The 111209-nt window shown below is 66.0% G+C and carries 107 protein-coding genes and 2 riboswitches; of the genes, 46 read left to right on the top strand and 61 right to left on the bottom strand.

Features of this window, described 5'->3' with window-relative positions:
* The first annotated feature begins 49 nt into the window (after positions 1–49).
* The 3 genes from AC1RGU_RS21340 (at position 50) to AC1RGU_RS21330 (ending at position 1274) form a co-directional block, all read left to right on the top strand.
* Entirely contained in the window at positions 50–319 is a 270-nt protein-coding gene (locus AC1RGU_RS21340; protein ID WP_492698141.1) for a hypothetical protein, read from the top strand.
* A 217-nt stretch (positions 320–536) separates the two neighbouring features.
* Positions 537–1046, top strand: coding sequence for a DUF1993 domain-containing protein (locus AC1RGU_RS21335; protein WP_492698143.1), 510 nt, complete (start codon positions 537–539; stop codon positions 1044–1046).
* 54 nt (positions 1047–1100) lie between these two features.
* On the top strand, positions 1101–1274 hold the full coding sequence (locus AC1RGU_RS21330) for a hypothetical protein (RefSeq protein ID WP_492698145.1): 174 nt from the start codon (positions 1101–1103) through the stop codon (positions 1272–1274).
* Positions 1275–1331: 57 nt separating this feature from the next.
* On the opposite strand, the gene AC1RGU_RS21325 is transcribed toward AC1RGU_RS21330, so the two are convergent.
* On the bottom strand, positions 1332–1895 hold the full coding sequence (locus AC1RGU_RS21325) for a metal-independent carbonic anhydrase family protein (protein ID WP_307695662.1): 564 nt from the start codon (positions 1893–1895) through the stop codon (positions 1332–1334).
* 458 nt (positions 1896–2353) lie between these two features.
* Between AC1RGU_RS21325 and AC1RGU_RS21320 the strand changes: the two genes are divergently transcribed.
* Positions 2354–3280 (top strand): alpha/beta hydrolase, encoded by a 927-nt coding sequence (locus AC1RGU_RS21320; RefSeq protein ID WP_492698147.1) that lies wholly within the window; start codon positions 2354–2356, stop codon positions 3278–3280.
* 335 nt (positions 3281–3615) lie between these two features.
* On the opposite strand, the gene AC1RGU_RS21315 is transcribed toward AC1RGU_RS21320, so the two are convergent.
* Positions 3616–3870: a hypothetical protein gene (locus tag AC1RGU_RS21315; RefSeq protein ID WP_492698149.1), complete on the bottom strand. Its 255-nt coding sequence runs from the start codon at positions 3868–3870 to the stop codon at positions 3616–3618.
* Positions 3871–3917: 47 nt separating this feature from the next.
* Positions 3918–4193: a glyoxalase superfamily protein gene (locus tag AC1RGU_RS21310; RefSeq protein ID WP_492698150.1), complete on the bottom strand. Its 276-nt coding sequence runs from the start codon at positions 4191–4193 to the stop codon at positions 3918–3920.
* A 377-nt stretch (positions 4194–4570) separates the two neighbouring features.
* Between AC1RGU_RS21310 and AC1RGU_RS21305 the strand changes: the two genes are divergently transcribed.
* Entirely contained in the window at positions 4571–4942 is a 372-nt protein-coding gene (locus AC1RGU_RS21305) for a hypothetical protein (protein ID WP_492698152.1), read from the top strand.
* A 281-nt stretch (positions 4943–5223) separates the two neighbouring features.
* On the opposite strand, the gene AC1RGU_RS21300 is transcribed toward AC1RGU_RS21305, so the two are convergent.
* Positions 5224–5460: a hypothetical protein gene (locus tag AC1RGU_RS21300; protein WP_062471033.1), complete on the bottom strand. Its 237-nt coding sequence runs from the start codon at positions 5458–5460 to the stop codon at positions 5224–5226.
* A 345-nt stretch (positions 5461–5805) separates the two neighbouring features.
* On the opposite strand from AC1RGU_RS21300, the gene AC1RGU_RS21295 reads away from it, so the two are divergent.
* The gene (locus AC1RGU_RS21295; protein ID WP_492698154.1) at positions 5806–7272 is read left to right on the top strand and encodes an aminotransferase-like domain-containing protein; all 1467 of its coding nucleotides are present in this window, start codon (positions 5806–5808) and stop codon (positions 7270–7272) included.
* A gap of 287 nt (positions 7273–7559) precedes the next feature.
* On the opposite strand, the gene AC1RGU_RS21290 is transcribed toward AC1RGU_RS21295, so the two are convergent.
* A complete protein-coding gene (locus AC1RGU_RS21290; protein ID WP_492698156.1) occupies positions 7560–7949 on the bottom strand; it encodes an ASCH domain-containing protein in 390 nt (129 codons plus the stop codon).
* A gap of 152 nt (positions 7950–8101) precedes the next feature.
* Positions 8102–8584, bottom strand: coding sequence for a GreA/GreB family elongation factor (locus AC1RGU_RS21285; RefSeq protein ID WP_062471040.1), 483 nt, complete (start codon positions 8582–8584; stop codon positions 8102–8104).
* 613 nt (positions 8585–9197) lie between these two features.
* On the opposite strand from AC1RGU_RS21285, the gene AC1RGU_RS21280 reads away from it, so the two are divergent.
* From AC1RGU_RS21280 to AC1RGU_RS21265, 4 genes are read left to right on the top strand one after another with little or no spacing between them, the layout of a single operon-like run.
* Positions 9198–9782 carry a TRAP transporter small permease gene (locus tag AC1RGU_RS21280; RefSeq protein WP_070060201.1) on the top strand — a complete coding sequence of 195 codons (585 nt, stop codon included), beginning with the start codon at positions 9198–9200 and terminating at the stop codon, positions 9780–9782.
* Positions 9779–11077 carry a TRAP transporter large permease gene (locus tag AC1RGU_RS21275; protein WP_307635951.1) on the top strand — a complete coding sequence of 433 codons (1299 nt, stop codon included), beginning with the start codon at positions 9779–9781 and terminating at the stop codon, positions 11075–11077. Before AC1RGU_RS21280 ends, AC1RGU_RS21275 begins: the two co-directional genes overlap by 4 nt.
* Positions 11078–11117: 40 nt before the next feature.
* Positions 11118–12155, top strand: coding sequence for a DctP family TRAP transporter solute-binding subunit (locus tag AC1RGU_RS21270; RefSeq protein WP_062471046.1), 1038 nt, complete (start codon positions 11118–11120; stop codon positions 12153–12155).
* Between the two features lie 46 nt (positions 12156–12201).
* Positions 12202–13140, top strand: a complete 939-nt coding sequence (locus AC1RGU_RS21265; protein ID WP_492698159.1) for a nucleoside hydrolase — start codon at positions 12202–12204, stop codon at positions 13138–13140.
* Between the two features lie 72 nt (positions 13141–13212).
* Here AC1RGU_RS21265 and AC1RGU_RS21260 read toward each other — a convergent pair whose 3' ends face one another.
* From AC1RGU_RS21260 to AC1RGU_RS21240, 5 genes are all read right to left on the bottom strand, one after another.
* A complete protein-coding gene (locus AC1RGU_RS21260) occupies positions 13213–13950 on the bottom strand; it encodes an amino acid ABC transporter ATP-binding protein (protein ID WP_056576214.1) in 738 nt (245 codons plus the stop codon).
* Positions 13951–13994: 44 nt separating this feature from the next.
* A complete protein-coding gene (locus AC1RGU_RS21255; protein WP_070060204.1) occupies positions 13995–14684 on the bottom strand; it encodes an amino acid ABC transporter permease in 690 nt (229 codons plus the stop codon).
* A gap of 1 nt (position 14685) precedes the next feature.
* Positions 14686–15417, bottom strand: a complete 732-nt coding sequence (locus tag AC1RGU_RS21250) for an amino acid ABC transporter permease (protein WP_492698161.1) — start codon at positions 15415–15417, stop codon at positions 14686–14688.
* Positions 15418–15513: 96 nt separating this feature from the next.
* Positions 15514–16413 carry an amino acid ABC transporter substrate-binding protein gene (locus AC1RGU_RS21245; protein WP_062471058.1) on the bottom strand — a complete coding sequence of 300 codons (900 nt, stop codon included), beginning with the start codon at positions 16411–16413 and terminating at the stop codon, positions 15514–15516.
* Between the two features lie 381 nt (positions 16414–16794).
* Complete coding sequence (locus tag AC1RGU_RS21240) at positions 16795–17784, bottom strand: LysR substrate-binding domain-containing protein (protein ID WP_492698163.1); 990 nt, start codon at positions 17782–17784, stop codon at positions 16795–16797.
* 61 nt (positions 17785–17845) lie between these two features.
* Here AC1RGU_RS21240 and AC1RGU_RS21235 point away from each other — a divergent pair, with 61 nt between their 5' ends.
* Complete coding sequence (locus AC1RGU_RS21235) at positions 17846–19288, top strand: amidase (protein WP_492698165.1); 1443 nt, start codon at positions 17846–17848, stop codon at positions 19286–19288.
* Positions 19289–19303: 15 nt separating this feature from the next.
* Here the strand turns inward: AC1RGU_RS21235 and AC1RGU_RS21230 are convergent, their stop codons facing one another.
* Together AC1RGU_RS21230 and AC1RGU_RS21225 are read right to left on the bottom strand one after the other, a co-directional pair.
* Positions 19304–20242, bottom strand: coding sequence for a 2-hydroxyacid dehydrogenase (locus AC1RGU_RS21230; protein ID WP_492698167.1), 939 nt, complete (start codon positions 20240–20242; stop codon positions 19304–19306).
* Positions 20243–20291: 49 nt separating this feature from the next.
* Positions 20292–22127 carry an ABCB family ABC transporter ATP-binding protein/permease gene (locus AC1RGU_RS21225; protein WP_492698169.1) on the bottom strand — a complete coding sequence of 612 codons (1836 nt, stop codon included), beginning with the start codon at positions 22125–22127 and terminating at the stop codon, positions 20292–20294.
* Positions 22128–22169: 42 nt separating this feature from the next.
* On the opposite strand from AC1RGU_RS21225, the gene AC1RGU_RS21220 reads away from it, so the two are divergent.
* A complete protein-coding gene (locus AC1RGU_RS21220; protein ID WP_070060209.1) occupies positions 22170–22613 on the top strand; it encodes an acyl-CoA thioesterase in 444 nt (147 codons plus the stop codon).
* Positions 22614–22620: 7 nt separating this feature from the next.
* Here AC1RGU_RS21220 and AC1RGU_RS21215 read toward each other — a convergent pair whose 3' ends face one another.
* From AC1RGU_RS21215 to AC1RGU_RS21160, 12 genes are all read right to left on the bottom strand, one after another.
* Entirely contained in the window at positions 22621–23739 is a 1119-nt protein-coding gene (locus AC1RGU_RS21215; RefSeq protein WP_139701560.1) for an ABC transporter substrate-binding protein, read from the bottom strand.
* 195 nt (positions 23740–23934) lie between these two features.
* Positions 23935–24699 (bottom strand): enoyl-CoA hydratase, encoded by a 765-nt coding sequence (locus tag AC1RGU_RS21210; protein WP_070060210.1) that lies wholly within the window; start codon positions 24697–24699, stop codon positions 23935–23937.
* Between the two features lie 39 nt (positions 24700–24738).
* On the bottom strand, positions 24739–25332 hold the full coding sequence (locus AC1RGU_RS21205) for a 2-hydroxychromene-2-carboxylate isomerase (RefSeq protein WP_492698171.1): 594 nt from the start codon (positions 25330–25332) through the stop codon (positions 24739–24741).
* Positions 25333–25384: 52 nt separating this feature from the next.
* Positions 25385–26131 (bottom strand): SDR family oxidoreductase, encoded by a 747-nt coding sequence (locus tag AC1RGU_RS21200; RefSeq protein ID WP_095949525.1) that lies wholly within the window; start codon positions 26129–26131, stop codon positions 25385–25387.
* A gap of 5 nt (positions 26132–26136) precedes the next feature.
* Positions 26137–26976: an acyl-CoA thioesterase gene (locus AC1RGU_RS21195; RefSeq protein WP_062471080.1), complete on the bottom strand. Its 840-nt coding sequence runs from the start codon at positions 26974–26976 to the stop codon at positions 26137–26139.
* 32 nt (positions 26977–27008) lie between these two features.
* Positions 27009–27914, bottom strand: coding sequence for an alpha/beta hydrolase family protein (locus tag AC1RGU_RS21190; protein WP_492698173.1), 906 nt, complete (start codon positions 27912–27914; stop codon positions 27009–27011).
* 56 nt (positions 27915–27970) lie between these two features.
* Entirely contained in the window at positions 27971–29170 is a 1200-nt protein-coding gene (locus AC1RGU_RS21185; protein ID WP_492698175.1) for an acetyl-CoA C-acyltransferase, read from the bottom strand.
* Between the two features lie 11 nt (positions 29171–29181).
* A complete protein-coding gene (locus AC1RGU_RS21180) occupies positions 29182–31581 on the bottom strand; it encodes a 3-hydroxyacyl-CoA dehydrogenase/enoyl-CoA hydratase family protein (protein ID WP_492698177.1) in 2400 nt (799 codons plus the stop codon).
* 36 nt (positions 31582–31617) lie between these two features.
* Positions 31618–32052, bottom strand: a complete 435-nt coding sequence (locus tag AC1RGU_RS21175) for a DUF2147 domain-containing protein (RefSeq protein ID WP_492698179.1) — start codon at positions 32050–32052, stop codon at positions 31618–31620.
* A 43-nt stretch (positions 32053–32095) separates the two neighbouring features.
* Positions 32096–33892 (bottom strand): acyl-CoA dehydrogenase C-terminal domain-containing protein, encoded by a 1797-nt coding sequence (locus tag AC1RGU_RS21170; protein ID WP_070060218.1) that lies wholly within the window; start codon positions 33890–33892, stop codon positions 32096–32098.
* A 75-nt stretch (positions 33893–33967) separates the two neighbouring features.
* Positions 33968–34672, bottom strand: a complete 705-nt coding sequence (locus AC1RGU_RS21165; RefSeq protein WP_070060219.1) for a TetR/AcrR family transcriptional regulator — start codon at positions 34670–34672, stop codon at positions 33968–33970.
* A gap of 149 nt (positions 34673–34821) precedes the next feature.
* Positions 34822–35580 (bottom strand): SDR family oxidoreductase, encoded by a 759-nt coding sequence (locus AC1RGU_RS21160; protein ID WP_492698181.1) that lies wholly within the window; start codon positions 35578–35580, stop codon positions 34822–34824.
* Between the two features lie 109 nt (positions 35581–35689).
* Between AC1RGU_RS21160 and AC1RGU_RS21155 the strand changes: the two genes are divergently transcribed.
* Positions 35690–36577 carry a LysR family transcriptional regulator gene (locus AC1RGU_RS21155; RefSeq protein ID WP_492698183.1) on the top strand — a complete coding sequence of 296 codons (888 nt, stop codon included), beginning with the start codon at positions 35690–35692 and terminating at the stop codon, positions 36575–36577.
* Here the strand turns inward: AC1RGU_RS21155 and AC1RGU_RS21150 are convergent.
* The 3 genes from AC1RGU_RS21150 to AC1RGU_RS21140 are packed head-to-tail and all read right to left on the bottom strand — an operon-like array spanning position 36567 to position 38931.
* The gene (locus tag AC1RGU_RS21150; RefSeq protein WP_070060222.1) at positions 36567–37415 is read right to left on the bottom strand and encodes a fumarylacetoacetate hydrolase family protein; all 849 of its coding nucleotides are present in this window, start codon (positions 37413–37415) and stop codon (positions 36567–36569) included. The genes AC1RGU_RS21155 and AC1RGU_RS21150 overlap by 11 nt on opposite strands.
* A 29-nt stretch (positions 37416–37444) precedes the next feature.
* The gene (locus tag AC1RGU_RS21145) at positions 37445–38200 is read right to left on the bottom strand and encodes an SDR family NAD(P)-dependent oxidoreductase (protein WP_492698185.1); all 756 of its coding nucleotides are present in this window, start codon (positions 38198–38200) and stop codon (positions 37445–37447) included.
* A complete protein-coding gene (locus AC1RGU_RS21140; protein WP_492698187.1) occupies positions 38197–38931 on the bottom strand; it encodes an SDR family oxidoreductase in 735 nt (244 codons plus the stop codon). Before AC1RGU_RS21140 ends, AC1RGU_RS21145 begins: the two co-directional genes overlap by 4 nt.
* Positions 38932–39096: 165 nt before the next feature.
* Here AC1RGU_RS21140 and AC1RGU_RS21135 point away from each other — a divergent pair, with 165 nt between their 5' ends.
* The 6 genes from AC1RGU_RS21135 (at position 39097) to AC1RGU_RS21110 (ending at position 45559) form a co-directional block, all read left to right on the top strand.
* Positions 39097–39804: a FadR/GntR family transcriptional regulator gene (locus tag AC1RGU_RS21135; protein ID WP_159273772.1), complete on the top strand. Its 708-nt coding sequence runs from the start codon at positions 39097–39099 to the stop codon at positions 39802–39804.
* A gap of 47 nt (positions 39805–39851) precedes the next feature.
* Positions 39852–40862 carry a sialic acid TRAP transporter substrate-binding protein SiaP gene (locus AC1RGU_RS21130; protein WP_307582850.1) on the top strand — a complete coding sequence of 337 codons (1011 nt, stop codon included), beginning with the start codon at positions 39852–39854 and terminating at the stop codon, positions 40860–40862.
* A gap of 9 nt (positions 40863–40871) precedes the next feature.
* Complete coding sequence (locus tag AC1RGU_RS21125) at positions 40872–41429, top strand: TRAP transporter small permease (protein WP_070060225.1); 558 nt, start codon at positions 40872–40874, stop codon at positions 41427–41429.
* Between the two features lie 31 nt (positions 41430–41460).
* On the top strand, positions 41461–42855 hold the full coding sequence (locus AC1RGU_RS21120) for a TRAP transporter large permease (protein ID WP_095743531.1): 1395 nt from the start codon (positions 41461–41463) through the stop codon (positions 42853–42855).
* A 47-nt stretch (positions 42856–42902) separates the two neighbouring features.
* Positions 42903–44429, top strand: a complete 1527-nt coding sequence (locus AC1RGU_RS21115; protein ID WP_492698189.1) for a UxaA family hydrolase — start codon at positions 42903–42905, stop codon at positions 44427–44429.
* Positions 44430–44500: 71 nt separating this feature from the next.
* Positions 44501–45559 carry a malate/lactate/ureidoglycolate dehydrogenase gene (locus AC1RGU_RS21110; RefSeq protein WP_492698191.1) on the top strand — a complete coding sequence of 353 codons (1059 nt, stop codon included), beginning with the start codon at positions 44501–44503 and terminating at the stop codon, positions 45557–45559.
* On the opposite strand, the gene AC1RGU_RS21105 is transcribed toward AC1RGU_RS21110, so the two are convergent.
* The 4 genes from AC1RGU_RS21105 to AC1RGU_RS21090 all read right to left on the bottom strand — a co-directional run bounded on the left by AC1RGU_RS21105 (position 45556) and on the right by AC1RGU_RS21090 (position 49416).
* Positions 45556–46440, bottom strand: coding sequence for a DMT family transporter (locus tag AC1RGU_RS21105; protein ID WP_492698193.1), 885 nt, complete (start codon positions 46438–46440; stop codon positions 45556–45558). The genes AC1RGU_RS21110 and AC1RGU_RS21105 overlap by 4 nt on opposite strands.
* Before the next feature lie 187 nt (positions 46441–46627).
* On the bottom strand, positions 46628–47278 hold the full coding sequence (slmA, locus tag AC1RGU_RS21100) for a nucleoid occlusion factor SlmA (protein WP_062471138.1): 651 nt from the start codon (positions 47276–47278) through the stop codon (positions 46628–46630).
* A gap of 88 nt (positions 47279–47366) precedes the next feature.
* Positions 47367–48260, bottom strand: a complete 894-nt coding sequence (gene argB, locus AC1RGU_RS21095; protein ID WP_062471140.1) for an acetylglutamate kinase — start codon at positions 48258–48260, stop codon at positions 47367–47369.
* 64 nt (positions 48261–48324) lie between these two features.
* Positions 48325–49416: a glycosyltransferase family 4 protein gene (locus tag AC1RGU_RS21090; protein ID WP_062471143.1), complete on the bottom strand. Its 1092-nt coding sequence runs from the start codon at positions 49414–49416 to the stop codon at positions 48325–48327.
* 45 nt (positions 49417–49461) lie between these two features.
* Here AC1RGU_RS21090 and AC1RGU_RS21085 point away from each other — a divergent pair, with 45 nt between their 5' ends.
* Together AC1RGU_RS21085 and AC1RGU_RS21080 are read left to right on the top strand one after the other, a co-directional pair.
* Complete coding sequence (locus tag AC1RGU_RS21085) at positions 49462–50220, top strand: glycosyltransferase family 2 protein (RefSeq protein ID WP_492698195.1); 759 nt, start codon at positions 49462–49464, stop codon at positions 50218–50220.
* Between the two features lie 85 nt (positions 50221–50305).
* Entirely contained in the window at positions 50306–52324 is a 2019-nt protein-coding gene (locus tag AC1RGU_RS21080; RefSeq protein ID WP_492698197.1) for an acyltransferase family protein, read from the top strand.
* Between the two features lie 40 nt (positions 52325–52364).
* Here AC1RGU_RS21080 and AC1RGU_RS21075 read toward each other — a convergent pair whose 3' ends face one another.
* On the bottom strand, positions 52365–53429 hold the full coding sequence (locus AC1RGU_RS21075; RefSeq protein ID WP_492698199.1) for a glycosyltransferase family 2 protein: 1065 nt from the start codon (positions 53427–53429) through the stop codon (positions 52365–52367).
* Between the two features lie 10 nt (positions 53430–53439).
* A complete protein-coding gene (locus AC1RGU_RS21070; protein ID WP_492698201.1) occupies positions 53440–54444 on the bottom strand; it encodes a glycosyltransferase family 2 protein in 1005 nt (334 codons plus the stop codon).
* Between the two features lie 357 nt (positions 54445–54801).
* Between AC1RGU_RS21070 and AC1RGU_RS21065 the strand changes: the two genes are divergently transcribed.
* Positions 54802–55605 carry an ABC transporter permease gene (locus AC1RGU_RS21065; RefSeq protein WP_070060234.1) on the top strand — a complete coding sequence of 268 codons (804 nt, stop codon included), beginning with the start codon at positions 54802–54804 and terminating at the stop codon, positions 55603–55605.
* 2 nt (positions 55606–55607) lie between these two features.
* Positions 55608–56312, top strand: a complete 705-nt coding sequence (locus tag AC1RGU_RS21060; protein ID WP_070060235.1) for an ABC transporter ATP-binding protein — start codon at positions 55608–55610, stop codon at positions 56310–56312.
* 298 nt (positions 56313–56610) lie between these two features.
* Here the strand turns inward: AC1RGU_RS21060 and AC1RGU_RS21055 are convergent, their stop codons facing one another.
* Both AC1RGU_RS21055 and AC1RGU_RS21050 read right to left on the bottom strand, forming a co-directional pair.
* Positions 56611–57375: an acyltransferase gene (locus AC1RGU_RS21055; protein WP_492698204.1), complete on the bottom strand. Its 765-nt coding sequence runs from the start codon at positions 57373–57375 to the stop codon at positions 56611–56613.
* Between the two features lie 477 nt (positions 57376–57852).
* Entirely contained in the window at positions 57853–58332 is a 480-nt protein-coding gene (locus AC1RGU_RS21050) for an acyltransferase (protein WP_492698206.1), read from the bottom strand.
* A 69-nt stretch (positions 58333–58401) separates the two neighbouring features.
* On the opposite strand from AC1RGU_RS21050, the gene AC1RGU_RS21045 reads away from it, so the two are divergent.
* On the top strand, positions 58402–60090 hold the full coding sequence (locus AC1RGU_RS21045) for a glycosyltransferase family 61 protein (RefSeq protein ID WP_492698208.1): 1689 nt from the start codon (positions 58402–58404) through the stop codon (positions 60088–60090).
* Between the two features lie 404 nt (positions 60091–60494).
* Positions 60495–61340, top strand: a complete 846-nt coding sequence (locus AC1RGU_RS21040) for a class I SAM-dependent methyltransferase (RefSeq protein WP_492698210.1) — start codon at positions 60495–60497, stop codon at positions 61338–61340.
* A gap of 136 nt (positions 61341–61476) precedes the next feature.
* Here AC1RGU_RS21040 and AC1RGU_RS21035 read toward each other — a convergent pair whose 3' ends face one another.
* The 18 genes from AC1RGU_RS21035 to rfbB form a co-directional block, all read right to left on the bottom strand.
* Entirely contained in the window at positions 61477–63219 is a 1743-nt protein-coding gene (locus tag AC1RGU_RS21035) for a hypothetical protein (RefSeq protein WP_492698212.1), read from the bottom strand.
* A 5-nt stretch (positions 63220–63224) separates the two neighbouring features.
* Complete coding sequence (locus AC1RGU_RS21030; protein ID WP_492698214.1) at positions 63225–63638, bottom strand: GtrA family protein; 414 nt, start codon at positions 63636–63638, stop codon at positions 63225–63227.
* Between the two features lie 10 nt (positions 63639–63648).
* The gene (locus AC1RGU_RS21025) at positions 63649–64566 is read right to left on the bottom strand and encodes a glycosyltransferase family 2 protein (protein ID WP_492698216.1); all 918 of its coding nucleotides are present in this window, start codon (positions 64564–64566) and stop codon (positions 63649–63651) included.
* Positions 64563–65312, bottom strand: a complete 750-nt coding sequence (locus AC1RGU_RS21020) for a class I SAM-dependent methyltransferase (RefSeq protein WP_070060250.1) — start codon at positions 65310–65312, stop codon at positions 64563–64565. The genes AC1RGU_RS21025 and AC1RGU_RS21020 overlap by 4 nt, the downstream gene beginning before the upstream one ends.
* On the bottom strand, positions 65309–65752 hold the full coding sequence (locus AC1RGU_RS21015; RefSeq protein ID WP_492740805.1) for a GNAT family N-acetyltransferase: 444 nt from the start codon (positions 65750–65752) through the stop codon (positions 65309–65311). The genes AC1RGU_RS21020 and AC1RGU_RS21015 overlap by 4 nt, the downstream gene beginning before the upstream one ends.
* A gap of 32 nt (positions 65753–65784) precedes the next feature.
* Complete coding sequence (locus tag AC1RGU_RS21010; protein ID WP_492698220.1) at positions 65785–66741, bottom strand: hypothetical protein; 957 nt, start codon at positions 66739–66741, stop codon at positions 65785–65787.
* Between the two features lie 10 nt (positions 66742–66751).
* Positions 66752–67714 (bottom strand): glycoside hydrolase family protein, encoded by a 963-nt coding sequence (locus AC1RGU_RS21005; RefSeq protein WP_492698222.1) that lies wholly within the window; start codon positions 67712–67714, stop codon positions 66752–66754.
* A gap of 2 nt (positions 67715–67716) precedes the next feature.
* Positions 67717–68418, bottom strand: a complete 702-nt coding sequence (locus AC1RGU_RS21000) for a WbqC family protein (protein WP_492698224.1) — start codon at positions 68416–68418, stop codon at positions 67717–67719.
* Between the two features lie 28 nt (positions 68419–68446).
* On the bottom strand, positions 68447–69553 hold the full coding sequence (locus tag AC1RGU_RS20995) for a DegT/DnrJ/EryC1/StrS family aminotransferase (RefSeq protein ID WP_095949497.1): 1107 nt from the start codon (positions 69551–69553) through the stop codon (positions 68447–68449).
* 21 nt (positions 69554–69574) lie between these two features.
* The gene (locus AC1RGU_RS20990) at positions 69575–71374 is read right to left on the bottom strand and encodes a glycosyltransferase family 61 protein (RefSeq protein WP_492698226.1); all 1800 of its coding nucleotides are present in this window, start codon (positions 71372–71374) and stop codon (positions 69575–69577) included.
* Between the two features lie 140 nt (positions 71375–71514).
* Entirely contained in the window at positions 71515–72459 is a 945-nt protein-coding gene (locus AC1RGU_RS20985) for a glycosyltransferase family 2 protein (RefSeq protein ID WP_492698228.1), read from the bottom strand.
* Between the two features lie 13 nt (positions 72460–72472).
* Positions 72473–73573 carry a DegT/DnrJ/EryC1/StrS family aminotransferase gene (locus AC1RGU_RS20980; RefSeq protein ID WP_070060258.1) on the bottom strand — a complete coding sequence of 367 codons (1101 nt, stop codon included), beginning with the start codon at positions 73571–73573 and terminating at the stop codon, positions 72473–72475.
* A gap of 1 nt (position 73574) precedes the next feature.
* Positions 73575–74015, bottom strand: coding sequence for a sugar 3,4-ketoisomerase (locus AC1RGU_RS20975; RefSeq protein ID WP_492698230.1), 441 nt, complete (start codon positions 74013–74015; stop codon positions 73575–73577).
* Between the two features lie 19 nt (positions 74016–74034).
* On the bottom strand, positions 74035–75663 hold the full coding sequence (locus AC1RGU_RS20970; RefSeq protein ID WP_492698232.1) for a glycosyltransferase family 61 protein: 1629 nt from the start codon (positions 75661–75663) through the stop codon (positions 74035–74037).
* Positions 75664–75845: 182 nt separating this feature from the next.
* A complete protein-coding gene (gene rfbC, locus AC1RGU_RS20965) occupies positions 75846–76394 on the bottom strand; it encodes a dTDP-4-dehydrorhamnose 3,5-epimerase (RefSeq protein ID WP_070060261.1) in 549 nt (182 codons plus the stop codon).
* Complete coding sequence (gene rfbA / locus AC1RGU_RS20960) at positions 76391–77278, bottom strand: glucose-1-phosphate thymidylyltransferase RfbA (protein WP_095949492.1); 888 nt, start codon at positions 77276–77278, stop codon at positions 76391–76393. The genes rfbC and rfbA overlap by 4 nt, the downstream gene beginning before the upstream one ends.
* A 39-nt stretch (positions 77279–77317) precedes the next feature.
* Positions 77318–78208, bottom strand: coding sequence for a dTDP-4-dehydrorhamnose reductase (gene rfbD / locus AC1RGU_RS20955; RefSeq protein ID WP_492698234.1), 891 nt, complete (start codon positions 78206–78208; stop codon positions 77318–77320).
* A complete protein-coding gene (gene rfbB / locus AC1RGU_RS20950) occupies positions 78205–79284 on the bottom strand; it encodes a dTDP-glucose 4,6-dehydratase (RefSeq protein WP_492686379.1) in 1080 nt (359 codons plus the stop codon). The genes rfbD and rfbB overlap by 4 nt, the downstream gene beginning before the upstream one ends.
* Positions 79285–79402: 118 nt before the next feature.
* Positions 79403–79493: riboswitch (glycine riboswitch) on the top strand.
* A gap of 44 nt (positions 79494–79537) precedes the next feature.
* Positions 79538–79644: riboswitch (glycine riboswitch) on the top strand.
* Positions 79645–79735: 91 nt separating this feature from the next.
* Between rfbB and AC1RGU_RS20945 the strand changes: the two genes are divergently transcribed.
* Complete coding sequence (locus AC1RGU_RS20945) at positions 79736–81043, top strand: D-amino acid dehydrogenase (RefSeq protein WP_062471173.1); 1308 nt, start codon at positions 79736–79738, stop codon at positions 81041–81043.
* Positions 81044–81063: 20 nt separating this feature from the next.
* Here the strand turns inward: AC1RGU_RS20945 and AC1RGU_RS20940 are convergent, their stop codons facing one another.
* The 4 genes from AC1RGU_RS20940 to AC1RGU_RS20925 form a co-directional block, all read right to left on the bottom strand.
* Positions 81064–82479, bottom strand: a complete 1416-nt coding sequence (locus AC1RGU_RS20940) for an RtcB family protein (RefSeq protein ID WP_492698236.1) — start codon at positions 82477–82479, stop codon at positions 81064–81066.
* Between the two features lie 214 nt (positions 82480–82693).
* On the bottom strand, positions 82694–83974 hold the full coding sequence (locus tag AC1RGU_RS20935) for an FIST signal transduction protein (protein WP_070060267.1): 1281 nt from the start codon (positions 83972–83974) through the stop codon (positions 82694–82696).
* 49 nt (positions 83975–84023) lie between these two features.
* Positions 84024–84812 carry a PhaM family polyhydroxyalkanoate granule multifunctional regulatory protein gene (locus AC1RGU_RS20930; protein ID WP_492698238.1) on the bottom strand — a complete coding sequence of 263 codons (789 nt, stop codon included), beginning with the start codon at positions 84810–84812 and terminating at the stop codon, positions 84024–84026.
* A gap of 64 nt (positions 84813–84876) precedes the next feature.
* Positions 84877–86298 carry an aminotransferase-like domain-containing protein gene (locus AC1RGU_RS20925; RefSeq protein ID WP_307635988.1) on the bottom strand — a complete coding sequence of 474 codons (1422 nt, stop codon included), beginning with the start codon at positions 86296–86298 and terminating at the stop codon, positions 84877–84879.
* A gap of 121 nt (positions 86299–86419) precedes the next feature.
* Between AC1RGU_RS20925 and AC1RGU_RS20920 the strand changes: the two genes are divergently transcribed.
* From AC1RGU_RS20920 to AC1RGU_RS20875, 10 genes are read left to right on the top strand one after another with little or no spacing between them, the layout of a single operon-like run.
* A complete protein-coding gene (locus AC1RGU_RS20920) occupies positions 86420–87019 on the top strand; it encodes a LysE family translocator (protein WP_070060269.1) in 600 nt (199 codons plus the stop codon).
* Complete coding sequence (locus AC1RGU_RS20915) at positions 87016–87963, top strand: DMT family transporter (protein ID WP_492698240.1); 948 nt, start codon at positions 87016–87018, stop codon at positions 87961–87963. The genes AC1RGU_RS20920 and AC1RGU_RS20915 overlap by 4 nt, the downstream gene beginning before the upstream one ends.
* Positions 87964–87974: 11 nt before the next feature.
* Positions 87975–88382 (top strand): VOC family protein, encoded by a 408-nt coding sequence (locus tag AC1RGU_RS20910; RefSeq protein WP_307696664.1) that lies wholly within the window; start codon positions 87975–87977, stop codon positions 88380–88382.
* A 49-nt stretch (positions 88383–88431) separates the two neighbouring features.
* Complete coding sequence (locus tag AC1RGU_RS20905) at positions 88432–89619, top strand: aminotransferase-like domain-containing protein (protein ID WP_062471189.1); 1188 nt, start codon at positions 88432–88434, stop codon at positions 89617–89619.
* A gap of 14 nt (positions 89620–89633) precedes the next feature.
* Positions 89634–90269: a DJ-1/PfpI family protein gene (locus AC1RGU_RS20900; RefSeq protein WP_492698242.1), complete on the top strand. Its 636-nt coding sequence runs from the start codon at positions 89634–89636 to the stop codon at positions 90267–90269.
* Positions 90270–90274: 5 nt separating this feature from the next.
* On the top strand, positions 90275–90916 hold the full coding sequence (locus tag AC1RGU_RS20895) for a glutathione S-transferase family protein (protein WP_070060273.1): 642 nt from the start codon (positions 90275–90277) through the stop codon (positions 90914–90916).
* Between the two features lie 5 nt (positions 90917–90921).
* Positions 90922–91845 carry a PhzF family phenazine biosynthesis protein gene (locus AC1RGU_RS20890; RefSeq protein WP_172438398.1) on the top strand — a complete coding sequence of 308 codons (924 nt, stop codon included), beginning with the start codon at positions 90922–90924 and terminating at the stop codon, positions 91843–91845.
* A gap of 14 nt (positions 91846–91859) precedes the next feature.
* Positions 91860–92555, top strand: coding sequence for a VOC family protein (locus AC1RGU_RS20885; protein WP_492698244.1), 696 nt, complete (start codon positions 91860–91862; stop codon positions 92553–92555).
* Between the two features lie 4 nt (positions 92556–92559).
* On the top strand, positions 92560–93192 hold the full coding sequence (locus tag AC1RGU_RS20880) for a LysE family translocator (RefSeq protein WP_062480600.1): 633 nt from the start codon (positions 92560–92562) through the stop codon (positions 93190–93192).
* An 18-nt stretch (positions 93193–93210) separates the two neighbouring features.
* Positions 93211–94179, top strand: coding sequence for a threonine dehydratase (locus AC1RGU_RS20875; protein WP_095743494.1), 969 nt, complete (start codon positions 93211–93213; stop codon positions 94177–94179).
* Between the two features lie 7 nt (positions 94180–94186).
* On the opposite strand, the gene AC1RGU_RS20870 is transcribed toward AC1RGU_RS20875, so the two are convergent.
* Positions 94187–95023, bottom strand: a complete 837-nt coding sequence (locus AC1RGU_RS20870; protein ID WP_095743493.1) for a creatininase family protein — start codon at positions 95021–95023, stop codon at positions 94187–94189.
* Positions 95024–95333: 310 nt separating this feature from the next.
* Between AC1RGU_RS20870 and pgaA the strand changes: the two genes are divergently transcribed.
* The 5 genes from pgaA (at position 95334) to AC1RGU_RS20845 (ending at position 102705) form a co-directional block, all read left to right on the top strand.
* Positions 95334–97877 (top strand): poly-beta-1,6 N-acetyl-D-glucosamine export porin PgaA, encoded by a 2544-nt coding sequence (pgaA, locus tag AC1RGU_RS20865; RefSeq protein ID WP_492698247.1) that lies wholly within the window; start codon positions 95334–95336, stop codon positions 97875–97877.
* An 8-nt stretch (positions 97878–97885) separates the two neighbouring features.
* On the top strand, positions 97886–99952 hold the full coding sequence (gene pgaB, locus AC1RGU_RS20860; protein ID WP_492698249.1) for a poly-beta-1,6-N-acetyl-D-glucosamine N-deacetylase PgaB: 2067 nt from the start codon (positions 97886–97888) through the stop codon (positions 99950–99952).
* Complete coding sequence (gene pgaC / locus AC1RGU_RS20855) at positions 99949–101229, top strand: poly-beta-1,6-N-acetyl-D-glucosamine synthase (protein ID WP_095949480.1); 1281 nt, start codon at positions 99949–99951, stop codon at positions 101227–101229. The genes pgaB and pgaC overlap by 4 nt, the downstream gene beginning before the upstream one ends.
* Positions 101219–101785: a PgaD family protein gene (locus tag AC1RGU_RS20850; RefSeq protein WP_492698251.1), complete on the top strand. Its 567-nt coding sequence runs from the start codon at positions 101219–101221 to the stop codon at positions 101783–101785. Before pgaC ends, AC1RGU_RS20850 begins: the two co-directional genes overlap by 11 nt.
* A gap of 122 nt (positions 101786–101907) precedes the next feature.
* Positions 101908–102705 (top strand): SDR family oxidoreductase, encoded by a 798-nt coding sequence (locus AC1RGU_RS20845; protein ID WP_492698253.1) that lies wholly within the window; start codon positions 101908–101910, stop codon positions 102703–102705.
* Between the two features lie 304 nt (positions 102706–103009).
* Here the strand turns inward: AC1RGU_RS20845 and AC1RGU_RS20840 are convergent, their stop codons facing one another.
* Positions 103010–103918: a LysR family transcriptional regulator gene (locus AC1RGU_RS20840; protein ID WP_070060281.1), complete on the bottom strand. Its 909-nt coding sequence runs from the start codon at positions 103916–103918 to the stop codon at positions 103010–103012.
* 89 nt (positions 103919–104007) lie between these two features.
* On the opposite strand from AC1RGU_RS20840, the gene AC1RGU_RS20835 reads away from it, so the two are divergent.
* The gene (locus AC1RGU_RS20835; protein WP_492698255.1) at positions 104008–105018 is read left to right on the top strand and encodes a zinc-binding alcohol dehydrogenase family protein; all 1011 of its coding nucleotides are present in this window, start codon (positions 104008–104010) and stop codon (positions 105016–105018) included.
* A 14-nt stretch (positions 105019–105032) separates the two neighbouring features.
* A complete protein-coding gene (locus AC1RGU_RS20830) occupies positions 105033–105602 on the top strand; it encodes a GNAT family N-acetyltransferase (protein WP_492698257.1) in 570 nt (189 codons plus the stop codon).
* Positions 105603–105617: 15 nt separating this feature from the next.
* Here AC1RGU_RS20830 and AC1RGU_RS20825 read toward each other — a convergent pair whose 3' ends face one another.
* Positions 105618–106970: a PQQ-dependent sugar dehydrogenase gene (locus AC1RGU_RS20825; RefSeq protein ID WP_492698258.1), complete on the bottom strand. Its 1353-nt coding sequence runs from the start codon at positions 106968–106970 to the stop codon at positions 105618–105620.
* 130 nt (positions 106971–107100) lie between these two features.
* On the opposite strand from AC1RGU_RS20825, the gene AC1RGU_RS20820 reads away from it, so the two are divergent.
* From AC1RGU_RS20820 to AC1RGU_RS20810, 3 genes are all read left to right on the top strand, one after another.
* Positions 107101–107874, top strand: coding sequence for an alanyl-tRNA editing protein (locus AC1RGU_RS20820; RefSeq protein ID WP_492698260.1), 774 nt, complete (start codon positions 107101–107103; stop codon positions 107872–107874).
* A gap of 61 nt (positions 107875–107935) precedes the next feature.
* Positions 107936–110164 (top strand): protein-disulfide reductase DsbD family protein, encoded by a 2229-nt coding sequence (locus tag AC1RGU_RS20815; protein WP_492698262.1) that lies wholly within the window; start codon positions 107936–107938, stop codon positions 110162–110164.
* Positions 110165–110290: 126 nt separating this feature from the next.
* On the top strand, positions 110291–110983 hold the full coding sequence (locus AC1RGU_RS20810; RefSeq protein WP_492698264.1) for a thioredoxin family protein: 693 nt from the start codon (positions 110291–110293) through the stop codon (positions 110981–110983).
* Positions 110984–111209 lie beyond the last annotated feature (226 nt).

Raw genomic sequence — 111209 nt, 5'->3', positions numbered from 1 at the left:
CAGCCGTCTAACCAAGTTCGTGCAACTACCTTGGAAGGAACGCACAAAAATGGCTACCAAGACTATAGCCCGGCCAACTACGCCGGTAGCTTCCGAAGACAACGCCCAAGACCCGGCGGATCTTCTCGAAAACACACTCTCTCAACTCGAAGCGCTCCTGTGGGTTTGCCATGGGCAAGACATCGACTGGTGCAGCGGTGACGGGCCTCGACAACTGGACAATCTGCTTTGGCTTGCGGCTGAACTTGCTCGCAAGGCTGGAGAGCTGTTTCAACTGAGCGAGAAGGCGCGACGCACAGCGCTTGAGACCGGCGGTTAGCGGCTGGTCTGCGGGCTGCAGGGTTCGCGGCGCGCTCCGCTTCTTGCCAGTGAACTGCCCTTCAACGCGGCTGCTCCGACTGCCAGCGGGAAGAAAAGCTGGCCACAAAAGCCGGGGCGATTCAGTTCACCCTGTGCTGTTAGCCTTGCATGGTCGGCAGGGCCTCTGCCACGCCAACTCCGGCCATCGTGCCCAAAATTTTAGAAGTGAACTCACCATGACCAGCCCGCTGTACAACGCCTCCGTTCCCGTCATGCAGCAGATGCTGCGCGCCCTGTCCGACGTGCTCAAGAAGGCCGAAGACCAGGCGACGCAGAAAAATATCGATCCCAATGCGCTGCTGCAGGCGCGGCTGTTCCCTGACATGTTTCCGCTGGTACGTCAGGTGCAGATCGCCGCAGACTTCTCCAAGGGCATTGCCTCCCGCCTGGCGGGTGCCGAGGTGCCGTCCTGGCCCGACGCCGAGGTCAGCTTCGCCGACCTGCAAGCGTTGATCGCCAAAGCCTTGGCCCATATCGGCTCCTTCAAGTCTGAGCAATTTGATTCAAGCGAGAGCCGCGAGATCGTATTGCGCCCCGGCACCCCCAAGGAAAAGAAGCTGACCGCAAGCGCATATCTTCTGCACTATGGACTGCCGCAGTTTTTCTTCCACGTGACCACCACCTATGCCATCTTGCGCCACAACGGTATTGAGATCGGTAAGCGCGACTACATGGGTGCCTACTGACCCAAGACAGACAGGAGTTCAGCCACTCTGGCCACTGCCGCTCGAAGTGCAAGCGTGCACGGCAACCCCAATGTGTTGACGCACGACATCGGCACCTCATCGCTGGCGCAGGGTTGCGCGGGGCAACTCACTGCGGTGCAGGTCGAACGCTACGACGGCGTGCTGCCACCAATTCGCGCCTTTGAGCCACCAATGACGGTCCTCCGAGGGGCCTTCATCACCCGATGAAGGCCCCTTGAAGGCGCCGCACCAGAGCCTGGGCCTGCCGGCACCCGAACGCGGTGTTCAACGGCCAGCGTACGGCAGCGACGAGTGATGCACGACGATGCGCAGCTTGCCGGCACCGTCCTTCACGAAAGTCCAGGTCTTGTCGACCGTGGTGACCTTGCCGTCCGGGTCGGTGAACAGCACGTTACCCAGCGTGCTGGCCACGTCGCCGTGGATGAGCACGGCAGTGTTGGCAATCTCGCATTTCGTCCAGCCCTTCAGGGCGAAGCCGGTGTCGTTGGGAAAGGCGGGGTTGCCGCCCACGAAGTACGCCAGCGCGCCGTCGCGAGCGGTGCGGAAGGTCTGCGGCGATGTCGTGAGCGTCGGCTTGAACAGCACTGCGCCCAGCTGGTAGGCGTAGGCGCTGTCGATGACCTTCTCGGCCAGCGCCCTGGCGGCCGGCTGCCCTCCGCTGGAATTCGCAGCACTGATGTCGACCAGCGCCTTGCACCAGGCCTGCTGGGCCCCCAGGACTTCCGCTTCCGTGATGCTCCGGGCGACGACTTTCTCCTTGGCGGCGACCGGCAAGATTGCCCCTGCGATCAGGAGGCTGGCGATGGCGCTGGGAATGAATTTTTTCATTTGGGTCTCCAATTGAAGTAGTTGGATACCGGAGCGGCCGGGTGGGTCGAGCCGAGACCCAAAGTGCATCAGTACGACATGCACAAGGCATGATGCGCCGGCTGATTTGCTCTGAGTAAAAGATGCAAATGAAATGAATGGTTGTGCATTCGCGAGATAGCCAGGCGTGCAGGCCTGTCTCGCAACAGTCTGAAGCGGGCGCACACGAAGGACGGCGATGCAGCGGGTGCCGACATCTTCTGGCCTCGCGCGAATGAGTGCTATCGGCCAGAACCGGACCTTCGCTCACGCCGCCCAGTTCGCGAACACCCTAAGGTCACCAGGGGCCAACAATCGTCCGTTTTTTGCGCCGGAACGATTCGGTCACAAGCAGACACTCAACATGGGACAGGTGTCGAACGAAAGCCATCCTCTCGGTCTGCACCAGAATTTCCCCCGATCTGCGAAGACCTCATCACATGCAACAACGTTTTCTGAATGCCTTGCTGGTTGCCCTCATCGCCAGCTTCGGCATCTCTGGCGATCCGGCACGCGCCCAGGCCCAAACGACGCCCAAGGTGCAGCCCGGCGAGGGGCGGCCTTACGAGGTTGTCGACAGCGAGGTATGGGACGTGCCCGATCCGGTTTCAGGCCGCGGCTACCAAGTCTTCATTGCTTTGCCACCGTCCTATGCGAAGCAGCCGCGGCAGCGCTACCCCGTGCTGTATGTGACTGACGCCGACTACGCTTTCCCGATCGTCCGGCAGTTGGGGCGCCGCCTGAACGTTGAAGGGCCTCAGATCGAGGAATTCATCCTCGTCGGTCTGTCTTACGCAAAGGGCGAGGACGGCGCGGTCAGCCGCCAGCGCGACTACACACCGACACCGAACGGCCCCAGCAACGCGCCTGCCAATGCGGTCCACGGTCAGGCGCGCGCCTATCAAGAATATCTGCGCAACCAGGTAAAGCCGTTCATCGCCGCTCGCTACCGGGCCGACCCGGCCAGAACAATCTTTCTCGGTCACTCCTACGGCGCCCTGCTTGGGATGCAGATCCTTTTCACCGAGCCCGGCTTGTTCAACGGCTATATCCTCGGCAGCCCATCTCTCTGGTACGACAAGCGACATGCCTTGAAGCTCGAAGCGAGCTACGCCAAACAGAATCGGGACCTGAAGGCGAATGTCTATCTTTATGTCGGCGCCTATGAGGCGCTGCGCAAAGGTGTTCGGCGCTACAACCAGACGGTAGACATGGTTGCCGACAACCAGGCGCTGGAGACGGCGCTACAGAGCAGAAAGTACCCAAGCTTGAAGCTGAAGTCAGCGGTCCTGAACGACGAGGACCATCTCACCGTCGCGCCGCGTGGCTTTACGCAGGGCATGAAGTATCTGCTCTCGGCGCACTGACAAATCACAGCGAACGGACAAGTCGTCAACTCTTTGCGAGTGCGTATGTAAGAAGGAGTGAAACTGCAGCCTCACACCATCTTTCTGCGAATCAGCGGAAGCCCGGCTTCGGACAGAAGCAGTCATTCGGCGTCGCCACGCAGTCGCTTGCGAGTTGACTAGGAGAACTACGCCGCACTGACAGCCGGCAACGGGCTCGTCACCACCTCGACCCTTCGAGGTCCGCGGGCCATCTTCAAGCCGGAATCTCGCGCTCCAGCCGGCATAGGAAAGATCGCGCCACTTTTACACCTCGGCAACGCGCACGCAGGTCGCCAGGCGCGTAGACGACGCATTCATCGCTCAGGGCCTCTTGCACTGATCAGATCGCGCACGGCAATGGCCATCACCAAAAGCGCCAAGCCGGCGGCGGTCAGGGTTGCCGCCGCGTAGAAGCTGATCAGGGCCCAGTAAAGGACAGGCTGCTCGACGGCAAGGATGTCAGGTCCTTTGCGGTTGTTGAGCACCCCGGTGCGCACGCTTTCCACCACTTCGATCGCTCCAACAAGGCACCCCCAGCCGATCAAGGCCGCGACGGCGAGGGCTGCCATCGACTGTAGCCACGGCCGTCGGCGGTTCGGGGCATTCGGACGGCCCGTCACGTGCTCACTGCGTTGGCAAACGTCAACCGATTCCCGAAGGAATGCCGAACTGTCATCTCACGCGTGCCCCACCCCGTGTCCTCGATGCCAGGACACGCGTGGCCGTACTGCTTGGCTGCCATCCCGGCATGAAAGCCATCGATTCCGTTGCATGCAATGCGCAGGACTGCACCGCGGCAGGTGCCGCTGTGTTCGGCCAAGTGCTGCACACGGCCTTCGCGCGAAACCTGGAGGTACGGTGGCAGCATAGGCCCAAAGCGATGTTGCTCCACAAGCGTTGTTTCCTTTTAGTTAATCTCATGTGCGCGAACTCATCAGACGCACGTTGTCCGTCTCCGGATTATCGAAGGGCCCATCTTCACAATGAAGTACATGAATCGACACTGGGCCCCAGTCGAAATCCGTAGGAATTTTTGATGGTGGGACGGGGATTCACACATCCTAAATGGGCCTTTTCCATTGCCTCGGGGGTGTGTCAATCCATTCCAGCTCCAGCTTTCATGATCGCGCGAAATTGTCGAGAGCAGCGCCCTTTGCGATGGCAAGGCGACCGGCTGCAGTCGGCCAAGAGCGGAAGTTCGTCGGCGCCTCTCAGCTTTCCAGACGGGGCGCGCCTGCTTCCCGCCGCCTTCAATACAGTGAACCGAAAATGACGCCTGAAGAAAGCCAAGCCAATCAGTCGATTCTCGACGGCGTGGAAGCCGTCGGTGGCGGCTACGTATGGGACGCGGAGGTCTTTGCGGTCACTCTTATGGATGTATCTTTGGCGGACGATAAGGTCATTCCGCTTTGCGGTCTGCGAGGCATCCAGCAAATTGCGCTCGACGCCTCGCGGCTCTCCATAGCGACCATCGCGGCATTGGCAGGCATCACCGGGTTGCAGTCGCTTGTGCTCGCGCGACGCACCTTCACCGAGAGTCAGCGGAACGGGCTCAGTCGATTGGGGCCTCAGATTGTTGAGGTCGATGACCAGGGCTCGTTGCGGCCACAAGCAGCCACTCGGCGGGCTCATCGAATATGAAAATCGAAGATTGCCAGATCGAGTTCCGGCGCCGCCTCAAGGCTGCTGGCAAGAAGGTAACTGGCCTGATGCCTGGCACTGACGCAGGTTGGCGCAGGAGCAGAGACTATGCAGCCGGGCGATCACTTGACATGAATTCTGGGCGAGAACTTTGCCATCGGCGCGCTCGCCTCGCACGTCGGCATGCCAGCCAAATACCGCGCCATCGTGTCAATGTCCGTTTCTGAAAGGGTCGTGCCGTTGGTCGCACCGTATCCGGGCTATCGACCGAAAACTTCCAATCACTGCATGGCCAGGTCCAGACCCATCCAATTGCAAAATTCAAAGGTGAGGAAGAGCACAAGGAACGCAGAAGCGACGAACGCCCCGCCCACCTTGATGGATGTCAGTACCACTGCAGCTGTCTTTTGATTCTTGTCCTTCTGTCCCCGTTCGTAATGCCACTTGACGGCTAAATACATGCCCACGCTGAGCACGAGAACCTTGAAAATAACAAAAGAGATAGGGATTGAATTCATGATTGAAGGGATATCAATGGTGACGGACGGCGAAGTGCCCGAGTGCGGCGATTAGCTCAATAGACCGATGACGAAACGGTTGCGGTGAGCTAAATGGGCGTCCGCAAGGCGCGTCGAAAGGCACGCAAGACATGGGTCGAAAGGCGGAGCAGTCTGCCTGCATCACAGAAGCACTCTCATCGTGCTGTCGAGTGTTCATCTTCCAGGCTGATACGTACAGAACCAGATCAGCTGAAAATTTTCGTATCAGATGCAAGGAGGCCGGCAGTCGCGCCGGGGCGGGTCGACGTCTGATATGACAATCTCTGGAGCGGTCCAGAACAACCGTATCAGAAAGAGATACCCATGAACCGCTACGAGAAGCTTGCCGACAACATCGCTCAGCGTATTCGCGCGGGTAGCCTGAAGGCGAACGATCGCCTTCCCTCGGTGCGCGAACTGAAGTCGCAAATGGGCATCAGTGCGTCCACCGTGTTCTCTGCTTACTACCTGCTGGAGGCGCAAGGGCTTGTCGAAGCTCGGCAGCGGTCGGGATACTTCGTTCGAGCGGGCGCGGAAATGCCGACCAACGAACTCGCCGCCAGCGAGCCTGTCCTGCGGTCCATGTCGGTCGACGTCTCGTCGCTTGTCTTTCAGGTCCTTGCACAGGCTCGCGAACGCGATATGGTCCCGCTCGGCTCGGCCTTTCCGTCGCCAGAGCTGTTTCCCTTCGAGCAACTTGCCGCCGGCCTGACGCGAGCGCTCAAGCGGATGGATCCTTGGCAGACCGTCGAGGATTTGTCACCAGGAAACGTCCAATTGCGCCATCAGATCTCCCTGCGTTACGGCAGCGTCGGGATGGATGTTCCTGCGTCTGAACTGGTCATCACCAGCGGGGCGATGGAAGCACTCAATCTTGCGCTCGAATCGGTGACGCAGCCAGGCGACCTCGTGGCGATCGAAACGCCAACCTTTTACGGTGCGTTGCAGGCACTGGAGCGGCGCGGTCTTCGCGCGGTCGAGGTTGAGACGCACCCGCGAACAGGCGTAGATCTCGACTCTCTTGCTCGCGTGATCGACCAGCATCCGGTGAAGGCCTGCTGGTTCATGCCGACCTTCCAGAATCCAATGGGCTGCACCATGAGCGACGCAGCCAAAGAGCAACTGGTCAGCATGCTCGCCACCCGCGCCATACCGCTGATCGAAGACGACGTGTACGGCGAGCTCGCGCAGGGGGCTCGGAGACCGCCACCAGCCAAGGCCTGGGACCGGGATGGCTGGGTGCTGCACTGCAGTTCTTTCTCGAAATCCCTGGCACCCGGATATCGCATCGGTTGGGTAGCGGGCGGTCGCTTTGCAGCCACTTTGGGTCGCAACAAGTTGATGAGCTCGCTGGCGACGGCACTCCCCTCGCAACTGGCGTTGCAGGAGTACCTGCAACACAAGAGTTTCGATCGTCACCTGCGCGCCCTGCGGCATTCGCTCAGCCGCCAGCAGGCTGCATGCTTGCGATTTATCGATCGATACTTTCCAACTGGAACGCGGGTCACGCGCCCCGAGGGTGGCTATTTCCTGTGGCTCGCGCTGCCAGAAGGTATCGACTCGCTCGCACTGCACCAGGACGCTCTTCGGCTCGGCATAGGCGTAGCGCCGGGCCATTTGTTTTCAGCCGACCGCCGATACACCCGGCACCTGCGCATCAACTACGGGTATCTCGGCGACCCGCGCTTGGAAGGGGCTATCAGGAGTCTTGGAGAGCTCGCCAACGCGCAGCTGAAATCTACAACTGGAAATTCGGGGCCCAGCTTCGAGGAACGTTCGTCGAGACCCTAGTTAGCGTCCATGCAGGTCGAGGTCCGCCGCCTTCGACTGACTCTCAACGTCACGCGTGCCGCTTCTGTCCAGTCGTCGACGCTTCGCCGCAAGATGGCACGAAGGCCTTAAGCGGTAGCCCCGACTTCTTGGCGACATGATTGAGGGCGGCGTGGACGACTGCGCTTTACACGTTGCCGAGTGGCCAGTTGAGAATTCCTTGACTCATTGAGACTCGTCCACCTTCGCTAGCAGCGAGTGCTCTGTTCAGACTTTGACGGCCTCCTCAGGGTAAGCGTCCGGCGAAGTCAGGTCGTGTCCTTGGCTGCGAGCAATGCTGGCATCACCGAGGGGGTTAAGACTGCACGATATAACCGTCGTTCGGCGGTGACCCGCACGGCCTGAGTAATGGGGCGCACATTGGCCAGCTCCCAAGCCCAGTAGCCCCGGGTCCATTCGCGAGCGCAAGCCGCTTCAATGTCATTCTCAAGCCATGGCCGGATGTCTATGACGTCAACGAAGGCTACGGCTCGCCCCTCTGGGTCCGAGTCGCCTGGCGCAGTCAGGTACTTGTGGTTCTCAACGATGAGTAGATCCTGCAGCGGCATCCCGTCAGGACGCCAAGAACGGACCTCAAGGATCTTGCGTCCTTCAGCGATGTAGGTGCCGCTCGGCGCGACGATCGATAGAGCTAACAAGGGGGTTGAGTACTGAGTGCGGTGATGGCTCAAGCATACCGATGAAGCGTACTCAAGCCGATGTCCGCCACTTGTAGGGGAGGAGCTCCGCGACCCGACTGGCGGGTTGGCAAAGAAGTAGGCATGGTGCGGTCGTGCAGCGCCGTTGCGGCTTAAAGAACCCGCAGCACCTCAAACTGCTGTCGGATTGGAGCGACCTGTATCGACACCTCATCACCCTCGCATTTGCCCAGCATTGCCCGACCCAAAGGGGCTTCGCTGCTGATGACCTGAACCAGCTGAGTGCCGCTGACCAACGTCATGCTGCCCCCATCCGGGCCGAGAAAGAGCTGTTGCTGCTTGTCGTCGGAATCGACCAGGCAGACCAGCGCGCCGAGCCGTATTCCTATGCTGGCGTCGTAGGGACGCGGGCGGAATTGGCGCCAATTGGCCATCGCCTGGCGTATGGCTTCGGCGCGCCGAGCTTGGCCGGTGGCCAGGTAGGCGGCTTCGAGTCCCAATGTGTCGTATTTGTTTTCGGCGATGTTCTCTTCGTGAGTCGCCGTTTCATGGGCTGCCCGCACTGCCTGTTCGGCTTGCAGCAGGTCTTCGGCGAGCCGTTCCAGCACCTGCTGTTGCAGCAAGAATTTATCCATGACGAAAGGTCGGTATCTCGAACAAGCGGGGGCAAATTTTGATTATGAGGGGCTCCAGAAGCCTTCGAGGCTTCTGTTGGCTGCAGGTTAACTTCGGCAATGGGCCCGAAGGCGACGGTCAGACGTCGTGACTGAAAGACAGCTCGCAGTCTGACGCGAACATTGAACGCAGCCATGTCTATGTCGACCGCATCCGGCACCAGCCCTTCGGGCTTCTGCTTCGCCAGTGCCTGTCGCTCACGAAAGCTCAGTGGTACGCCCCGCACATCCATCTGCAATCCGCCGCAGCGGTCGAACCGCCAACGCCACAGCCGCACTCATCGTGCGCAGGGCATCGGGTACTCCCCGCAGCGAAATCAAGGAGGAGCCCGAAGGGCGGGGGACATTCGCGGAGGGGAGTACCCGGTGACCTGTGCACGCGCCCCCGACAACAGCGCCCCGAACAAAGGCCGCGAAGAGGCAGTCAACCAGCCGCCACAGCTAAGGAAACCCCCGATATATGAATGGTCATTGACCCCCTAGCATCGAGCGCTGCTCGCCTGTCAAGGTGTACGGATCGCGTCCCGGCGTCCGCCCGGTGACCTGGCGCCTGCCTCAGCTGCCCTTTCCTGCGATGACAACTCCTCCTGAGTCCGGCCCCACGCTGGACGCCGCCAGTCCCCTCCCCCCCGACATCGAAGCCGCCGACGAACCCACCAAGGTTCCCCTCGCCATCGAAGACTGGCTCACGGTCCTCATCATGGGCGCGCTGGCTCTCATTACGTTTGCCAACGTCATCGTGCGCTACTTCACCGACTCGTCCTTCGCGTGGACGGAGGAGTTCTCGGTGTTCCTCATGATCATGCTGGCGCTGGTGGCCGGCTCGGCCGCCGTGGCGCGCGACCGGCACATCCGTATCGAGTACTTCTCGGAAAGCGGCTCCATGGCGCGGCGCAAGCGCCTGGCCCAGTTCGGCGCACTGATGATCGCCATCTTGTTCGCGCTGATCGGCGCGCTCAGCATCCGCATGGTGTGGGACGACTACCGCTTCGAAGAAACCACGCCCGGCATCGGCCTGCCCGCCTGGTGGTATTCGATCTGGCTGCCCATCGTGTCGTTCGCGATCGCGGGGCGCGCCATCGGACTCATGGTCCGCCGTGGGCGCAAGACGAACTACAAGTCTGACGACAACAACAGCAAGAAGGGCGACGCCAAGTGATCGCCACCCTGCTCTTCGTCGCCTTCGTGCTCATGATGCTGGTGGGCGTGCCCATCGGCGCCGCGCTCGGCCTGGCGGGCGCGGCCTGCATTGCGCTGGCCAACGCCGACGCCCAGTGGTTCGGCCTGCTGGCCGTGCCGCAGAACTTCTACGCCGGCCTGGGCAAGTACCCGCTGCTGGCGATTCCGATGTTCGTGCTGGTCGGCTCCATCTTCGATCGTTCGGGCGTGGCGCTGCGCCTGGTCAACTTTGCCATCGCCATCGTGGGCCGCGGCCCCGGCATGCTGCCGCTGGTGGCGATTGCGGTGGCGATGTTCCTGGGCGGCATCTCGGGCTCGGGCCCGGCCAACGCCGCCGCTGTGGGCGCGGTGATGATCGCGGCCATGAGCCGCGCCGGCTATCCGGCTGCCTACTCGGCCAGCGTGGTGGGTGCCGCGGCGGCCACCGACATCCTGATTCCGCCGTCGGTCGCGTTCATCGTGTACTCGGTGCTGGTGCCCGGCGCCTCGGTGCCGGCGCTGTTCGCGGCCGGCATGATCCCCGGCGTGATGGCCGGCTTGGCGCTGATGATTCCGGCCGTGTGGCTGGCGCGCAAGCACAAGATGGGCGCGCTCGAATCGACGCTGCCGCGCCCGCCGTTCTGGAAGAGCTTTCGCGAAGCGATCTGGGGCCTGGCGGCGCCGGTGCTGATCCTGGGCGGCATGCGCGCGGGCTGGTTCACGCCCACCGAAGCGGCCGTGGTGGCGGTGTTCTACGGCCTGTTCGTGGGCATGTGCATCCACCGGACGATCAAGGTGCGCGACCTGTTCGTGATCTTGCGCGAGTCGGGCGAGCTGTCGGCGGTGATCCTGCTGGTGGTGTCGCTGGCGGGCATCTTCGCGTACTCGCTGTCGACGCTGGGCGTCATCGATCCGGTCACGCGCGCCATCGTGAATTCGGGGCTGGGCGAGTACGGCATCCTGGCGCTGCTGATCCTGCTGCTGATCACCGTGGGCATGTTCCTGGACGGCGTGTCGATCTTCCTGATCTTCGTGCCGCTGTTGCTGCCCATCGTGCAGCACTACAAGTGGGACCCGGTGTGGTTCGGCGTGATCCTCACGCTGAAGGTGGCGCTGGGCCAGTTCACGCCGCCGCTGGCCGTCAACCTCATGGTCTCGTGCCGCATCGCCAAGGTGCGCATGGAAGAAACCGTGCAGTGGGTGGGCTGGATGCTGTTCTCGATGTTCGTGGTGATGGTGCTGGTGATCGCCTTCCCCGAACTCGCGCTCTGGCTGCCGCGCAAGCTGGGCTACTGATTTTTTCGATCCATCGACAGACAAAGAGGAGACCTCTCTCATGAAATTCCGCCGCACCCTGCTGGGCCTTGCCGCCGTCGCCGCCACGCTCGGCCTGTTCTCGACCGGCGCAATGGCGCAGGCCACCTACAAGCCCGAGTACAAGATGTCGCTGGTGCTGGGCCCGCCCACGCCGTGGGGCCAGGCCGGGAAGATCTGGGCCGACCTCGTGAAGGAACGCACCCAGGGCCGCATCAACATCAAGCTGTACCCGGGCGTGTCGCTCATTCAAGGCGACCAGACGCGCGAGTTCAGCGCGCTGCGCCAGGGCGTGATCGACATGGCCGTGGGCTCGACCATCAACTGGTCGCCGCAAGTGAAGCAGCTCAACCTGTTCTCCATGCCCTTCCTGATGCCCGACTACGCGGCCATCGACGCGCTCACGCAGGGCGAGGTGGGCAAGGACATGTTCAAGACGCTCGACAAGGCCGGCGTGGTGCCGCTCGCCTGGGGCGAGAACGGCTTCCGCGAGATCACCAACTCGAAGAAGCCGATCAAGTCGCCGGCCGACATCAAGGGCATGAAGATCCGCGTGGTGGGCTCGCCCATCTACTCCGACATGCTCACCGCGCTGGGCGCCAACCCCACGCAGATGAGCTGGGCCGACGCGCAGCCCGCGCTCGCCAGCGGCGCGGTCGACGGCCAGGAGAACCCGCTGTTCCTGTTCACCGTGCTCAAGATGCACACGGTGGGCCAGAAGTTCGTCACCACCTGGGGCTACGTGGCCGACCCGCTGGTGTTCGTCGTGAACAAGGAAATCTGGGCCTCGTGGACGCCGGCCGACCAGGCCATCGTGCGCCAGGCCGCGCTCGATGCCGGCAAGCAGGAAATCGCCATCGCGCGCAAGGGCCTGGTCGAAGCCGACAAGCCCGTGCTGAAGGACATCGCGGCCATGGGCGTGACGGTGACCAACCTCACGCCGGCCGAGCGCGACGCCTTCGTGAAGGCCACGCGCCCGGTGTACGACAAGTGGAAGTCGACCGTCGGCGTCGACCTGGTGGCCAAGGCCGAGAAGGCCATCGCCGCGCGCGCGAAGTAAGCCGCGCGTTACCGTCGGTGGATCGGGGCGGCATGACAATGTCGCCATGCACACCCTGATCATCGACACGGACCCCGGCGCGGACGACGTGATCGCGCTGCTGTTCGCCCTGGCGGCGCCCGAATCGCTGGCGATTCAGGCGCTGACCACGGTGGCGGGCAATGTTCCCCTGGCCAAGACCTCGCGCAACGCACGCCTGGCCTGCGAATGGGCCGGACGGCCGGAGCTTCCGGTCTACGCGGGCGCCGAGCGGCCCCTGCAGCGCACACCGATCTACGCCGCCAACATCCATGGCCGCGAAGGCCTCACGGGCGTGGCCGTGCACGACCCCGCCGTGCCGCTGGCCGAAGGCCATGCCGTCGACTACCTCGTTCGCACATTGCGCGCCGCGCCCGAGCACAGCGTGACGCTCGCCATGCTCGGCCCGCAGACCAACCTCGCACTCGCGCTCGAACAGGCGCCCGACATCGTGCGCGGCCTGCGCGAGCTGGTGCTCATGGCCGGCGCGCATTTCAACGGCGGCAACATCACGCCGGTGGCGGAGTTCAACGTGTTCGCCGATCCGCATGCGGCCGAGGCGGTGCTGAAAAGCGGCGTGCCGATCACCATGCTGCCGCTGGACGTGACGCACAAGATCCTCACGAGCGACGCGCGCATCGCGCGGTTGCGCCAGCTGGGCAACCGCGCCGGCGCGATCGTCGCCGACATCCTCGACGCCTACGCGCCGCAGGAGATGGCCCACTACGGCATGCCGGGCGGCCCGGTGCACGACGCCACCGTGACGGCCTACCTGCTGCGCCCCGACCTGTTCCAGGGCCGCCGCATCCACGTCGAGATCGACAGCCGCGAAGGCATGGGCTTCGGCCAGACCGTGGCCGACTGGCACGGCAGCCTGAAGCGGCCCGCGAACGCGCAGTGGATCGTCGACGGCGATGCACAGGGCTTCTTCGATCTGCTGACGGAGCACATCGCGCGGCTGCCCTGAGCTTCAGGCCAAGCCCCATGAAAAAAGCCACGCTGCGGACAGCGTGGCTTTTTGTTTGGGTGCGACAGCGGATCAGTGCTGCAGGATCTTGTTCAGGAAGTCCTTGGTGCGCGGCTGACGGTTTTCCGGGTGATTGAAGAACTCGTCCTTCGGGCAGTCTTCGAGGATCTTGCCGCCCACGTCGATGAAGATCACGCGGCTCGCGACCTTGCGGGCGAAAGCCATTTCGTGCGTGACCACCATCATGGTCATGCCTTCCTTGGCCAGGCTCACCATCACGTCGAGCACTTCGCCGACCATCTCGGGGTCGAGCGCCGAGGTGGGTTCGTCGAACAGCATCACGATCGGGTCCATCGACAGCGCACGGGCGATCGCCACGCGCTGCTGCTGGCCGCCCGACAGCTGGCCGGGGAACTTGTCCTTGTGCGCCATCAGGCCCACGCGGTCGAGCATCTTCAGGCCGCGGGTCTTGGCTTCGTCGGGCGTGCGGCCCAGCACCTTGATCTGCGCGATCGTGAGGTTCTCGGTCACCGACAGGTGCGGGAACAGCTCGAAGTGCTGGAACACCATGCCGACCTTGGAGCGCAGCTTGGGCAGGTTGGTCTTGGGGTCGTGCAGCGGTATGCCGTTGACGGTGATCTCGCCCTTCTGGAAGGGCTCGAGCGCGTTCACGGTCTTGATGAGCGTGGACTTGCCGGAACCCGACGGGCCGCACACCACCACCACGTCGCCCTTGGAGATGTTCACCGAGCAGTCGTTGAGCACCTGCACCGGGCCGTACCACTTGGAGACGTTCTTGATTTCAATCATTTTTTCGGACATTTGTTTCTCTCCGGTTCAGTTCAGCCACTCAATCAGCGAATGATGGCGATTTTCTTGTGCAGGCGCTTCACCAGCCAGGAAAGGGCGTAGCACATGGCGAAGTACACGACCGCCGCCAGCAGGTAGGCCTCGATCGGACGGCCGAAGTTCTTGCCCGCCGTCTCGAAGCCCTTGAGCATGTCGTAGGCGCCGATGGCATACACCAGCGAGGTGTCCTGGAACAGGATGATGGTCTGCGTGAGCAGCACCGGCAGCATGTTGCGGAAGGCCTGCGGCAGCACCACCAGGCGCATGTTCTGGCCGTAGGTCATGCCCACCGCCTGGCCCGCGTTCACCTGGCCGCGCGGGATCGACTGGATGCCGGCGCGCATGATCTCGGAGAAGTAGGCCGCCTCGAACGCCACGAAGGTGATCACCGCCGAAATCTCGGAGCGGTAGTTCGAGCCGAGCGAACCGAACAGCGAATAGAACGACGCCGGCACCAGCAGGAAGAACCACAGGATCACCATCACCAGCGGAATGCTTCGCATGCCGTTGACGTACAGCGCCGCGGGCGCATCGAGCCACTTCTTGCCCGACAGGCGCATGAGCGCCAGGATCGTGCCGAAGATCACGCCGCCGATCGTGGCCACCACCGTCAGCATGATGCTGAAGTAGAAGCCCTTGATGACGAAGTTGCTGATGACGTCCCAGTTGTAGAAGGACAGGTCGAGATTCATCATGTCAGTGTCCTCCGCCACCAGCGCTGGCCGAGACGATGAAGCCCGGCACGCGGGTCTTCTTCTCGATGTACGCCATGAGCCGGTTGATGGCCAGGGCCGACACCACGTAGCACGCCGTCACCGCCAGGTAGACCTCGATGCCGCGCGAGGTTTCTTCCTGCGCCTGCATGGCGAACATGGTGAGTTCGGTGACCGACACGGCGAACGCGACGGACGAATTCTTGAAGATGTTCATCGTCTCGCTCGTGAGCGGCGGGATGATGATGCGATACGCCATCGGCAGGATCACGTAGCGGTAGTACTGCGGCGTGGTGAAACCCACCGCCATGCCCGCGTAACGCTGGCCCTTGGGCAGCGCCTGGATGCCGGAGCGCACCTGCTCGGCGATACGCGCCGAAGTGAAGAAGCCCAGTGCCAGCACCACGAGGATGAAGCTCGGCACGCCCTTCATCACGGGCACCAGCGCCGGAATCACGTGGTACCAGAGGAAGATCTGCACCAGCAGCGGGATGTTGCGAAAGAGCTCCACCCATGCATTGCCGAAGCGCACGAGCCACGGACTGTCGGGCAGCGTGCGAATGATGCCGATCAGCGAGCCCAGCACCAGCGCGACGATCAGCGCCAGCAGCGCGACCGACACGGTCCAGCCCCAGGCCGAGAGCATCCATTGCAGGTAGCTCGGATATTCCCCCCCGGGGTCTTGCAGGAAGACCTGCCAATCCCAGTTTCCCATGTGTGTTTACTCCTTCAGCTTCTTTTCGAAAAACCGTCCCTTGAAAAGAAACGCCCACCGCGAAAGGTGGGCGTCCATTCACGCAGCGACGCGCGCTTATTCCTTGGTGACGTACTCTTCGGCCGGCTTGTCGTTCGGGTTGGCCCACGCGTTCTTGGTGGCTTCGCCCAGCGGCAGGTTGATGGTCACGTTGGCCGGGGGAATCGGCTTGAGGAACCACTTGTCATACAGCTTGGCGAGTTCGCCCGACTTGGCCTGGGCCTTGATGCTGTCGTCCACGGCCTTCTTGAAGGCGGGGTCGTCCTTGCGGATCATGATGGCGATGGGTTCCACGGCCAGCACGTCGTTCAGGATCTTGTAGTCCTTGGGCGACTTCGACTTGGCGGCCAGGGCAGCCAGGATCGAGCCGTCCATCACGAAGGCGTCGGCACGGCCGGTTTCCAGCAGCAGGAAGCTGTCGGAGTGGTCCTTGCCGTAGACCTCCTTGAAGGTCAGGTTCTCGGCGCGCTTTTGCTTGCGCACGGTCTGCAGCGGCGTGGTGCCGGTGGTGGTGGCGACCGTCTTGTCCTTCAGGTCGGCCAGCGAGTTGATGCCCGAGTTGGCCTTGACGACGATCTTGGTTTCTTCGACGTAGGTGGTCACGCCGAAAGCCACGTCCTTCTGGCGGGTGGCGTTGTTGGTGGTGGAGCCGCACTCGATGTCCACGGTGCCGTTCTGCACGAGGGGGATGCGGTTCTGCGAAGTCACGGGCTGGTACTTGACTTCGAGCTTCTTGCCGGCGGCCTTCTCCAGGTCCTTGATGATGTTGGCGCAGACGTCGTAATGGAAGCCGGTGTACTGGCCATTGCCGAGCGTGTACGAAAGGCCGGAGGACTCACGCACGCCTTCGGTGATGGTGCCCGAGGCCTTGATCTTGGCCAGGGTGTCATTGGCCTGTGCAAAGGCGCCGCTGGTGGCGAGCGCTGCGACAGCCAATGCCAATACTTGTTTTTTCATACGAAAAGCTCCTGAGGGTGACTGAAACAAATAGAACGAAATTCTAGACACTCGCATTTTGCGGGATACCCGGACCAACCCGGTGCATTCCACGGGCATCGCCGCCCGCCTCGCACCGGCCGCGCCCATCGGGGCGCCAGCCTGGTGCAATCCAGACATTTCGCATTGTCCGACTTTCACTAAGCAGCCTTTGTGCCCGGCATTCGGGCGGCTGTGCGTGGCGCAAGCAGCGACCGGCGATCCCCGGCGTGCGACGGCCGAAAAAAACTGCCGCGACTGTAGTGGCGCCGTGGCCGGGCCGCCAATGCTGATTGCGGGGGGTCGTATGCGTGGTGCTTATAGATTGTGCAGCGCACAAATCCGTCCGCCGTTCACGCTCGTTCAGTGCGGCGGCTGGGTCCCGACCAGGTACGACCAGAGCGCGTCGGCCGTGCGCTTGGGCTGCATGCTTTCCGACAGCCCGGCCCGCGCGGCCGAGCGGCCGGCGCCGCCCTTCACCGGGACCGGCGCGGTGGGCCGCTCGCGGTAGGCGCGGATCTCCATCTTCGCTTCGAGGCTGTCGATCTCGGGCGGCAGCGCACTCACCAGCTTGCGCGCCTTGATCTCCTTGCGCACCGCGCTTTGCGGCAGGAAGGCGATGCCGTGGCCTTCGAGCGCCATCACCTTCAGGCCTTCGGCCATGTCGGTCTCGTAGACGCGGTCCAGGTGGATGGCGGTGCCCGACTCCTTGAGCAGCTGGTCGACCACGCGCCCGAGGTAGGCGCCCGGCGCATAGCCCAGGTAGGGCAGCGGCTGGCCCGGGCGGCCCGGCAGCCGGTAGCGCGGCGCACCTTCGGCATCGGCCTTGACCCAGGGGGCGACGGTTTCTTCGCCCAGGCTGACCATCTCGTACTTGTTGGCGTCCAGTTGCAGCGGCTGCGAGGGGTGGTGGTAGGCAATGAGCAGGTCGCAGCTGCCCTCGACCAGCCGCAGCACTGCGTCATGCACGTTGAGCGCGATGAGCCGGCTCTTGATGGGCCCGAAGTGCTCGCGCAGGCTGGTGACCCACGAGGGAAAGAAGGTGAAGGCCAGCGTGTGCGGCACGGCGATCTCGATCACGTCCTGGCCGGCGGCCGAGTGGCCGCGCAGCATGGCGCGCGTGCTCTGCAGCGACTGCAGCATCTCGATGGCCTGGCTGTACAGCGTCTGGCCCGCGGGCGTGAGGCGCGTGGGGTAGGAGCTGCGGTCGACCAGGTCGGTGCCGGCCCATCCCTCGAGCGCCTGGATGCGCCGCGAGAACGCCGGCTGCGTCACATGCCTCAACTGGGCCGAGCGGCTGAAGCTGCGGGTTTCCGCCAAGCTGATGAAGTCTTCGAGCCACTTTGTTTCCATACGCGGCGATTATGCGAGCGCCGCGCCATACTGGGCGCCCCCTCCTTTTCCCGCATGCGCCATGCCTTTCGACGACCTGCCTGAGCTCAGCGCCACCGAACTTTCGCGCAAGATCGCGGCCCGCGACGTGTCCTGCCGCGAGGTGATGCAGGCGTCGCTCGCCCGCATCGACGCGCTCAACCCGCGCTTCAACGCCATCGTCTCCCTGCGCGACCCCGCCCAGTTGCTGGCCGAGGCCGACGAACGCGACGCCGAACTGGCGCGCGGCGAACGGCGCGGCTGGATGCACGGCTTTCCGCTGGCCGTGAAAGACCTGAGCCACGCCGCCGGCCTGCCGACCTCGATGGGCTCGCCGCTGTCGCCGCGCTCGCCCGCGCGCACCGACAGCCTGCATGTGGCGCGCATGCGCGCGGCCGGCGCCGTGGTCATCGGCAAGACCAACACGCCCGAGTTCGGCCTCGGCTCGCACACCTACAACACGGTGTTCGGCATCACGCGCAATGCCTACGCGCCCGAGCGCAGCGCGGGCGGCAGCAGCGGCGGCGCGGCCGTGGCGCTGGCCCTGGGCATGCTGCCCGTGGCCGACGGCAGCGACATGATGGGATCGCTGCGCAACCCCGCCGCCTTCAACAACGTGATCGGCCTGCGCCCCTCGCGCGGCCGCGTGCCCGGCGACCCGGAGCAGGAACTCTTCTTCCAGCAGCTGGGCTGCGAGGGCCCGATGGGCCGCACCGTGGAAGACACGGCCCGGCTGCTGGCCGTGCAGGCGGGTTTCGACACGCGCGTGCCGCTGTCGTCGCCGCACGCCCTGCCCTCGCCCGACGACCTGCAGCTGGACGGCGACGGCCGCGGCCTGCGCATCGGCTGGCTCGGCAGCCTCTGGCCGGAGCTGCCGCTGGCGCCGGGCGTGCGCGAACTCGGCGAGCAGGCGCTCGACACCTTCCGCACCATCGGCTGCGAGGTCGAGCCCTGCACGCTCGACGTGCCGCGCGAGCACAACTGGAGCGCCTGGCTGCGCCTGCGCCAGTTGCTGGTGGGCGGCAAGCTCGGCGCCTACCTGAGCGACCCGAAGCTGTTCGCGCAGCTCAAACCCGAGGCGCAATGGGAGATCGAGCAAAGCCGGCACCTGGACGCCGCCTCGCTGTACCAGGCCTCGCACTACCGCTCGAACGTGTACCGCGCCTTCCTGAAGCTCTTCGAACGCTTCGACTTCGTGGTCGCGCCGACCGCGCAGGTGTTCCCGTTCGATGCCGAACTGCACTGGCCGGCCGAGGTGAACGGCGTGAAGAGCGACACCTACCACCGCTGGATGGAGATCGTCACGCCCTTCACGCTGGCGGGCCTGCCCACGCTCAATGTGCGCGCGGGCTTCGGCGACGGCGGGCTGCCGATGGGCCTGCAGCTGGCCGGGCCGATCCATGCCGACCTCGAGGTGCTGCGGCTGGGGCATGCCTACGACCAGGCCTGCGGCTGGGCGGCGCGGCGCCCGCCGGCCCTGTCCTGATCCGATCGGATCAGATCAGATCGGCGTGAGCACGCCGCGCCCCGCGAAGTGCCCTTCGGCGTTCGCGAGGAAGTGGTCCACCGACTTCTGCGTGGCCTCGGGCGACCAGCCCGCCATGTGCGGCGTGAGCAGCACGTTGTCCAGGCCGATGAGCGGCTCGGGGCGCTTGGGTTCGCTCTCGTACACGTCCAGGCCCGCGCCCGCGATGCGGCGCTCGCGCAGCGCCTTCGCCAGCGCCTCGGTGTCGACCACGCTGCCGCGGCCGATGCTCACGAGGTAGCCCTGCGGCCCCAGCGCGTCGAGCACCTCGGCGTTGACCAGGTGCTTGGTCGCCGGCCCGCCCGGCGCGGCCAGCACCAGGAAGTCGGCCCAGGTGGCGAGCGACTTCAGGTCGTCGAAGTAGCGGTGCGTGGCGCCTTCGCGCGGCTTGCGGTTGTGATAGCCGATTTCCATGTCGAAGGCCGCCGCGCGCTTGGCGATCTTCTGGCCGATGGTGCCCAGCCCCAGGATGCCGAGCTTCTTGCCCGACACATTCGGCGGCTGCGGAATGGCTTCGCGCCACACGCCTTCGCGGCACAGCCGGTCGAGCGTGCGGAACTCGCGCACGATGCTGATCAGCAGGCCGAAGGCATGGTCGGCCACGCAGTCGTCGTTGGTGCCCGCGCCGTTGGCGGTGGCGATGCCGCGTGCGCGCGTGACCTCGAGCGGCACGCCCTCGTAGCCCGCGCCCATGCAGCAGACCAGCTCCAGCGCCGGCATGGCGTCGATCTCGGCGGGCGTGAGGCCGATGACGCCGATGGTCAGCACCGCGCGGAACTTGGCGCCGTGCTCGGCGATGGCGGCGGCGCGCTGCGCGTCGCCGAAGGCGTAGGTCATGTCGTAGACCTCGGCAATCTGGGCCTGGTGGGCGCTCGAGAGGCTGTTGAGCACCAGCAGGGGAATCTTGGTCGACACGTCTGAACTCCTGGGGTCGGTGAAAAGAAAGAAGGGGTGAATGATCGGGCTAGAGCATCGGCACTGCTTCGCTCTTCTGCAAAGCCCACATCTGGGCGTAGCGTCCCTGTTGGGCCAGCAGATCGGCGTGCGTGCCGCGCTCGACGATCACGCCCGACTCGAGCACCAGGATCTCGTGCGCCTCGACCACGGTCGAGAGGCGGTGCGCAATGACCAGCGTGGTCTTGCCTTGCGCGGCGCTGCGCAGCTCGGACTGGATCGCACGTTCGTTGGCCGAGTCGAGTGCCGAGGTGGCCTCGTCGAAGATCACGATCGGCGGGTTCTTCAGCAGCGTGCGCGCGATGGCCACGCGCTGCTTCTCGCCGCCCGAGAGCTTCAGGCCGCGCTCGCCCACCGTCGTCTCGTAGCCCTTGGGCGTGGCGGCGATGAAGTCGTGGATGCGCGCGGCGCGCGCCGCCCCTTCGACCTCGTCGCGCGTGGCGCCGGGGCGGCCGTAGGCGATGTTGTATTCGACCGTGTCGTTGAACAGCACCGTGTCCTGCGGCACGATGCCGATGGCGCGGCGCACGCTGGCCTGCTGCACGGCGCGGATGTCTTCGCCGCCGATGGTGATGCGGCCTTGCTGCACGTCGTAGAAGCGGTACAAGAGGCGCGCCAGCGTCGACTTGCCCGAGCCCGACGGGCCGACCACGGCCACCGTCTTGCCGGCGGGAATCTCGAAGCTCACGTGCTTGAGGATCGGGCGATCGGGCTCGTAGGCGAAGCTCACGTCCTCGAAGCGGACGGTCGAGTCGGCACCCGCCAGCGGCTGCGCACCGGGCGCGTCGCGCACCTCGCGCTCCTTCTCCATCAGCACGAACATCTTGTCCAGGTCGGTCAGGCTCTGCTTGATCTCGCGGTAGATCACGCCCAGGAAGTTGAGCGGAATGTAGAGCTGGATCATGAAGGCGTTGACCATCACCAAGTCGCCCAGCGTCATGCGCCCCTCGACCACGCCCGAGGTGGCGCGCCACAGCATCAGCACGAGGCTCACGGCGATCAGCAGCTGCTGGCCGGTGTTGAGCATGCTCAGCGTGCGCTGGCTCTTGATGGCGGCCTTGCGGTAGCGGTCGAGGCTGGCGTCGTAGCGCTTGGCTTCGAACTCCTCGTTGTTGAAGTACTTGACGGTCTCGTAGTTCAGCAGCGAATCGACCGCACGGCTTTGCGCCATCGAGTCGAGCTCGTTCATGGTCTTGCGGAACTGCGTGCGCCACTCGGTCACCGTCACGGTGAAGGTGATGTACAGCACCAGCGCCACGCCCGTGATCCACACGAACAGCGCGTCGAACTTCACGCCCAATATGGTGAGCACCAGCGCCAGCTCGATGATGGTGGGCACGATGCTGTACAGCGACATCGAAATGAGCGAATGCACGCCGCGCGTGCCGCGCTCGATGTCGCGCGTCATCCCGCCGGTCTGGCGCTCCAGGTGAAAGCGCAGGCTCAGCGCATGCAGGTGGCCGAACACCTGCAGCGCGATGCTGCGCGCCGCGCCCTCGGTGGCCTTGGCGAAGATCAGCTCGCGCAGTTCGTTGAAGAGCGAAGTCGAAAAGCGCAGCAGCCCGTAGGCCACGAGCAGCGCCATCGGCACGACGAGCAGCGCCTGCGCCATGTCGGGCTTGGGCGTCATCGTGTCGACCAGGTTCTTGAGCAGCACCGGCACGCCCACGTTCGCCACCTTGGCCGCGATCATGAAGCCGAGCGCGGCGATCACCCGCCACTTGTACTGCCAGAGGTAGGGAAACAGGCGGCGCAGGGTCGCCCAGTCGGAACGGTCGGAGCGCGCGGGCGGGTGGCCGCCGGGCGCATGGGGAGAGGAGGAAAGGGCTTCGCCGCTTCGGCGCATGGGGGACAATCGTGGGTGTTGTTGTTGCTTCAGATTGTGCCCATGTCCTCCCCTTCCAGTGCCGCTTCCGCCGCAGCGGCCGCCGCCGCCACCCTCAAGAGCCTGCCCACCGACATGGAGCTGGTGCTCAAGGTCATCCCGATGCCGGCCGACTGCAACGCCAACGGCGACATCTTCGGCGGCTGGGTCATGGCGCAGTGCGACCTGGCCGGCTCGGTGATCCCGGCGCGCTACGCCAAGGGCCGCCAGGCCACGGTGGCGGTCAACGAGTTCATCTTCAAGCAGCCGGTGCGGCTGGGCGACATCCTCTCGTTCTACTCGAAGCTGGTGCGCGTGGGCCGCACCTCGATCACCGTGACGGTCGAGGTGTTCGCCGAGCGCTTCCGGGCGCAGGGCGAGTACATCAAGGTGACGCAGGCCACCTTCACCTACGTGGCCATCGACGACAACGGCCGTCCGCGCCCCATCGAACAGCCGGCGGCCTGAGCCGCCTTCAGGCGACGCCCATGCCGGCGTCGCGCACGCGCTCGAAGCACTCGAACTCGCGGTTGATCCAGCGCGCGTCGCGCCGCTCCACGCGGCGGATGTAGACCGACTGCACCACGTCGCGCGTGTGGGCGTCGATCTCGACCGGCCCGCGCGGGCTGTCCAGCCGCAGGCCGCGAAACGCATCCACCAGCCGCTCGGCGCCCGCCTTGCCGCCACGCGCGCCCGGCGCGCTCAGCGCGGCGTCGATGGCCGCGAGCCCGTCGTGCGCCGCCACGGCGAAGTAGCCCGGGCGCAGATGGCTGCCGTACTCGGTCTCGAAGGCGCCCGCGAAACGCCGGTTGGCCGGCGACTCGTGGGCGAAGGAATAGTGGTGGCTGGTGACCAGTCCCTCGGCCAGTTCGCCGATACCGTCCAGGTAGTGGTCGTCGGTGGCGTCGCCCGTGGCGAGCAGGCGGATGCCGGTATCGGCCATGCCGCGGTCGCGCCAGAACTTCAGGAAGATGGCCGGCATCTGGCCCGACGGCAGGAAGAAGAACACGGCCTGCGGCTTGAGCTCGCGCAGACGCAGCATGTAGGCCGAGTAGTCGAGTGTGTTCAGCGGCACGCGCAGCATCGCGCCCACGCGCCCGCCGCCCGCGGTGATGCCGGAGACGAAGGCGCTTTCGGCGTCGACGCCCGAGGCGTAGTCGGCCACCACGGTGCACACGTCGCGCAGCCCCTGCTGCAGCGCCCAGCGCGCCAGCGGCGCCGTGACCTGTGCGATGGTGAACGACACCCGCACCATGAACGGCGAGCGCCCGGGGATGCCCGAGGAGGCGGCGTTCATGATCACGGTCGGTACGCGCGCCTGCGTGGCGACGGTGCCGACGGCGTAGGCGTTGGAGCTGAAGTCCAGCCCCGTGAGCAAATCGACGCGCTCGCTCTCGATGAGGTCTTGTGCCTGGCGCCGCGCCTGTTCGGGCGCGCTGCCGGGCACGTCGCGGCGCAGCAGCTCCACCGGCCGGCCCGCGATCTGCTGCTTGTGGTCGGCCAGCCAGACCGCCATGCCGGCGTCGAACTGCCGCCCGCCGCCCGCATAGGGCCCCGACCACGAGCCGATGACCCCGATGCGCAACGGCCGCACGCGCGCCAGCACCAGCGAGGGCGCCGCGAGCGTGCCCGCGAGTAAGCCCAAAGCATGCCGGCGCGTCGGCCCGAATGCTACTTTTTCAGTAGCACGCATCGCCCGCGTGGCGGGCATTGTGGGCGGATTGACGTCTGGAGCAGGCACGAGGAACAGTGTACGCAGGCACCGTCCGCAGGCAAGTCCACGGAAGGCTTAGACCTTCGAGAAATCAGGCTTGCGCTTCTCCATGAAAGCGCCAAAAGCCTCCTTCGCGGCCGGCTCGCGCAGCATGCGGCCGAAGCTCGCGCCTTCTTCGCCCATGCGCTCAAGCACGGCGGGCATCTGCGCCTTCTTCAGCAGGCGCTTGGTCTCGATCAGCGCGCTCAGCGGCTTGGCGGCGAGCTTGCGCGCCTGCGTCTGGGCGATGCCGTTGGCTTCGGTCGGCGGCACCACGCGGTTGACCAGGCCCACTTCGAGCGCGGCCTCGGCCATGAAGGGCTCGCCCAGCAGCAGGGCTTCGGCGGCGCGGTGGTAGCCCAGCATCTGCGGCACCAGCAGGCTCGACGCGGCCTCGGGGCACAGGCCCAGGTTGACGAAGGGCATCGAGAAGGCCGCGTTGTCACCCGCGTAGACGAGGTCGCAGTGGAACAGCATCGTGGTGCCGATGCCCACGGCCGGGCCGCACACGGCGGCGACGATGGGCTTGGGGAAGGTGGCGATGCCGCGCAGGAAGCGGAACACCGGCGACTCCTGCGTGGAGGCCGGGCCGTTGAGGAAGTCGCCGATGTCGTTGCCGGCGCTGAAGATCGTCGGGTCGCCCTGGATCAGCACGCAGCGCACGGCGGCTTCGCTCTCGGCCGTGGCGAGCGCATCGGCCAGCGCGGCGTACATGCTGCTGGTGATCGAGTTCTTCTTGTCGACGCGGTTGAAGGTGATGGTCATCACGCCGGCTTCGGTGTGGACGAGGATGTCGCTCATGGAAAGATCCTTGGGTAGGTAAAACGGGGGGCGACGCGCTCAAGCGTCGATGGCTTCGCGGACGAAATCGAGGCGGTCCTGGCCCCAGAACATCTGGTCGCCGACGAACATGGTGGGGGCGCCGAACACGCCGCGCTCCACCGCCTCCTGCGTGACCGCCTTGAGGCGGTCTTTCACTTCCTGCGCGCCGGCCAGCGCGAGCAGGCCCGCGGCGTCGAAGCCCGCATTTTGCAAGACGGCGCCGACGGTCGCAGGGTCGTTCAGGTTCTTCGGCGCGACCCACATCGCGTGGAACACCGCGTCGATGTACGCACCGAAGCGTTCGGGCATCTTCATCTGCACGCCGGTGGCGCCGCGCATCAGCAGCAGCGTGTTGATCGGGAAGTGCGGGTTGTGCACGAAGGGCACGCCGTAGCGCTTCGCGAAGCGCTGCAGGTCGGTCGTGAGGTACGGGCCCTTGGCCTTGATCTCGGCGGGCGAATGGTTGCCCGTGGCCTGGAACACGCCGCCCAGCAGCATGGGCTTCCAGACCAGTTCGGCGCCGGTGTCGGCGCACACGTGCGGCAGCTGCGTGGCGGCCAGGTAGGCGGCGGGGCTGCCGACGTCGAAATAGAACGCGACGGATTTCGTCATGGGTGTCTCCTTGTGGCTGTGCGTCGCGCCGCGATGCGTAGCGCGGCGCCGGTCAGAACTTCTCGGACCAGGGGCGCAGGTCCAGCTCGTGCGTCCACGCATCGCGCGGCTGCGCATGCAGCATCCAGTAGCTGTCGGCGATGTGGTCCGGGTTCAGGATGCCGTCGCTGTCCTTCAGCGCATAGCGCTCGGGGAAGTTGCTGCGGATGAACTCGGTGTCGATGGCGCCGTCGACCACGACGTGCGCGACGTGGATGCCCTGCGGCCCCAGCTCGCGCGCCATCGATTGGGCCAAGGCGCGCAGGGCCATCTTGGCGCCCGAGAAGGCACCGAAGTTGGCCGCGCCGCGCAGCGAGGCCGTCGCACCCGTGAAGATGATCGTGCCGCGATGGCCGCCTGCGGGCATCTCGCGCGCCACCATGCGTTTCGCCACTTCGCGGCCATTGAGGAAGCCCGAGAAGCAGGCCATTTCCCACACCTTGAAGTACTTGCGCGCGGTTTCGGTGAGGATGCTCTCGGGCACGTTCGCGCCGATGTTGAACACCATCACCTCGATCGGCCCGACGGTCGATTCGATCTGCTCGATGAGCGCCACCACTTCTTCTTCCTTGCGTGCGTCGCAGGCGAAGGCGTGGGCCCGGCCGCCGTCGGCCTCGATCTGCGCCACCAGCGGCTGCAGCTTGTCGAGGCTGCGCCGCGTGACGCAGGTGGCGTAGCCCTCGCGCGCGAAGCGGCGGGCGATGGCGCCGCCGGTGGCGTCGCCCGCGCCGACGATCAATGCAGCCTTGGTGAGCGCCATGACGTTCATTCCTTGTAGTAGACAATCTGGTTCGACGTGGCGAGCAACGCGCCCTTCTCGCTCCACAGCTGCGCCTTCTGATCGAAGAAGCCGTTGAAGAACTGCTGCCCCGCCGCGCAGCCCAGCAGGTAGCCCGTGCCGACCTCGGCCAACTCGGCGGCGCCGACATGGAAGTAGGTGGTGATCGACACCGTGCCCGCGGGCACGTGCGTGGCGCGGCGCAGCCACACGCGCGGATAGAACACGTCGCTCAACGCGGCGAGCGAAGCGAAGTCGAGCGGGCGGGCCTGCGCGTCGCGCACCCACAGGCGCGTTTCGCTGTGCTGCAGGCTGCCGTCCCACTTGGCGGGAATGCCACCGCTGAAGGGGCGCATCTCGTACTGCTCGAGCCAGGCCACGCCCGACGGGCCGATGCGGATGCGATCGACCGCCTCGGGCTTGGGCGCCTCGGGCATGGTGAGGTCGGCCTGGCTCCAGGTGTCGCGGCGCGCGGCCGTGACCACAGTGGCGGTGGTCGTCATGTTCGCCGTGCCGTCGGCGCCGGGCTGCGTGATCGTCACCGTCCAGTGCTGCGTCGAGCGGTTGGTGCGCACGGCGGTGGCCTGGATGTCGAACGCGCCCTCGCCGAGCGCGGCCGCGTAGTTGACGGTCAGCGCGATGGGCGTGCCGAGCAGGTCGGGGTGCTGGAGCACCGCCTGCAACGCCAGCGCCGCGGTGGTGCCGCCGAACGGGCCGACCATGTTCCAGTAGTCGGGACTCGTGGTGCCCGTGAAGTGCCCCACGCGGATGTCGCTGTGGTGCAGGGCCAGGGCTTTGTCGAGGGGGTGTGGGGTCGTGCTGCTCATGGTGATCGCCAGTGTGCCTTCGGAGGATGACGTCACGCAGTCGTGTGCGGGACGTTGGCGTGCTGCACTGCCGCAGGCGCGGTCAGCGCGGCGAGCCGGTGCAGCTTGTCGAGCGTGCTCGGCCACAGGCTCTGACTGAACTGCTCGCGGAAGAAGCCGAAGTGGCCGATGCGCCGCGCCTGCACGTCGGCCGGCGCGATGCGCTCCACCGCGCTCGGCGCGCCTGCATAAAAACTCACGAGGCTGCGCGTGCCCGCATGCGTCATCAGCTCGTCGTCGGTCATCGAGAGCGCGAGCACCGGGAAGCGCACGCGCGCATAGCTTTGCAGCGCGGGCTCGCCTTCGGCGCCCACGCTGTAGCGCGGGTTCAGGCACCAGCGGCGCCATTGCAGGATCACGCCGCGCGGCAGGTCGCCGACCTTCTTCAGCTTGCGGCCTGGGAAGTAGCCCCACAGGCGCGTCGCCAGCGGCACCAGCACGAACCAGAAGTAGAGGATGCTGCGCCGCAGCTTCGGCGCGTTCTCGCGCCAGTAGCCGCTGCCGGCCGCGATGCTCACGAGGCCGTCGACCTGCCCGGGCCGCTGCAGGAAGCCCGGCAGCTGCGCGCCGAGGCTGTGGCCCAGCAGGTACAGCGGCTCGTCGGGCAGCGCGGCCTTCGCGGCGTCGATCACCGCCTCGTAGTCGCGCGCCCAGTCGAACAGGTCGGCCTGGAAACCACGCAGCGGCGCATCGCCGAGCGAGTCGCCGCTGCCGCGGTAGTCGAAGGTCCAGACCCGCAGGCCCTGCCCCGCGAGCCAGTGCGCGAAGGGCTCGTAGAACGACTGGCGCACGCCCATCGCACCGCCGATGACGATGCTGGCGCGCGGGGCGCCGGCGGGGTCGTAGCGGCGCACCGCCACGTGGGCGCCGGCGTCGACCGGCAGTTGCAGGGCTTGCATTCCGTGGTCTCCTTCGTTCTGCGGCCCCTTGCTAGGGCGTCCCGGGGTCGGACGGATCAGACGCGTTCAAAAATGCCCGCTGCGCCCTGCCCCATCCCGACGCACATCGTGACCATGCCGTACTTCAGCTTCTCGCGACGCAGTGCGTGCACCACGGTGGCCGCGCGGATCGCGCCGGTCGCGCCCAGCGGGTGGCCCAGTGCAATGGCGCCGCCCATCGGGTTGACCTTCGACGGATCGAGCCCCAGCGTGTTCATCACCGCGAGCGATTGCGCGGCGAAGGCTTCGTTGAGTTCGAACCAGTCGATGTCTTCATGCTTCAAGCCCGCATAGCGCAGCGCGGCCGGAATCGCCTCGATCGGGCCGATGCCCATGATGTGCGGCGGCACGCCCTTGCTGGCGAAGCTCACGAAGCGTGCGAGCGGCGTGAGGCCGTACTGCTTGATGGCCTTCTCGCTCGCCAGGATCAGCGCGCCCGCGCCGTCCGAGGTCTGCGAGCTGTTGCCGGCCGTCACCGTGCCGCGCGCGGCGAACACGGTGCGCAGCTTGGCCAGGCCTTCGATGCTGGTGTCGGGGCGCGCGCCTTCGTCCAGGCTCACGGTGCGGGTCTTGGCGATCGATTCGCCGGTTTCCAGGTTCGGCGTGCGGTCGGTCACTTCGACCGGCGTGATCTCGTCGGCGAACTTGCCGGCGGCCTGCGCGGCCAGTGCCTTCTGGTGCGAGGCCAGCGCGAACGCGTCCTGCGCCTCGCGGCTCACCTTCCACTGCTGCGCGACCTTCTCGGCCGTGAGGCCCATGCCGTAGGCAATGCCCACGTCGCCTTCGCGCTCGAAGATCGAGGGCGACAGCGAGGGCGAGTTGCCCATCATCGGCACCATGCTCATGCTCTCGACGCCGGCCGCGATCATCACGTCGGCCTCGCCGACGCGGATGCGGTCCGCGGCCATCTGCACGGCCGAGAGACCCGAGGCGCAGAAGCGGTTGACGGTGATGCCGCCGATGCTGGTCGGCAGGCCCGCCAGCACCGCGCCGATGCGCGCGACGTTCAGGCCCTGCTGCGATTCGGGAATCGCGCAGCCGCAGATGATGTCCTCGATGGCCTTGGGGTCCAGGCCCGGCACGGCGGCCAGCGCCGCCTTCAGCGTGGTCGCGAGCAGGTCGTCGGGACGGTAGTTGCGGAAGTAGCCGCGGTGCGACTTGCCGATGGGCGTGCGGGTGGCGGAGACGATGTAGGCGTCTTGTACTTGCTTGCTCATGAAATCTGTCCTTAGTTGCGCACGGGCTTGCCGGTGCTGAGCATTCCCATGATTCGCTCTTGCGTCTTGGGGTGCACGATGAGCGAGCAGAACGCCTTGCGTTCCAGCGTCATCAGGTATTCCTCGGTCACGAGCGAGCCCGCGTCCACGTCGCCGCCGGTGACCACGTTCGCGATCAGGCTGGCAATGTGGAAGTCGTGCGCGCTGATGAAGCCGCCGTCGCGCATGTTCACCAGCTGGCCCTTGATCGTCGCGGCGCCGCTGCGGCCCGCCACGCGGAAGGTGCGGCGCAGCGGGGGGCGGTAGCCGGCGTCGGCCATGGCCTTGGCCTGCTGCAGTGCCACGTAGAGCAGCTCGTCCTTGTTCGGCACGATCACGTCGCTGTCGAGCAGGTAGCCCAGCTTCTTCGAATCGAGCGCGCCCGTGCCCACCTTCGCCATCGCCGCGGCGGTGAAGCCTTCGGTGAGGAAGGGCAGCAGGTCGGTGCCCGTCGAAGCCGATGCGTTCTCGGCCGCACGGCGTGCGATGTAGGTCAGGCCGCCCGCGCCGGGGATCAGGCCCACGCCGACTTCGACCAGGCCGATGTAGCTTTCCATCGCGACGACGCGCTTGGCCGAGTGGATGGCCAGCTCGCAGCCGCCGCCCAGCGCCATGCCGCGCACGGCGGAGATCACCGGCACGTTGGCGTAGCGGATCTTGAGCATGACGTTCTGCAGCTCTTCTTCCGCGCCCTCGACCGCGCCGATGCCCGCGACCACGAAGGCCGGCAGCATCGCCTGCAGGTCGGCGCCGACCGAGAAGACTTCGTCGGGCGACCAGATCACCAGGCCCTTGTATTCGGCTTCGGCCAGGTCGACCGCGGCGCCCAGCGCCTCGGCCACGTCGGGGCTGATGGCATGCATCTTCGACTGGATGCTCGCGATGAGAACTTCACCGTCGAGCGTCCACACGCGCACATCGCCTTCGTCGCTGATCGTCGTGCCGGCCGTGTTGGCATCGGCCGCGTTCGCGCCGAGCACGCTCTCGGGGAACAGCTGGCGGTCGTGCACGGGCAGCTTGCGCTGCGGCACGAATTTGTTCTGCGAGGCGCTCCACGAACCTTCGGGCGTGTGCACGCCGCCCGCTTGTGCGACCGGGCCTTCGAACACCCACTTCGGCAGCGGTGCGCTGCTGAGTGCCTTGCCGGCGTCGATGTCTTCCTGCACCCACTTGGCGACCTGCGCCCAGCCGGCTTCCTGCCAGAGCTCGAACGGGCCCTGCTTCATGCCGAAGCCCCAGCGCATCGCGAAGTCGATGTCGCGCGCGCTCTCGGCGATGTCGGCCAGGTGCACGGCGGCGTAGTGGAAACCGTCGCGCAGGATGGCCCAGAGGAACTGGCCCTGCGGTCCTTCGCTCTCGCGCAGCAGCTTCAGGCGCTCGCCCGCGGGCTTCTTGAGCATGCGGCCGTACACCTCGTCGGCCTTGGCGCCGGCGGGCACGTACTCGCCGCTCTTCAGGTCGAAGCGCAGGATGTCGCGGCCGGCTTTCTTGAAGAAACCGGCCTTGGTCTTCTGGCCCAGGTTGCCCAGCTCCAGCAGCTTGGCGAGCACCGGCGGCGTCGCGAAGTTGGCGTAGAAGGGATCTGTCTCGGCATTGAGGTTGTCCTGCAGCGTCTTCACGACGTGGGCCATGGTGTCCAGGCCCACCACGTCGGCGGTGCGGAAGGTGCCCGAGCTCGCGCGGCCCAGCTTCTTGCCGGTGAGGTCGTCCACCACGTCGGGCGTGAGACCGAACTTCTCGACTTCCTTCAGCGTGGCCAGCATGCCGGCGATGCCGACGCGGTTGGCGATGAAGTTGGGCGTGTCGTGCGCGCGCACCACGCCCTTGCCGAGCGTGCTGGTGACGAAGGCCTCGAGGTCGTCGAGCACCTGCGGCTGCGTGGTGGGCGTGTTGATCAGCTCCACCAGGAACATGTAGCGCGGCGGGTTGAAGAAGTGAATGCCGCAGAAACGCGGCTTCAGGGCTTCAGGCAGTGCTTCGCTGAGCTTGGTGATCGACAGGCCCGAGGTGTTCGAGGCCAGGATCGAATGCTTGGCGACGTGGGGCGCGATCTTCTTGTACAGATCGAGCTTCCAGTCCATGCGCTCTGCAATGGCTTCGATGATGAGGTCGCATTCGCCGAGCTTGGCGAGGTCGTCCTCGTAGTTGGCCTGCTCGATCAGGCCCGCGTCGGCCACGTCGCCCAGGGGCGCGGGCTTGAGCTTCTTGAGGTTGTCGATGGCGCGCGTGACGATGCCGTTCTTCGGGCCTTCCTTGGCGGCCAGGTCGAACAGCACGACAGGCACGCGCACGTTGACGAGGTGGGCGGCAATCTGCGCGCCCATCACGCCGGCGCCGAGCACGGCGACCTTCTTCACTTGAAATCGGGACATGTTGCTTGGTATTTCTTGGATAGGTTGTGCGCGGAGTTACTGCACACGGTTCCAGGTTTGGGTGCGCCAGAAGGGGCCGAGGTAGCCGCGCACTTCCAGCTTCTTGCCGCCGTCGATCGGCGTGAAGCTCGCGCGGTATTCCTTGCCGTTCTCGGGGTCGAGGATCTTCCCGCCTTCCCAGACGTCCTTGCCCTCGGCCTTCTTGCCGCCACGGATGATCTCCAGGCCCGCGATGGGCTTGCCCTTGCGGTCGTCGGCGCATTCGTCGCAGGTGGCATCGGGCTTGGTGTCTTTCTTCAACGACTTCTCGATGCGCCCGAGCAGCGCGCCGTTGGCTTCGGCGATGCGGATCTCGGCCTTGGCCTCGCCGGTCTTGTCGTCGACGTTGCGCCACAGGCCCACCGGCGTGCTCTGGGCCATGGCCGAAGCGGCGGTGACGGTGAACAAGACGGCTGCAAGCATTGCTTTCATGAGCGGGCTCCCGGTGGGTCGATGAAGAAAGGCTGTGTGTCGCTTAAGCGAGTGCGGCGTCGGTGTCCATCAACACCTTGCTGCCGGCGCGCGCGGTGCGCATCAGCATCACGGTCTCGGGGAACAGCTTGGCGAAGTAGAAGCGTGCGGTCTGCAGCTTGGCGACGTAGAACGGATCGTTGTTGCCGGCGGCGATTTCGCGCAGGGCCACTTGCGCCATGCGGGCGAACAGGTAGCCGAACACGAAGTGGCCGGCCACGCGCAGGTAGTCGACGGCGGCGGCGCCCACTTCGTCGGGGTTCTGGAAGCCCTTGAAGCCGATCTCGGTCGTGAACTTGGTGAGTTGGTCGCCCAGCATCGCGATCGGGTTGATGAACTCGGCCATCTTCTCGTTCACGCCTTCTTCTTCCACCAGCTTGGCGACGAGCTTGCCGAACTTCTTCAGCGAGGCGCCGTTGTTGCCCAGGATCTTGCGGCCCAGCAGGTCCAGCGACTGGATGGTGTTGGTGCCTTCATAGATCATGTTGATGCGGTTGTCGCGCACGAACTGCTCCATGCCCCATTCCTTGATGAAGCCGTGGCCACCGAAGACCTGCATGCACGAGTTCGTCGCGATGTGGCCGTTGTCGGTGATGAAGGCCTTGACGATGGGCGTCAGCAGCGCGACCAGTTCGCCCGAGTCCTTGCGCACCTTCTCGTCGGGGTGGTTGTGTTCCTTGTCGAGCAGCAGCGTGCAGAAGATCTGCAGCGCGCGGCCGCCTTCGGCGTACGCCTTGGCCGTGAGCAGCATCTTGCGCACGTCGGGGTGCACGATGATGGGGTCGGCTTCCTTGTCCTTGGCCTTCACGCCCGAGAGCGAGCGCATCTGGATGCGGTCCTTGGCGTAGGCCAGCGCGTTCTGGTAGGCCACTTCGGTCAGGCCGAGCGACTGGTTGCCCACGCCCAGGCGGGCGGCGTTCATCATCACGAACATGGCGGCCAGGCCCTTGTTGGGCTCGCCCACCAGCGTGCCGGTGGCGCCTTCGATCACGATCTGCGCGGTGGCGTTGCCGTGGATGCCCATCTTGTGCTCCAGGCCGGCGCAGAAGATCGGGTTGCGTTCGCCCAGCGAGCCGTCGGCCTTGACGTGGAACTTGGGCACCACGAACAGGCTGATGCCCTTGCTGCCCTTGGGCGCGTCCGGCAGGCGAGCCAACACCAGGTGAATGATGTTGCTCGTCATGTCGTGCTCGCCGGCCGAGATGAAGATCTTGCTGCCGGTGATGCGGTAGGTGCCGTCCGCCTGCGGCTCGGCCTTGGTGCGCAAGAGGCCCAGGTCGGTGCCGCAATGGGGTTCGGTCAGGCACATCGTGCCGGTCCACTCGCCGCTCGTGAGCTTGGGCAGGTAGGTCTTCTTCTGGTCGTCGGTGCCGTGTGCGGCCAGTGCCTCGTAGGCGCCGTGCGACAGGCCCGGGTACATGGTCCAGGCCTGGTTGGCGCTGTTGAGCATTTCGAACAGGCACTGGTTCACCACGAACGGCAGGCCCTGGCCGCCGAAGGCCGGGTCGCACGACAGCGCGGGCCAGCCGCCTTCGACGTACTTGGCGTAGGCGTCCTTGAAGCCGGTGGGGGTCTTGACTTCGTGCGTGGCCTTGTCGAGCACGCAGCCCTCTTCGTCGCCGCTGATGTTCAGCGGGAAGGTGACTTCGGCGGCGAACTTGCCGGCCTCTTCGATCACGGCGTTGATGGTGTCGGCATCGGTCTCGGCGTGGGCCGGCAGTGCCTTGAGTTCCTCGGCGACGTTGAGCACTTCGTGCAGCACGAACTGCATGTCACGCACGGGGGGGTTGTAGGTAGGCATCCGGGACTCTCCTGGTCGAAGCTAGATAGATTGGAAAAAACGAAAACGGAAAAATGAAACGGGCGGCCGTGGCGCTCAGCGCACGGTCTTGAGGCGGCGCGTGCCGCGCGCGGCGGGCGCGGACTCGGCGGCGTTGGAAGCAGGCGGCGCGTCCGGCGTGGCGGCGCGCGCAAGGATGTTGTCGAAGCCGACGTTGGCGCGGCCGATGGAGCCGGGCACCTGCAGGAAGCGGGCCTCGTAGTGCAGCGCGAGGATCAGGCCGTGGATCTCGAACCCAACCTGGCGCTCGTCGGCGTCAGCGCGCAGGTGGCCTTCGGTCTTCGACTGCACGATGGCGCGCAGCACGGCGGCCTGCCAGATGCTGACCGACTCGACCAGCGCGTCGCGCACCGGGCCCGGGCGGTCGTCGAATTCGGAGGCGCCGCTGATGTAGATGCAGCCCGAGTCGATCTCGGTCGAGGTGCGCTTCATCCAGTTGGCGAACATGGCGCGCAGGCGCGGCAGGCCGCGGGGCGCCTGCAGGGCGGGGAAGAACACCTCCTGCTCGAAGCGCGCGTGGTATTCGCGCACCACCGAAATCTGCAGTTCCTCGCGCGAGCCGAAGTGGGCGAACACGCCCGACTTGCTCATCTTGGTGATCTCGGCCACGGCGCCGATCGACAGGCCCTCGAGCCCGATCTGCGCGGCCAGTGCCAGCGCGGCGTCGACGATGATGGCCTTGGTCTGCTGGCCTTTGGGGGCGGCGCGGGCCGGCTTGGCGGGAACGGCGGTGGCAGACATCGTGAAAGCTCCGAATAAAACGAACGGTCGTTCTATTTTGCAGGGGCTTTGCACTTTTGACCGCAAATGACCTTGGGCCGCGGTAGGTTAATAAAGGTTAGCCAAAGCAGGGGGCGGCCGCCAGGGGGCCGCACCCTGCCCCGGCCGGCTCAGAACTCCTGCGACACAGGCCGCAGCACGACCTCGTTGATGTCCACGTTCGCCGGCTGCTCCACCGCGTAGACGATGGCGCGCGCCACCGAGTCAGCCGGAATCTGGTTGGCGTCGTAGAAGGCCTTCACCCCGGCGGCGCTCTCGGCGTCGCTGCTGCCGAACTTCAGCTCCGAGTCCACGGCGCCGGGCGACACGATGGTCACGCGCACGCCGCTGTTGCCCACCTCCACGCGCAGGCCTTCAGAGATGGCCCGCACCGCGTGCTTGGTGGCGCTGTAGACCGTGCCGATGGGCGTGAACACCTTCAGCCCGGCAATCGACGCGACGTTGACGATGTGCCCGCTGCACTGCGCCTGCATGCGCGGCAGCACGGCGGCGATGCCGTAGAGCACGCCCTTGATGTTGACGTCGATGGTGCGGTCCCACTCGTCGACCTTGAGCTTGTCCAGCGGCGACAGCGGCATCACGCCCGCGTTGTTGACCAGCACGTCGATGCGGCCGAAGGCCTCGACGGTGGCGGCGGCGAGCTTTTCCAGGTCGGCGCGCTTGGCCACGTCGGTGGCGACGGCGATGGCTTCGCCGCCGGCCTCGCGGATCTCGGCGACGACCTGGTCGAGCCGGTCGGTGCGGCGGGCCGCGAGCACCACCTTGGCGCCGCGCGCGGCCAGGTGGCGCGCCGTCGATTCGCCCAGGCCGCTGCTGGCGCCGGTGACGATGGCAACCTTGCCCTGGATGTTGTCTTGAATGGAGGTCATGGGAATTTCCTTGGGGTGTGTTGAAGAAGTGCATGCAGTGTGGAAAATCCACGCGTTCCAGTAAATGAAACTCTGTCGACTTCAGAATTCCCAAAAAAGGAACACCACCATGTCCAACCGCCTCGAAGCCCTGCGCGTGTTCTTCACCGCCGCCGATGCCGCCAACTTCCGCGAGGCGGCCGTGCGCCTGTCGGTGTCGCCGCAGGTGGTGACGCGCGCGGTGCGCGAACTTGAAGAAGAACTGGGCGAGCCGCTCTTTCACCGCAGCACGCGCGGCGTGCAGCTCACCGATTTCGGGCGCCAGCTCGCCGAGCGCGCCCGCGTGGCCGTGGGCGGCGTGGACGAACTTTTCCACCGCATCGACCGGCGCGCGCTGTCGCAGCACACGGGCACGGTGCGGGTCACGGCGCCGCATGTGTACGCGCGGCTGATCCCGCAGGCGCTGGCGCCGCTGCTGGCGCAGCATCCCGGGCTGGTGCTCGACCTGCGGCTGTCGGAGCAGCATGCCGACGTGGTCGACCAGCAGATCGACCTCGGCGTGCGCGTCGGCCCGATGCGCGACGCGCGCTTCGTGGCCCGGGGCGTGGGAAAGATGTCGCTGTGCGTGGTGGGCTCACCCGCGCTCATCGAGCGGGTCGGTGCGCCGCGCACCGTCGATGCGCTGTCGGCGCTGCCGGTGACGGCGCTGATCGACCACAGCTCGGGCCGGCCGTGGCCATGGGCCTTCAGCAAGAAACGGGTGTTCACCGTGTCGTCGCCCGCGTTCGTGACGGACAACATCGACGCCGAATGCGCCGCGGTGCTGGCGGGCATCGGCTTCGGCCAGCTCATCGGGCCGCTGGCGCAGCCGTGGCTGCAATCGGGCGCGCTGGTGGAGGTGCTGGCGACCGAGGCGCCCGAGCCCTGGCCGATCCACGTCTACCGCCCGCAGCGCGCGCCGGTGCCGGCGCGCGTGCGGCTGGTGTACGACGAGCTGGTGCGCGTGCTCAGAGCTTGAAGGGCACGACTTCCTGGCGCTGCTCGCCCAGGCCTTCGATACCCAGCGTCATCACGTCGCCCTTCTTCAGGAACAGCGGCGGCTTCATGCCCATGCCGACGCCGGGCGGCGTACCGGTGGTGATCACGTCGCCGGGCATCAGCGTCATGAACTGGCTCACGTAGCTCACGAGCTTGGCCACGCTGAAGATCATGGTCTTGGTGCTGCCGGTCTGCACGCGCTGGCCGTTCAGGTCGAGCCACATCGCGAGCTTCTGCGGGTTCTCGATCTCGTCGCGCGTGACGAGCCAGGGGCCGATGGGGCCGAAGGTGTCGCAGCCCTTGCCCTTGTCCCAGGTGCCGCCGCGCTCGATCTGGTATTCGCGCTCGCTCACGTCGTTGATGGTGCAGTAGCCGGCCACGTAGTCGAGTGCGCTCTTTTGCGACACATAACGCGCCTTCGTGCCGATGACCACGCCGAGCTCGACTTCCCAGTCGGACTTGACCGAGCCCTTGGGCAGCATCACCGGGTCGTTCGGGCCCTGGATGCAGCTGGTGGCCTTCATGAAGACGATGGGTTCCTTGGGCACCGGCAGGCCCGACTCGGCCGCGTGGTCGGCGTAGTTCAGGCCGATGGCGATGAACTTGCCGACGTTGGCCACCGGGCTGCCGAAGCGTGGCTTGCCCTTGACCAGCGGCAGCTTGTCGAGCTTGGTCTTGCGCAGCTTGGCCAGGGCGGCATCGCCGAGCTGGTCGGGACCGATGTCCTTGACGATGGCGCTCAGGTCGCGCAGCTTGCCTTCGTTGTCGATGAGACCGGGCTTTTCTTTGCCGGGGTTGCCGTAGCGGACGAGTTTCATGCGTTCCTTTCAGTGCATTGAATGGGGAATCAGTAGGTGGAGCGGCCGCCCGACAGGTCGAACGCGGCGCCGGTGGAAAAGGAGCAATCGTCGGTGCACAGCCAGCCGACCATCGCGGCCACCTCTTCCACGGTGCCGAAGCGGCCCACGGGAATCTTCGAGAGCATGAAGGCGATGTGGTCGGGGGTCATCTGGTCGAAGATGGCGGTCTTCACCGCCGCGGGCGTCACGCAGTTCACGCGGATGCCGGTGTCGGCCAGCTCCTTGCCGAGCGACTTGGTGAGCCCGATGACGGCGGCCTTGCTCGCACTGTACGCGCTGGCGTTGGGGTTGCCGTCCTTGCCCGCCACCGAGGCGATGTTGACGATGCGGCCCTCGCCCTTCGCGCCCTGCCTGCGCATCTGTGCCACCACCTCGCGACAGCACAGGAACACGCCGTTGACGTTGACCTCCATCACCTGACGCCACTCGTCCACCGGGTAGTCCCACAGCTTGACGTTGGGCCCGGTGATGCCCGCGCTGTTGACCAGCGCATCGATGCGCGGCGCGTGGGCGAGCGTGGCGGCCACGGCCTTTGCGACCGACGGCTGCTGCGTCACGTCGACCTTCAGTGCGAAGGCCTTGGCGCCCAGCGCTTCGGCCGCGCGCCCGGCGGCGGCTTCGTCGCGGTCCCACAGCGTGACGCTGCCGCCCGAGGCGACGAGCCGCTGCGCGATGCCGAAGCCCAGCCCCGTGGCGCCGCCGGTGACGACCGCGTGGCGGCCTTCGAAATCGAGCCGGTTCATATCGTGATGCCGCCGTCGACCGTGAAGTACTGGCCGGTGGCGAAGATGGATTCGTCGCTCGCCAGGAAGACGACCACCGGCGCGATCTCCTCGGCCTGTGCGAGCCGGCCCATGGGCTGGCGCGCCACGAAGGCCTTGCGCGCGGCCTCAGGGTCGGCGTTGGCGTTGATGCGATCGCCCAGCGAGGGCGTGTCGACCGTGCCCGGACACACGGCATTGCAGCGGATGCCGCGGGCCACGTAGTCGGCCGCCACGCTCTTGGTGAGGCCGAGCACGGCCGCCTTGGTGGTGCCGTAGACAAAACGGTTGGGCAGGCCCTTCATGCTGGAGCACACGCTGGCCATGTTGATGATGCTGCCGCGCCCCGCCGCGAGCATGCCGGGCAGCACGGCCTGGATGGTCCACATCTGCGCGCGCACGTTGAGGCGGAAGGCAAAGTCGAGGTCGTCGTCGCTGGCCTGCTCGATGGTGCCGTTGTGCACCACGCCCGCGCAGTTGAAGAGCACGTCGAGCGTGGGCAGCTGCGCCACGACCGCGCCGATGGCGGCCTTGTCGAGCACGTCGAGCTTCAGGGCCGTGACGTTCGCCACGCCGGCGTAGGCCGACAGCAACTGCTCGTTGACGTCGGTGGCCCACACATGGGCGCCCTCGGCCGCGAGCGCCAGCACGCTGGCGCGGCCGATGCCCTGGCCGGCGGCGGTGACGAGCACGGTCTTTCCCTTCAATCTCATGGTCGGTGTCTCCTGGGGTGTTCTGCGGATGCGGGGTGGGTTCGGGTTAGGCCCGATGGGTGACATCTGTGAATCGCCGTATTCTGAATTGGCCTTACCACTTGTCCAATTCAGGACAACCCTTAAGCCGATCCACCGCCTCGCCCGCACCCACACCCTGCTCCCGTGCCGCTCCAGACCGTCGAACCCCAACGCCTCTATCGCCAGATTGCCGACCAGCTCCGGGGGCTGATCGCCAAGGGCGAGTTCGACGTGGGCGCGCGCCTGCCCGCCGAGCGCGACCTGGCCAAGCAGCTCGGCGTGAGCCGGCCCTCGGTGCGCGAGGCGCTCATCGCGCTGGAGGTCGAGGGCTGGGTCGAGGTGCGCACCGGCTCCGGCGTGTACGTGCTCGACCGTTCGCACCGCGCCAGCGCACCGGTGGCGCCCACCGAGTGGGGGCCGCTGGAGCTGATCCGCGCGCGCCGCGTGATCGAGGGCGAGACCGCCGCCATCGCCGCCCTGTCGGGCAAGCGCAAGGACGTGGACGCGATGACGCGCGCCATCGCCACCATGCGCGAGATGGCCGACCGCAACGTCATGCCGCTGGACGGCGACCGCGCCTTTCACCTGGCCATCGTCGGCGCCAGCGGCAACGTGGTGCTGGTCGAGACGGTGCAGGGCTTCTGGGATTCGCGCCGCGGCCCGATCTTCACGCGGCTGGGCGGCTACTTCGAGACCGTGACCTCGTGGCGCGCCGCCATCACCGAGCACGAGGCGATCCGCGACGCCATAGCCGCGCGCGACGCCGAGGCCGCGCGCAGCGCGATGCACACGCACATGGACAACTCGCACCACCGTTTCAGCGCGAGCTGGCGCCGCGCCAAGCCCGCCTGATTTCTCGCCAGCCTTCCTGCCAGTTCACTACAACGGAGACACACCCCATGATCAGCAGCAGCAAGAACAGCAAACGCACCGCCCTCAAGGCCCTGGCCGCCTGCGCCCTCGCAGCCGGCGCGTTGGGCGCGACGGGCATCGCCTCGGCGCAGACCAAGCTCAAGTGGGCGCACGTCTACGAGACCTCGGAGCCCTTCCACAAGTACTCGGTGTGGGCGGCCGAGGAGATCAAGAAGCGCAGCAACGGCAAGTACGACATCCAGGTGTTCCCAGCCTCCAGCCTGGGCAAGGAAGCCGACATCAACCAGGGCCTGACGCTGGGCACGGTCGACATCGTGCTGACCGGTGCGAGCTTCGCGGGCAACAGCTACAAGCCACTGGCCATCACCTACTTTCCGTTCATCTTCCGCGACGCGGAGCACCAGCTGAAGTACGCCAGGAGCGACGTGTTCAAGGAGCTCGCCAAGGGCTACGACGACAAGACCGGCAACCACATCACGGCGCTCAACTACTACGGCGCGCGCCACGTCACCTCGAGCGCGGCCAAGCCGGTGAGCAAGCCCGAGGACATGAAGGGCCTGAAGATCCGCGTGCCCGACGCGCCCGCCTACCTGGCCTTCCCCAAGTCGCTGGGCGCCAACGCCACGCCGATCGCCTTCGCCGAGGTCTACCTCGCGCTGCAAAGCGGCACCGTGGATGCGCAGGAGAACCCGCTGCCCACCATCGAGGCCAAGAAGTTCTACGAGGTGCAGAAGAACATCTCGCTGACCGGCCACATCGTCGACTCGCTGCTCACCGTGGTCTCGGGCCAGCTGTGGGCCAAGCTCAGCGCCGACGAGAAGAAGATGTTCAACGACGTGATGCAGGAAGCCGCCGAGAAAACCGGCCGCGAGATCATCGCCTCCGAGACCCGGCTGGTGGAGGAGTTCAAGAAGAAGGGCAACAACGTGATCACGGTCGACAAGGGTGCGTTCCGCGAGGCCGTGCTCAAGAACACCAAGCCCACCGACCACGGCTACCGCCAGCAGGACTACGACCGCATCATCGCGATCAAGTAAGGCCACACGATGAGCGACGACAAGCTGCTGGGCGACGACGGCGAGTTCCACGCCAAGGACGAGGCCGTCGACCTGTCCGGCACCACCGTGGAGGCCTGGGCCGCCCTGGGCATCTTCTGGGTGCTGGGCCTCACGGTGCTCTACCAGTTCGTGACGCGCTACGTGCTGAACGACTCGGCCTCCTGGACCGAGGAGATCGCGCGCTACCTGCTGGTGGGCACGGTGTTCGTGGGCGCGTCGATCGGCGTGGCGCGCAACAACCACATCCAGGTCGACTTCTTCTACCGCCACATGCCGCCGGCCATGGGCCGCGCGCTGGGCCTGCTGGTCGACGTGCTGCGCACGGCGTTCTTCGCGGCGGCGGTGGTCATGACGGTGCAGATGATGCTCAAGATCGGCAACAACGCGAGCATGACCATCGTCGACCTGCCGATGAACATCGTCTACGGCGTGTGCCTGCTGGGCTTCGTCGCCATGTGCGTGCGCTCGGTGCAGGTGAGCGTGGTGCACTGGCGCCGCGGCTACTGCGTGCTGGAGCGGCCCGAATCCACGATCGACGACCGCTGAGGTCGCAACCCCACTCCATCACGACAACAACATGCTGAAGATCGCCTTCCTGCTCTTCATGAGCGCCGGCATCCCGGTCGCCGTGGCCATGGCCGGTGCCTCGCTGGTCTACATCCTCTGGAGCGGCAACCTGCCGGGCTTCGTCGTCATTCACCGCATGGTGAGCGGCGTCGACAGCTTTCCGCTGCTCGCCGTTCCCTTCTTCATCCTCGCCGGCAACCTGATGAACAACGCCGGCATCACCAACCGCATCTACAACTTCGCGCTCGCATTGGTGGGCTGGCTCAAGGGCGGCCTGGGGCACGTGAACATCCTGGGCTCGGTGATCTTCTCGGGCATGAGCGGCACCGCGATCGCGGACGCGGCCGGCCTGGGCACGATCGAGATCAAGGCGATGAAGGAGCACGGCTACTCGACCGAGTTCGCGGTCGGCGTGACCGCGGCCTCGGCCACGCTGGGGCCGATCATTCCGCCGAGCCTGCCCTTCGTGATCTACGGGATGATGGCCAACGTGTCGGTGGGCGCACTCTTCATCGCGGGGCTGATGCCGGGGCTGATCATGACGCTGCTCATGATGCTCACGGTGGCCTACTACGCGCACAAGAACGGCTGGGGCGCGGACGTGAAGTTCCAGTGGCCGCGCCTCATGAAGGCGCTGGTCGAGCTGCTGGTGGTGTGCCTGTGGCCCACGCTGCTGTGGTTCGCAGTCGACAAGTTCGGCGCGCCGGCCCAACCGGCGGTGGCCATTGCGCTGGTGATCCTCTTCGCGGCCGACAAGGTCTTCAAGTTCGAGGCGGTGCTGCCGATCATGACGCCGGTGCTGCTCATCGGCGGCATGGCGACGGGCCTGTTCACCGCCACCGAAGGCGCCATTGCCGCCTGCGTGTGGGCGATGGTGCTGGGCTTCTTCTGGTACCGCACGCTGCAGTGGAAGATGTTCGTCAAGGTGTGCCTGGAGACGGTCGAGTCGACCTCGACGGTGCTCTTCATCGTGGCGGCCGCCTCGATCTTCGGCTGGATGCTGACGGCCACCGGCGTCACGGCCGACATCGCGAGCTGGGTGCTCAACTTCACCAAGGAAGCCTGGGTGTTCCTGCTGCTCGCGAACCTGCTGATGCTGTTCGTGGGCTGCTTCCTGGAGACCACCGCGGCCATCACGATCCTGGTGCCGATCCTGCTGCCGATCTCGAACCAGCTGGGCATCGACCCGGTGCACTTCGGCGTGGTGATGGTGCTCAACCTCATGATCGGCGTGCTGCATCCGCCGATGGGCATGGTGCTGTTCGTGCTGGCGCGCATCGCCAACCTGAGCATCGAGCGCACGACGATGGCGATCCTGCCCTGGCTGGTGCCGTTGCTGTTGAGCCTGGGCATCATCACCTACTGGCCTGCCACCGTGCTGTGGCTGCCGAAGATCATGCAGTAACGACCACCGCCGGCGCACCCGCGCCGGCTCCGAGAACGATACCCACGATGACTCCCTACATCCGACTCCATCCCGCCGACGACGTCGTCATCGCGCGCTCGCAACTGCTGGGCGGCACGCTCGTCGAGAACGTGACCGTGCGCGGCCTGATCCCGCCGGGCCACAAGGTCGCCATGCGCGCCATCGCGCAGGGCGAACCGGTGCGCCGCTACAACCAGATCATCGGCTTCGCGAGCAAAGCCATTGCCGCTGGCGAGCACGTGCACACGCAGAACCTGGACATGGGCCCCGACAAGGGCGACTTCGAACGCGACTACGCCTTCGGCGCCGACGTGAAGCCCGTGCCCGCGAAGCGCGAGGCCACCTTCATGGGCATCAAGCGCGGCGATGGCCGCGTGGCCACGCGCAACTACATCGGCGTGCTGACCAGCGTGAACTGCTCGGCCACCGCTGCGCGCGCCATTGCCGACCACTTCTCGCGCAAGACCAATCCGCAGGCGTTGGCGGCGTTTCCGAACGTCGACGGCGTGGTCGCGCTGACGCACGGCACGGGCTGCGGCATGGACACGCAGGGCATGGGCATGCAGATCCTGGAGCGCACGCTCACGGGTTACGCCACGCACCCGAACTTCGCGGGCGTGCTGGTCGTCGGGCTGGGCTGCGAGGCCAACCAGATCAACGCCTGGCTCGCGACCGGCCACCTGGCCGAGGGCGAGAACTTCCGCACCTTCAACATCCAGGACACGGGCGGCACGCGCAAGACGGTCGAGAAAGGCGTGGCGCTCATCAATGAAATGCTGCCGCGCGCCAACGCCGTAAAGCGCGAGCCGTGCAGCGCGGCGCACATCACCATCGGGCTGCAGTGCGGCGGCTCCGACGGCTACTCGGGCATCAGCGCGAACCCGGCGCTGGGCGCGGCGGTCGACCTGCTGGTGGCGCACGGCGGCACGGCCATCCTGAGCGAAACGCCCGAGGTGTACGGCGCCGAGCACCTGCTGACGCGCCGCGCGGTGAAGCGCGAGGTCGGCCAGAAGCTCGTGGACCGCATCAAATGGTGGGAGCACTACACCGAGATCAACGAGGGCGAGATGAACAACAACCCCTCGCCCGGCAACAAGGCGGGCGGGCTCACGACCATCCTCGAGAAGTCGCTGGGCGCGGTCGCCAAGGGCGGCACGAGCAACCTCGAGGCCGTGTACGAGTACGCCGAGCCCGTCACCGCGCACGGCTTCGTCTACATGGACACGCCAGGCTACGACCCCGTGAGCGCCACGGGCCAGGTGGCCGGCGGCGCGAACCTGATCTGCTTCACGACCGGTCGCGGCTCGGCCTACGGCTGTGCGCCCTCGCCCTCGCTCAAGCTGGCGACCAACTCGGCGCTGTGGCAGCGGCAGGAAGAAGACATGGACATCAACTGCGGCGAGATCGTCGACGGCACGGCCTCGATTGCGGAGATGGGCCAGCGCATCTTCGAGCTGGTGCTGGCCACGGCCTCGGGCGCGCACTCGAAGAGCGAGCAGCACGGCTACGGGCAGAACGAGTTCGTGCCGTGGCAAGTCGGCGCGGTCATGTGAGGCCCACGCAGCCCCTGCCCGCCCTTCCCTTCGGCCACGCCATCCCATTGAACGCAAGAGGAGCCTGATCCATGTCCAGAACCCTGCCGGCCGATGGCCTGCAAGCCAACGTCGCCCGCATCCTCGAAGCGGCGGGCAGCAGCGCCGCCGAAGCGCAGCAGGTGGCCGCCAACCTCGTGCTGGCCAACCTCAGCGGGCACGACTCGCACGGCGTGGGCATGCTGCCGCGCTACATCGATGCGGTGGCCGAAGGCGGCCTCGTGCCCAACGCGGCCGTGAAGGTCAACCTCGACATCGGCACGCTGATGGGCCTGGACGGCCAGCACGGCTACGGGCAGATCGTCGGCGTGCAGGCGATGGAACTCGGCATCGCGCGCGCCAAGCAGCACGGCAGCTGCATCTTCACGCTCGCGAACGCGCACCACCTGGGGCGCATCGGCCATTTCGCCGAGATGGCGACGGCCCAGGGGCTGGTGGCGATGCACTTCGTCAACGTGCTCTCGCGGCCCGTGGTGGCGCCCTGGGGCGGCGGCGACGGGCGCTTCGGCACCAACCCGTGCTGCATCGGCATTCCGCTGGCGGGCGCCGAGCCCTTCGTGCTCGACTACGCGACCAGCCGCGTGGCCCAAGGCAAGATGCGCGTGGCCCACAACAAGGGCGAGCAGGTGCCCGACGGCTACCTCATCGACGAGCGCGGCGCGCCCACCAACGATCCGGGCGTGGTCGTGGTGCCGCAGGGCAACGGCCTGTTCGGCGCGCTCATGACCTTCGGCGAACACAAGGGCTACGGCATGGCCGTGGCCTGCGAGCTGCTGGGCGGCGCGCTCACGGGCGGCGGCACCTGGCACCGGCCGGCGGACACGGCACGCACGGTGCTCAACGGCATGCTGACGGTGCTGATCGACCCCGCAAAACTCGGCACGCAAAAAGCCTTCGACGAAGAGGCGCGCGAATTCATCGGCTGGCTGCGGCAAAGCCCGCCGGGCCAGGGCTTCGAGGCCGTGCAGATCGCGGGCGAGCCGGAGCGCCGGGCGCGCGCGGCACGCCGGCGCGACGGGGTGTGGGTCGACGACGCGACCTGGGGCGAGATCGTCGCCGCCGGCGCCAAGGTGGGCGTGGCCGTCGCCTAGCGTCGCGCCGCCTGGCGCGACTTCTGGCTCAGCACGAGCGCGATGCCGCCGAGGATCGCCACCGAGGCGAGCGCCAGCCGCGGCGTGATCGCTTCCGACAGGAACAGCACGCCGCCGAACGCCGCCAGCAGCGGTACCGACAGCTGCACGGTCGCCGCCCGCAGCGCCGACAGGCGGCCCAGCGCCGCGTACCAGACCACGTAGCCGAGCCCCGAGGTCAGCGCACCGGAGGCCACGGCCAGCGCGACGCCGCGCGCATCGGCATGCGCGCGCGTGGCGAACACCAGGCTCAGCGCCAGGGCCAGCGGCACGGCGCGCAGGAAGTTGCGAGCGGTCGCGGCCAGCGGGTCGGCCACGCCCCGCCCGCGCAGCGAATACACGCCCCACGCCACGCCCGCCACCGCCATCAGCACGGCGCCCAGCAGCGGCGGCGCGGCAACGCCCGGCGACACCAGGTAGACGAGTCCGGCCGCCGCAAGGACGAAGCCGCACCACGCCAGCACCCCGAAGCGCTCGCCGCCGCCCAGCCCCGCGCCCAGCATCGTGAGCTGCACCGCGCCGAAGAGGATCAGCGCGCCCGTGCCCGCCGGGAGGCTGAGGTACGCGAAGGAGAAGAACGCGACGTACGCGAACAGCATGACGGCCGGGAGCCAGCCGGTCTGCCCGAGAGTGGGCGGCTGCGCCCGGAAGCGCACGACGAGCGCCAGCGTGATCGCCCCGGACGCGAGCCGGATGCTGCCGAAGCTGGCCGGGTCGATGCCGCCGTGCTGCAGCGCGAGCCGGCACAGCAGCGAGTTGGCCGCGAACGCGACCATGGCGACCGCGGTGAGCGCGACGGCGTGCAGGAGAGGGGCCGGGCGGGCGGCGGCGGCGTCAGGCATGGCGCGCCCCGGGAGGCCAGCGGCGGCGGGAAGGACAAGCACTCATGCGAGCCTCCGATCCAGAGGTCATGCGAAACGGGCTTGTCACCGCGGCACCGCGTGGCGGCAAGGGAGGAAATTGATCGTACGCGCCGCAAGGGGCCGCGTCGAGTTCAGCGTGGCGGCGCCGGACCTGCCGGCCTTGCCGTCAAACGATCAGGGCGATCGTGGCTTCCAAGTGTTCCGACGGCGCGCGGCGGAAACCCGAGCGCGCAAAGCGCTGCAGCTGACCCACCACGAAGGCCGTGAGCGCCGCGGCGCGCACCTGGGCATCGACGCTAGGCGTGGCCGAGCCGTCGGCGGCGGCCGCGCCGCGCAGCACCTGGCGCAGCGTGGCCTCGATCTTGTCGAAGAACTGGTTCATGCGCTGCTGCAGGCGCTCGTTCTCGAACACCAGCGCATCGCCGACCATGACGCGCGTCATGCCGGGGTTGCGCTCGGCGAACTGCACGAGCAGCACGAGGATGCGGGCCGCCTGCTGGCTGCCGGTGGCGCCTTCGCGCTCGAGGATCTGGTTGACCAGCGTGAAGACGCTCTGCTCGATGAAGTCGATGAGGCCCTCGAACATCTGGGCCTTGCTCGCGAAGTGGCGGTACAGGGCCGCCTCGCTCACCTCGAGCCGCGCGGCCAGCGCGGCGGTGGTGACCCGCTCGGCACCGGGCTGCTCCAGCATGGCGGCCAGCGCCTGCAGGATCTGCACGCGCCGTTCGCCCGGCTTGGGGCGCTTGCGCGTCGGTGCGGCGGCGGGCGTGTCGGCCGGGGTCTCTACGCCGGGGGCAGCTGTCTCTTCGTTCTGCATGGGAGCGCGTGCAAAGATGTAATCAATTGATTCTCGCACAGCGCAGTGAGCGCGCGCCTTCCGCCGACGGAAGGCACGCGGAGGGCGCTCAGCGCGCCCGGATCATCGTGCCGTAGGCCTGGTCGGTCAGGATCTCGAGCAGCATCGCGTGCGGCACGCGGCCGTCGATGATGTGCACTGCGTTCACGCCGCTCTTGGCCGCGTCGAGCGCGCCTTCGATCTTGGGCAGCATGCCGCCCGAGATGGTGCCGTCGGCGAACAGGTCGTCGATTTCGCGCGCGCTCAGGTTGGTGAGCAGGTTGCCGTTCTTGTCGAGCACGCCGGGCGTGTTCGTCAGCAGCATGAGCTTCTCGGCCTTGAGCACGGTGGCCAGCTTGCCGGCGACGACGTCGGCGTTGATGTTGTAGCTCTCGTTCTCCTCGCCGAAGCCGATCGGGCTCACGACGGGAATGAAGGCGTCGTCCTGCAGCGCCTTGACCACGCTGGGGTCGATGGAGACGATGTCGCCGACCTGGCCCACGTCGTGGTGCACGTTCGGGTCGGTGCGGTCGGCCAGCTTGAGCTTCTGCGCACGAATAAGGCCGCCGTCGCGCCCCGTGAGGCCCACGGCCTTGCCGCCGGCCTGGTTGATCAGACCCACGATGTCCTGCTGCACCTCGCCGGCCAGCACCCATTCGACGACTTCCATGGTCTCGGCGTCGGTCACGCGCATGCCCTGCACGAAGCTGCCCTTCTTGCCCAGCTTGTTCAGCGCGGCCTCGATCTGCGGGCCGCCGCCGTGCACCACCACCGGGTTCATGCCGACCAGCTTGAGCAGCACCACGTCTTCGGCGAAGTCGGCCTGCAGCGCGGGGTCGGTCATGGCGTTGCCGCCGTACTTGATGACGATGGTCTTACCGTGGAACTTGCGGATGTACGGCAGCGCCTGGGCCAGGATCTCGGCCTTGTCGCGCGGAGGGATGTTGAGGACGGGGTCGGTCATGGGCGGTCAGGCTCCAAAGCGGTGGACGATGGGAAGAATTCTCGCAACAAGGCGGCGCCGGCGGTCAGGGCCGCAGCCAGCGCGGGACCTTGAAGCGCACGATCATCAGGTACGCCCCGACGTAGGTCGTGACGAACAGAAGGCAGAACAGCATCAGCACGAAGGTGTTGTTCCAGAACAGCACCGCGGGCACCACCGACAGCGCGGCGAACATCCACAGGTACGGCGAAGTGCGGTTGTTGCGCGCCAGCAGCTGGCGCGCCTCGTCGTCCGCGAAGGCCACGCGCACGATGCGCCGGAAGATCAGCTGGTGGAAGTGCAGCGCGTCGGCCGTGCCCGGCGACTGGCCCCGGGCCAGCTTGCGGTAGATGGAGAACAGCGTCTCCCACACCGGGTAGATCAGCAGCAGCATCGGGAACCATGGCGACACCACGCGGTGGCGCTGCACCAGCGTCACGCAGGCCACGGCGATCACCATGCCCCAGACGTAGGCACCGCCGTCGCCGGCGAAGATCTTGCCGCGCGGGTAGTTCCAGACCAGGAAGCCGAAGGTGGCGCCGACCAGGCAGATCACCATCGCGGCCAGCTGCCGGTCGCCCAGCTGCAGCGCGACGTGCGAGATCGCCAGGCACACGAGCACGGCCACGGTGCCGGCCAGCCCGTTGTAGCCGTCGATGATGTTGAAGGCATGCGGCAGGCCGCCTATGGCCAGGGCCGCGAAGACCAGCGAGGCATAGGGCAGCAGCGCGAGCCAGCCGTCGAGCGTCTCGAAGCCGGTGCGCGCCACGCCCAGCCCTTGCACCCAGCACACCAGCAGCGCCGAGCCGATGGTCAGGCCCAGCCGGTAGCGCACCTTGACCTGCTGGGTCACGTCTTCGACGATGCCGCCGAGCACGGCGGGCAGGATGCACACCAGCGTGAGCATCGAGGACTTGAGCGGCCAGGCGATGTTCAGCGGCTCGATCAGGCCGGCGCCCAACCAGGCCGCGCTCATGCCGAGCATGATGCCGGCCCCGCCCAGGCGCGGCACGTGGCCCTTGTGGAAACGCTGGGGCATGTCGGCGCCGTAGCGGCGCGCGTGTCTGCGCGCGCGGCGCATGAACAGCTGCACCGCGATGGCGGAGACGAAGAAACTGAGGATGATCAGGGCAATCATGTGTGGGGTTGGGGGAACCCTAGAATTCCCGAGCGAAATTAGACCATGCCCACGCCCCCTTCTTCACCCCACGCCCCGGTCACCCTGTCGATCGTGAGCCACGGCCAGCTCGCGCTGGTGCTGCCGCTGCTCGAGCAGCTCGACCGGCACAGCCGGGACGCGATCGCCAAGGTCGTGCTCACGCTGAACATTCCCGAGGCCGACCTGCTCGCAGGACGACAGTGGGGCTTTCCCATCGAGCGCATCGAGAACGCGGCGCCCCTGGGCTTCGGCGCCAACCACAACCAGGCCTTCGCGCGCTGCGACACGCCCTGGTTCCTGGTGCTCAACCCCGACATCCGCTTCGACGCCGACGTGCTCGCCCCGATGCTCGCCCAGGCCGCGCCCGACGCCGGCCTGATGACGCCGCGCATCCTGGAGTCGGGCCGGCCCGAGCCCGAGCCGCACCGCGCGCTGCTGACCCCCTTCGAGATTCTGGGCCGCAAGAAGCCCGGCTACCAGCCGCCGGCCGTGCCGGCCTGGATTCCCGGCCTGTTCATGCTGTTTCGCAGCGAGGCCTACCGCAAGATCGGCGGCTTCGACGAGCGCTTCTTCATGTACGGGGAAGACTTCGACATCTGCGCCCGCACCCGCCTGGCCGGCTGGAAGCTCCAGGTGACCGAAGACCTGCGCGCGCGCCACGACGCCCAGCGCGCCAGCCACCGCAGCAAGAAGTACCTGTACTGGCACGTGACCAGCCTGCTCAAGGTGTGGCTGTCGGGCGCTTTCTGGCGCTACTGGCGGCTGCAGCGCGCCGCCGCCTGAAAAAAGGCACGGCAGCGTTTGCGAGGACAATCGGGGCCGAAAAGCCCGCACGAAAAGCCCGCAAGCGCCGCTTTCAGCACCGACGATGACGACCACGAGCAGCCCGACCTCCCTCCCCGAACACGCCCACCTGGTTCACCCGAAATACCGCCCGGACATCGACGGGCTGCGCGCCGTCGCGGTGCTGTCGGTGCTCGGCTACCACGCGTTCCCGCAGTGGATCAAGGGCGGCTTCATCGGCGTCGACATCTTCTTCGTCATCTCGGGCTTCCTGATCACCACCATCATCCTGGGCAGCTTCCAGGGCGACGGCTTCAGCTACCGCGAGTTCTATGCGCGGCGCGTGAAGCGCATCTTCCCGGCGCTGGCGCTGGTGCTGCTGGCCACCATGGCCTTCGGCTGGTTCGCCCTGCTGCCGCATGAGTGGGAACAGCTGGGCAAGCACGTGGCCGCGGGCGCGGGCTTCGTGTCGAATTTCGCCTTCTGGAGCGAGGCCGGCTACTTCGACAACGCCGCCGAGACCAAGCCGCTGCTGCACCTGTGGTCGCTGGCCATCGAAGAGCAGTTCTACATCTTCTGGCCCGTGCTGCTGGGCCTGGCCTGGAAGCGCAAGTGGCGCATGCTCACGGTGCTCGGCACGGTGGCGGCGATGTCGTTCCTGCTCAACGTGACGACCATCCACAGCCACCGCACGGCCGCGTTCTATTCGCCGCTGTCGCGCTTCTGGGAACTGATGATCGGCGGCATGCTGGCCTACGCGCGGCTGCACCGCCCGCCACCGAAGCCAGGCTGGAGCCGCCACGCGCAGTCGATCGCCGGCCTCGTGCTGATCGTGCTGGGCCTGTGCTACATCCGCGGCGGCAAAGCCTTCCCCGGGTTCTGGGCCATCCTGCCGTCGGTGGGCGCCTTCTTCTGCATCGCGGCGGGGCCGACCGGCGTGCTCAACCGCTACGTGCTGGCCTCCAAACCGATGGTGTGGGTCGGCCTGATCAGTTACCCGCTCTACCTCTGGCACTGGCCGCTGCTGGCCTATGCGCGCATCCTGGAAGGCAAGCTGCCTTCCGATGGCATCCGCGCGCTGATGCTCGTGGCGTCGTTCGTGCTCGCCTGGCTGACCTACCGGTTCGTCGAACGCTACACGCGCCGCAGCGAGAACCCGACGGTGACGGCGGGGCTGGTGGCCGTGATGATCGGCTTCGTCGTGCTCGGCCTGCTGGCGACCACGCGCTACTACGTCGGCCGCCACAGCGATCCGTACTTCAACAAGACCGCCGCGGCCGCCAAGGACTGGGCCTACCCGGACGGCCTGAGCCCGATCAAGGTCGATGGCGAGGTGCTGCAGCAGATCGGGCAGGGCAAGCGGCGGGTGCTGTTCTTCGGGGACAGCCACGTCGAACAGTACGGGCCGCGCGCCGTCGAGCTCTCCAAGACCTCGCCGGGCACGCTCGATTCGCTCTCCTTCGTGACCTGGGGCGCCTGCCCGCCGATTCCCAACGTGGTCGACGAGCAGAACAACCTCTGCGGCGAACGCCGCGACGGCGGCATGCGGCTGGCCATGAGCGACCGGTTCGACGCCGTCGTCTTCGGCGGCTGCTGGAACTGCTACTTCACCGAGACCGGCAAGCCCAACGCCGAGAACGCAGCGGCCGACCGCTACTACTTCTTCGACGGCAAGGACAAGCGGCGCTTCATGGGCGGCGGCGGCGTGGACTTCTCGCTCAACATGCTCGAGACCGTGCTGACCACCTTGTCCAAGCACAAGCAGGTCTACCTGCTGCTGGACAACCCGGTCGGCGAGGGTTTCGGCCCCGAGGAGTTCATCAAGGGCGGCCGCCTGGGTGACATGCAAGTGGGCAAGATGTCGCCCACCGCCCCCTGGGACCCGAGGCAGAAGGCGCTGCACGAGCGCATGCGGCAGATCGCGCAGCGCAGCGGCGCCATCGTGATCGACCCGATCCCGACCCTGTGCCAGAAGGACTGGTGCACCCGCGCCGATGCCGACGCCACGCCGATCTACAAGGACGCAGGCCACCTGCGCGCCGAGTACGTGCGCTCGCACGCCACCTACATGGACCCGGCGATGAAGTCGGCACCGACCCGCTGAGGACCAGGCTGCGGCGGCCTGCGGGCCGCCGCGGCGCGCATCAGGACTTGTAGACCTTGCGCAGGCTGCGGATGCCCGGCAGCTTCGTCAGCGCGCCGATGAAGCGCACTATGCCCGGCGTGCTCCGGCGCAGCAGGAACAGCGTGATCCACAGCCGCAGCTTCTTCTTGCGGCCCACATACGGGTTCGCGAAGACGATGGCCGCGTAGTCGTCCAGCACCGCCGTCATCTCGCCGCGGTACTGGTCGTCCTTCTTGATGGCCTCGATCGCCTCGTTCACGAAGAACAGCTGGAAGCGCGGCATCAGGTATTCGCGCAGGTAGTAGCGGCCGCGTTGGTGCTCGTCGGGGAACATCTGCAGCAGCTTCTTGAAGTACTTGAAGCGGCTGCGCACCATGCGGATGCCGAACGAGGTGCTGGCCGTGTGGATGCACCAGACCGTCACCGCCTTGTCCACGAAGTGATTGCTGTAGCCCTTGCGGAAGATGCGCAGGAACAGGTCGTCGTCCTCGTAGCCCATGAACTGCGAGTCGAAGCCGCCCACCGCGTCGAAGGCCTTGCGGCTCACGAGCGCGGCCGAGGGCAGCACGAACATGTCGTAGCGCAGCAGGTCGAAGATGCTGCGCTTCGGGTGCTGTGCGTGGTCCTTGATGACGCCCGTGCGAATCACGTTGCCGTCGCCGTCCGCCTCGTACAGGTCGGCGTAGATGTAGCCGAACAGGCGGTCGTCCCACGGGATCGACGACACCAGCGTCTCGATGTGGTTCGGCAGGTAGAAGTCGTCCTGGTCCAGGAAGCAGATGTACTCGGAGGTCGACGCCGCCACGCCCGCATTGCGCGCCGAGCCCTGGCCGCCGTTCTCCTTGTCGAGGATGCGGAACGGATAGCGGGCCGCCAGCCCGTCGAGCGCGGCGCGCTCTTCCGGGCGCGAGCCGTCGTTGACCACGATCACCTCGTGCGCGGGCACCGACTGCTCGAACACGCTCTTCACCGAGCGCTCGATGAAATCGGCGCCGTTGTAGAACGGAATGATGACCACGACGTTCGGCCAGGCCATCGGCTCGCCGGGCGGGGAAGGGTTCGCGGGGACGTTGGTTGGGTTCATTGTTGTTGTGTCAGACAGATTCGAAAAGATCGCGGACCACGCCGCGCACCCCGCGGCCGAACTTGTCGTAGCGGCCGGTCATGGCCTCGCGCAGGATCGGCACGCACCGGGCCAGGCGCGAGGCCGGCAAGGCGGCGCGGAAGCGCTGGTGCACGATCTTGCTGCGCACCTTGTCGATGATCTCGGGGGGCACGCGATCGCCCAGTTGCAGCAGGCGCTCCAGCAACAGCTCGGCCTTGATCGCGCGCTCGACGTGCGTGTTGCCCCGCGAGGCGAGCGCCTTGCGCACCTTTTCCTTGAAGGTGTCGCGGCGGGCGCCGATCTGGTTGGATTCGTGCTGGCGGTATTCGATGAGCGGCTCTTCCAGCAGGTCGACCCGCGACGTCGTCGACGCGATGATGGCCAGCCATTCGTCGTGCACCCATTCCACCGGCAACGGCAAGGCATCGGCGAGCAGCGAGCGACGGAAAACCGTGGTGGCGCCGGTCACGAGGTTGCGGCGCAACAGCACGTCGAAGGCATTGCCGGCGTGGACGCGCGCCAGTTCCGAAGGCAAAACTTCCAGGGCATGGAACAGTGTATGACCGATGTCTTGGCGGTCGGTGTCCACGAGGCGTGCGTCGGTGTGCAGCAGCACCAGGCTGTCGTCCTGCTCGAAGCGAGCCACCATTTTTTCAAGGCGGTCGGGCATCCACACGTCGTCCTGGTCGCTCAGCGCGATCAATTCGCTGGTGCAGGCGCTGATGGCCTGCTCGAAATTCTTGACGACGCGCAGCGCCGTGGTGTTCTCGAAGATCCGCAACGCCACGGGATGTTGTGGCCGCTCGGCGGCGCATTCAGCGAGGGCGGCACGCACCACATCGACCGAACCATCGCGCGAGGCATCGTCGGACAGAACGATCTCGACCGGCGGACGGCTCTGAAGGCAGATGCTGCGAACCTGCTCGCGCAGGAAGCGCGCGCCGTTGTACGTGCACAGCGCAACGGAAACTTCAAGGGGACGGGTGATACTCATGGGTTGCTCGCTTTGTCGAGTGCGCGCGGCCCGTCAGATGTCTTTGCGGACGCTTTTTTACTTGTTCACGGGTGCCGATGGCCGGTGTTCCAATCGGGTCGCCGAATCAGCGCCGGTAAAATTATCGCCCACTTCACACCAAACCGAACATGCGCCCCTTCCGTCACACGGCCGAGGGACAGGTTCCCGGCCTTGGCAAGCTTCGCGATGACTGGCTCCCCCGCCGTTCATCCATGAAAAAGGAAAACATCTCTTGACACGCATCGGCAGCGAAAAACTGGCGCTCGACGAAGCCGGTTTCAACACTCGCCCGGACAAGGGCGGCACCGCCCCTCGGGCACACATTTCCGGACTCACATGAGCCAAGTTCACTCAAATCTGCACCGCAGCGTCTTCGCTGACTGGTGGGAAGGTACACGCCGGACCGACATCTGGTGGACTCTTGCCTGGTTCGATATCGTGCTGCGCTACCGGCGCTCGATGCTCGGCCCCCTGTGGCTCACGCTCAGCATGGGGGCCATGATCGGCGGCATGGGGCCGCTGTACAGCTCCCTGTTCGGCACCCCGCTGGACAAGTTCTTTCCGCACCTGGCGCTCGGCATCATCTTCTGGAGCTTCTTCTCCAGCACGGTGACGGATGCGTGCAATGCCTTTGTCAGTTCGACCAACTACCTGAAGCAGGGCTACTTCCCCGTCAGTCTGTTCGTTTGGCGCAGCATCTCGCGCAACCTGATCCAGTTTGCACACCAGATCGTGCTGTACATCCCGGTCGCGCTCTGGGCGGGTGTCTCGCTCGGCTGGTCTGCGCTACTGGTCATTCCTGCGTTCCTGATCGCTGTGATCAACGCACATGCACTGGGGCTCCTGCTGGGCCTGATCTGCACGCGGTACCGGGACGTCACCCAGATCGTCACCAGCGTGATGCAGATGTTGATGTTCCTGACCCCCGTGTTCTGGATTCCTGAAAATCTTCCGGGGCGCGCCAAGTACATTCTCTGGAATCCCTTCGCGCAAATGCTGGACCTGCTGCGCACTCCGCTGATGGGTGGCGTGGCACATGCCCACAGCTGGTGGGGCATCCTGGGCTGGACCGCGGTAACCGTTGTCGCCGCGACCCTGGTGTTCGCCAAATACCGCCGCCGCGTCGTCTACTGGCTCTGATCATGGCTCTTATCTCTCTCAAAAACGTCGGCGTCAGCTTTCCCATCTATGGCGCCGGCGCCTCTTCGCTGAAGAAGACGATTGCTGCGTCGGTCACGGGCGGGCGCTTCGGCAAGGAAACCGGCGTCACCGTGGTGCAGGCGCTGAATGGCATCAACCTCGAGCTGAAAAGCGGCGACCGACTCGGTCTCATTGGCCACAACGGCTCCGGCAAGTCCACCCTGCTGCGCACGCTGGCAGGCGTTTACGAACCCTCCTCGGGGGAAATGGTCCGCCAGGGCAGCGTGGCCAGCCTGATCGATCCGGCACTGGGCATTGAGCCGGACGCCAGCGGCATCGAGAACATCATGCTCAGAGGCCTTGTGATGGGCATGAGCCGCAAGGAGATCGAGCGGCAGATCCCGTCCATCTGCGAATTCAGCGGTCTCGGCGAGTACGTCAACATGCCGGTGCGGACCTATTCCACAGGCATGATGATGCGCTTGGCCTTTTCCATCTCGACCAGCGTCGAGGCGGACATCCTGCTCATGGACGAATGGCTGTCGGTGGGCGATGCGGACTTCAACGAGAAGGCCGAGAAGCGGATGCGGGACGTCGTTTCGAAATCCGGCATTTTGGTGCTGGCCTCGCATTCGCCCGAGCTGATCGCCAAGGAGTGCAACCGCGTCATCCACCTCGAACACGGGCGGATCATCGAGGAGCGCTAACTGATCAAGGGGAGCTAGGCGCTCGGGGCTTCCCTTGATCACCCCTACCCGGACTGTGAGGCTCTGCACCGGCACCGATGTCCGGGCGAAAGACGCGGACCGAGCATGAGGGATTTCCCCCACCCATGGGGAAAAGAACTCCCGATCTCGGCTGTCAAGGGTGATGCATCAACTCTCAACCCGAGGGCAGGATCTTCGAAAAATCGCCGTATCAGATCAATCGTCGCCATTGGCGGAGGTTGATGCGGCGCCCCGAAGGGCATCGCCCTGCTTCACCGACTATTCAGCAGCACGGAATCTAAACGGCAGATGCTGCGGCACGGACGGCAGCCTCAGCAAGCCACGTCGATACAACCTCTTCGGGATAGCCGCGATGAAAGTGAGTTGTCCATGGATAGGCATTCCGGCCGGAACCATCTCGCAACTTGATTTTCTCCGTGCCGCACAAGAACTTCGCAGGCGAACCGCCAACTACGGTGTGCGGGTCGACGTTTTTCCCGACGCAACTGTGTGCCGCAATCAACGAGTGCTCTCCGACCTTGACGCCGGGCAAAATGACCGACATGGTTGCGATGGCGGCATAGTCACCAATCTCGCAACCGATGCAGGTCTCACTCGGCGGGTGAGGATCATTGGTCAAAACGACATATGGGAAGATCCATACAAAGCTCCCAACTTTTGACGCGTGACCAATGTGAACGTTGCTGTGAGTCCGCACGTAGTCGCCGATTTCGCAGTGGCCTTGTATATCACCCAATGTGCCGATCTGAAAATTCTTTCCTGCGCTGGTCAATTCACGGACGGTAACGCGATGTCCAGTCACCAGTCTTTCGCCGAAAGTGGAGCCGGCGTAGAAGATGCTGTGCGAACGAATCAAGGAGTCCTTTCCAAGCACGAGCGGCTCCCCATTCGCCAGCTTGGAGGGATGTGCAATTTCACAGTGGCTCTCGATGACAGTCCCATCACCAATGATGGCTTCGCGATGAACAATCGTGAACGCGCCGATGGAAACACCCTCACCAAGCTGTGCGCCCTTTTCGATGTGCGCTGTCGGATGAATCATCTTTATCTCCTGATTTTTTGAGGTCCGCGAAGTCTACCGCCTCGAGCGATGACTCGCGCTCAGACTCGTCATCGGTAGCAGGCAACTCCTGTTTGACCGCAACTGGGGGAGATCAGGATTTGTTTCACCACCGAGAGACCGCTGGCGTACTGGCATCGCCATCTGCGCGTGTGCTTGCTAAGAGATGAGCGCGTCGGCTTGTAGAGCGCGCCTCGTTACAGCCAGCAGAAGTTCTTTCACGCATGAGTTGACTCTTTCATCGAAGGAGTTAAAAGCATGTCGCAAGAAGGGTGCGCAAGGAAGTTGGCGATACAGGCGACCTCCATCAAGAGTTACGAAACGCTCAATTTCACACCATTCGATCAACGACCCCAGCGCGCAAAATGCTTCAACTCGATTTACCTGCCCGAACGGAAATGACCCCGATTGAATTTTTTCAACTTCATGGGAAAAATCAATTTAAATCGCCCCTGCTCTTCAGGAGGATAAAAACCTTACATGCCGGGCCGGAGCACCTTTCACAAGAGAAAAGGGCGCGACATCATTTTTCACAATCGCCCCCGCTGCTATCATGGCGTGATGTCCGATTGTGATGCCAGGCGTCAAGATAGCTCCTGCACCAATCGACGCACCTCGGCAAACGGTGGTGCGTAAAAATGACGCTGGATAAACCTTGGATCGTGGATACATATCATTGGTAAATAGCGCTCCTGGGCCCACAAAAACGTCGGACTCAAGGGTAATTCCCTCCCATAAATAAACACCACATTTCAAGGTGACGTTGTCTCCCACTACAACGCCCCCCTCTATGAAGCAATGCGCTGCAATATTGCAGTTTTTACCTATTCGAGCTCCTGCCAAGATGACGTTGAATTGCCATACTTTCGTCCCCTCGCCAATATCAGCCGTTTGAACATCTGCCAGTGAATGAATGAACGTCGAATTATTCTGAATCATTTTCAAACTCTAAATCACCGAGCACGAACCCAGCCACTTGACTCAACCCACAAAGTGTAAAATCACACGATGAACCGCTTCAACGCTCTGGCACTTCGAATTCTCTCAGCAATCAAAATTGTTGACGATGAATATTATAAGGAAAAAAATCGAGATGTGGCAACGTCCGGGCTAGATACAAATTATCACTATTTTCGCTACGGAATCTCCGAGGGAAGACACCCCAACCGCACCTTTGAAAAATTCTCCATCTGGCGCTTTGAAAAGACTACCAGTCTATTGATATTCTTTCTCGATGAAGAATTCTACTTAAAAATCTATCCCGACGTTCGAAAAATGGGCGTTTCTGCAGCCGAGCACTACGCAGAATTCGGCCGCAAAGAAAAAAGAAAAATCAATCGCCTCTCCGCAGCGTCGGCCACTTTAATTTTTCTCCTGAAATTGAAAATCAAGGGATTAAAAAAAAATCCACCCACAGAAAATGAAATAGAAAATCACAAGTACTTTTTATTCGAAGAGGCAAAAAAAGGACTCTTCCCAAAGCATTTGGCAAAAGAAATTTCCCGTCAATTAAACTTGGAGGGCGACCAGGTCCTTCTAGGAAAATACAGCACCATCTTGCATGATGAATTATGCAACACAGGTCATGTCATCCAAGTGATCGAGCCTGCGTACCCAATGACATTTCACGAACCAGAAGTCATCCGCTCGCTCGCACAGCGACCATTGCGAACGGTTGAGGTTCCTGAAAAATGGATTGCACAGATCAAGGATGCACGAGTTGTCGGCGGATTTCAAGTGCTCGCCAAGAACAACTTCATTATCTATGAACCTTCTGCAAACCCTCATCATGGTTTTGTTGCTGGAATTTGGCAATACGTTGCATCTCTGAATAAAAAAAGAGATATTTTCTTGTGGTTTCGTTATAAAAACAAAGCCACCCTCCCCTCCGCAATCTTACTCAGCGGACGCTGCAGTCCAAATTATTACCACTGGCTAATAGAGTATCTTGGAAAAGCATACATTCTCGCAAGGCAGCCAGAATTGCAAAAAATTCCGCTAGTCGTCGACGAGGGAATGTTTCAGCAAGAATTCGAATCCTTGCAAACAATACTACCCGACTGGCCGATTTACCGACTCAATAATTCGACATTATTGAGCGTGAAAAACCTTTACGTACCTTCGTCGTGCACCAACTTGGTTGACAACTTGCGCGACCCCATGTGGAAATCGTCAGCAGTCTGCTTTAAAACATTAAGGCATCTTCAAAAATCGGCGTTTTCGAAGTTTGGCATCGACCCGGCCGGCAAGGGAAAACGCAAGATATTTTTGGTACGCCGCAGTGGACGAAACATTGCCAACTCATCGGAGATCGAGGCACTTCTTGCATCATTTGGCTATGAAATTGTAGATACCGGAAATTTTTCCTTTGAGCAGCAAGTTCGCTTGTTCTCCGAAGCCAAGACGATTGTCGGTGCGATGGGAGCATCCTTTACCAACTTGATTTTTTGCAGGCCGGGAACAGATGTGATAGCGCTCGCCTCTCCCTATGCTCAGCTTTTTTGCTCCCAATCCAACATGGCATTGTTTTCGGGATGTCGCTATCGCATACTTGCTGGATTTCACCCTCTATTTCAGCCCGGCGACGAACTTACGGTCTCTGACCCTAGCCTCTTTCAGGATAGCTACTCGATAGATCCGAATGAACTGGCCCTAGAACTCAAAAATATGGAGTTACAAGCGGCCGCCACGCTTTAGTCATCTTTTTATTTCTTGCAAAAGCGTCAGATGAAGAGTTTTGAATCCGTCAAGCGCACCACCAGGTGCAAGATGGATTTTTCTTCGAAGGTATTCAGTTTCAGTACCTTCTCAGGGAGGCGGGTAACTCGAACGACAGTCGCATGAAGGAGTACGTGGAAGAAGCCGAAGACTACGCATACAGGTACTGGAGTCAGCTTCATCCACAATCTTTTCGTAGCAGTTGCATTTTGTGTTCCAGAGATCGGCTCTCTCAACGTGAACTGGGGCAGTTTTGCGCAGCGTAAGCGGTACAGTCGGTCATCGCCGAGTCGGCCCTATGCAGACGAGATGAACTGAAGAACCCGTCAACAATCAGTACGTACCAGCCGCATCTCGTCGATGTGGTGAACTTGACTACCTCCATGAGCAACACTCTTGATTTCACTTTGATCGAAGGCATCCAGTGCTTCAGCCCCGAAGTCGCCAATGCCTATGACGACTACCCCGATGGAGGCTTCGATGTCACGGAGGAATATGCCCAGACCAGTTTTTGGGTCAGTTCCAGAACCCGACTTTTCAAAGCGCTGATAAAAAAAAATCTCCCTTCTTCGAAGAAGGCTAATTTTTTGGAAATAGGTTGCGGCACGGGAGATTTCATCAAGCACCTGCGGGATGAGGAAAAACTCGAGATCACGGGTTCCGAGGTTTATTTGAAGGGCCTTGTCTATGCCAAGAAGAACCAACCCGACGTGAATTTCATTCAGTTCGACGTTACCAAGGGCCAGATCGGGCGCAAGTTCGACATGATCGTCGCTTTCGACGTGATCGAACACATCGATGACGATTTGGCCGCACTCTCGAACATCAACCGAATGCTGGAGAACAATGGCATTGCGATCATTTCAGTGCCTCAGCACATGTTCCTTTGGGGACCATTGGATGAAATTGTCAAGCACAAGCGCCGATATTCCAGAGACGAACTGAGGCGAAAAATGGAAACAAGCGGATTCAAGGTCCGCTACACCACGTCCTTTGTCTTTCTCTTGTTTCCGTTGATGCTGGTAGCCCGCCTTTTCGACAAAAAACGCGACGACACCGATTCAGATAAAGATGCACTTTCCAAGCGTGTCAAATTTTCACCCATGCTGAATAGCGCCATGAATTTTTTCATGCGCATTGACGAATTTCTTGTGAGCCGGGGTATTTCATTGCCGTGCGGCGGCACCTTGATCATGGTTGCAGAAAAAGGAAACGCTACGGCAGCTTGACGCACCGAAATGACACAACCCGACGGTTTACACATCCGCACAACAAGAGACGGCCTGAGCAGGCCCTTCTCTAGGAGATAAGGCCGTCGCCGGTTCGCCCAGCGGCCTGGAAGGACTGAACGGCCGGTCCGGGCGGCTATCCCCGCTGGGGGCGGATCCAGATCTGGATGTGCTGCTTGCCGTAGGGAAACACCGCATCGCCGCAATGCTGAAAATTGGACGGGAACCCGTTCAACGCGGCCGGCATGGGCGGAAGGCTTCCATCCATGTTCAGCCGAATCGCGATCACAGCCCTGTCTGCAACGGCCTCGTTTGACGAGAACACCGCATTTGCTTGGGCGACGTTGTTCAACCACGGCGTCTCCACGGGCACCGCGTTCAGCGCCAGCGCCAGGCCGGGGACGTTGTAGAGCCCCAGGAACGGCGCGCCGGGCGCAATGCGGCACTTCGCGACAGCCGCATTGATCTCCTGCATGAATTGCCGGGTTCCCTCATCCACCTTCACCCGGCCAAGCGGGCCGATGTCGACAGGGAGGGATTGCTGGTCCATGCGTTCATTCAAGCTGTAAGGAATCTTGGCCTTGTAGACAAGGATCTGGACACTTGTCAGCGTGACGAACCCGACGAGGATCGCCATCGGTACCACCGCATCTCTTGCAGCCACCGGCCTGGTGTAGGCAGCGAGCGCCATCAGGGCCCCCCAAGAAGCCAGGGAGATGATCACCTGGCCGAAGAGCGCGTTGCCGGTTCCCATCGCCACCGTATAGGGAAGCATAGTCAGCACGACGAAGAGCCGTCTGGAGCGCACCGGCACGGCCTGCCACACAGCCGCGAGCATGAGTGCCAGAAAGACCAATGCCCGTTGCATGTACTCGACGTACTGCACCATGCCATAAGCAAAATACTCCGTGGCGACGAGCGCGTGGACAAGCGCGGCGATCACGAGTCCGATCGTCACCCAGCTTCTTCTGATCAGGTACACGAGGACTGCAACGATAAGAAACACGTTCGACCGCATCGCGTCGGCCGTGTAGCCCCCGAACTCGATGGCATATCGGCCCAGCCGCGTGAGGATGGGCTCGGTCTGAACCATCCTGAAGAGAGCCATGCCGCCGCTGAAGGCTTGCGCCGCTTCACTGGGAGTGGTGTGCGAGAAAAGAAGCGCGGCCAGTCCGAACAGCCCACCAGCGATCACTGTCGCCAACGCCAGCGTCTTGCGCCCGCCCGAGTGGTCCAGCCACAGCACCGCGATCACAATGAGCACGAAGGTGGCCACGCCCGACGAAGGTTTGCAGACGAATTCCACCGCAAGCGCAACGCCGGCCAGCACCCAAAGTCCCGCGCGCCCTGCCGCCGATGTCTTGTTGCCAGCCAACAGCATCAGCCCCAGAGAGAGGTACGCCCCCGCCGAGGCCAGCAGGTTGTAGCTCGGCGACACATTGATGGTGATGGCATACAGCAGCGCGCAAACAACGGCGCCGCCGATCACTGCGATGCGGCTTGGCCGATGCGGCACGGAGGGTGCCGCGTGCGCCCGCGCCGCAGCCAGTGCGCCCATGCCGAGCACCGCCGCGCTACCGACCAGCAGCCCAAGGCCCGCCATCCTGAACGACGCGAGGCTGCCTGTGATCTGCCAGATCGGCGCCATCGCCCATTGCTGAGCGCTGATGTAAAGCCGGGTCGCTGCAGGATGGATCGCAAGAAGAAGGTAGTAGGCCTCGTCTGTGATCTCGAAGCCGCGATTGCGCGACCAGACCACATAGACGATCGCGGCGCACACCGCGATCAGCACGAGCGCAGCAACCGTCGCTTCCAGCACGCGCTGCGGAGTTGCCGCGCGGCCATCGGCCTCTGGGGCGGGCCTCTTGTTATCGGCCACGGATCTCACGGCACTGAGGGTTGTTCGGCCCGCAGCGACCAAAGCTTTGCCGTCAAGAAGTTGAACAGCACGACGAAGGGGATCAACAGCAGCTGCCCATAGAACGGCGCGATGTGCGTGTTCGAGGTGAGCAGATGCAGCAACAGCACGTTCAGCCCGACCGATACCAGGCCCGCGCCAATGTACTTGGCCAGCCGCGAACCGAAAGTGACCTTCTCGCTCGGCTTGAAGACCCAGTAGTAGTTCAACGTGTAGGTGAGCAGCATGCCGATCAATGCGACCAGCACCAGCGCGATCAGGTGATTGATGTGCAGCACGACCACTGCGAGGTAGAAGAGCACCAGCGTGAAGACAAAGTTCAGCGCCCCCACGACGGTGAACTTGGAGAACTGCGCGGTGAGGGTCTTGAGACGAATCACGCGCCGGGCTTCAGAAGCGGTCCCTGACGATATAGTTCGGCCGCTTTCGCACTTCTTCGTTGATGCGCCAGACGTACTCGCCGACCACGCCCAGCATCACCATGATGAGCCCGCCGATCAGCAAGACAGCGATCATGAGCGGCGCCCAGCCTTCGAACGGCGTGTGGCCCCGTGCCCATGCGACCACGATGCTGAGGCTGTAGAGCACGCCCAAGCCTGAAGTCAGCAGCCCCACCAATGAGATGAACCGGATGGGCAGGTACGACGCGTCCAGCATCGCATCCAGGAAGTTCTTCAGCTTCTTGCCGAAGTTGTACTGCGACTTGCCGATGGTGCGTTTCTGCCGCTCATAGGGGATCAAGCTGGTCCGATAGCCAGTCCACAGCAGATCACCTTGGAAGAACCGGTGGCGCACGTCGATGGCATTGAACTCGTCCATCACCTTGCGGTCCATCAGCACGAAGTCGAACCCCCCCGACGGCATCTGAGGAATGGCCATGCGCAGCATGCCGTAGGCCAGGTTCGAGTACGTCTTGGCCATCCAGGTGTCCGCGCGGTCCGTGCGGTGACAGATGACGATCTCGGACCCGGCAATCCATTTGTCGACCATCTCGGGGATCAGGTCCACCGGGTCTTGCAGGTCTGCCGAAATATTGATGACCGCGTCTCCCGTCGCTTCCTTGAAGCCCGCCAGCATCGCGGCCATCTGGCCGAAGTTGCGCGTGAAGGTCAGGCCCTTCACGTTCGGATCGCTCGCGCGGAGCTTGCGGATTTCTTCCAGCGAGCCATCGGTCGAACCATCGTCGATGAAGATCACCTCGTACTGGTGCGCCTGGAGGCGGTCTGCGAAAACGCCGGCGATCTTCTCGTGTGTCTTGGAGATCGCGCCCTCGTTCTGGTAGACCGCGACGACGAAGGAGACTTTCATTTTTTAGGCCCGCGCTCGCACATCAGGAAGATGCTCGAGCACAGGTCGGGATAGACCTGCCCGAGTTGGTAGCAGCCTTCCAAGTATTCCTTGGAAATGATGTCGGTCTTCAGCAAACGGTCCCACTGGAAGTTCGCCAGCGCCTTGAAGAAGATGCCGCTTCGGTGCACCACGCGCAGGCCGGCGGCGACAGCATCGCGCTCCAGCGTGTCCAGCGAATAGGTGCACAGGTGGCCGTGCTGCGCCTCGGCGGGCGTGACCGCCGCGTTGTGGGTGATCAGGCCCATCTTCACGGCAATCTGCCGCGAAGGCGCATTGGCATTCGGGCACACGAGGAAGAAGCGCCCATCCTCGCTCAACCACTCGTCGTTGATGCGCTTGAGCACCTTGACCGGATCGTCCAGGTGCTCAAGCACGTGCGTGAGCACGATGTTGTCGTAGCGGTGCGGCAGCGTCGCGTCCTCGAAGCGAGAGTGGATGAACTGCGCCTTGTCGCCCAGACGCTTCCTCGCCTCGTTGAGTGCCACTTCGGAGGCTTCGACGCAGGTCACGTCGTCGAAGCGCGCCACCAGGCGCCGGGTGAAATCGCCTTTGAAGCTGCCCAGCTCCAGCACCTTGCCAGGCCGGATGAACGGCTCGAACGACCGCAGCATGTACGGGTGCATGACGTCGAAGTCGAAGCCATACGCATACTGGTGGTCGGCGGTGTCCGCGATCTCTTTGTCGTAGTTGCGTTCTGTGCTCATTTTTTATCCCCGCCCGTCGCCGGGCGCTCCATGCAGATCAATTCGCCCGTTTTCGAAGCCGGGACGAAGCCCATGCGGGCGTACAGGCGGACCGCCGCCTCGCTGCGCTGATTGACTTCGAGCCGGTAGCGCCTCGCACGAGGAACATCCATGTGGTCGAAACAGCTCTGCAGCAATCGCTGCGCCAGGCCCGCGCCGCGGCACGAGGGCGCGACGCTGACGTTGGTCACGAAGACGTCGGGCCCCGCATTGTCGTACACCGCGACCAGCCCAACGAGGCCCAACGCGGCATCCCAGGCCTCGAAGCGGACCGCCTTGCTGGCAATTTTTTCAGCGTAGGCCGCAATATCCACGCGCCCGGCGAGCGGCGGCGCGAAGCTGTCGCTGCATTCCCGCAGATGCCGGGCGATCTCGTCAGCCGAGGCCCGGTCGACCGCCAACGCGAAACGCCCCCGCGGTGTCATGCCCTGTGTCACTCGAGCACGGCAAGCCCGAAGCCGTGGCGCCCGAACTCGTTGCCGTTGTAGAGCAGATAGACCTTGCCTTGGAAGGTGAAGGCATGTGGATAGCACTGCATGTCCGAGTCCCATTCCGCGTCCGGGATGTCCAGCTTCGGCGTATCGTCGTCGCGGGTCCAGTTCGAGAGGTCGTCCGACCAGGCATGGCCGATGCGGTAGCCCCGGCCCTTGGTCGCACGAAAGTCGAACGACTGGCGAAAGCAGAAGAACATGTGGAACCGGCTGCCGATGCGAACGACCGTCGGCAGCGCCTGGCTCTCGTCGGGCCCCAGGCTGTCGGAGACGATCTGCCTGGCCTCTTCCTTGGCCCAGTGGATCCGGTCGGTCGAGGTGGCGTGGCCGATCTTGTAGGTGCGGTCGGGCGCAGCGCCATCGGCGTACTGCTTCCAGCCGGTGCCGAAGATGTACCACATGTGAAACACGCCATCGACCGGGAGCACGAAGGCATCGCCCACGAGGCAGGGCTCGTGCAGCGATGCGCCCATGACGGGACCATGGCCGAGCTTGGTGAAGGTCAGGCCGTCGTCATGGCTCTCGGCCAGGCCGACCGCCGTATCGACCGACACCGACACCCGCCGGTTCCACCCGCAGGTGAATGCCGAGATCTTGCCGTCGTGGCGCACCACGTTGATCGGGAAGATGCCGTGCTCGTCGAAGCAGCCCAGTTCGCCCAGCGGGATGACCGGCTTGTCGGCCACGCGAAGGATGGTGCGCAGGTCCGGCCCGACGTCGACGAACGCGACGTGGCTCAGGAACTTGCCGTTCTTCGGATCGACGGCGCGAGTCGAAAAATAGATCCGGACGAAGTCGTCGAAGACCAGTGTCTGCGGCGACTGCGCGAACTGCACGCAGCCGTTGGGGAGCGTGTGCTGCGTCGGGTCGAATATCTTGCCCAGCCTCTTCCACTTCATTGCCATGTCCTCACTCCAGCTTTCCGTCGAGCACTGCGAGCCCGAAGCCCTCGCGGCCGACCTGGTTGCCCAGGTAGGCCATGTAGATCTGCCCGTCCACCTCGAAGACGTGCGGGTAGCTGATCATTTCTGAATCCCAGCCCGCCTCAGAGATGTCGATGCCCGCCTTGTCGTCGTCGCGCGTCCAATGCAGCAGATCGAGGCTGGAGGCATAGCCGATGCGGTAGCCGAAGGTCTTGCCTCGGTAGCCAGCGCTGTACCGGTAGCAGAAGAACATGTGGTATCTGCCATTGGCAAAGAACACATCAGGGCTGGCCTGTGCCTCGTCCTCCTCGATGCGGCTCTCGATGAGGTCCCGGTCTTCCTTGTGCCAGGTGACGCCGTCGTCGGACGTTGCCATGCGGATCTTGTAGACCGGCTCCGCGCGACCGTCGACCACCTTCCACTTGCGCCCGGCGATGTACCAGAGGTACCAGCGATCGTTGAAGCGACGGATCTTCGGACCGCTCATCACGAAAGGCTCGTTGGGCGAATACCCGATCACCGGCCCGAGGCCGAGCTTGGTGAAGGTGTTTCCGTTGTCGTGGCTGATGGCCCCGCCGATGGCCACGTTGAACGGAACCGACTCGCAGCGCGTCCACCCCGCGTAGTAGGCGCGAACGTCCGCGCCGTCGCGCGCCACCGAAACCGGGTAGATGCCAAACTCGTCGAACGCGCCCAACGGCCCGAGCGGCAGGATCGGAGTTGCGCTGACGTTCACCACCTTGAACAGGTCGCGGCGATCCAAGTCGAGAAAGGCCGAGTAGCTCACGTACTGCCCCTTGGCATCGGCCTTGGGTCGGCACGAGAAGTACACGCGCACGAAGTCGTCGAAGAGCAGGGTCGCGGGCGCTTGCGCGAACTCGTTGAGCCACTCGCGGCCATGTTGAGGGCCGGGGCTGAAGACCTTGCCCAGCTTTTTCCACTTGAACATATTCAGATCAATTCGAATTTCGGCAGCAACGAGTCTCTGATCTCGTCGGCGGGATTGAACATCATGACGTCGACCATCGACAGCCACGGCACAAACGAGTCCTTGCCGAACTGCTTGTACTCAATGGGCAGGGACCGGATGAACTGCAGCGCAATGCCCTCATGGGAAAAGCGCTCGCGCGAATAGAGTTCCAGGCCGCCGATGGTGTTGATATAGGTATCGGCATGGCAAGCCTCGCAGATGGCAAGCACACGGTCTTCGCCCTTCTGCGCATGATCGGCCGGCACGCCGGACGAGATCGCGATGGGTGTCGTGATGCCGAGGTACGTGCAGGTCTGGACGATCGAGCCGTGGATGTAGCGAAAGAGATTCGTCTCCTCGTTCATGACGAGCGAGCGCAGGAGCTCGATGCAGGGCTCGAAGTACGGCGCGGACCGGTACGCGCCGATGAACTGGTTCAGCAGCTTCTGCCGGTTGAAGTCAGCGGCCAGTTCGCGCTCGACGACGTCCAGCGCATCGGAGTCCTTCTTCAGCGGCAGCGAGAAGACGGCGTCCGCGCCACCCTGCAGCAGCCGGTTGCGGTTGATCCAGCCCTTCTTTGTGTACTTGATGTTGTCGTACACCACGAACAGGTCCACCGCCGCGATCAGCTGGAAGTAGCCGATGTACGGCAGAAAGTACGGTTGCATGATCCCGACCTTCATCGCGCCGCCCTCCGTTCTTTGCACGCGCTCACAGCGTCGCGATCAGATCGACGATGCGTTCGACTTGATCGAGGCCCAGGTCCGGATAGATCGGCAGGCAGAGGATGCGGTCCGCCGCGCGGCTCGCATTCGGCAGATGGTCGCGACTGGCCGTTGGGAGACCGCGGTACATCGGGAACTCGGAGATCAACGGATAGAAATAACGGCGCGGATGGACCTCGTGCGCCTTCAGTTGGGCGTAGAGCTCGTCACGCGACAGGCGGTACTCCGGTCCCACGAGGATCGGGAAGTACGCGAAGTTGGCCACCGATTCGCCGGCATCGGGAAGGCACACGATGCCCGGCACGCCGGCGAGCAAACGCCGGTAGGCGCCGTCGATGGCCCGGCGCAGATCCAGCGCGGTGTGCAGGTGCTTCAACTGCAGCAGGCCCAGCGCGGCATTGAACTCGCTCATCTTGCCATTGATGCCGGGCGCTACCACGGTGACTTCGCCCACATGGCCGAAGTTCTTGAGCTGGTCGATGCGGGTCTTGGTGGTCGCATCCTTGCAGACGATGGCGCCGCCCTCGAAGGTGTTGAAGACCTTGGTCGCGTGAAAGCTCAGCACCGACATGTCGCCGTGCCGCAGGATGCTGCCGCCCTCGTCCTGCACGCCGAAGGCATGCGCCGCGTCATAGATCACGCGCAGGTTGTAGGTGTCGGCAATCGTCTGGATGGCCTGGGTGTCGCAGGGATGGCCGTAGCAATGCACCGGCATGATCGCCGTCGTCTGCGGCGTGATGAGCGCCTCGATGCGCGCCGGATCGAGATTCAACGTGCGCGGATCGACGTCTGCGAAGACGGGCTTGATGCCGTTCCACAACAGCGAGTGCGAAGTGGCCACGAACGAATACGGCGTGGTGATGACCTCGCCCGTGATGCGCATCGATTGGAGCGCCGTGACCAGCGCGATCGTGCCGTTGGTGAAGAGCGCGATGTGCTCCACGCCCAGGTACTCGCACAGCGCCTTCTCCAACTGCTGGTGGAACGGCCCGCCATTGGTGAGGATCTTGTTGTCCCAGATCTGTTGCAGATAGGGCAGGAACTCGTCCAGCGGCGGCAGGTAGGGCTGGGTCACATACACGGGCTTGGTCATGGGCGTTTCTTCTTTTGAATTTCAGGAGCCCAGCATGGCGAGCACTTTCGTGCGCACCCTGTCCGCCGGGACGACATAGTCGGAATGCTTGAAGCTGGTGCTTTCGGTGGCTTCACCTTCCATGAACTCGGGCTTGAAGCCGAGATCAAGGATGGGGCCCAGCCAGCCCCCCCAGTTGAAGCTGTTCTGCTGGCCCAGGATCAATGCCTTCACATCGGTGGCCGCGAAGATGAGGCTGTTGAGCGCGGAACCGTTGGGCGCGACGATGAACTCGGCTTCGCCGAAGGTTCGCACCTGGCGCGCAAAGTCGTACTCCTCCAGGAAGATGGATTCGAAGCCCAGGTCCTGCAGCCGCTCGATAATTTCGGCTTCGTTGCGCAACAGCCGCCAGGCACTGTTCTTTCGCGACAGGAACAGCCTGCGTGAGCGCTGGGCGGGCAACGGATACCGCGCTGCCATCTTGTCCTTGATGTACTGCATCGACTCCGCAGACCATGACGCCTGGCGCTCCGGGGGGACCGTATGGTCGCGAAACAGCTCGACCGGAAAGAAAGTCGTCGTCGGCGCCACATGAAGGCGCCCAACGTTCAGCGCGTGCCCGGTCTCCAGGCGATACAGCGGGTTCCCGACCAGCGCGGCGATGAAGTCGAAATGAGATGCAGGCATTTCGGCATCAACGATGATCGGCAGGTTCGAGAAGCGCGGATGTTTCTCGAAATGGCGAAGCTTCGGGAGAAACTCGGCGAACCAGTGGCCATACGCATTGCTTGCGAGGCCGGACAACATGATCCCCTCGTCGAGATGCGCGGTAGTGCCAATGGGTGCCAACAGCAACGCATCCGGCCGCTGCGCCAGCACGGTCTTGTCGTACGCCAGGCTGACCTGGTTTCCATACAGCTCGTCTGCCAGCACATCGGACACCACGCAGTCATCACCCACATAGACCAGACTGGACGCACTGACGATCCGCGCATTGCGCAGTTCGGCGAGATAAGGCTGGCTTGCGAGCACCTGCTGTTCGTGCGGGTCGCTCGCATAGACCTCGGTCGGTGCGACGAGGCGTATCGAAGGCGGCGCTCCCAGGCTCTGGTAACCCTCCCGGTTTTCGAGCGCCCAGTCCTTCACGGACCGGATGCGCCTGAACGACGGTTTTTGCCCCTCGTCGGCCCCCTCATCCATTTGCTCGAGCATGCGCACCAAGTCGGCATCCCGGCGCCAGAAGAACAGGAACTTCAAGGCCAGTGGCAATGGCAGTTTGTCCTTGGCGTACAGCATGTCAAAGAGCCGGGAGAGCGCAGCGCCTTCTGGCCCGTCCCGGCGCGCCATGGCGATGTTCATCGCCGCCTCGAACGGCTCGGCCATCGAATCAGCGGCCAGTTCGCAGCAGGCCATGTACAAGGACAACGCTTCGTCGACGTGACCCATGGCGCCTTCGGTGCGCGCGAGCAGCAGGTTGGCGTAGTAGTCGCCGCCGTTCAAGGCAAAAGCGGCACGGAGGTACCCCAGTGCATCGGCATGCTGCTGCTGCTGGGCGTGGGCATATCCCAGGAAAAGCGACGCCACGAAATTCGATTCCGGCTCGTCGATCACCGCCCGACAGAGGCTGATGGCCTCATCGAATCGCCGTTCGGCGGCGAGTGCCATCCACTTGGCGTTCTCGGCGTAAATGTCGACCTTTCGCACGAGCTCTGAAGGCTCGACGGCCGGTACCACAGCATGGCTGTCCGAAGCGGCAAGGGCTGGCGTTGGGTCGAGAGGTTGATGCTCGCCCGCAGCCAGGGGGGATCGGCCCCTCAGCTTTCGAATGATTCTGGACAGCATGCGATGAGGTTGTTCCTGAGTTGGGGGGCCGGCAATTACGGGAGAAACCAGTCAAGCCCTGCGCGCGGCTTGAAGACCGCTTCGGCGCATCCGAGCCGATCATTCGTCCGCGGCTGTGACTTGTTCTTCCGCATCGCCCATCACAATGCATTCAGGGCAAATCGGGTGAGGTTGAACCCAAAACGCTCGGCCTTGGCCAGAAAGACGGGATCTTCAGCCAATTCGACAAGATACTCGGCCCCCATCATGCGCATTTCCTCGCGAGGGTGCGACAGAAGAAAGAGCGCCTTATCGAACGAGGTCAGCGGCGTGTCGAGGTTGTCGACTGGTTCGAAGAGACAGGGGAACGCACGTCGCAGCTCTGCCGGCGCCCCCGTATCCAGGAGCGATCTGAAAATCGGGATGGACTCTGCAGTCGACGCAAAGCTTGCGCGCGTTGACGAGAGGTTGGCCGAATGCCGGCGATAGCGAACGACACGCGGCCCTGCTTCTGCGAGCTTCAATCCGGAGGCCGCGGCGCGCAGCCAATAGTCGTAGTCCTGCAACTGGATGAGGCCGGGGCGGAACGTCCCGGTTTTCCGAACCGCCTCGCGACGCATGAACGCGGTAGGCGCGCACAGGAAATTGCCTTCCAGCAACAAGGTGCGCAGCAGCGGCTGCACAGGCCGTTCATCGAAGAACACCGGAAACGACTCGTCGGCCAAGGGTCCACCTTCGGCGTCGATAAGGAACGGCTTCGAGAACACAATGTCGTTCGACGTGGTCTGCAGGAGTTCCAGTTGGGTGCCGATGCGGTCCTCAACGCACACGTCGTCGCCCCCCAGAAGCGCAATGAACGCCCCATCGGCCGCCGCAAGTCCCTTGTTGATGGCCGACGAGGGACCGCCATTCCTTTGCTGCAGCAACACGATCCGGTTGCCGAACTCGGTGGCCAGCAGTTCGGCCCCGCCATCGGTCGAACCGTCATCCACGACGACCACCTGAAGATTCCGGTGGGTTTGCCTCAAGGCGCTGTCCACCGTTTCAACGACGAACTTCGCCTGGTTGAAGATGGGGATGACGACAGTGACCAGCGCCGAAGACATGCAACGGGCTCTGTCAGGAGAAGAACTTGCGGATGTGTCCGACCACGGCATCCACCTGCTCCGGCTTCATTTGCGGCCAGATGGGAAGCGACAAGGTCTCGTTCGCCGCGGCGGTCGCCAACGGCAGGCTGTCGGCCGGCAGGCCGAGCTCGGCGTAGGCGCCCTGCATGTGCGGTGCAATGGGGTAGTGCACGAGCGTCTGGACGCCCTGTGCCGTCAGGTAGGCCGACAGTTCGGCGCGGCGTCCCGTGCTGACCACGTACAGGTGGAACACGTGCGTGCTGTCCGCAGGCACGAACGGCGTGCGGAGGTCGCCCACACCTTCCAGCCCTTGCGAATACCTCGCGGCCAGCGCACGGCGCTGGTCGTTCCATGCGTCGAGGCGGCCCAGCTTCGCGCGCAGCAGTGCAGCCTGCAATTCGTCCAGGCGAGAGTTCACGCCCGCAACCTCGTGCACGTACTTCTGGCTGGAGCCGTAGTTGCGCAGCATGCGCAGGTTGGCCGCCAGTTCATCGTTGTCGGTCACCACGGCGCCCGCGTCGCCCATCGCGCCGAGATTCTTCGTCGGATAGAAGCTGAACGCAGCCGCATCGCCGAGCGAGCCTGCGCGCTTGCCGTTGTGGGTCGAACCGTGCGCCTGGGCCGCATCCTCCAGGACAAAAAGTCCGAGCGGTCGCGCAATCGCGTTGATGGCATCCATTGCAGCAGGCAGGCCATACAGATGCACCGGCATGATGGCCTTGGTCCTGCTCGTCAGCTTTTCCTTGATCCGGGCCGGGTCCATCAGGTAGGTCGCCGGATCGATTTCGACCGGAACCGGCGTGGCACCGACCATCGAAACCCCCAGCCACGAGGCGATGAATGTCTGCGAAGGAACGATGACCTCGTCACCCGCTTTAATGCCCTGCGCACGCAGGGTCAGCGCCAGCGCATCGAGTCCGTTGCCCACGCCGATGCAGTGCTTGACGCCGCAGTAGGCCGCAAACTCCTTTTCGAAGGCCGCGACCTCAGGGCCCATGATGACGTGGCCACTGTTCATGACCCTCGAAAAGGCCTGCTGAAAATCGTCTGCCAACTCGGCATGGCCAGCATGAATATCAAAAAATGGGGTCATGTTATTTACCTTTTCGTGCCACTGAAATGAAATCTTCGTAGTTTCTGATGTAGTCGGATTCTTCGTACCTCATCGAGGCAAGAACCAGACAGACGGCACCAGAAGAAAAATTGTTCAACTCTCGCCATACCAGGGACTTCATGAAAATCCCTTGGAATGGCCTGTTGCAGGTGACTGTTCTTCTTTCGTATCCGTTGTCGAGAACGACATCAAAACTACCCGCAACAGCAATGATCAATTGCTGCAATTGATGATGTGCATGTCCACCCCGAGATTCGCCCGCGGGAACGTCGTACAAATAATAAACCCGCCGAACATCAAAAGGAATGTGACGCCCTCCTTCGACGAACGTCAAATTTCCTCGCGGATCGGTCAATCGCTCCAGATCGAGTATTTCTACAGCATTGTCCAGCGAAAATTCAGGAGTTTTGGTTTCTTTCATCGGCAGTCCCTTTGCTCTTTTATTCCTTGTCGGAAATTGCAGCAATCACTGCATCTTCATCAACATGGTAGTCATCGTGTACGCTGTAAATGTCATCTCGCACGTATGCGCGCGGCCCTTGCACAATTTTTACCCTGACGCCAGAAACCCGACCGAGGAGCTCCCAAAAATAGAGCTGATGGCTGGGATGATCGGAAGCCAGAACGATCACTTTCGCTCCCGGTTTGCACCAGACCATGTTGGTCATCTGCGCCCCCGTCGGTCCCACAATCACTTCAGCGTCCTGGAAGGCCCGGATTTGCGCCTCGAGATCCAATTCATCGGTGTGCACCACCTCGAATCCAAGTTTCTCGACGCGGGTTTCTATTTCTCGCTGATTCAATAGCTTTCGATAGCTGCCATTGCGTGCTGCAAAAATCTTTCGCCCTCGCGAAAAATCTTTCGTCGCAAAAGCGCGTTGACATCTTTCCACGCCCGCACGAATTCGATTGACATCGAGTCCCGTCTGGCGAGCCATCTCACCGCCATGGTAGGCATCCACAACCGAAGTCATGTCAGAGGGATAGTACATCTGCTTCACGCGATACAAAGTCCCCGACTCCAGCAGGATGACCGGGCGTTGCTCAAGATTGGCCAGCTCAAGCAGCTTCGCGATGTTGGGGTGAAGGCCTTCTGTACAAAGAAAAGGCACATTCAAAGGCACATCAGCCTCTTCCGCCAGCAGCATTCTTGGAAGCGTTTCTGCAATGAAATGAAAGTAATTATTTTCATACTCATGCATGATGTGAAATCCGCACTCTATCCAGGCAGCCTGCCGAGCGTTCACCTCGATGTGCAGATGTCCAGATGCCGCTGAGCGCTTCGCCTTTCCATATTTGATGGCGGCGTCTTCTCTGCACAGGAAATGCGCATTTTCGTCATGCAGCACAAAATTCGTCGGACCGATCAGATAGCGGGTTCCGGCAATGGCGGTCGTGTCATTGACTTCGGCAACAAATCCGACCTTCGGATAATCCGGGGGGCCATCGAGGCCCTCGCAAAACCCGGGCGCAACGCGATGAAGAATCCGTCCCGCACCGCCAGCCTGAGATGCCACTGAAAACACCGAGTCAACCGGCAGATCGACGGAGCAAGGCCGCGCCGCATAGGACGGCGCCAACGCTCCCATGAATTCGGACAAGCCGGGAACAGAATCAAAATGCGCCAGCCGTGCCGGCAAACGCCCCTCCGCCGCACCGAATTTCAAATAGTGCAGCAACGGGCTCAATTGCGTGGCGGCGACATCGGGGTATTCATCCAGATACCACTGCGGATCGAACCTCACGCTGGGCGCGTCCCCTGCACGCTCTCCAATTTCGAGATAGTGGGCCAGCGGGTTCTTTTCCGCCGCACGCAATTCGGGATGGCGATCGAGATACCAGGTGGTATCGAACATGGGATTGGGATTTCCCCTCAGGAATCCCCCTCCCAGATAGTGCTCCCACGGGTTGGCGATCAGTGCACGGTCCGGCAGCCCCTTGAGGTACCAGGCTGCGTCGAAAAGCTCCACCAGCTGCGGCGTCTTGCGCGGCAGCCGCTTGCGAAGCGCCCCTTTTGCGGCGTCCAGCAAGCTCTCTTTCTTTTCCTTGATGGCAGGCGAACTTTTCACGGCTGCGCGGCCCTGATGTCGTCCGGACGACCGATGGCGATCCCCTTGCACAGGCACCCGTACGCGACCAGCCCGTTGAAGTCAGCAAGTTGTCTCATCTGGAATTGGAATATTTTTGAGATGGCCCGCGTGGGAAGGGCTCTGAAGAAAACGCCGCAAACCGGCTGCTGGTCGACTTGTGTTCAGCCGGGAATTTCGGCGCTCAGGAAGGTCGGCGCTGCCGCGTCCTTGGCGGACAGCTTCGGCGCGATGCCCGTGTCAGGCCACTCGATCGCCAACGTGGGGTCGTTCCACGCGATGCAGCGCTCGTGCGCCGGTGCGTAGTAGTCCGTCGTCTTGTACAGAAAATCAGCCGACTCGCTGAGCACCAGGAAGCCGTGCGCGAGACCCGGCGGAACCCACAACTGCCGATGGTTGTCTTCCGACAGTTCACTGCCCACCCATTGCCCGAAGGTCGGCGACGACCGACGGATGTCCACCGCCACGTCGAACACCGCCCCTCGAACCACGCGCACCAGTTTTCCCTGTGGTTGTTGCACCTGGTAATGGAGGCCTCGCAAGACCCCCTTGGTGGAGCGCGAGTGGTTGTCCTGAACGAAGTCGACGCGCTGGCCGACGGCTTCGTCGAAAGCCTTCTGATTGAAGCTCTCGAAGAAAAACCCGCGTGCGTCGCCGAACACCTTGGGTTCGATCAGCAACACGTCGGCGATGGCCGTCTGCGTGACCTTCATGAGCGCACACCTTCGGCCAGCAAATGGCTGAGGTACTTGCCGTAGCCATTCTTCTGCAACGGTGCTGCAAGCTTGGCCAGTTGCTCGTTGTCGATGAACCCATGGCGCCACGCGATCTCTTCGGGGCAAGCGATCTTGAGCCCCTGCCGATGCTCCAGCGTCGCGATGAACTGCCCGGCTTCCAGCAGACTTTCATGCGTACCGGTATCGAGCCAGGCGTAGCCGCGCTGCATGATCTGCACGTTGAGCCGGCCAAGGTCGAGGTACGCCTGATTGACGGCCGTGATCTCGAGCTCGCCTCGTGCACTCGGCTTCACCGCCTTGGCGATGTCGATGACCTGGTTGTCGTAGAAGTACAGGCCCGTCACGGCGTAGTTGCTCTTGGGCTTGAGCGGCTTTTCCTCGATGCTGCTGGCCTTGCCTTGTGCATCGAATGCGACCACGCCATACCGCTCCGGGTCATGCACGTGGTACGCGAACACAGTGGCTCCCGCGTCCTGCGCGTCGGCGCCGCCCAGCAGATGGGCAAAGTCATGCCCATAGAAGATGTTGTCCCCCAACACCAGCGCGCTCGGCGAGTTCCCCACGAACTTGTCGCCGATGATGAATGCCTGCGCCAGGCCATCGGGACTCGGCTGCACCGCGTACTGCAGGTTGATGCCCCATTGGCTGCCGTCACCCAGCAGCTGTTGGAAGCGCGGCGTGTCCTGCGGCGTGCTGATGATGAGGATGTCGCGCATGCCGCCGAGCATCAGGGTGCTCAGCGGGTAATAGATCATGGGCTTGTCGTACACCGGCAGCAGTTGCTTGCTCATGGCGAGCGTGGCCGGGTGCAGGCGGGTGCCGGAGCCACCGGCAAGGATGATGCCTTTGCGTTGCGTCATGGGAGTCTTCTTCTGTGAGGGGCAGGAAAAATCAGTCGGTCAGAGCGTCTCGCGCAGCATGCGTGCCACGCCTTCCTGCCAGGGCGGCAGGCGCAGGCCGAAGGTGGTCTGCAGCTTGGTGGTGTCGAGCCGCGAGTTGTGCGGCCGCTTCGCGGGCGTCGGAAAGGCGCTGGTGGGCACGGCCTCCACGGCCTGCGGGCCGGCCTTGAGTTCGACGCCGGCCTGCTGCGCCATCTCGAGCACGAAGCGCGCGTAGCCGTGCCATGTGGTCTCGCCGCCGGCAATGGCGTGGTACAGCCCCGCCTTGGCCGGGTCTTGCAAGGTGGCGCGGATGGCGTGCGCGGTGATGTCGGCCAGCAACTCAGCCCCGGTGGGGGCGCCGAACTGGTCGTCGATGACCGTGAGCTTGTCGCGCTCCTTGGCCAGGCGCAGCATGGTCTTGGCGAAGTTGCCGCCGCGTGCGGCGTACACCCAGCTGGTGCGAAAGATCAGGTGCTTCGCGCAATGCTGCGCCACCAGCTGCTCGCCTTCGAGCTTGGTCTGGCCGTACACGCTGAGCGGGCCGGTCGCGTCGTCTTCTTTCCAGGGGCGGGTGCCGCTGCCGTCGAAGACGTAGTCGGTGGAGTAATGCACCATTAGCGCGCCGATCTGCTGCGCGGCCTCGGCCACCACGCCGGGCGAGGTGGCGTTGAGCTTGCGCGCGAAGTCGGGCTCGCTCTCGGCCTTGTCGACGGCGGTGTGCGCGGCGGCATTGACGATGACGTCGGGGCGCACCGCCAGCACGGTTGCGGCCAGCTGCTCGGGGCGGCTGAAGTCGGCGTGGAAGTCGGTGCTGTCGAAGTCCAGGGCGACCACTTCGCCGAGCGGCGCGAGGCTGCGCTGCAGCTCCCAGCCGACCTGCCCCCCCTTGCCGAGCAGCAGCAACTTCATGCGGAAGCCTTTGCAGGCGCAGCGTCGTATTGCTTCTCGACCCATTCACGGTACGCGCCGCTTTGCACGTTGCGCACCCACTCGCCGTTCGCGAGGTACCACTGGACGGTCTTGCGGATGCCGGTGTCGAAGGTCTCGGCGGGCTTCCAGCCGAGTTCGCGCTCGAGCTTGCGTGCATCGATGGCGTAGCGACGGTCGTGGCCCGGGCGGTCCGTGACGTAGGTGATCTGTTCCTTGTACGGCTTTCCGTCGGCGCGGGGGCTCAGTTCGTCGAGCAGCGCGCACACGGTGTTGACGATCTCGATGTTGGGCTTCTCGTTCCAGCCGCCGACGTTGTAGGTCTCGCCGAGCTTGCCGGCCTCGAGCACGCGGCGGATGGCGCTGCAGTGGTCCTTCACGTAGAGCCAGTCGCGCACCTGCATGCCGTCGCCGTACACGGGCAGGTTCTTGCCGGCCAGTGCGTTGACGATCATCAGCGGGATCAGCTTCTCGGGGAAGTGGAACGGGCCGTAGTTGTTCGAGCAGTTGGTGGTGACCACCGGCAGGCCGTAGGTGTGGTGCCAGGCGCGCACGAGGTGGTCGCTGGCGGCCTTGCTGGCCGAGTACGGGCTGTTGGGCTCGTACTTGTTCTCTTCGGTGAAGGCCGGGTCGGTCTTGGAGAGCGAGCCATAGACCTCGTCGGTCGACACATGCAGGAAGCGGAAGGCCGCCTTCTGGTCGGCCGGCAGGGCGTTCCAGTAACCGCGCACCGATTCGAGCAGGCGGAAGGTGCCGAGCACATTGGTCTGCACGAAGTCTTCCGGGCCGTGGATCGAGCGATCCACATGCGATTCCGCGGCAAAGTTCACGACGGCGCGGGGTTTGTGCTCGGCCAGGAGGCGATCGAGCAGCGCGCTGTCGCCGATGTCGCCTTGCACGAAGACATGGTTCGCGTTGCCCTTGAGCGACGCGAGGGTCTCGAGGTTGCCCGCGTAGGTCAGCTTGTCGAGGTTCACGACGGGCTCGTTGCCCTGCGCGATCCAGTCGAGCACGAAATTGGCGCCAATGAAGCCTGCGCCGCCGGTAACCAGGATCATGGAGTCCCCTGCATGTAGAAAAAAGTTTGCTTTACCAAAAATCAACATTCAATTATCCCATCGGTGTGAAGTGCCGATGTACAGGGCTTGGCCGGCTTGCGGGGCCCGCCTACAATCGCCAACAATTGCAGGAGAGCGGGCCTCCACGGAGGCCCTACCGAAGGCGCAAACTCCCATAAACGCTCAGGTCGGCCCGACGAAATTCCAGGCAACGCCCAGGAACTTCGGCAAGGGGTCAGTACTGCACTCATCGATACAGCCGTCTGGAGAGCCGCCACGCCATGTGGCGCACCGAAGGAGCAAACCCGCTGCGGGTGCAGCAGGGTGAATCTCTCAGGTACCGAGGACAGGGGGAGCGGCAACTTGGACATCGGTCGTCCGGTTGCTTGCTATTGGTTCAATAGCACTCCACGCCCGCCGTTCAAGCGCTGCAAACTCAAAGGTACTTGCAATGCGTGTGATCGTTCTTGGCGCCGGCCTGCTCGGCGTGACTTCGGCCTACTACCTCCAGCAACTCGGCCACGAGGTGACCGTGATCGACCGGCAGGCCACCCCGGCCGCCGAAACCAGCTTCGCCAACGGCGGCCAGATCTCGGTCAGCCATGCCGAGCCGTGGGCCAATCCGAGCGCGCCGCTGAAGGTGCTGCAATGGCTCGGCAAGGAAGATGCGCCGCTGCTCTTTCGCATCCGCGCCGACATGCGCCAGTGGCTCTGGGGCCTGCAGTTTTTGCGCGAATGCACCCCCGCGCGCACCCGCCACAACATCGAACAGATCGTGCGTCTCGGTACATACAGCCGGGAAATGTTGCAGCAATTGCGTCGAGACACGGGCCTGAACTATGACCAGCGCACGCAAGGCATCCTGCACTTCTATACGACGCAAAAAGAATTCGACGGCGCCCTCGCGCCCGCCGAGCAGATGCGTGCCCTGGGCTGCGAACGCTTGGTCATCTCGGCCGACGAGGCCATCAAGATCGAACCCGCCCTCGCCCACATCCGCCCCCAACTCGCCGGCGCCACCTACACCGCCGAAGACGAATCGGGCGACGCCAACCGCTTCGCGCGCGAGCTCGTGAAGCTGGCCGAAGCGGCCGGCGTGAAGTTCCTCATGAGCCACACGGTGACCGCGCTGCGCGAAGCCGGCGGCAGCATCGACCACGTCGAGGCGACCGACAACGAAGGCCGCTTCCAGCGCATCCGCGGCGATGCCTTCGTGCTCGCGATGGGTTCGCTGAGTCCGTTGTACGCCGCGCCGCTGGGCATCCGCCTGCCGATCTACCCGGCCAAGGGCTACTCGGTGACGCTCCCCGTCAAGGACGCATCGAAGGCACACCAGGTCTCGCTCACCGACGACGAATACAAGCTAGTGTTCTCGCGCTACACCTCCGAGTCGGGCGACCGCCTGCGCATCGCCGGCACGGCCGAGCTCAACGGCTACGACCGCGACCTGAACCGCGTGCGCTGCGAAGCCATCGTGCGGCGCGTCGAAGAGCTCTTCCCTGGCGCCGGTGACACCGAGCGCGCGCAGTTCTGGACCGGCCTGCGCCCGGCCACGCCGAGCAACGTGCCGCTGATCGGCAAGACCAAACTGCCGAACCTGTTCCTCAACACCGGCCACGGCACGCTCGGCTGGACGCACGCCTGCGGCTCGGGCAAGTCGATCGCGCGCATCGTGAGCGGGCTGGCGCCCGAGGTCGATTTCGCGTTCGCCGGCATGCCGGCGCCCGCGCCGCGCGCCGTGCAGCCCGCACTGGGCTGACACGCCCCCCCACCCTCGGGTCACGCCTTGAACGTGACCCAGGGCTTGAGCCGCACGGCGCAGCGGATGAGCCCCGCGCTTTCCTGCGCCTCGATCACCGCGCCGATCGGCTTGTAGGCCTGCGGCGCCTCTTCGATGCGGCGCTCTTCGCGCAGCGTCACGCATTGCCAGCTGGCATCGGCGTCGTCGGGTGCGGGCCGCATCGCGCGCACTTCCTGCCGCCGCATCCGCCGGCCGGCACCATGGCTGCACGACCACAGCCAGTCTTCATGCCCCAGCCCGGTCGCAAGGTACGAGTGATCGCCCATCGACCCGGGAATCAGCGCCAGATCGCCCGCGTGCGCCGGCGTCGCGCCCTTGCGGTGGATGTTCATCCCGTGCTCGCGCAGCACCACGTTGTGCGGCACGTCGACCACCAGCGTCGACGCCGTGGCGCCCAGCAGTTCGGCGAAGTCCTTGCGCACCAGCTCGGCCAGCACGACGCGGTTGGCCCACGCATAGCGCGCGGCCACGCCCATGGCCTCGAGGTACTCCTGCGCCAACGGCCCGGCCAGGCCGTACAGACCGCTCTTCGAATGACGCAGGCCCTGCGGCCACTCGGCCCGCGCGCGGTCCATCCAGCGGCCGCCGACATGGAACCCGATGTCGCGCGAGCCGCTGTGGATCATCACCACGACCTCGCCCGCCTTGAGCCCCGCGCGGTAGGCCGCGTGCCGGTCCATCACCTGGTCGACCACCTGCAGCTCGACGAAGTGGTTGCCGCTGCCCGGCGTGCCGAGGCACGGGTCGCGGAACACCTCGTGGCGCGCGCCGGTGTAGGCCGGCGGTGCGTGCCGCGACTGCCCGCCGAAGCTCGCCAGGCCGATGCACGCGCCGATCTCGGCCTGCAGCCGGTCGCGGTCGCAGGCCGCCCAGAGCCCGTCGTTGCGCACGGCGTCCAGGAACGCGGCCGGCCCTTCGTCGAACAGCGCGCGAAACGCCGCCGTGTGCACCGGCACGTCGCGCCCGTTGTCGAGCAGGCTGCGCGTGAGCCGCGCGAGCAGCTGCGTCTTGTGCGGCGCCACCTGGTCCAGCGTGAGGCCGGTGGTCAGCAGGCGCATGCCGCAGTTGATGTCGGTGCCGACCGCGGCGGGAATCACGAAGTCGCCATCGGTCGCGACTACGCTGCCCACCGGCGCGACCGAGCCCGGATGAAAGTCCGGCGTCGCGCAGGCCTTGCACACGCCGTGCGCGCCGTCGGGCGAGCGCACGCTGGCGAAGGCCAGCAGCTGGTTCACGGCTCTTTCTTCCAGCGGCAGGCTCTGCGGCAGAAGCACGGTCGCCTGCGCGGCTTCGTTGCGCAGGTGATAGATGCCGTCGCGGTAGTCGACGGCGATGTGGGCGCGCGAAAAGGCGCGCTGGAGTCTCGAAAAATGACTGTGGGTAGGGCTGCCCATGGCTGCAATTCCATTCGGGGAAACCGTGTCGGTTTCCGGGCCCCGTCACATCGCGTGGCGGGGCGAAAGAGATCGACCGCGTGCCTCGGGGCGCGCGGATCACTCTTTCTTGCAGCAGCAGAGATTCAAGAAAGCGGGCGGATTCTAGCGACGCGAAGCGCCTGCGAAAACAACGCGCAGGCGCGCGCGTCGTTTTTTCCCGTCAGTCAGCCAGTCAGTCCGGCGCGGTGAACACCGTCAGCACGCCGGTGTAGCCGTACAGGTGGTGGCGCGCGATCTCGCCGGCGGCGAAGAAGCCGACCAGCGGCACGTCGCCCAGCGCATGCCGCACGATCTGCAGTTCGGCGCCCGGCGCACCGAAGTGCGGGCCGCCGCGCCCCGAGCAGCTCACGTACACCGCGCCCGCGATGCGCCGCGCCGGATGCGGCGCGGCCTCGGCCTCGCCGGCCGCCACGGCGCGCGCGGTGGCCAGCGTCTGTTCTTCGGGCTCGAGCTCTTCGCGGATCTCGGCGCAGATGCGCATCAGGTCGGCGCGCGCCGCCTGCGCGTTGCGGCGGCAGAAACTCAGCCGCATGCCGGCCTCGGCGTTGTCGGCAATGGCAATGCCGCGCCGCGTCGGGTCGAGGCCGATGATGTGGCGCACCAGCACGTCGGCGCCCAGGTCGCCGGTGCGGCGGATGCCGTCGCTGCCCGCGTCGGCCAGGCCGACCAGCGTGTTGCGCACGGCGTCGATGGCTTCCTGCGGGCGGTCGAGCGACACCTGCAGGTCGGCCAGCAGCACGTCGAGCGCCGGCTCGCCGTCGAGCGACAGCAGCAGGTTGCCGTCGGCCTCGGTGATCTCGCGCTCGCGCGCGCCGCCGGTGCGCAGCGGCTGGCAGCCCTGCGTGACGCGCGACACCAGCCGCACGCCCTCGCCGAACACCACGCCCGACAAGCCGCCCGAGAACACGCCGCCCGCCGCCCCATGGCCGCGGATGTTGCCGTTCCCGCCGACCGCGAACTGCAGCGCCCCGCCACGACCGGACGAGAGCCCGCCGAACAGGTAGCCGGTGTCGGTGCGGCCCGCCATCTCGCCGATGAGCTCGCCCAGGTCGGGCGTGGCCGGGTCGGCGTGCACGAGCGCGGTGTGCGCCTCGAAGCCGCTCATTTCGGAACTGCCCAGCGGCGCCACACCGGAGAACACGCGGTACTGGTCGCTGGGCAGCGCGCACAGCATCAGGCTCAGACCGGGCTCGTCGAAGTACTCGGCGTTGTTGGCCGACACGCCGATGCCGACGGTGCCCGACCAGTCGGTGACCTCGGGCAGCTCGGCGCTCAGGTGGTCGAGGATCTCCTGCGCCTCGGCCGCGTAGTGGTCGGTGATGTAGAGCAGCCCGAGCGTCGGGTTCGACGCGTAGTCGGGCAGCGCCATCTGCGCGCGCAACTGGGCCAGCACGAGGCCGGCGGCCATGCGCCATTGCGGGTGGGTGGCATGGCCGGTGGGAAACAGTTTCATGGTGCGTACCGACCCGTGCGTCGTCGTCTGGAAAGGTGTCTGTAAGACGTCAGCGCCGGCCGGAGGTTCGCTTGCGCGCGGCGGTGGACGTGGTTTTCTTGCGCGCGGCGGGTGCCGGCGCGGCTTTTTTCGCTGCGGCCTTCTTCGCGGCGGTCTTGGCGGCCGGCTTGCGCGCCGCCGTCGCCTTGCCGATGACCTGCCCCACGGCGTCGGCCAGCGGCTGCGCCATGGCCGGCACCTTGAGCTGCGCCGCGTCCTGCAGCGCCGTGCTCGCGATCTGCTGGAACTGCTCGGTGAGCGAGCCCCACCATTGCATCGGGTCGACCACGCCGGCAGCGCCGTTGGACGCTGCGGGCTTGGCGCGCGACGTCTTCTTCGGTGCCGGGGTTTCTTCTTCCGCTTCTTCCTCGGCCTCGTCGAACTCTTCTTCCTCTTCCTCGACGGGCTCCGGCTCGGGCCGGGGTGCGGGGGCCGGGGCGGGAGCCGGTGCAGGCGCCGGCGCCATCGCCGCGGCCTGCTTGGTGAACGCGCTGGCGATGTCTTCCATCCGCACGTTCATGCCGCGCAGGGTCGACAGCGTCATCTTCTGCACTTCGAGCGCCTGGATGGTCGCCTTGAGCGCGTGGCCGTTCTGTTCGAGCCAGTACTGGACCGTCTTGAGTTCCTGGATGCGCTTGTCGACCTCTTCGACGCTCATGGTGGGCGCGACCCAACTCGCGAGGCTAGGGATGCCGGGCACCGACCCGGAGCCCGCGGCGGCACCGCCGGCGAGGTTCTTCAGGAAGTCGAATCCGGGGACGAACTGGCTGAAGTCGAAGGGTTTGCTGGCGTTGCTCATGCGGGAGGTCTCCTGGCTGGGTTTTCTTGTGCTGCCAGCTTACTCCAAGCCCTTTGCAAGCGAATCAGAGCTCGTCCCTGACCCGGCTGAAAACCTTCCAGAAATTCGCGTCCTGCGAGGTCGCGAAGTTGATCCGCATCATCGTGCTCGGCGGGCGGCGCGCATGGAACAGCGAGCCCGGCGCCAGCAGGTAGCCCTGGTCGAGCATGCGTTGCGTGAGCGCGTCGGTGTCCACGCCCGTGTCGACCCAGCCGAACAGCCCCGCCGGCTCCGAGGCGAAGGTGCAGCCGTGCGACATGGCCAGCTTCACCGCGCGGCCGCGCGCGCCGTCCAGGCGGATGCGCACGCGCTCCGAATGGCGGCGCAGCTGGCCCTGGTCGATGCACCACGACAGCGCCCGCTCGAACAGCGTGGGCGAGGTCAGCGTGGCCAGCAGCTTGGTCTCGAGCAGCCGCTCTTTGAGCGCGGGCGAGGCGGCCAGGAAGCCGATGCGCCAGTTGGGCGCCAGGATCTTCGCGAAGCCGCTGACGTAGATGGTGCGCTGCAGCCCGTCGAGCGCGCTCAGGCGCGTGGCGTGCTCGGGCGCGAGGTGGCTGTAGGTGTCGTCCTCGACGATGTGGAAGTCGTGCTCGTTGGCCAGCTTGAGCACGCGGTGCGCGCTGCCCGGCGTGAGGCTGTAGCCCGTCGGGTTGTGCAGCACGCTCACGCTGACGAAGAGCTTGGGGCTGTGCAGCTTGCAGTACTGCGCCATCACATCGAGGTCGGGCCCGTCGGCGCGGCGCGGCACCGGCAGGATGCGCATGCCGAGCGCTTCGAGCCGCGCGAACTCCAGCGCCCAGCCGGGCTCCTCGACCATCACCGGATCGCCCGCGCGCAGCAGCGTGCGGCTCACGATGTCCAGCGCGTGCGTGGCGCCGATGGTGGTGACGATCTGGTCGGGCCCGGCCGGCACGTTGATGCGCACCAGCTTCTGCGACAGGCTGCGGCGCAGCGCGAGATCGCCCGAAGGCTCGCCGTATTGCAGCGACAGTTCCTGCAGCGCCGACGTGGTGGTCACGCGGCGCACCGCGGTCGCCAGGAAGGTCGAGGCCATCCAGTCGGGCGGGAACACGCCCATGCCCGGCTGCGGCTTGTCGCTCGGGCGGTGGAACATGCTGCGGATCAGCGAGCTGGCGTCGGCCGGCACGCGCGAGGCCATCATCGGCGAGACCTCGGGCACGGCATGCGCCGGGTTGCGCGACCCCTCGGGCGCCGGCGCCGCGTCGCGCACGTAGAAGCCGCGCTGGCGGCGCGCCTCGACCAGGCCCTGCGCGAGCAGCTGGTCGTAGGCGGCGACCACGGTGTACGGGCTCACGCCCTGCTGACGCGCACATTCGCGCACCGAGGGCAGGCGCGCGCCGGGGGCCAGCAGCCGGTTGCGGATGCGCTCGGCGAGGCGGTCGGCCAGCTGCCCGGTCAGGGACTGGGTGGAGGTTCGGGTCAGCATCGGATCGGTCTGCATCGCACAAAGACTGCGGCGTGTGTCGAAGGAATGACCAATACAGATTTCAGATTTGTTCGATCATCTGTACTGGAACTGTAATGGTCCAAAGTTTAGAGTCTGTGACATGAACTGGCAAGAATTCACCGCGCTGCTGGTGCTGGCCACGGCGATGAGCTTCTCGCCCGGCCCCAACACCACGCTCTCCACCGCCCTGGCGGCCAACGGCGGCCTGCCGCGTGCCATGCGCTTCGTGGTCGCGGTGCCGGTGGGCTGGACCTTGCTGCTGGCCATCTGCGCGGCCGGCCTCGGCGCGCTGGTGGTGGCCATGCCGCCGCTGCGCCTGGCGATCAAGGGCCTGGGCATCGCCTACCTGCTGTGGCTGGCCTACAAGCTCAGCGGCAGCGCCCAGCTCGGCAAGGCCGACAGCGCCCGCCTCTCGGTCGGCTTCGGGCAGGGCGTGATGCTGCAGTTCGTGAACATCAAGGCCTGGCTGCTGGCGCTCACGCTGGTGGCGGGCTGGATCGCCGGCCAGCCCGACGCGCTCGCGCGCTTCGCCATCGTCGCGCCCGTGATGCTGACCTACGCCTTCACCAGCAACTTCGCCTATGCGCTGGTCGGCGCCCTGCTGCGCGAGTGGCTGGCCAAGGGCCGGCGCCTGCTGTGGTTCAACCGCGCGATGGGCCTGATCCTCGTGCTCACGGCCTGGTGGATGGTGGGCGTATGAAGCTCGCCCTCAAGGACGAAACGCTGGGCATGTGGCTCGGGGTGGTCGGCGTGGCGCTGTTCGCCATCACGCTGCCGATGACGCGGCTGGCCACGGGCACGCAAGAGGCGCCGCAGCTGTCGCCGTGGTTCGTCACGCTCGGGCGCGCGGCGCTGGCGGGCGTGCTGTCGGCCGTCTTCCTGCTGGTCACGCGCTCGCCGCGACCGGCGCCGCACCAGTGGAAGCCGCTGGGCATGGCGGTGCTGGGCAACTGCATCGGCTTTCCGCTGCTGCTGGCCTTTGCGCTGCGCGTGGTCACGGCCAGCCACGCGGCGGTGGTGACGGCGCTGCTGCCGCTGGTCACGGCCGCGGTCGCGGCCTGGGTGCTGCACCAGCGCGCGCGGCTGGGCTTCTGGCTCTGCGCCATCGCGGGCAGCCTGCTGGTGGTGATGTTCTCGGTGCTGCGCGCGCAGCAGAGCGGCCACGGCTTCGGTTTCGAATGGGCCGACCTGCTGCTGGTCGGCGCGGTCATCGCGGCCTCGGTCGGCTACATCTACGGCGCGCAGGTCACGCCGTCGCTGGGCGCCGAGCGCGTGATCTGCTGGGTCTGCGTGATGGCGCTGCCCGTGACGCTGCCCGCCACGATCGCCCTGTGGCCGCAGCAGCCCGTGGCCGCCTCGGCCTGGGTCGGCTTCACCTACGTGGGCATGTTCTCGATGTGGATCGGCTTCTTCGCCTGGTACCGCGGCCTGGCCCTGGGCGGCGCGCTGCGCGTGAGCCAGACGCAGCTGCTGCAGCCCTTTTTGTCGATCCTCGCGTCGATCCCGCTGCTGGGCGAACCGCTCGACCTGGTGACCTTGGGCTTCGCCGCCGCCGTGGTCGCCACGGTGGTCGCGGGCAAGCGGCTGTCGCAACCGGCGGCGCCTGCCGTTCCACGCGGCGCCGAGCCGCAGGCCAGGAGCTGACCACCATGACGCTGTTCAGCCATGTCACCGTCGGCTGCACCGACCTGCCGCGCGCCGCCGCCTTCTACGACGCGGTGCTGACCCCGCTCGGCCTCATCCGCCGCCCCGTGACGCCCGACGGCGGCCCCGACGCCGCCTGCTGGATCGCGCCGGGCCAGACGCTGCCACGCTTCTACGTGTACATCCCGCTGGACGGCGAACCCGCCAGCGCCGGCAACGGCAGCATGGTCGCGTTCTGCGCGCCCTCGCCGCAGGCCGTTCACGCCGCCCACGAGGCGGCCCTGCGCCACGGTGGCCGCGACGAAGGCGCGCCCGGGCCCCGCCCCCGTTACGGGCAGGGCTATTACGGCGCCTACCTGCGCGACCCGGACGGCAACAAAATCCATGTCGTGCACCGTGGCGACATCCCGCCATCCTGACGACACACTCAGACTCACCTCTCATTCGCCAGAAAGAAGAAAGCCTCCCATGAACTGGAAACTCGCCGCCCGCGCCGCCAAGATGAATCCTTCGGTGCTGCGTGAAATCCTCAAGGTCACCGAGCGCCCCGGCATCATCAGCCTGGCCGGCGGCCTGCCTTCGCCCAAGACCTTCCCGATCCAGGAATTCGCCGACGCCTGCGCCGAAGTGCTGCACAACGACGGCCAGGCCGCGCTGCAGTACGCCGCCAGCGAAGGCTATGCGCCGCTGCGCCAGGCCGTGGCCGACATGCTGCCCTGGGACGTCGACGCTTCGCAGGTGCTCATCACCACCGGCTCGCAGCAGGGCCTCGATCTCGTGGCCAAGGTGCTGATCGATCCGGGCAGCAAGGTGCTCGTCGAGACGCCCACCTACCTGGGCGCGCTGCAGGCCTTCGGCCCGATGGAGCCGCACCCCGTGGGCGTGGCCAGCGACGACGAGGGCGTGATCGTCGACGACCTCGTGAGCAAGGCGGCCGATGCGCGCTTCGTCTACCTGCTGCCCAACTTCCAGAACCCCACCGGCCGCACCATGACCGAGGCGCGCCGCGCCGCGGTCTCCGCTGCCGCAGCCGCCGCGAACCTGCCGATCGTCGAGGACAACCCCTACGGCGAGCTCTGGTTCGACGAAGCCCCGCCGCTGCCGCTGGCCGCGCGCAACCCCGAGGGCGTGATCTACCTGGGCTCGTTCTCCAAGGTGCTGGCGCCGGGCCTGCGCCTGGGCTTCCTGGTGGCGCCGAAGGCCATCTTCCCCAAGCTGCTGCAGGCCAAGCAGGCGGTCGACCTGCACACGCCGATCTTCACGCAGCGCATGGTCTCGGCCGTGATGAAGGACGGCTTCCTGGACCGCCACGTGCCCACCATCCGCGCGCTGTACAAGCGCCAGCGCGACGCCATGATCGCCGCGCTGCACCGCGAGATGGCCGGCCTCGACGTGAAGTTCAACGCCCCCAAGGGCGGCATGTTCCTGTGGGCGCGCCTGCCCGAGGGCATCGACACCGTGACCCTGCTGCCCAAGGCCGTGGAGCGCAACGTGGCCTTCGTGCCCGGCGCGCCGTTCTACGCGGGCGAAGGCGATCCGCGCACGCTGCGCCTGTCGTTCGTGACCGCCAGCGTCGAAGAGATCGACACCGCCATCGCCGCGCTCGCCGTCACGCTGCGCGAAGAGCTGGCGCTGCTGGCCCCCGCCCACGCCTGACAAGGCCGACGACGATGCACATCGCCATCCTCACCTTCGACGGCTTCAACGAGCTCGACTCGCTGGTCGCGCTCGGCGTGCTCAACCGCGTGAAGAAGCCCGGCTGGCGCGTGACGCTGGCCTCGCCCAGCGCCACCGTGACCTCGATGAACGGCGTCACGGTGCATGCCACCGAGCCGCTCGAAGCAGCCTGCGAGGCGGGCGCGGTGATCGTCGGCAGCGGCATCCGCACGCGCGAGATCGCCGCCGACGCGGGCCTGATGGGCGTGCTGCGCGGGCTCGACCCGTCGCGCCAGCTCATCGGCGCGCAATGCTCGGGCGCGCTGCTGCTGGCCAAGCTCGGCCTGCTGGGCACGGTGCCCGCCTGCACCGACCTCACGACCAAGCCCTGGGTGCAGGAAGCCGGCGTCGAGGTGCTCAACCAGCCCTTCTTCGCGCAGGGCAACGTGGCCACCGCGGGCGGCTGCTTCTCGGCGCCCTACCTCGCGGCCTGGCTCATCGCGCGCACCGAAGGGCTCGAGGCCGCGAAGAGCGCGCTGCATTACGTCGCGCCGGTCGGCGAGAAAGACGACTACGTGGCGCGCGCGCTGCGCAACATCGAGCCGTACCTGCAGGCCACGGCCGGCGCCCTCTGCGCACAAGGACACTGAACACCATGCTCAACATCTGGGGCCGCATCAGTTCGATCAACGTGCGCAAGGTCGTGTGGTGCGCGCAGGAGCTCGGGCTCGACTTCCAGCGCACCGAGGCCGGCGGCAAATTCGGCGTGGTGCAGACGCCCGAATACCGCGCGCTCAACCCGAACGCCATGGTGCCCACCATCGACGACGGCGAAGGCGCCGAGCGCGTCACGCTGTGGGAGTCGAACGTCATCGTGCGCTACCTGTGCGCCCGCTACTCGCACGGCACGCTCTACCCGAGCGAGCTGCCCGCGCGCTTCGACGCCGAGCGCTGGATGGACTGGCAGCAGACCACGCTCAACCGCGCCAGCCGCGACGCCTTCGTGCAATGGGTGCGCACGCCGCCCTCGGAGCGCCAGCCCGCGCTGATCGCCGCGTCGGTGCGCGAGAGCGAGGCGCTGTTCGCGATGCTCGACGCCCACCTCGCGCAGCGCCCCTACATGGCCGGCGAGCGCTTCACCATGGCCGACATCCCGATCGGCTGCGAGGCGCACCGCTGGTTCGGCCTGCCCGGCGCCGAGTACCGCCGGCCCGCCTGGCCGAACGTCGAGCGTTGGTACGCCGACCTGCTTTCCCGCCCGGGCACGCGTGGCGTGCTCGATCTATCCCTCGAATGACCCTGATGAAATCCCGCCCCTTCAAGCAAGTCGACGTCTTCACCGCCACCGCCTACTACGGCAACCCGCTCGCGGTGGTGATCGACGGCCAGGACCTGGACGACGCCGCCATGCAGCGCTTCGCGCAGTGGACCAACCTGTCGGAGACCACCTTCCTGCTGCCGCCGACCGACCCGGGCGCCGACTACCGCGTGCGCATCTTCACGCCCGGCGGCGAGCTGCCCTTTGCCGGCCACCCGACCATCGGCAGCTGCCATGCGTGGCTGCAGGCCGGCGGCAAGCCCAAGGTGGCGGGCCGCGTGGTGCAGCAGTGCGGCGCCGGCCTCGTGCCGCTGCGGCGCGACGGCGAGCGCTTGGCCTTTGCCGCGCCGCCGCTCAAGCGCAGCGCCCCGAGCCCCGCGCTGCTGGCCAAGGTGGCCGGCGCGCTGGGCCTGAAGGCGCAGCAAGTCATCGCGGCGCAGGTGCTGGACAACGGCCCGGTCTGGTTCGGCCTGCTGCTGAACGACGCCGACGCCGTGCTGGCGCTGCAGCCCGACCACCGCGCGCTGAAGGAACTGGGCGTGAAGGCCGGCGTGGCGGGCGTGCCCTCGGCGCACGACACCTCGCTGCTCATCGGCCGCTCGAACCGCGAGGCGCGCGCCTTCGGCAACCGCCCCGCCACGCCGAACGACGACGGCGCCAAGATCGACCTCGAGGTGCGCGCCTTCGCCGAGCCCATCGGCGTGCAGGAAGACCCGGTCACCGGCAGCCTCAACGCCAGCCTGGCCGAATGGCTGATCGCCGACGGCCACATGCCCGAGCGCTACCTGGCCGCGCAAGGCCAGTGCCTGGGCCGCGCGGGCCGCGTGCACATCGAGCGCGACAGCGACGGCACGATCTGGGTCGGCGGCGATGCCGTGACCTGCGTCGACGGCCACGTCACGCTCTGAACGAAAGCCACCCCATGCACCCCGCCGAAGTCGACCACCTGGTGATCGCCGCCGCCTCGCTGGCCGAGGGCGTGGCATGGTGCGAGGCCACGCTCGGCGTCACACCCGCGCCCGGCGGCGTGCACCCGCTGATGGGCACGCACAACCGGCTGCTGAACATCGCGAGCGACGCGTTCCCGCGCGCCTATGCCGAGATCATCGCGATCGAGGCCGGCAAGGCGCCGTCGCGGCCGAAGACGCACCGCTGGTTCGACCTGGACGACGCCGCGCTGCAGGCCGCGCTCGCGCAGCGCGGCCCGCGCCTCATCCACTTCGTGGCGCGCGTGCCCGATGCACACGCCGCCACGCAGGCACTCGCACGCGAGGAGCATGCGCACATCGACCGCGGCCACCTGCTCGAAGCCTCGCGCGACACGCCGGCCGGCCGGCTCGAGTGGCAGATCACGGTGCGCGACGACGGCCAGCGCCTGTTCTACGGCGCGCTGCCCACGCTGATCCAGTGGGGCGCGGTGCACCCCACCGACGCCATGCCCGCCTCGGGCCTGGCGCTGCGTTCGCTGCGCGTGGCGCATCCGCGCGCGCCGGCGCTGTCGGCCGCGCTCACGGCCATCGGCATGGGCGGCCTGCCGGTCGATGCCGGCCCGCCCAACCTCGTCGCCGTGCTCGACACGCCGCGCGGCCCCGTCACCCTCGAATCGCAAGGACTCTGACCCCATGCTCACCCTGACCGAAATCGCCTGGTTCGCCCTCGCCTCGCTGCTGCTGGCACTCACGCCGGGGCCGAACATGATCTATTGCGTGTCGCGCACGCTGATCCAGGGTCGCCGCGCGGGGCTCATCTCGCTGGGCGGTGTGCTGATGGCGTTCCTCGTGCACCTGTTCGCCGCGGCGCTGGGCCTCACGGCGCTGCTGCTGGCGGTGCCGGTCGCGTTCGACGCGATCCGCTTCGCCGGCGCGGCCTACCTGATGTGGCTCGCGTGGCAGGCGGTCAAGCCCGGCGGCAACGCGCCCTTCGAGGCCCGCGCGCTGCCGGCCGATCCGCCAGCCAAGCTGTTTCGCATGGGCTTTCTCACGAACCTGCTGAACCCGAAGGTGGCGATGTTCTACCTGTCGTTCTTCCCGCAGTTCATCCATCCCGAGCGCGGCTCGGTGCTGCTGCAGAGCCTGCAGCTGGGCATGGCGCAGATGGCGAGCAGCGCGCTGGTCAACACCGTGATGATCGTCGGCGCCGCGAGCATCACGGCCGTGCTGTCGCAAAGCGCGGGCTGGCTGCGCGCACAGCGCTACATCATGGGCAGCGTGCTGGCCGCGCTGGCCGTGCGCGTGGCGCTCACCGAACGCAAGTAAGCAACCCGAAGGACGTCGATGCGATTCACCCGCGAAGAGATCGAAGCCGCGCAGCGCACCGTGCATGCGGCCATGCCGCCCACGCCCCAGTACACCTGGCCGCAGCTGTCGCAGCGCCTGGGCGCCACGGTCTGGGCCAAGCACGAGAACCACACGCCGGTCGGCGCCTTCAAGATCCGCGGCGGCCTGACCTACTTCGAGACCCTCGCGCGCGAGCAGCCCGCCGTGCGCCACGTGATCAGCGCCACGCGCGGCAACCACGGCCAGTCGGTCGGCTTCGCCTCGCAGCGCCACGGACTGGCCGCGACCATCGTGGTGCCGCACGGCAATTCGCGCGAGAAGAACGCGGCGATGCGCGCGCTCGGCGTGACGCTGGTCGAACATGGCGACGACTTTCAAGCGGCCGCCGAACACGCGGCGGTGCTGGCGGAACGCGACGCGCTGCACCGCGTGCCCTCGTTCCATCGCGAGCTGGTGCGCGGCGTGTCGACCGCGTATGTCGAGTTCTTCAGCGCACTGAAAGCTTCACCGCCCGACGTGCTGTTCGTGCCCATCGGCCTGGGCTCCGGCTTTGCCGGCGCGGCGGCGGCGCGCGCGCACTGCGGCGTGTCGACGAAGCTCATCGGCGTGGTGTCGGCGCATGCCACGGCCTACCGCGATTCATTCCGCGCGCGCCGTGCGGTCGAGTCGCCCGCCACCACGCGGCTGGCCGACGGCATGGCCTGCCGCACGCCGGTGCCCGAGTCGCTGGAGGTGATCCTGCGCGAGGCCGACGACGTGATCACCGTCACCGACGACGAGGTGGCCGAAGCCATGCGCGTGCTTTTCAGCGACACGCACAACGTGGCCGAAGGCGCGGGGGCTGCCGCGTTGGCGGGGGCGCTTCAGCAAAAGGAGCGCTGGCACGGCAAGACGGTGGGCGTTGCGCTGAGCGGCGGCAATGTCGATGCCGACATGTTCGCCGGGGTGCTGGGGCGCAGCGCCTGATCCGCTCTCAGGGCAGCGGCCCTGTGTTCGCCGTGCTCAACGGCAGCTGGGACACCTCGGCCAGCAGCAAGGCCAACTGCTGCGCGGCCGCATCGATCACCGCCTGCCCCTTCGCGGCCGTGGCTGCTGCGGCATTGCCCGCCGCACCCTGCGCGTTGTAGTCCTCCATGGCCCAGCCGAGCTTGGCGCTCTTGCCGTTGCCGAGGATCGCGCAGTCGGCCGCGCGCTGCTCCGAGGTGGAGCTGAAATCCTTCGCCTCGCCCATGCGCACCAGCGCGGGCGTCAGCGCCAGCATCATCGAGGTCTCGACCTCGCCCGCGTGCACGCCGAAGCGGTGCTCGCGGGCGCTGAACTGCGCGTTCGCGTCGCCCAGCGGCAGGTTGAACCAGCTCACGCTGTAGACGATCAGGCCGTGCGCGGCGCGCAGCTCGCGCGCCACGATGTCCATCGCGCCCACATGGCCGCCGTGGGCGTTGAACAGCACCAGCTTCTTCACGCCGGCGCGCGCCACGCCCGCGCCGATCTCGTTCCACATGCGGATCAGCGTCTCGGCCGAGAAGGTGAGCGTGCCCGCAAAGCGAGCGTGCTCGGGGCTCAGGCCGATCTGCTGGGTCGGCAGGAACAGCGCCGGCAGTTCCGGCGGCAGCAGCGGCAGCGCCGCGGCCACGATGCCGTCGGCCAGCACGGTGTCCACGCCCAGTGGCAGGTGCGGGCCGTGCTGCTCGGTCGCGCCCAGCGGCAGCACCGCCACCGTGGTCGCCGCGTCGAGCGCGGCAAAGTCGCGCGTCGTCAACTGGGACCAGAAACGGGGCCAACGGGGCGAAGAGACCGGAAGTGCGTTCATGCCGCGATCTTAGGACGGGGCCATGGGCGGCGCATGGGGCAACACTTGCATACAACTTGCCAACATCGGATGAATTGATCGCGAATCTGTTCACGATTAGTTCTCATCTTTCCCGATGTTCGGTCCTATTGTTTACAAATTGGCCTAGAGTCCCTTTTCACGAACTTTCCGCCACGGCTTGTCACGGCCCAGGAGAGTTCACGCAAAAGGGAGTAGCGTGTCCATCCATCCACAAAAAAATGGAGGCACCGTCGTTGCCGGGCGCAAAGTCGCGCCCTTCAAGGCATTGCCTCACCATCTCGCACGAGCCGTGCGGGGTTTGCCGCCGATCGTGTGCGTGCTGGTCTTCGGAAGCAGCACCGCGTACGCGGAATCCACTGTCGCGCCCTCGCCGGCCGCCCCCCTGGGCAGCGCGCTGGCGTATGACGCCTCGCAGCACGACGCCCTCATCGTCGCGCGCCGCGCCGGCCGCATCGCGCCGGCCCAAGCCCTGCAACAGCTGCGCCAATGGCTGGCGGCGCCCCTGGCCGACGACCAGCGCCGGCGCGTGGCTTCCGACGCCATCGCGATCGCGGTGGCCGACGGCCGCTTCGCCGACGCGGTGGCCGTGGGCCGCCAGGTGCCGCCCGGCGAGCTGGGCGATTACGCGCTCGGCCCGCTGGCCGGCGCCGCGCGGCGCACGGGCGACATCGCCCTGCAGGGCGACACCGTCAAGGTCTGGCGCGCGCGCCAGCCCGCGGCCCGCGAACCGCGCATCCATGAAGCCTTCTGGCGCCTGGCCAGCGGCGACACGGCGGGCGCGCAAACCATCTACCGCGCACTCGCACAGCCCGCACCCACCGAGGTCGCCGACCGCGTCGCGCTGCTCGACCTGCGCGCCGCGCTGGCGCGTGCCCAGGGCCAGCCGTTCCAGGCGCTCACGGCCTACGGCGAGATCACCGCGCTGCAGCCCCAGCGCCGCGATGCACAGCGCGACGCCGACTTCCTGCTGGCCGAGTACGGCGGCGCCACCGCTGCGTTCGAGGACGCGCAGGCGGCCGAACGCAAGCAGCCCGGCAGCCTCGCGCCGCTGACGCTCGCGCTGCTCGAACAGCAGGCGCTGGCGCAGCAGCTGCGCTGGGCCGTGAAGGCGCGCGACCAGCGCCTGGGCGCGGCGCGCGTCGCCGACCTCGACAAGGTGCTGGCCGCCCAGAGTGCCGCGCTGGCCCGGGTCGACGCCGCGCTCGCGCAGCCCGCCCCGCAGGACGCCGACACCTGGCGCACGCTGCGCACGCGGCTGCAGTCGGACCGCATGATGGCGCTGCTGGAGCGCGGCCGTCCCGCCGACACCATCGCGCTGTACGACAGCCTGCGTGGCGACGGCACCGCGCTGCCGCCCTACGCGCTGGGCACCGCCGCCCGCGCGCTGGCGCAGGAGCGCCGCTCGGCAGATGCCGTGCCGTTGTTCGAGAAGGCGGTCGTCGACCTGCCGATGCCCGACAGCCTGCACTTCGGTCTGGTCTACGCCTACCTGGACACCGGCCGCTTCGACGAGGCCGAGGCGCTGCTCCAGCGCATCGAACGCGCCACGCCCGTGCTGATGCGGCTGGCGCCCGAAGCCGGCCGCCCCAACGACCAGTTCTCCGAGGTGAGCGGCTTGAGCGCGCTGCTGCAGCTGTACGGCGACCGGCCGAAGCTTGCGCAGCCGCGCTTCGACACGCTCACGCAGGAAGCCCCGCTCAACGCGGGCTACGCCTACGGCGCCGCACTCACCGAGCGGCTGCGCGAGCACCCCGAGGCGGCCGTGGCGCGCTTCGAGGCGCTGAGCGCCGACCACCCCGACGACCTGAGCGTGCGCACCGGCCATGTCGAGGCGCTGCTCGACGCCGACGAATTCCGCGCGGCCCGCATCCGTGCCGAGTCGCTCGAGGCCGACGCGCCCGACGCCGCCGAGGTGCGCGAGATGGCGCGCAAGCGCCGCTCGCTGGTCGGCCCGCAGCTCGAGGTCGATGCCGAAGGTTCGCGCGGCGGCGGCACGCTGGCCAGCCGCGAATGGCGCGTCGACAGCCGGCTCAGCTCCGGCCTCATCGGCGACGCATGGCGCGTGTTCTACGCGCAGACGCTGGGCCGCGGCTACACCTCCGAGGGCACGGCCCAGTGGGCGCGCGGTGGCCTCGGCGCGAGCTGGCAACAAGGCCGCTGGCTGGCCGAAGGCGTGCTGCAGCATGCGAACAGCGGGCGCTACCGCAACAGCGTGGCCGGCCGCGTCGACTACCGCGCGAGCGACGCCTGGCGCCTGTCGGCCACCTACGACGGCGACAGCAAGGAGCTGCCCTGGAAGGCCCGCGCCGTGCCCTTCGGCGCGCAGGCCATCGGCGCGCGAGAGTTCGGCGCCAGCGCGGCCTACGTCGTCAACGAGTCGCGCCGCTTCGACCTGCAATGGCGCCGGCTCGACTTCAGCGACGGCAACCTGCGCGACGGCCTCGACTTCGGCTGGCGCGAGCGCTGGGTCAGCACGCCGCGCTTCCAGATCGAAACGCGGCTGGGCGTCGATGCCAGCCGCAGCCGCCTGCAGGACGTGCGCTATTTCAGCCCCTCGCGCGATGCCAGCGCGCAGCTGTCGGTGCGCGGCCAGTGGCTCACCTGGAAAAACGACGACCGCCAGTTCTTCCAGGTGCTGGAACTCGGCGGCGGCAGCTACCAGCAGGCCGGCTTCGGCAGCGGCCCGCTGTGGAACCTGCGCTACGAGCACCGCTGGGCCCTGGGCCAGAAGCTCACGCTGCGCTACGGCCTGACCTTCGGCAGCCACCCCTACGACGGCGTGCGCGAAAAACAGCGCGGCGTGTTCCTGAACCTTTCGATGCCCCTGCAGTGATGTCCGTGATGCAAGCCCCCACCTTCTTCCTCCGGCTGCGCGCGGCCCTGCTCGGGCTGCTGCTGGCGGCGGCCTTGCCTGCGCTCGCGGCGCCGGTGCTGCCCGCCGACCCCGACAACGGCATCGACTTCCGCGTGATCTCGTTCCACGACGTGCGCCCCAACGTGCGCGCCAGCTTCGAGACCTCGCCCGACGAAACCGCCATCGACGAGCGCACGCTCGCCGAAGTGTTCGCCTGGCTGCGCCACAACGGCTACCACCCGGTCAGCCTGCAGCAGATCGTCGATGCGCGCAGCGGCGGCAAGCCGCTGCCCTCGCAGCCTGTGCTGCTGACCTTCGACGACGGCTACCGCAGCGCCTACACGCACGTGTTCCCGCTGCTCCAGCGCTTCAACTACCCCGCGCTGTTCGCGCTGGTGACGAGCTGGCTCGAGGTGCCCGAAGGCCAGCCCGTGCACTGGGGCGACAAGCCCGCGCCGCGCGAGAACTTCCTGCTGTGGCGCGAGGCCGCCGAGATGGCGCGCTCGCCGCTGGTCGAGTTCGCCAGCCACACCGACGCGATGCACACCGGCATCCAGGCCAACCCGCAAGGCAACATGCTGCCCGCCGCGGCCACGCACCGCTACGACCCGACCACCGGCCGCTACGAGGACGACGCCGCCTACCTGCGCCGCATCGAGACCGACCTGCGCCGCAGCCGCGAGCTGATCGAGAAGCGCACCGGTGCCAAGGTGCGCGCCACCGTGTGGCCCTACGGCGCCTACAACACGCCCGCGCTGGAAGCCTCGGCGCGCGTGGGCATGCCGATCACCTTCACGCTCGACGACGGCGCGAACACGAAGGAGATTCCGCTCAACCGCATCCGCCGCGCGCTGGCCGCCTACGACAACGAGGCGCCCGACTACGTGCAGATGCTGCGCAGCCCGGTGGGCGGCGAGGTGCGCCCGATCAACCGCGTGATGCACGTCGACCTGGACTACGTGTACGACGCCGACCCGGCCCAGCAGGAGCGCAACCTCTCGGCGCTGATCGAGCGCGTCGCCGCCGTGCGCCCGCGCTCGGTGTTCCTGCAGGCCTATGCCGACCCCGACGGCGACGGCGTGGCCGACGCGCTGTACTTTCCCAACCGCCACCTGCCGATGCGCGCCGACCTGTTCGCCCGCGCCGCCTGGCAGCTGCGCAGCCGCACCGGCGTGAAGGTCTACGCCTGGATGCCCGTCACCGCCTACCGGCTGCCGGCGTCGAACCCGCTGGCCACGCACACGGTGCGCACGCTCAAGGGCGATGCGCCGGCCGACCGCTACCACCGGCTCTCGCCCTTCGACCCGGCCGTGCGCACGCTGGTCGGCGACCTGTACGAAGACCTAGGCCGCCACACCTTCTTCGAAGGCCTGCTGTTCCACGACGACGCCATGCTCTCGGACGACGAGGACGCCAGCCCCGCCGCGCTCGACACCTACCGCCGCTGGGGCCTGCCGGCCGACGTGGCCGCGCTGCGCGCCGACCCCGCGCTCATGGCGCGCTGGACCAGCGCCAAGACCCGCCACCTGATCGAGTTCACGCACGAACTCGCGGCGCGCGTGGGCACCTGGCGCCCCGCGCTGGAAACGGCGCGCAACCTCTACGCGCGGCCGGTGCTCGAACCCGCGGCCGAGCAATGGTTTGCCCAAAACTATGAAGCCTCGCTCGCTGCCTACGACTACGTCGGCCTGATGGCCATGCCGCGCATGGAGCAGGAGGCCCGCACCCCGGCCGACAGCGACGCCTGGCTGGGCCGCCTGGCCCAGCGCGCGGCCGCCACGCCGCACGGCCTGGACCGCACCGTGTTCGAGCTGCAGGCGCGCGACTGGCGCACCGGGAAACCCGTGGCCGACGCCGAGCTCACGCGCCAGTGGACCCTGCTGCAGCGCGCCGGCGTGCGCCACCTGGGCTACTACCCCGACGACTTCCTGAACAACCAGCCCTCGCTGGAGACCGTGCGCCGCGCGATCTCGGTGCGTTCGCTGCTGTCGCGCGCGCCCCGGCGCAACCACGACGCCGCCACGCTGCCACCTGAAGGAGGGAAGCCCCGATGAACACGCTCCAGATGCTGGTGGACCTGATTCCACCGGTGCTCTTCGGCTTCGTCTTCTACTACCCGTTCTTCATGGCGTGGGTGTGGATCGCGGGCGGCCTCTCGCACGCGTGGTCGTTCGAGCGCAAGCGCGACGTCGAGATCGACCCGCTGCCGCTGCTGCCCTCGCAGCCGCTCGTGACCGTGGTCGTGCCCTGCTTCAACGAGGCGCCGCACCTGCGCGAAGTGATCGAGCAGCTCATGCGCACGCGCTACCCGAACTACGAGGTGATCGCCGTCAACGACGGCAGCACCGACGGCACCGGCGAGCTGCTCGACGAGATGACGCAGGAGTTCAGCCGCCTGCGCGTGATCCACAACGCCAGCAACCAGGGCAAGGCCGTGGGCCTGAACACCGCCTGCCAGCTGGCGCGCGGCGAGTACATCCTGGGCATCGACGGCGACGCGCTGGTCGACCCGAACGCCATTGCGTGGATGCTCAAGCGCATGCTGGCCTCGGATCGCATCGGCGCCGTCACCGGCAACCCGCGCATCCGCACGCGCACCACGCTGCTGGGGCGCATGCAGGTGGGCGAGTTCTCGTCGATCATCGGCCTCATCAAGCGCTCGCAGCAGCTCATCGGCACGCTCTTTACGGTGTCGGGCGTGCTGGCCATGTTCCGCCGCCGCGCCGTGCTCGAGGTGGGCTTCTGGAGCCCCGACGTGCTCACCGAGGACATCGACATGAGCTGGAAGCTCCAGCTCGCCGGCTGGCGCCTGCGCTTCGAGCCGCGCGCGCTGTGCTGGATCCTCATGCCCGAGACCCTGCGCGGCCTGTGGAAGCAGCGCCTGCGCTGGGCCGTCGGCGGCATCCAGACCATGCTGCGCATCACGCCGTCCATCCTGCGCCTGCGCAGCTGGCGCCTGTGGCTCATCTACAGCGAGTACATGGTGAGCGTGGTGTGGGCCTATGCGATGGCGCTGGTGCTGGTGATCAGCTTCATCCGTCCCTTTTTGCCGCACGAGTCGGCCTGGCATTCGGCGCTGCTGCCGCACTGGCAGGGCACGCTGCTGGCCATGACCTGCATCCTGCAGATGCTGCTGAGCCTGTGGATCGACCGTCGCTACGACCGCGACCTCATGCGCTATTTCGCCGGAACGATCTGGTACCCGATCGCGTTCTGGACGATCACGATGGCCACCACGGTGGTCGCCCTTCCCAACGCTCTGATGCGTCGTCGCGGCAAGCGCGCGGTGTGGACGAGCCCTGACCGAGGAGTTTCTTCCGATGCATCCTGAACACCCGATTTCTTCGCCGACGGTCCACGAAGCCCCGCCGCCCCGCACCCGTTCGTGGGGCCAACCCGCGGTGGACGAACCCATCATCGACGCCGCGCGCATCCCGCTGCACGCCTTCGGCAACGGCCGTTCGCCGGCGCGCACCCTGGCCATGTACCTGTGGCTGCGCGTGCTGCGCCCCGCGATCACCGTCGCGATCTGGTTCTGCGCCATCTGGTACGCCTGGCCCTACGTGATGGGCGCGCGCTCCCAGCCCGAGGTGCTTCAGCTACTGGGCCTGTACGCCATCGTCATCGGCGTGATCCTTGCCTCGATGCTGATCATGGGCCCGCTGCGCCGCCGCCAGCACCGCAGCGAGACGCCGCCGGAGAAGGAACAGTCGTCGCTGTTCGCGCTGGCGTCGTACATCGAAGTCGCGCCCGCGCGCCTGTCGACCTGGCAGCGCACGCGCCAGCTGCTGGCGCACCACGACCACCAGGGCCATCTGCGCGACGCCACCGACAGCGCGCCGGCCGCGCTGGAAGAAGAAACGCCGGCGAAGCGCCGCAAGGCCTGACGCGCAGAGGCAACCGGCGCGGCCTTTTCGGCCGCGTCGCTGCAGGGGTTTCGGGGCGGTGATTCAATCGCGCGGCGGCGGCAGCGCCGCAGACAGATTCACCTTCTTCCAAGGACCCCGACATGGACCTCCAGCTCCAGGACCAGCACGTTCTCATCACCGGCGGCAGCAAGGGCATCGGCCTGGCCTGCGCGCTCGGTTTCCTGCGCGAAGGCGCGCGCGTGAGCCTGGTCTCGCGTGACCTGCAGAACCTGCAACAGGGCCAGCAGTCGCTGCTCGCCGCGTTCCCGCAAGCCGAAGGCCGCGTCAGCCTGCACGCCGCCGACCTCAAGAACCCCGCCAGTGCCATCGCCGCCCTCGACGCCGCCGAGCAGGCCTTCGGCCCTGTCAACGTGCTCGTCAATTCGGCAGGCGCCGCGCGCCGCACCCCGCCCGACGAGCTCACGCCCGCCGCGTGGCACGACGCGATGGACGCCAAGTACTTCACCTACATCCACATGATCGACCCGGTCGTGAAGCGCATGGGCCAGCGCGGCCGCGGCGCCATCGTCAACGTCATCGGCCAGGGCGGCAAGGTCGCCAGCCCCGTGCACATGGCCGGCGGTGCGGCCAATGCGGCGCTCATGCTGGTGAGTGCGGGCATGGCTGCGGCCTACGCCGCGAAAGGCGTGCGCGTGAACGCCGTGAACCCCGGCCTCACGCTGACCGCGCGGCTGCAGGAAGGCATGAAGGCCGACGCGAAGCTGCAGGGCATCGACACCGACGAGGCGCTGGAGCGCGCCACTGCACGCCTGCCGCTGGGCCGCATCGCGACGCCCGAGGAAGTCGCCAACACCGTGCTCTTCCTGGCGTCGCCGAAGGCAAGCTATGTGACTGGCGCGATCGTGGCAATGGATGGCGCAGTGACCCCGATGATCTGACAACGAACAGCACGAGGGAGCGAACGCAGTGAAGCGACCCCCAGGCCGAGCGCAGCGACGGCCCGTCTGTTCCCCCTCCCCTCTGGCCGCGCCGAGAAGCGCAGCGTTTCGCGGATCAGGGCTCGCCCTTGTTTGAGCGAAGCGAGTTTGGGCGAGACCCCGCGAAACGCGAGCACCGCAGGTTGCCCGCAGCGAAGCGGAGGGACGCGGACAGTGGGGTCGCCTTTCTTTGCTTACTTTCTTTGGCGAAGCAAAGAAAGTGAGTCGCCCGCCGGGGCGAGTCCCGGCCAGCAGCCTCAAGAAATCACCCCACAGCCAACAACCCCTCGAACTTCAACGCCAGAAAATCCACAAACCCCCGAACCCGAGCCGGCACAAACCGCCCACTGGGCAACAGCGCATGCAACGGATAAGGCTCCGTCTCCCAATCAGGCAACAGCCGCACAAGACGACCTTCCCGAATGTCATTACGCACATCCAAAGCGGACTTCAGCGAAATCCCATACCCCGCCACAGTCCACTCCCGCGCCAGCGAAGCATCATCCACACTCCGATCCCCATTCACCCGCACCTCCGTCCACTGCCCCAACTGCGCAAACCGCCACACCCGGTGCCGTCGCCCACTCCGGTTGAACGTCAGGCAGTTGTGCTGCAGCAGATCCTGCGGAACCCGAGGCAAGGGATGCCGACGCAGATAGTCCGGTGAAGCCGTCAGCACCGGATTCGTCAGCGCAAACGCCCGCGCCACCAGCCGCGAATCGGCGAGCGCCCCGTAGCGCAGCGCCACGTCCACCTCGTCCCGCATCACGTCCAGCGGCCGGTCCCCGACAGAGAGCGACAACTGCACCCCCGGATGCAGCGCCAGAAACTCGTCGAACCACGGCAGCAGCGTGCTGCGGGTGAGATCCGACGGCGAGGCCACCCGCAAGGTGCCCACCAGCTCCCCCCGATCCGCAGTGACCAGCGACTCCCCCTCGTCCAACAGTTCAAAAGCACGCACCGCATAGTCAAGCAGCGTCTGCCCCTGCGGCGTCAGCCGCATCGCCCGCGTCGACCGCTCGAACAGCCGCGCCCCCAACTGCGCCTCCAGCCGCTTCAACGTCGCACTGGCCGCAGCGGGCGTGATCCCCAGCGCATGCCCCGCCGCCGTCAACGTGCCGCCGCGCGCCGTCTGCACGAGCACCTGTAGGTCCGATATATTTTCAATCTTCATTTGAAAGTGTTGGTGATTCATACCACCTTATCAAACAGACGTTGTCATCCTACAGTCCAGCCATCGTTCCAGAAAGAAGGTCTCTTCCCATGAAAGCCGTCGGCTACCACCAGCCCCTCCCCATCGATAACCCCGAATCGCTGCAGGACATCGAGCTCCCCGCCCCCGTGCCCGGCGCGCGCGACCTGCTGGTGCGCGTGAAGGCCGTGTCGGTCAACCCGGTCGACACCAAGGTCCGCAAGAACGCCGCTCCCGAAGCCGGCCAGGCCAAGGTGCTGGGCTGGGACGCGGTCGGCACCGTCGAAGCCATCGGCAGCGACGTGCAAAACTTCAAGGTCGGCGACCGCGTCTACTACGCCGGCTCGATCATTCGCCCCGGCGCCAATTCGGAACTGCACGCCGTCGACGAGCGCATCGCCGCCCTCGCCCCGAGGAGCCTCGACGACGCGCAAGCCGCCGCCTTGCCGCTGACCACCATCACCGCCTACGAACTGCTGTTCGACCGCCTCCAGGTGCCCAAGGACGGCGGCGAAGGCCAGACGCTGCTGATCACGGGCGGCGCAGGCGGCGTGGGCTCCATCCTCATCCAGCTCGCGCGCCAGCTCACGAAGCTGCGCGTGGTCGCCACCGCCTCGCGCGCCGAAACGCGCGCCTGGTGCCTGGCCCTGGGCGCGCACGTCGTCATCGACCATTCGAAGCCGCTCGCCGCCGAACTGAAGGCCGCCGGCATCGACGAGGTCGACATGGTCGCCAGCCTCACGCAGACCGACCAGCACTACGCGCAGCTCATCGAAAGCCTCAAGCCCCAGGGCCAGCTCGCGGTGATCGACGACATGAAGGTGCTCGACGCGATGCCGCTGAAGACCAAGTGCATTTCGCTGCACTGGGAAATGATGTTCACGCGCTCGCGCTTCACCACGCCCGACATCGCCGAGCAAGGCAAGCTGCTGGCCGAGGTGGCCGCGCTGGTCGACGCGGGCCGCATCCGCACCACGGCGAATGCGAGCTTCGGCACCATCAACGCCGCGAACCTGCGCAAGGCACATGCGCTCATCGAGAGCGGCAAGGCGCAGGGCAAGGTGGTGCTGGCCGGGTTCTGAGCACAATCGGTCGCATGACCGAAGAAAGCACACACCCGCCCCTCATCGAATTCGACACCCCGCGCCTGCGGGTGCGCCAATGGCGCGAGAGCGATCTCGCGCCATTTTTCGCACTGGCCTGCGACCCGCAGGTGATGGAGTTCCTGCTGCCCTTGCCCACGCGCGCCGAGAGCGACGCCGCGGCCTACCGTGCCCGCGCGCTCATCGCGCAGAAGGGCTGGGGCTTCTGGGCCGTCGAGCGCAAGGACACAAGCGAGTTCATCGGCTTCACCGGCCTGAACGTGCCGCTGGCCACGCTGCCTTTCTCGCCCTGCGTGGAGATCGGCTGGCGCCTGTCGCGCGCCAGCTGGGGCCAGGGCTTCGCGACCGAGGCTGCGCACGGCGCGCTGCAGGTCGGTTTCGAACGGCTCGGGCTCGACGAGATCGTGGCGTTCACCGCCAACGGCAATGTGCGTTCGGCCGCGGTGATGGAACGCCTCGGCATGCACGAGGACGTGGCCGGCGCCTTCGAGCATCCGGCGGTGCCCGAGGGCCACGCGCTGCGCGGCCACCGGCTGTTCCGGATCGCCAGGCCGCAGCGCTGAAACGACCGCGCCTGGCTACTTCGCCTTCGACACGCGCCACACCGCGTTGCCCACGTCGTCCGCCACCAGCAGCGCGCCGCCCTTGTCCAGCGCCACGCCCACCGGCCGGCCGTGCGCCTTTTCGTCGGCGCTCAAAAAGCCCGTGAGGATGTCGACCGGCGGCCCGCTCGGCTTGCCGCCGATGAAGGGCACGAACACCACCTTGTAGCCCGACTTGGGCTTGCGGTTCCATGAGCCGTGCTCGCCGATGAAGGCGCCGTTCGCGAACTCGGGCGGCATGCCGCGCGCGTGCGAGAACACCAGCCCCAGCGGCGCGACGTGCGCGCCCAGCGCGTAGTCGGGCGCCAGCGCCTTGGCCACGCGCTCGGGCTGTTGCGGCGTGACGCGCGCATCGACCACGCCACCCCAGTAGCTCCAGGGCCAGCCGTAGAAGGCGCCCTCTTTCACCGAGGTGAGGTAGTCGGGCACGAGGTCGCTGCCGATCTCGTCGCGCTCGTTCACCACGGTCCACAGCACGTTCGTCTCGGGCTCCCAGCCCAGGCCGTTGGGATTGCGCAGGCCGCTGGCGAACAGGCGCTTCTCGCCGCTCTTCGCATCGACCTCCCAGATCGCGGCGCGGCCCTCTTCGGCCGCCATGCCGTTCTCGCCGATGTTGCTGTTGGAGCCGACCGTGACGTACAGCTTGCTGCCGTCGGCATTGGCGATGACGTTCTTGGTCCAGTGGTGGTTGATGCCCGCGGGCAGCGCCGTCACCACGGTGGGCGTGGCGCTGACCGAGGTCTGGCCCTCGGTGTAGGGCACCTTCACGAGCGCGTCGGCGTTGGCGATGAAGAGCTCGTTGCCGACCAGCGCCATGCCGTAGGGCGATGTCAGGTTCGCCAGGAACACCTGCTTCACCTCGGCCAGGCCGTCGCCATCGGCGTCGCGCAGCAAGGTGATGCGGTTGGCGCTGGGCACGCCCGCGCCCGCGCGGCCCATGACCTTGCCCATGACCCAGTTGCGCACCTTGGCGACCGGGCCACCGGCGCCGCTGCCTTCGGGCTGGGGCGGCTTGTTGCTCTCGGCCACCAGCACGTCGCCGTTGGGCAGCGTGTAGACCCAGCGCGGGTGGTCCAGCCCGCGCGCCAGCGCCGTCACGCGCAGGCCTTCGGCGGGGGTGGGCGCGGCGGTGTCGGTCCAGCCGACGGCGGGCGCCACGTTGACGGTGGGGATCAGCGTCTTGTTCGGGTCGGCCAGCTGCGGCCGGGGGCCGGTCGTGAGTTCGGGCGCGAGCTTGGCGGTCTCGCCGCAGCCGGCGACGAGCAGCACGGCGGCCACGGCCGCTGCGGACACAGCGAGGCGGACGGGAAGGTGCGGCGATGCGTTCATGCGGATTCCTTGCGCGGCAGGCGGCCGCAGACCGCCGGATCATGCGCAATCGCACGGCGCGGGCGTGTCGGTCGTGGGCGCTTTCCGGCGTGCGCGCACCTCCTTCGCGCATCGTCGCTACCATCGCCGCATGACCGACGACCTGTTCCGCGCCGACGCCTACCTGCGCACCTGTGAAGCCCGCATCCTGCGCATCGACGACACCGGCATCGTGCTGGACCGCACCGTGTTCTATCCGCTGGGCGGCGGGCAGGCCGGCGATGCCGGCGTGCTGGCGCTCGCCGACGGCCGCGAAATCGCCATCGCCGACACCCGCAAGGCCAAGGACGCCGAGGGCCAGCCGACCGCCGAATTCGTCCACGTGCCCGCGCCCGACCAGGCCGGGCTGCTGGCCGCGCTGGCGCCCGGCGACACCGTCACCGCCCGCCTCGACTGGGAGCGCCGCCACCGGCTGATGCGCTTTCACACCGCCAGCCACCTGCTGTGCCACCTCGTGCCGGTGCCGGTGAACGGCTGCTCGATCACGCCCGAGTACGCGCGCATCGACTTCCACATCACCGACCCGCTCGACAAGGAAACGCTCACCGCCGGCCTCGCGAAGCTGGTCGAGGCCGCCCACCCGCTGACCGTGGGCGCCATCACTGACGCCGAGCTCGACGCCAACCCCGCGCTGGTCAAGAGCATGAGCGTGCAGCCGCCGCGCGGCACGGGCACGGTGCGCACCATCCGCATCGGCGGCATGGGCGAAGACGGCGGCGCGCCGTCGATCGACTTCCAGCCCTGCGGCGGCACGCACGTGGCCAACACGGCGGAAATCGGCGCCATGGTCGTCACGAAGATCGAGAAGAAGAGCGCGACCACCCGGCGCGTGGTCCTGGGCTGGCCAGCGGCCACCGCGGCCTGAGCCTCGGGAAAGACCCGGCCCCCAGGAACTTCGCCCCGCCCTCTGGCTCCGACTGACCGGCATGACCTTTTCGCGCATCTCTTTCGCTACTTTTCTGATAGCTACCGCCGCAGCCTGCATGCCGGCTGCGGCCCAGCTGGCCCCGAAGACCGGGGCCGTGGTCACCACCCCCCACGTGCGCGCCGAACTGGTCGCCCATGCGCCCCAGGGCGTGGCGCCCGGCGCGCCGGTCTGGGTCGGGCTGCAGATCACCCACCAGCCCGAGTGGCACACCTATTGGAAGAACGCCGGCGATTCGGGCCTTCCGACCGAATTGAAGTGGACGCTGCCCGCCGGTGTCTCGACCGGCGAGATCGCCTGGCCGGTGCCCAAGAAGATCCCGGTCGGCACGCTCGCCAACTACGGCTACGAGAACACCGTGCTGCTGCCGGTGCCGCTCGAGGTCTCGACGCTCTACAAGCCCGACGTGGCGCTCACCGGCGGCTCGCCGGCCATGGACATCAAGCTGCAGGCCTCCTGGCTGGTCTGCCGCAAGGAATGCATTCCTGAAGAGGGCGAGTTCACGCTCTCGCTGCCCACGCGCGGCTCGACCGCGCTGAACAAGGCGGCCTTCGACACCGCGCAGGCCGCGCAGCCGCAGCCGCTGGGCACGCCCGGCGCGATCGCCGTCGAGGGCCAGCAGCTGAAGGTGCGCCTCGAAGGCCTGCCCGCCGCCGTGCGCGGCAAGACGCTCGAGTTCTTCCCCGAAACGCCCGAGGTGATCCGCACCGCGGCCGTCTCCGGCAAGGACTGGACGCAGGCCTGGGACGGTGCGACCTGGACCGCCACCGTGCCGCTGGCCGACCAGCGCAGCGAAAGCCCCACCGCAATGCCAGTCGTGGTGGCGCTGGCCGAGGCCGACCGCCAGGCCGGCCAGCCCGTGGCGTGGCGCGCCGAGGCGCCGGTGTCGGGCACCTGGCCCGCCGCCACCGCCGCACCGCGCGCCGCCGAGGTGTCGCCCGCGCTGCAGGCGGCGCTGGCGGCCAATGCGGCCCAGGCAGCGGCCCCTGCTGCCGCTGCGCAGGCCCAGCCCGCCGGCACCTTCATCGTCGCCCTGCTCGGCGCGCTGCTCGGCGGCCTGCTGCTCAACCTCATGCCCTGCGTGTTCCCGATCCTCGCGATCAAGGTGCTGGGCTTCGCGCGCCAGGCCGGCAACGCCAGCGCGCACCGCAAGGCGGGGCTGGCCTACACGGGCGGCGTGATGCTGTCGTTCCTCGCGCTGGGCGGCGCCATGCTGGCGCTGCGCGCGGCCGGCGCGCAGCTCGGCTGGGGCTTCCAGCTGCAGTCGCCCGGCGTGGTGGCGGCGCTGGCGGCGCTCTTCACCCTGCTCGGGCTGAACCTGGCCGGCGTGTTCGAGTTCGGCCGCGCCGCGCCGCAGTCGGTGTGCAGCGCGCAGGCCAAGCATCCGCTGGCCAACGACTTCCTTTCCGGCGTGCTCGCCGTGGTGATCGCCTCGCCCTGCACCGCGCCGTTCATGGGCGTCTCGCTGGGCTTTGCCATCGGCCTGCCGGCGGCCCAGGCGCTGCTGCTGTTCGCCGCGCTGGGCCTGGGCCTGGCGCTGCCCTACCTGGTGGCGGGCTTCGTGCCGGCCGTGGCGCGCCTGCTGCCCAAGCCCGGTCCGTGGATGCACACGCTGCGCCGCCTGCTGGCCTTCCCGATGTTCGCGACCGTGGCCTGGCTGGTCTGGGTGCTGGGCCAGCAAAGCGGCATTGACGGCGCGGGCACGCTGCTCGCACTGCTGGTGTGCCTGGCCGCCGTGGTCTGGGCGCTCACGCTGACCGGACGCACGCGCGTGGTCATCGCCACCGTGATGATCGCCTTCACCGCCGTGCTGGCCGGCACCATCGGCCGCAACATCGTGCAGGTGCCCGAGCCGACTGCGAAGCTGGCCTCGGCAGCACCGAACGACGGCGAGCGCTGGCAGCCGTGGTCGGCCCAGCGCGTGAGCGACATGGCGGCCGCGGGCCGGCCCGTGTTCATCGACTTCACCGCCGCCTGGTGCGTGACCTGCCAGTACAACAAGAAGAGCACGCTGGCCGACGCCGAGGTGCTCGCCGACTTCGACACAAAGCAGGTCGCCATGCTGCGCGCCGACTGGACCCGCCGCGACCCCGCCATCACCGCCGCGCTCACCGCGCTGGGCCGCAGCGGCGTGCCGGTGTACGTGCTGCAGGCGCCGGGCAAGGCGCCTGTCGTGCTGACCGAAATCCTCAGCAAGGACGAGGTGCGCGCCGCGTTGGCAGCGCTTTGAGCGCCGATGCGGTGAATTGAAACGAGATGACAACGCCGCTGTCATGGGTTGTCACACGCACTTGAAGAAACCGTTCTAAGCTGCAGTTGTTGTTTGGAATTTTGTTTTTTGGAGTTCAAGCTGGCCATGACGCTCTCGCCCACTGTCGACTCACGCTCCCTTCGCGCCGCGCGCCAGGCGCGCGCCGCCCTCAGCCGCGCTTCCCGCCGCGCCGTCGTGGCCGCCGCTGTCGCGCTGGGCGCCACCTTCCTCATGGGCACCAATGCTTTTGCCGCGCCCGCCGTGGGCCAGCAGGCGCCCGATTTCGTGGCCGTCGACACCACCGGCGCCAAGCACAAGCTCTCGGACTTCGCGGGCAAGTTCGTGGTGCTCGAATGGACCAACCCCGGCTGCCCCTTCGTGCGCAAGCACTACGGCAGCGGCAACATGCCGGCCACGCAGAAGGCGGCCACCGACAAGGGCGTGGTCTGGCTCGCGATCAACTCCACCGAGCGCGCCGCCAGCGACTACCTGAAGGCCGACGCGCTCGATGCCTGGATGAAGTCGCAAAAGGCCGCGCCCACCGCCGTGCTGATGGACGAAGACGGCGTGATCGGCCAGGTCTACGGCGCGCGCACCACGCCCCACATCTTCATCATCGACCCCAAGGGCACGCTGGTGTATGCCGGCGGCATCGATAGCATCGCCTCGGCCCGCGTGGACGACATCAAGACCGCCACCAACTACGTGAACCAGGCGCTGGGCGAAGTGACCGGCGGCAAGCCGGTGTCGGTGGCGAGCACGCGGCCGTACGGGTGTTCGATCAAGTACAAGAGTTGATGCGCGCGGGCGCTGTGCCCGCTGTGAATCACGCTCAAAGCAGAGCGCAGCATTCCTTTCTTGCGTCTTCGATGAGGCGCTGTTTCCCGGCCTGGAACAGGCTCATCCTTCTTCACGACGAATGACAAATCCCACGCATGGCGAAAGGTGTGCGTGGAGTTTGACGATTGTTATCAGTGTGATCGCGAGGCGACTCGCAAACTGCGCGACCTGTTTTCCTCCCAAG

The sequence above is a fragment of the Variovorax sp. GW823-FHT02B07 genome (genome assembly GCF_058797695.1).
The sequence above is the reverse complement of the archived record's forward strand: the minus strand, read 5'-3'. Positions and strand labels throughout refer to the sequence as shown.

Bases quoted from the DNA above. Each gene is read 5' to 3' on its own strand.
- AC1RGU_RS21340 (WP_492698141.1), top strand. From the start codon at position 50: ATGGCTACCAAGACTATAGCCCGGCCAACTACGCCGGTAGCTTCCGAA.
- AC1RGU_RS21335 (WP_492698143.1), top strand. From the start codon at position 537: ATGACCAGCCCGCTGTACAACGCCTCCGTTCCCGTCATGCAGCAGATG.
- AC1RGU_RS21325 (WP_307695662.1), bottom strand. From the start codon at position 1,895: ATGAAAAAATTCATTCCCAGCGCCATCGCCAGCCTCCTGATCGCAGGG.
- AC1RGU_RS21320 (WP_492698147.1), top strand. From the start codon at position 2,354: ATGCAACAACGTTTTCTGAATGCCTTGCTGGTTGCCCTCATCGCCAGC.
- AC1RGU_RS21315 (WP_492698149.1), bottom strand. From the start codon at position 3,870: ATGGCAGCCCTCGCCGTCGCGGCCTTGATCGGCTGGGGGTGCCTTGTT.
- AC1RGU_RS21305 (WP_492698152.1), top strand. From the start codon at position 4,571: ATGACGCCTGAAGAAAGCCAAGCCAATCAGTCGATTCTCGACGGCGTG.
- AC1RGU_RS21300 (WP_062471033.1), bottom strand. From the start codon at position 5,460: ATGAATTCAATCCCTATCTCTTTTGTTATTTTCAAGGTTCTCGTGCTC.
- AC1RGU_RS21295 (WP_492698154.1), top strand. From the start codon at position 5,806: ATGAACCGCTACGAGAAGCTTGCCGACAACATCGCTCAGCGTATTCGC.
- AC1RGU_RS21285 (WP_062471040.1), bottom strand. From the start codon at position 8,584: ATGGATAAATTCTTGCTGCAACAGCAGGTGCTGGAACGGCTCGCCGAA.
- AC1RGU_RS21280 (WP_070060201.1), top strand. From the start codon at position 9,198: ATGACAACTCCTCCTGAGTCCGGCCCCACGCTGGACGCCGCCAGTCCC.
- AC1RGU_RS21270 (WP_062471046.1), top strand. From the start codon at position 11,118: ATGAAATTCCGCCGCACCCTGCTGGGCCTTGCCGCCGTCGCCGCCACG.
- AC1RGU_RS21265 (WP_492698159.1), top strand. From the start codon at position 12,202: ATGCACACCCTGATCATCGACACGGACCCCGGCGCGGACGACGTGATC.
- AC1RGU_RS21260 (WP_056576214.1), bottom strand. From the start codon at position 13,950: ATGATTGAAATCAAGAACGTCTCCAAGTGGTACGGCCCGGTGCAGGTG.
- AC1RGU_RS21255 (WP_070060204.1), bottom strand. From the start codon at position 14,684: ATGATGAATCTCGACCTGTCCTTCTACAACTGGGACGTCATCAGCAAC.
- AC1RGU_RS21250 (WP_492698161.1), bottom strand. From the start codon at position 15,417: ATGGGAAACTGGGATTGGCAGGTCTTCCTGCAAGACCCCGGGGGGGAA.
- AC1RGU_RS21245 (WP_062471058.1), bottom strand. From the start codon at position 16,413: ATGAAAAAACAAGTATTGGCATTGGCTGTCGCAGCGCTCGCCACCAGC.
- AC1RGU_RS21240 (WP_492698163.1), bottom strand. From the start codon at position 17,784: ATGGAAACAAAGTGGCTCGAAGACTTCATCAGCTTGGCGGAAACCCGC.
- AC1RGU_RS21235 (WP_492698165.1), top strand. From the start codon at position 17,846: ATGCCTTTCGACGACCTGCCTGAGCTCAGCGCCACCGAACTTTCGCGC.
- AC1RGU_RS21225 (WP_492698169.1), bottom strand. From the start codon at position 22,127: ATGCGCCGAAGCGGCGAAGCCCTTTCCTCCTCTCCCCATGCGCCCGGC.
- AC1RGU_RS21220 (WP_070060209.1), top strand. From the start codon at position 22,170: ATGTCCTCCCCTTCCAGTGCCGCTTCCGCCGCAGCGGCCGCCGCCGCC.
- AC1RGU_RS21210 (WP_070060210.1), bottom strand. From the start codon at position 24,699: ATGAGCGACATCCTCGTCCACACCGAAGCCGGCGTGATGACCATCACC.
- AC1RGU_RS21205 (WP_492698171.1), bottom strand. From the start codon at position 25,332: ATGACGAAATCCGTCGCGTTCTATTTCGACGTCGGCAGCCCCGCCGCC.
- AC1RGU_RS21200 (WP_095949525.1), bottom strand. From the start codon at position 26,131: ATGGCGCTCACCAAGGCTGCATTGATCGTCGGCGCGGGCGACGCCACC.
- AC1RGU_RS21195 (WP_062471080.1), bottom strand. From the start codon at position 26,976: ATGAGCAGCACGACCCCACACCCCCTCGACAAAGCCCTGGCCCTGCAC.
- AC1RGU_RS21190 (WP_492698173.1), bottom strand. From the start codon at position 27,914: ATGCAAGCCCTGCAACTGCCGGTCGACGCCGGCGCCCACGTGGCGGTG.
- AC1RGU_RS21185 (WP_492698175.1), bottom strand. From the start codon at position 29,170: ATGAGCAAGCAAGTACAAGACGCCTACATCGTCTCCGCCACCCGCACG.
- AC1RGU_RS21180 (WP_492698177.1), bottom strand. From the start codon at position 31,581: ATGTCCCGATTTCAAGTGAAGAAGGTCGCCGTGCTCGGCGCCGGCGTG.
- AC1RGU_RS21175 (WP_492698179.1), bottom strand. From the start codon at position 32,052: ATGAAAGCAATGCTTGCAGCCGTCTTGTTCACCGTCACCGCCGCTTCG.
- AC1RGU_RS21170 (WP_070060218.1), bottom strand. From the start codon at position 33,892: ATGCCTACCTACAACCCCCCCGTGCGTGACATGCAGTTCGTGCTGCAC.
- AC1RGU_RS21165 (WP_070060219.1), bottom strand. From the start codon at position 34,672: ATGTCTGCCACCGCCGTTCCCGCCAAGCCGGCCCGCGCCGCCCCCAAA.
- AC1RGU_RS21160 (WP_492698181.1), bottom strand. From the start codon at position 35,580: ATGACCTCCATTCAAGACAACATCCAGGGCAAGGTTGCCATCGTCACC.
- AC1RGU_RS21155 (WP_492698183.1), top strand. From the start codon at position 35,690: ATGTCCAACCGCCTCGAAGCCCTGCGCGTGTTCTTCACCGCCGCCGAT.
- AC1RGU_RS21150 (WP_070060222.1), bottom strand. From the start codon at position 37,415: ATGAAACTCGTCCGCTACGGCAACCCCGGCAAAGAAAAGCCCGGTCTC.
- AC1RGU_RS21145 (WP_492698185.1), bottom strand. From the start codon at position 38,200: ATGAACCGGCTCGATTTCGAAGGCCGCCACGCGGTCGTCACCGGCGGC.
- AC1RGU_RS21140 (WP_492698187.1), bottom strand. From the start codon at position 38,931: ATGAGATTGAAGGGAAAGACCGTGCTCGTCACCGCCGCCGGCCAGGGC.
- AC1RGU_RS21130 (WP_307582850.1), top strand. From the start codon at position 39,852: ATGATCAGCAGCAGCAAGAACAGCAAACGCACCGCCCTCAAGGCCCTG.
- AC1RGU_RS21125 (WP_070060225.1), top strand. From the start codon at position 40,872: ATGAGCGACGACAAGCTGCTGGGCGACGACGGCGAGTTCCACGCCAAG.
- AC1RGU_RS21120 (WP_095743531.1), top strand. From the start codon at position 41,461: ATGCTGAAGATCGCCTTCCTGCTCTTCATGAGCGCCGGCATCCCGGTC.
- AC1RGU_RS21115 (WP_492698189.1), top strand. From the start codon at position 42,903: ATGACTCCCTACATCCGACTCCATCCCGCCGACGACGTCGTCATCGCG.
- AC1RGU_RS21110 (WP_492698191.1), top strand. From the start codon at position 44,501: ATGTCCAGAACCCTGCCGGCCGATGGCCTGCAAGCCAACGTCGCCCGC.
- AC1RGU_RS21105 (WP_492698193.1), bottom strand. From the start codon at position 46,440: ATGCCTGACGCCGCCGCCGCCCGCCCGGCCCCTCTCCTGCACGCCGTC.
- slmA (WP_062471138.1), bottom strand. From the start codon at position 47,278: ATGCAGAACGAAGAGACAGCTGCCCCCGGCGTAGAGACCCCGGCCGAC.
- argB (WP_062471140.1), bottom strand. From the start codon at position 48,260: ATGACCGACCCCGTCCTCAACATCCCTCCGCGCGACAAGGCCGAGATC.
- AC1RGU_RS21090 (WP_062471143.1), bottom strand. From the start codon at position 49,416: ATGATTGCCCTGATCATCCTCAGTTTCTTCGTCTCCGCCATCGCGGTG.
- AC1RGU_RS21085 (WP_492698195.1), top strand. From the start codon at position 49,462: ATGCCCACGCCCCCTTCTTCACCCCACGCCCCGGTCACCCTGTCGATC.
- AC1RGU_RS21080 (WP_492698197.1), top strand. From the start codon at position 50,306: ATGACGACCACGAGCAGCCCGACCTCCCTCCCCGAACACGCCCACCTG.
- AC1RGU_RS21075 (WP_492698199.1), bottom strand. From the start codon at position 53,429: ATGAACCCAACCAACGTCCCCGCGAACCCTTCCCCGCCCGGCGAGCCG.
- AC1RGU_RS21070 (WP_492698201.1), bottom strand. From the start codon at position 54,444: ATGAGTATCACCCGTCCCCTTGAAGTTTCCGTTGCGCTGTGCACGTAC.
- AC1RGU_RS21065 (WP_070060234.1), top strand. From the start codon at position 54,802: ATGAGCCAAGTTCACTCAAATCTGCACCGCAGCGTCTTCGCTGACTGG.
- AC1RGU_RS21060 (WP_070060235.1), top strand. From the start codon at position 55,608: ATGGCTCTTATCTCTCTCAAAAACGTCGGCGTCAGCTTTCCCATCTAT.
- AC1RGU_RS21055 (WP_492698204.1), bottom strand. From the start codon at position 57,375: ATGATTCATCCGACAGCGCACATCGAAAAGGGCGCACAGCTTGGTGAG.
- AC1RGU_RS21050 (WP_492698206.1), bottom strand. From the start codon at position 58,332: ATGATTCAGAATAATTCGACGTTCATTCATTCACTGGCAGATGTTCAA.
- AC1RGU_RS21045 (WP_492698208.1), top strand. From the start codon at position 58,402: ATGAACCGCTTCAACGCTCTGGCACTTCGAATTCTCTCAGCAATCAAA.
- AC1RGU_RS21040 (WP_492698210.1), top strand. From the start codon at position 60,495: ATGAGCAACACTCTTGATTTCACTTTGATCGAAGGCATCCAGTGCTTC.
- AC1RGU_RS21025 (WP_492698216.1), bottom strand. From the start codon at position 64,566: ATGAAAGTCTCCTTCGTCGTCGCGGTCTACCAGAACGAGGGCGCGATC.
- AC1RGU_RS21020 (WP_070060250.1), bottom strand. From the start codon at position 65,312: ATGAGCACAGAACGCAACTACGACAAAGAGATCGCGGACACCGCCGAC.
- AC1RGU_RS21010 (WP_492698220.1), bottom strand. From the start codon at position 66,741: ATGAAGTGGAAGAGGCTGGGCAAGATATTCGACCCGACGCAGCACACG.
- AC1RGU_RS21005 (WP_492698222.1), bottom strand. From the start codon at position 67,714: ATGTTCAAGTGGAAAAAGCTGGGCAAGGTCTTCAGCCCCGGCCCTCAA.
- AC1RGU_RS21000 (WP_492698224.1), bottom strand. From the start codon at position 68,418: ATGAAGGTCGGGATCATGCAACCGTACTTTCTGCCGTACATCGGCTAC.
- AC1RGU_RS20995 (WP_095949497.1), bottom strand. From the start codon at position 69,553: ATGACCAAGCCCGTGTATGTGACCCAGCCCTACCTGCCGCCGCTGGAC.
- AC1RGU_RS20990 (WP_492698226.1), bottom strand. From the start codon at position 71,374: ATGCTGTCCAGAATCATTCGAAAGCTGAGGGGCCGATCCCCCCTGGCT.
- AC1RGU_RS20985 (WP_492698228.1), bottom strand. From the start codon at position 72,459: ATGTCTTCGGCGCTGGTCACTGTCGTCATCCCCATCTTCAACCAGGCG.
- AC1RGU_RS20980 (WP_070060258.1), bottom strand. From the start codon at position 73,573: ATGACCCCATTTTTTGATATTCATGCTGGCCATGCCGAGTTGGCAGAC.
- AC1RGU_RS20975 (WP_492698230.1), bottom strand. From the start codon at position 74,015: ATGAAAGAAACCAAAACTCCTGAATTTTCGCTGGACAATGCTGTAGAA.
- rfbC (WP_070060261.1), bottom strand. From the start codon at position 76,394: ATGAAGGTCACGCAGACGGCCATCGCCGACGTGTTGCTGATCGAACCC.
- rfbA (WP_095949492.1), bottom strand. From the start codon at position 77,278: ATGACGCAACGCAAAGGCATCATCCTTGCCGGTGGCTCCGGCACCCGC.
- rfbD (WP_492698234.1), bottom strand. From the start codon at position 78,208: ATGAAGTTGCTGCTGCTCGGCAAGGGGGGGCAGGTCGGCTGGGAGCTG.
- rfbB (WP_492686379.1), bottom strand. From the start codon at position 79,284: ATGATCCTGGTTACCGGCGGCGCAGGCTTCATTGGCGCCAATTTCGTG.
- AC1RGU_RS20945 (WP_062471173.1), top strand. From the start codon at position 79,736: ATGCGTGTGATCGTTCTTGGCGCCGGCCTGCTCGGCGTGACTTCGGCC.
- AC1RGU_RS20940 (WP_492698236.1), bottom strand. From the start codon at position 82,479: ATGGGCAGCCCTACCCACAGTCATTTTTCGAGACTCCAGCGCGCCTTT.
- AC1RGU_RS20935 (WP_070060267.1), bottom strand. From the start codon at position 83,974: ATGAAACTGTTTCCCACCGGCCATGCCACCCACCCGCAATGGCGCATG.
- AC1RGU_RS20930 (WP_492698238.1), bottom strand. From the start codon at position 84,812: ATGAGCAACGCCAGCAAACCCTTCGACTTCAGCCAGTTCGTCCCCGGA.
- AC1RGU_RS20925 (WP_307635988.1), bottom strand. From the start codon at position 86,298: ATGCTGACCCGAACCTCCACCCAGTCCCTGACCGGGCAGCTGGCCGAC.
- AC1RGU_RS20920 (WP_070060269.1), top strand. From the start codon at position 86,420: ATGAACTGGCAAGAATTCACCGCGCTGCTGGTGCTGGCCACGGCGATG.
- AC1RGU_RS20915 (WP_492698240.1), top strand. From the start codon at position 87,016: ATGAAGCTCGCCCTCAAGGACGAAACGCTGGGCATGTGGCTCGGGGTG.
- AC1RGU_RS20905 (WP_062471189.1), top strand. From the start codon at position 88,432: ATGAACTGGAAACTCGCCGCCCGCGCCGCCAAGATGAATCCTTCGGTG.
- AC1RGU_RS20900 (WP_492698242.1), top strand. From the start codon at position 89,634: ATGCACATCGCCATCCTCACCTTCGACGGCTTCAACGAGCTCGACTCG.
- AC1RGU_RS20895 (WP_070060273.1), top strand. From the start codon at position 90,275: ATGCTCAACATCTGGGGCCGCATCAGTTCGATCAACGTGCGCAAGGTC.
- AC1RGU_RS20890 (WP_172438398.1), top strand. From the start codon at position 90,922: ATGAAATCCCGCCCCTTCAAGCAAGTCGACGTCTTCACCGCCACCGCC.
- AC1RGU_RS20885 (WP_492698244.1), top strand. From the start codon at position 91,860: ATGCACCCCGCCGAAGTCGACCACCTGGTGATCGCCGCCGCCTCGCTG.
- AC1RGU_RS20880 (WP_062480600.1), top strand. From the start codon at position 92,560: ATGCTCACCCTGACCGAAATCGCCTGGTTCGCCCTCGCCTCGCTGCTG.
- AC1RGU_RS20875 (WP_095743494.1), top strand. From the start codon at position 93,211: ATGCGATTCACCCGCGAAGAGATCGAAGCCGCGCAGCGCACCGTGCAT.
- AC1RGU_RS20870 (WP_095743493.1), bottom strand. From the start codon at position 95,023: ATGAACGCACTTCCGGTCTCTTCGCCCCGTTGGCCCCGTTTCTGGTCC.
- pgaB (WP_492698249.1), top strand. From the start codon at position 97,886: ATGCAAGCCCCCACCTTCTTCCTCCGGCTGCGCGCGGCCCTGCTCGGG.
- pgaC (WP_095949480.1), top strand. From the start codon at position 99,949: ATGAACACGCTCCAGATGCTGGTGGACCTGATTCCACCGGTGCTCTTC.
- AC1RGU_RS20850 (WP_492698251.1), top strand. From the start codon at position 101,219: ATGCATCCTGAACACCCGATTTCTTCGCCGACGGTCCACGAAGCCCCG.
- AC1RGU_RS20845 (WP_492698253.1), top strand. From the start codon at position 101,908: ATGGACCTCCAGCTCCAGGACCAGCACGTTCTCATCACCGGCGGCAGC.
- AC1RGU_RS20840 (WP_070060281.1), bottom strand. From the start codon at position 103,918: ATGAAGATTGAAAATATATCGGACCTACAGGTGCTCGTGCAGACGGCG.
- AC1RGU_RS20835 (WP_492698255.1), top strand. From the start codon at position 104,008: ATGAAAGCCGTCGGCTACCACCAGCCCCTCCCCATCGATAACCCCGAA.
- AC1RGU_RS20830 (WP_492698257.1), top strand. From the start codon at position 105,033: ATGACCGAAGAAAGCACACACCCGCCCCTCATCGAATTCGACACCCCG.
- AC1RGU_RS20825 (WP_492698258.1), bottom strand. From the start codon at position 106,970: ATGAACGCATCGCCGCACCTTCCCGTCCGCCTCGCTGTGTCCGCAGCG.
- AC1RGU_RS20820 (WP_492698260.1), top strand. From the start codon at position 107,101: ATGACCGACGACCTGTTCCGCGCCGACGCCTACCTGCGCACCTGTGAA.
- AC1RGU_RS20815 (WP_492698262.1), top strand. From the start codon at position 107,936: ATGACCTTTTCGCGCATCTCTTTCGCTACTTTTCTGATAGCTACCGCC.
- AC1RGU_RS20810 (WP_492698264.1), top strand. From the start codon at position 110,291: ATGACGCTCTCGCCCACTGTCGACTCACGCTCCCTTCGCGCCGCGCGC.